Annotated in this window: 126 protein-coding genes, 4 tRNA genes and 2 pseudogenes (1 of these 132 cut by a window edge); 67 read left to right on the plus strand and 65 right to left on the minus strand. The window is 60.2% G+C overall.

From position 1 onward, the window contains the following. Positions 1-278 precede the first annotated feature (278 nt). The 3 genes from RYZ20_RS12910 to RYZ20_RS12920 are packed head-to-tail and all read left to right on the plus strand — an operon-like array spanning position 279 to position 2,502. On the plus strand, positions 279-779 hold the full coding sequence (locus tag RYZ20_RS12910) for a DUF2924 domain-containing protein (RefSeq protein ID WP_317674162.1): 501 nt from the start codon (positions 279-281) through the stop codon (positions 777-779). Then, entirely contained in the window at positions 779-2,098 is a 1,320-nt protein-coding gene (locus RYZ20_RS12915) for a recombinase family protein (RefSeq protein WP_317674164.1), read from the plus strand. Before RYZ20_RS12910 ends, RYZ20_RS12915 begins: the two co-directional genes overlap by 1 nt. Continuing rightward, on the plus strand, positions 2,098-2,502 hold the full coding sequence (locus RYZ20_RS12920; protein WP_317674166.1) for a hypothetical protein: 405 nt from the start codon (positions 2,098-2,100) through the stop codon (positions 2,500-2,502). Before RYZ20_RS12915 ends, RYZ20_RS12920 begins: the two co-directional genes overlap by 1 nt. A gap of 43 nt (positions 2,503-2,545) precedes the next feature. On the opposite strand, the gene RYZ20_RS12925 is transcribed toward RYZ20_RS12920, so the two are convergent. The 4 genes from RYZ20_RS12925 to RYZ20_RS12940 form a co-directional block, all read right to left on the minus strand. Next, complete coding sequence (locus tag RYZ20_RS12925) at positions 2,546-2,986, minus strand: GNAT family N-acetyltransferase (RefSeq protein ID WP_317674168.1); 441 nt, start codon at positions 2,984-2,986, stop codon at positions 2,546-2,548. Positions 2,987-3,515: 529 nt separating this feature from the next. After that, positions 3,516-3,833: a type II toxin-antitoxin system RelE/ParE family toxin gene (locus RYZ20_RS12930; protein WP_317674170.1), complete on the minus strand. Its 318-nt coding sequence runs from the start codon at positions 3,831-3,833 to the stop codon at positions 3,516-3,518. 4 nt (positions 3,834-3,837) lie between these two features. Further along, positions 3,838-4,092, minus strand: a complete 255-nt coding sequence (locus RYZ20_RS12935; protein WP_317674172.1) for a ribbon-helix-helix domain-containing protein — start codon at positions 4,090-4,092, stop codon at positions 3,838-3,840. Positions 4,093-4,155: 63 nt separating this feature from the next. Further along, positions 4,156-4,329, minus strand: coding sequence for a hypothetical protein (locus RYZ20_RS12940; protein ID WP_317674174.1), 174 nt, complete (start codon positions 4,327-4,329; stop codon positions 4,156-4,158). 105 nt (positions 4,330-4,434) lie between these two features. Here RYZ20_RS12940 and RYZ20_RS12945 point away from each other — a divergent pair, with 105 nt between their 5' ends. From RYZ20_RS12945 to RYZ20_RS12955, 3 genes are read left to right on the plus strand one after another with little or no spacing between them, the layout of a single operon-like run. Then, positions 4,435-4,689 (plus strand): type II toxin-antitoxin system RelE family toxin, encoded by a 255-nt coding sequence (locus RYZ20_RS12945; protein WP_317674176.1) that lies wholly within the window; start codon positions 4,435-4,437, stop codon positions 4,687-4,689. A gap of 5 nt (positions 4,690-4,694) precedes the next feature. After that, entirely contained in the window at positions 4,695-5,051 is a 357-nt protein-coding gene (locus RYZ20_RS12950; RefSeq protein ID WP_317674178.1) for a helix-turn-helix transcriptional regulator, read from the plus strand. Positions 5,052-5,103: 52 nt separating this feature from the next. Beyond that, the gene (locus tag RYZ20_RS12955; RefSeq protein ID WP_317674180.1) at positions 5,104-5,886 is read left to right on the plus strand and encodes a YdcF family protein; all 783 of its coding nucleotides are present in this window, start codon (positions 5,104-5,106) and stop codon (positions 5,884-5,886) included. Positions 5,887-5,889: 3 nt separating this feature from the next. Here the strand turns inward: RYZ20_RS12955 and galU are convergent, their stop codons facing one another. The 3 genes from galU to nusG all read right to left on the minus strand — a co-directional run bounded on the left by galU (position 5,890) and on the right by nusG (position 8,328). Next, the gene (gene galU / locus RYZ20_RS12960; RefSeq protein ID WP_317674182.1) at positions 5,890-6,714 is read right to left on the minus strand and encodes a UTP--glucose-1-phosphate uridylyltransferase GalU; all 825 of its coding nucleotides are present in this window, start codon (positions 6,712-6,714) and stop codon (positions 5,890-5,892) included. Positions 6,715-6,729: 15 nt separating this feature from the next. Further along, a complete protein-coding gene (gene galE, locus RYZ20_RS12965) occupies positions 6,730-7,746 on the minus strand; it encodes a UDP-glucose 4-epimerase GalE (protein ID WP_317674184.1) in 1,017 nt (338 codons plus the stop codon). A gap of 69 nt (positions 7,747-7,815) precedes the next feature. Further along, positions 7,816-8,328, minus strand: coding sequence for a transcription termination/antitermination protein NusG (gene nusG / locus RYZ20_RS12970; RefSeq protein WP_317674186.1), 513 nt, complete (start codon positions 8,326-8,328; stop codon positions 7,816-7,818). A gap of 216 nt (positions 8,329-8,544) precedes the next feature. Here nusG and RYZ20_RS12975 point away from each other — a divergent pair, with 216 nt between their 5' ends. The 26 genes from RYZ20_RS12975 to RYZ20_RS13100 all read left to right on the plus strand — a co-directional run bounded on the left by RYZ20_RS12975 (position 8,545) and on the right by RYZ20_RS13100 (position 33,608). After that, positions 8,545-10,095 (plus strand): recombinase family protein, encoded by a 1,551-nt coding sequence (locus tag RYZ20_RS12975; protein ID WP_317674188.1) that lies wholly within the window; start codon positions 8,545-8,547, stop codon positions 10,093-10,095. 70 nt (positions 10,096-10,165) lie between these two features. Continuing rightward, entirely contained in the window at positions 10,166-11,047 is an 882-nt protein-coding gene (locus RYZ20_RS12980) for a ParB N-terminal domain-containing protein (protein WP_317674190.1), read from the plus strand. Positions 11,048-11,066: 19 nt separating this feature from the next. Then, positions 11,067-12,155: a plasmid partitioning protein RepB C-terminal domain-containing protein gene (locus RYZ20_RS12985; RefSeq protein WP_317674192.1), complete on the plus strand. Its 1,089-nt coding sequence runs from the start codon at positions 11,067-11,069 to the stop codon at positions 12,153-12,155. 456 nt (positions 12,156-12,611) lie between these two features. Next, the gene (locus tag RYZ20_RS12990) at positions 12,612-12,983 is read left to right on the plus strand and encodes a MarR family EPS-associated transcriptional regulator (protein ID WP_317674194.1); all 372 of its coding nucleotides are present in this window, start codon (positions 12,612-12,614) and stop codon (positions 12,981-12,983) included. 126 nt (positions 12,984-13,109) lie between these two features. Beyond that, on the plus strand, positions 13,110-13,871 hold the full coding sequence (locus RYZ20_RS12995; protein WP_317674196.1) for a hypothetical protein: 762 nt from the start codon (positions 13,110-13,112) through the stop codon (positions 13,869-13,871). 13 nt (positions 13,872-13,884) lie between these two features. Further along, on the plus strand, positions 13,885-14,127 hold the full coding sequence (locus RYZ20_RS13000) for a hypothetical protein (protein WP_317674198.1): 243 nt from the start codon (positions 13,885-13,887) through the stop codon (positions 14,125-14,127). A gap of 3 nt (positions 14,128-14,130) precedes the next feature. Then, positions 14,131-15,393 carry an AMP-binding enzyme gene (locus RYZ20_RS13005; RefSeq protein WP_317674200.1) on the plus strand — a complete coding sequence of 421 codons (1,263 nt, stop codon included), beginning with the start codon at positions 14,131-14,133 and terminating at the stop codon, positions 15,391-15,393. A gap of 7 nt (positions 15,394-15,400) precedes the next feature. Continuing rightward, entirely contained in the window at positions 15,401-16,132 is a 732-nt protein-coding gene (locus RYZ20_RS13010) for an SDR family NAD(P)-dependent oxidoreductase (protein WP_317674202.1), read from the plus strand. A 394-nt stretch (positions 16,133-16,526) separates the two neighbouring features. After that, entirely contained in the window at positions 16,527-16,943 is a 417-nt protein-coding gene (locus RYZ20_RS13015; RefSeq protein WP_317674204.1) for a sugar 3,4-ketoisomerase, read from the plus strand. After that, entirely contained in the window at positions 16,940-18,034 is a 1,095-nt protein-coding gene (locus RYZ20_RS13020) for a DegT/DnrJ/EryC1/StrS family aminotransferase (protein ID WP_317674206.1), read from the plus strand. Before RYZ20_RS13015 ends, RYZ20_RS13020 begins: the two co-directional genes overlap by 4 nt. Positions 18,035-18,075: 41 nt before the next feature. Further along, positions 18,076-19,545 carry an O-antigen translocase gene (locus RYZ20_RS13025; RefSeq protein ID WP_317674208.1) on the plus strand — a complete coding sequence of 490 codons (1,470 nt, stop codon included), beginning with the start codon at positions 18,076-18,078 and terminating at the stop codon, positions 19,543-19,545. A gap of 185 nt (positions 19,546-19,730) precedes the next feature. Then, the gene (locus RYZ20_RS13030; protein ID WP_317674210.1) at positions 19,731-20,741 is read left to right on the plus strand and encodes a glycosyltransferase family 2 protein; all 1,011 of its coding nucleotides are present in this window, start codon (positions 19,731-19,733) and stop codon (positions 20,739-20,741) included. A 108-nt stretch (positions 20,742-20,849) separates the two neighbouring features. Further along, positions 20,850-22,037: a glycosyltransferase family 4 protein gene (locus RYZ20_RS13035; protein WP_317674212.1), complete on the plus strand. Its 1,188-nt coding sequence runs from the start codon at positions 20,850-20,852 to the stop codon at positions 22,035-22,037. 50 nt (positions 22,038-22,087) lie between these two features. Beyond that, on the plus strand, positions 22,088-23,242 hold the full coding sequence (locus RYZ20_RS13040; protein ID WP_317674214.1) for a hypothetical protein: 1,155 nt from the start codon (positions 22,088-22,090) through the stop codon (positions 23,240-23,242). A gap of 38 nt (positions 23,243-23,280) precedes the next feature. Continuing rightward, positions 23,281-23,982: a hypothetical protein gene (locus RYZ20_RS13045; RefSeq protein WP_317674216.1), complete on the plus strand. Its 702-nt coding sequence runs from the start codon at positions 23,281-23,283 to the stop codon at positions 23,980-23,982. Continuing rightward, complete coding sequence (locus RYZ20_RS13050; RefSeq protein ID WP_317674218.1) at positions 23,979-24,602, plus strand: hypothetical protein; 624 nt, start codon at positions 23,979-23,981, stop codon at positions 24,600-24,602. Before RYZ20_RS13045 ends, RYZ20_RS13050 begins: the two co-directional genes overlap by 4 nt. Beyond that, entirely contained in the window at positions 24,593-25,033 is a 441-nt protein-coding gene (gene pssD, locus RYZ20_RS13055) for a PssD/Cps14F family polysaccharide biosynthesis glycosyltransferase (protein ID WP_317674220.1), read from the plus strand. Before RYZ20_RS13050 ends, pssD begins: the two co-directional genes overlap by 10 nt. Before the next feature lie 129 nt (positions 25,034-25,162). Next, the gene (locus RYZ20_RS13060; protein WP_317674222.1) at positions 25,163-25,657 is read left to right on the plus strand and encodes a glycosyltransferase; all 495 of its coding nucleotides are present in this window, start codon (positions 25,163-25,165) and stop codon (positions 25,655-25,657) included. Then, complete coding sequence (locus RYZ20_RS13065) at positions 25,654-26,793, plus strand: glycosyltransferase (RefSeq protein WP_317674224.1); 1,140 nt, start codon at positions 25,654-25,656, stop codon at positions 26,791-26,793. Before RYZ20_RS13060 ends, RYZ20_RS13065 begins: the two co-directional genes overlap by 4 nt. A gap of 9 nt (positions 26,794-26,802) precedes the next feature. After that, entirely contained in the window at positions 26,803-27,978 is a 1,176-nt protein-coding gene (locus tag RYZ20_RS13070) for a glycosyltransferase family 4 protein (protein WP_317674226.1), read from the plus strand. Between the two features lie 91 nt (positions 27,979-28,069). After that, on the plus strand, positions 28,070-28,783 hold the full coding sequence (locus RYZ20_RS13075; RefSeq protein ID WP_317674228.1) for a glycosyltransferase family 2 protein: 714 nt from the start codon (positions 28,070-28,072) through the stop codon (positions 28,781-28,783). A 76-nt stretch (positions 28,784-28,859) separates the two neighbouring features. Further along, positions 28,860-29,429 carry a dTDP-4-dehydrorhamnose 3,5-epimerase gene (gene rfbC / locus RYZ20_RS13080; protein WP_317674230.1) on the plus strand — a complete coding sequence of 190 codons (570 nt, stop codon included), beginning with the start codon at positions 28,860-28,862 and terminating at the stop codon, positions 29,427-29,429. Positions 29,430-29,432: 3 nt separating this feature from the next. Continuing rightward, a complete protein-coding gene (gene rfbB / locus RYZ20_RS13085) occupies positions 29,433-30,485 on the plus strand; it encodes a dTDP-glucose 4,6-dehydratase (RefSeq protein ID WP_317674232.1) in 1,053 nt (350 codons plus the stop codon). After that, entirely contained in the window at positions 30,482-31,351 is an 870-nt protein-coding gene (gene rfbD / locus RYZ20_RS13090) for a dTDP-4-dehydrorhamnose reductase (protein WP_317674235.1), read from the plus strand. Before rfbB (RYZ20_RS13085) ends, rfbD (RYZ20_RS13090) begins: the two co-directional genes overlap by 4 nt. Then, positions 31,348-32,244: a glucose-1-phosphate thymidylyltransferase RfbA gene (rfbA, locus tag RYZ20_RS13095; protein ID WP_317674237.1), complete on the plus strand. Its 897-nt coding sequence runs from the start codon at positions 31,348-31,350 to the stop codon at positions 32,242-32,244. Before rfbD (RYZ20_RS13090) ends, rfbA (RYZ20_RS13095) begins: the two co-directional genes overlap by 4 nt. Further along, the gene (locus RYZ20_RS13100; protein WP_317674239.1) at positions 32,241-33,608 is read left to right on the plus strand and encodes a phosphohexomutase domain-containing protein; all 1,368 of its coding nucleotides are present in this window, start codon (positions 32,241-32,243) and stop codon (positions 33,606-33,608) included. The genes rfbA (RYZ20_RS13095) and RYZ20_RS13100 overlap by 4 nt, the downstream gene beginning before the upstream one ends. 598 nt (positions 33,609-34,206) lie before the next feature. Here the strand turns inward: RYZ20_RS13100 and RYZ20_RS13105 are convergent. From RYZ20_RS13105 to RYZ20_RS13165, 13 genes are all read right to left on the minus strand, one after another. Beyond that, on the minus strand, positions 34,207-35,316 hold the full coding sequence (locus RYZ20_RS13105) for an MraY family glycosyltransferase (protein WP_317674241.1): 1,110 nt from the start codon (positions 35,314-35,316) through the stop codon (positions 34,207-34,209). Between the two features lie 210 nt (positions 35,317-35,526). Further along, complete coding sequence (locus tag RYZ20_RS13110; protein WP_317674243.1) at positions 35,527-37,707, minus strand: polysaccharide biosynthesis tyrosine autokinase; 2,181 nt, start codon at positions 37,705-37,707, stop codon at positions 35,527-35,529. A gap of 18 nt (positions 37,708-37,725) precedes the next feature. Beyond that, positions 37,726-38,157, minus strand: coding sequence for an arsenate reductase/protein-tyrosine-phosphatase family protein (locus tag RYZ20_RS13115; RefSeq protein WP_173496051.1), 432 nt, complete (start codon positions 38,155-38,157; stop codon positions 37,726-37,728). Then, positions 38,157-39,215 (minus strand): polysaccharide biosynthesis/export family protein, encoded by a 1,059-nt coding sequence (locus tag RYZ20_RS13120; RefSeq protein WP_275814829.1) that lies wholly within the window; start codon positions 39,213-39,215, stop codon positions 38,157-38,159. The genes RYZ20_RS13115 and RYZ20_RS13120 overlap by 1 nt, the downstream gene beginning before the upstream one ends. Positions 39,216-39,489: 274 nt before the next feature. After that, the gene (locus RYZ20_RS13125) at positions 39,490-40,185 is read right to left on the minus strand and encodes a hypothetical protein (RefSeq protein WP_317674248.1); all 696 of its coding nucleotides are present in this window, start codon (positions 40,183-40,185) and stop codon (positions 39,490-39,492) included. A gap of 496 nt (positions 40,186-40,681) precedes the next feature. Continuing rightward, the gene (locus tag RYZ20_RS13130; protein WP_173496047.1) at positions 40,682-41,464 is read right to left on the minus strand and encodes a hypothetical protein; all 783 of its coding nucleotides are present in this window, start codon (positions 41,462-41,464) and stop codon (positions 40,682-40,684) included. Between the two features lie 3 nt (positions 41,465-41,467). Then, the gene (locus tag RYZ20_RS13135; protein ID WP_173496046.1) at positions 41,468-41,758 is read right to left on the minus strand and encodes a hypothetical protein; all 291 of its coding nucleotides are present in this window, start codon (positions 41,756-41,758) and stop codon (positions 41,468-41,470) included. A 139-nt stretch (positions 41,759-41,897) separates the two neighbouring features. Next, on the minus strand, positions 41,898-43,013 hold the full coding sequence (locus tag RYZ20_RS13140; protein ID WP_317674252.1) for a phage tail fiber repeat family protein: 1,116 nt from the start codon (positions 43,011-43,013) through the stop codon (positions 41,898-41,900). Next, positions 43,013-43,240: a hypothetical protein gene (locus tag RYZ20_RS13145; RefSeq protein ID WP_275814814.1), complete on the minus strand. Its 228-nt coding sequence runs from the start codon at positions 43,238-43,240 to the stop codon at positions 43,013-43,015. The genes RYZ20_RS13140 and RYZ20_RS13145 overlap by 1 nt, the downstream gene beginning before the upstream one ends. Positions 43,241-43,243: 3 nt before the next feature. Further along, the gene (locus RYZ20_RS13150; protein ID WP_317674256.1) at positions 43,244-43,600 is read right to left on the minus strand and encodes a hypothetical protein; all 357 of its coding nucleotides are present in this window, start codon (positions 43,598-43,600) and stop codon (positions 43,244-43,246) included. 135 nt (positions 43,601-43,735) lie between these two features. Further along, positions 43,736-43,984: a hypothetical protein gene (locus tag RYZ20_RS13155; protein WP_173496042.1), complete on the minus strand. Its 249-nt coding sequence runs from the start codon at positions 43,982-43,984 to the stop codon at positions 43,736-43,738. 49 nt (positions 43,985-44,033) lie between these two features. Beyond that, the gene (locus tag RYZ20_RS13160) at positions 44,034-44,966 is read right to left on the minus strand and encodes a C40 family peptidase (RefSeq protein ID WP_173496041.1); all 933 of its coding nucleotides are present in this window, start codon (positions 44,964-44,966) and stop codon (positions 44,034-44,036) included. Positions 44,967-45,049: 83 nt separating this feature from the next. Next, entirely contained in the window at positions 45,050-45,361 is a 312-nt protein-coding gene (locus RYZ20_RS13165; RefSeq protein ID WP_173496040.1) for a phage holin family protein, read from the minus strand. A 93-nt stretch (positions 45,362-45,454) separates the two neighbouring features. Here RYZ20_RS13165 and RYZ20_RS13170 point away from each other — a divergent pair, with 93 nt between their 5' ends. Both RYZ20_RS13170 and RYZ20_RS13175 read left to right on the plus strand, forming a co-directional pair. After that, positions 45,455-45,700: a type II toxin-antitoxin system Phd/YefM family antitoxin gene (locus tag RYZ20_RS13170; RefSeq protein WP_173496039.1), complete on the plus strand. Its 246-nt coding sequence runs from the start codon at positions 45,455-45,457 to the stop codon at positions 45,698-45,700. Then, entirely contained in the window at positions 45,690-45,980 is a 291-nt protein-coding gene (locus tag RYZ20_RS13175) for a type II toxin-antitoxin system RelE family toxin (protein ID WP_275815142.1), read from the plus strand. Before RYZ20_RS13170 ends, RYZ20_RS13175 begins: the two co-directional genes overlap by 11 nt. On the opposite strand, the gene RYZ20_RS13180 is transcribed toward RYZ20_RS13175, so the two are convergent. From RYZ20_RS13180 to RYZ20_RS13190, 3 genes are read right to left on the minus strand one after another with little or no spacing between them, the layout of a single operon-like run. Beyond that, on the minus strand, positions 45,977-46,207 hold the full coding sequence (locus tag RYZ20_RS13180) for a hypothetical protein (protein ID WP_275815145.1): 231 nt from the start codon (positions 46,205-46,207) through the stop codon (positions 45,977-45,979). The genes RYZ20_RS13175 and RYZ20_RS13180 overlap by 4 nt on opposite strands. Beyond that, on the minus strand, positions 46,207-48,801 hold the full coding sequence (locus tag RYZ20_RS13185; RefSeq protein ID WP_317674264.1) for a TipJ family phage tail tip protein: 2,595 nt from the start codon (positions 48,799-48,801) through the stop codon (positions 46,207-46,209). The genes RYZ20_RS13180 and RYZ20_RS13185 overlap by 1 nt, the downstream gene beginning before the upstream one ends. 3 nt (positions 48,802-48,804) lie before the next feature. Continuing rightward, positions 48,805-49,254, minus strand: a complete 450-nt coding sequence (locus tag RYZ20_RS13190) for a DUF6950 family protein (protein WP_411572354.1) — start codon at positions 49,252-49,254, stop codon at positions 48,805-48,807. Between the two features lie 27 nt (positions 49,255-49,281). Between RYZ20_RS13190 and RYZ20_RS13195 the strand changes: the two genes are divergently transcribed. Both RYZ20_RS13195 and RYZ20_RS13200 read left to right on the plus strand, forming a co-directional pair. After that, the gene (locus tag RYZ20_RS13195) at positions 49,282-49,509 is read left to right on the plus strand and encodes an AbrB/MazE/SpoVT family DNA-binding domain-containing protein (protein WP_317674268.1); all 228 of its coding nucleotides are present in this window, start codon (positions 49,282-49,284) and stop codon (positions 49,507-49,509) included. Further along, positions 49,499-49,894: a PIN domain-containing protein gene (locus RYZ20_RS13200; protein WP_317674270.1), complete on the plus strand. Its 396-nt coding sequence runs from the start codon at positions 49,499-49,501 to the stop codon at positions 49,892-49,894. The genes RYZ20_RS13195 and RYZ20_RS13200 overlap by 11 nt, the downstream gene beginning before the upstream one ends. A 13-nt stretch (positions 49,895-49,907) precedes the next feature. On the opposite strand, the gene RYZ20_RS13205 is transcribed toward RYZ20_RS13200, so the two are convergent. From RYZ20_RS13205 to RYZ20_RS13215, 3 genes are read right to left on the minus strand one after another with little or no spacing between them, the layout of a single operon-like run. Next, positions 49,908-50,468, minus strand: coding sequence for a hypothetical protein (locus tag RYZ20_RS13205; RefSeq protein ID WP_317674272.1), 561 nt, complete (start codon positions 50,466-50,468; stop codon positions 49,908-49,910). Beyond that, on the minus strand, positions 50,465-51,064 hold the full coding sequence (locus RYZ20_RS13210; RefSeq protein ID WP_317674274.1) for a hypothetical protein: 600 nt from the start codon (positions 51,062-51,064) through the stop codon (positions 50,465-50,467). Before RYZ20_RS13210 ends, RYZ20_RS13205 begins: the two co-directional genes overlap by 4 nt. Beyond that, entirely contained in the window at positions 51,061-53,517 is a 2,457-nt protein-coding gene (locus tag RYZ20_RS13215; protein WP_317674276.1) for a phage tail tape measure C-terminal domain-containing protein, read from the minus strand. Before RYZ20_RS13215 ends, RYZ20_RS13210 begins: the two co-directional genes overlap by 4 nt. Before the next feature lie 43 nt (positions 53,518-53,560). On the opposite strand from RYZ20_RS13215, the gene RYZ20_RS13220 reads away from it, so the two are divergent. Continuing rightward, complete coding sequence (locus RYZ20_RS13220; RefSeq protein ID WP_173496064.1) at positions 53,561-53,842, plus strand: type II toxin-antitoxin system RelE/ParE family toxin; 282 nt, start codon at positions 53,561-53,563, stop codon at positions 53,840-53,842. 10 nt (positions 53,843-53,852) lie between these two features. Then, positions 53,853-54,143 (plus strand): HigA family addiction module antitoxin, encoded by a 291-nt coding sequence (locus tag RYZ20_RS13225; RefSeq protein ID WP_173496031.1) that lies wholly within the window; start codon positions 53,853-53,855, stop codon positions 54,141-54,143. On the opposite strand, the gene RYZ20_RS13230 is transcribed toward RYZ20_RS13225, so the two are convergent. From RYZ20_RS13230 to RYZ20_RS13240, 3 genes are all read right to left on the minus strand, one after another. Next, complete coding sequence (locus RYZ20_RS13230) at positions 54,114-54,290, minus strand: DUF7697 family protein (protein ID WP_317674279.1); 177 nt, start codon at positions 54,288-54,290, stop codon at positions 54,114-54,116. The genes RYZ20_RS13225 and RYZ20_RS13230 overlap by 30 nt on opposite strands. Before the next feature lie 167 nt (positions 54,291-54,457). Then, positions 54,458-54,820 carry a hypothetical protein gene (locus RYZ20_RS13235; RefSeq protein ID WP_173496030.1) on the minus strand — a complete coding sequence of 121 codons (363 nt, stop codon included), beginning with the start codon at positions 54,818-54,820 and terminating at the stop codon, positions 54,458-54,460. Further along, complete coding sequence (locus tag RYZ20_RS13240; protein ID WP_317674281.1) at positions 54,820-55,761, minus strand: phage tail tube protein; 942 nt, start codon at positions 55,759-55,761, stop codon at positions 54,820-54,822. The genes RYZ20_RS13235 and RYZ20_RS13240 overlap by 1 nt, the downstream gene beginning before the upstream one ends. Before the next feature lie 84 nt (positions 55,762-55,845). Between RYZ20_RS13240 and RYZ20_RS13245 the strand changes: the two genes are divergently transcribed. Next, positions 55,846-56,244: a bactofilin family protein gene (locus RYZ20_RS13245; RefSeq protein WP_317674283.1), complete on the plus strand. Its 399-nt coding sequence runs from the start codon at positions 55,846-55,848 to the stop codon at positions 56,242-56,244. Here the strand turns inward: RYZ20_RS13245 and RYZ20_RS13250 are convergent. Further along, complete coding sequence (locus tag RYZ20_RS13250; protein WP_173496062.1) at positions 56,241-56,663, minus strand: acyl-CoA transferase; 423 nt, start codon at positions 56,661-56,663, stop codon at positions 56,241-56,243. The two genes, RYZ20_RS13245 and RYZ20_RS13250, sit on opposite strands and share 4 nt — an antisense overlap. A gap of 43 nt (positions 56,664-56,706) precedes the next feature. On the opposite strand from RYZ20_RS13250, the gene RYZ20_RS13255 reads away from it, so the two are divergent. From RYZ20_RS13255 to RYZ20_RS13270, 4 genes are all read left to right on the plus strand, one after another. Next, a tRNA-Ile gene (locus tag RYZ20_RS13255) sits at positions 56,707-56,782 on the plus strand. Positions 56,783-56,784: 2 nt separating this feature from the next. Next, positions 56,785-56,868 (plus strand) — tRNA-Leu (locus tag RYZ20_RS13260). Between the two features lie 2 nt (positions 56,869-56,870). Then, positions 56,871-56,960 (plus strand) — tRNA-Ser (locus RYZ20_RS13265). A 41-nt stretch (positions 56,961-57,001) separates the two neighbouring features. Continuing rightward, positions 57,002-57,077 (plus strand) — tRNA-Thr (locus RYZ20_RS13270). A 37-nt stretch (positions 57,078-57,114) separates the two neighbouring features. Here RYZ20_RS13270 and RYZ20_RS13275 read toward each other — a convergent pair. The 9 genes from RYZ20_RS13275 to RYZ20_RS13315 are packed head-to-tail and all read right to left on the minus strand — an operon-like array spanning position 57,115 to position 64,684. Further along, positions 57,115-57,747 carry a DUF6441 family protein gene (locus tag RYZ20_RS13275; protein WP_173496028.1) on the minus strand — a complete coding sequence of 211 codons (633 nt, stop codon included), beginning with the start codon at positions 57,745-57,747 and terminating at the stop codon, positions 57,115-57,117. Next, positions 57,744-58,055, minus strand: coding sequence for a head-tail joining protein (locus RYZ20_RS13280; protein ID WP_173496027.1), 312 nt, complete (start codon positions 58,053-58,055; stop codon positions 57,744-57,746). Before RYZ20_RS13280 ends, RYZ20_RS13275 begins: the two co-directional genes overlap by 4 nt. After that, positions 58,055-59,068 (minus strand): major capsid protein, encoded by a 1,014-nt coding sequence (locus RYZ20_RS13285; protein WP_173496026.1) that lies wholly within the window; start codon positions 59,066-59,068, stop codon positions 58,055-58,057. Before RYZ20_RS13285 ends, RYZ20_RS13280 begins: the two co-directional genes overlap by 1 nt. A 24-nt stretch (positions 59,069-59,092) precedes the next feature. Further along, positions 59,093-59,464, minus strand: a complete 372-nt coding sequence (locus RYZ20_RS13290) for a head decoration protein (RefSeq protein WP_173496025.1) — start codon at positions 59,462-59,464, stop codon at positions 59,093-59,095. 6 nt (positions 59,465-59,470) lie between these two features. Further along, complete coding sequence (locus RYZ20_RS13295) at positions 59,471-60,535, minus strand: head maturation protease, ClpP-related (protein ID WP_173496024.1); 1,065 nt, start codon at positions 60,533-60,535, stop codon at positions 59,471-59,473. Between the two features lie 4 nt (positions 60,536-60,539). Further along, positions 60,540-62,045, minus strand: coding sequence for a phage portal protein (locus tag RYZ20_RS13300; protein ID WP_254449903.1), 1,506 nt, complete (start codon positions 62,043-62,045; stop codon positions 60,540-60,542). Between the two features lie 5 nt (positions 62,046-62,050). Then, positions 62,051-62,278, minus strand: coding sequence for a phage head-tail joining protein (locus tag RYZ20_RS13305; protein WP_173496023.1), 228 nt, complete (start codon positions 62,276-62,278; stop codon positions 62,051-62,053). After that, on the minus strand, positions 62,275-64,173 hold the full coding sequence (locus tag RYZ20_RS13310) for a phage terminase large subunit family protein (RefSeq protein ID WP_317674367.1): 1,899 nt from the start codon (positions 64,171-64,173) through the stop codon (positions 62,275-62,277). Before RYZ20_RS13310 ends, RYZ20_RS13305 begins: the two co-directional genes overlap by 4 nt. Then, positions 64,088-64,684 (minus strand): terminase small subunit, Nu1, encoded by a 597-nt coding sequence (locus RYZ20_RS13315; RefSeq protein WP_173496022.1) that lies wholly within the window; start codon positions 64,682-64,684, stop codon positions 64,088-64,090. Before RYZ20_RS13315 ends, RYZ20_RS13310 begins: the two co-directional genes overlap by 86 nt. A gap of 115 nt (positions 64,685-64,799) precedes the next feature. On the opposite strand from RYZ20_RS13315, the gene RYZ20_RS13320 reads away from it, so the two are divergent. Both RYZ20_RS13320 and RYZ20_RS13325 read left to right on the plus strand, forming a co-directional pair. Further along, positions 64,800-65,012 (plus strand): hypothetical protein, encoded by a 213-nt coding sequence (locus RYZ20_RS13320; protein ID WP_173496021.1) that lies wholly within the window; start codon positions 64,800-64,802, stop codon positions 65,010-65,012. 5 nt (positions 65,013-65,017) lie between these two features. Continuing rightward, entirely contained in the window at positions 65,018-65,236 is a 219-nt protein-coding gene (locus tag RYZ20_RS13325; RefSeq protein WP_173496020.1) for a hypothetical protein, read from the plus strand. On the opposite strand, the gene RYZ20_RS13330 is transcribed toward RYZ20_RS13325, so the two are convergent. The 20 genes from RYZ20_RS13330 to RYZ20_RS13425 form a co-directional block, all read right to left on the minus strand. Further along, entirely contained in the window at positions 65,233-65,460 is a 228-nt protein-coding gene (locus tag RYZ20_RS13330; protein WP_173496019.1) for a DUF7220 family protein, read from the minus strand. The genes RYZ20_RS13325 and RYZ20_RS13330 overlap by 4 nt on opposite strands. Then, a complete protein-coding gene (locus RYZ20_RS13335; protein ID WP_173496018.1) occupies positions 65,457-65,981 on the minus strand; it encodes a group I intron-associated PD-(D/E)XK endonuclease in 525 nt (174 codons plus the stop codon). Before RYZ20_RS13335 ends, RYZ20_RS13330 begins: the two co-directional genes overlap by 4 nt. Further along, positions 65,962-67,218 carry a DNA modification methylase gene (locus RYZ20_RS13340; RefSeq protein WP_173496017.1) on the minus strand — a complete coding sequence of 419 codons (1,257 nt, stop codon included), beginning with the start codon at positions 67,216-67,218 and terminating at the stop codon, positions 65,962-65,964. Before RYZ20_RS13340 ends, RYZ20_RS13335 begins: the two co-directional genes overlap by 20 nt. Positions 67,219-67,702: 484 nt before the next feature. Continuing rightward, positions 67,703-68,128 (minus strand): DUF6362 family protein, encoded by a 426-nt coding sequence (locus RYZ20_RS13345; protein WP_254449902.1) that lies wholly within the window; start codon positions 68,126-68,128, stop codon positions 67,703-67,705. Continuing rightward, entirely contained in the window at positions 68,118-68,327 is a 210-nt protein-coding gene (locus RYZ20_RS13350; protein ID WP_465250146.1) for a hypothetical protein, read from the minus strand. The genes RYZ20_RS13345 and RYZ20_RS13350 overlap by 11 nt, the downstream gene beginning before the upstream one ends. Further along, positions 68,327-68,860 carry a crossover junction endodeoxyribonuclease RuvC gene (locus tag RYZ20_RS13355; protein ID WP_217361218.1) on the minus strand — a complete coding sequence of 178 codons (534 nt, stop codon included), beginning with the start codon at positions 68,858-68,860 and terminating at the stop codon, positions 68,327-68,329. The genes RYZ20_RS13350 and RYZ20_RS13355 overlap by 1 nt, the downstream gene beginning before the upstream one ends. A 355-nt stretch (positions 68,861-69,215) precedes the next feature. After that, positions 69,216-71,630 (minus strand): AAA family ATPase, encoded by a 2,415-nt coding sequence (locus RYZ20_RS13360; RefSeq protein WP_254449901.1) that lies wholly within the window; start codon positions 71,628-71,630, stop codon positions 69,216-69,218. After that, positions 71,627-72,451, minus strand: coding sequence for a PD-(D/E)XK nuclease family protein (locus RYZ20_RS13365; protein ID WP_173496015.1), 825 nt, complete (start codon positions 72,449-72,451; stop codon positions 71,627-71,629). Before RYZ20_RS13365 ends, RYZ20_RS13360 begins: the two co-directional genes overlap by 4 nt. After that, positions 72,451-72,879 carry a DUF6511 domain-containing protein gene (locus tag RYZ20_RS13370; RefSeq protein WP_173496014.1) on the minus strand — a complete coding sequence of 143 codons (429 nt, stop codon included), beginning with the start codon at positions 72,877-72,879 and terminating at the stop codon, positions 72,451-72,453. The genes RYZ20_RS13365 and RYZ20_RS13370 overlap by 1 nt, the downstream gene beginning before the upstream one ends. Further along, positions 72,876-74,570 carry a DEAD/DEAH box helicase gene (locus tag RYZ20_RS13375; RefSeq protein WP_173496013.1) on the minus strand — a complete coding sequence of 565 codons (1,695 nt, stop codon included), beginning with the start codon at positions 74,568-74,570 and terminating at the stop codon, positions 72,876-72,878. Before RYZ20_RS13375 ends, RYZ20_RS13370 begins: the two co-directional genes overlap by 4 nt. A 12-nt stretch (positions 74,571-74,582) precedes the next feature. Next, positions 74,583-75,266, minus strand: a complete 684-nt coding sequence (locus tag RYZ20_RS13380; RefSeq protein WP_317674302.1) for a hypothetical protein — start codon at positions 75,264-75,266, stop codon at positions 74,583-74,585. A 13-nt stretch (positions 75,267-75,279) separates the two neighbouring features. Further along, positions 75,280-76,173 (minus strand): ATP-binding protein, encoded by an 894-nt coding sequence (locus RYZ20_RS13385; RefSeq protein ID WP_173496011.1) that lies wholly within the window; start codon positions 76,171-76,173, stop codon positions 75,280-75,282. Beyond that, on the minus strand, positions 76,170-76,649 hold the full coding sequence (locus RYZ20_RS13390; protein ID WP_173496010.1) for a hypothetical protein: 480 nt from the start codon (positions 76,647-76,649) through the stop codon (positions 76,170-76,172). Before RYZ20_RS13390 ends, RYZ20_RS13385 begins: the two co-directional genes overlap by 4 nt. Further along, positions 76,642-77,412 (minus strand): hypothetical protein, encoded by a 771-nt coding sequence (locus RYZ20_RS13395; protein WP_173496009.1) that lies wholly within the window; start codon positions 77,410-77,412, stop codon positions 76,642-76,644. The genes RYZ20_RS13390 and RYZ20_RS13395 overlap by 8 nt, the downstream gene beginning before the upstream one ends. After that, positions 77,409-77,945 (minus strand): hypothetical protein, encoded by a 537-nt coding sequence (locus tag RYZ20_RS13400; RefSeq protein WP_173496008.1) that lies wholly within the window; start codon positions 77,943-77,945, stop codon positions 77,409-77,411. Before RYZ20_RS13400 ends, RYZ20_RS13395 begins: the two co-directional genes overlap by 4 nt. A gap of 107 nt (positions 77,946-78,052) precedes the next feature. Beyond that, on the minus strand, positions 78,053-78,538 hold the full coding sequence (locus RYZ20_RS13405; RefSeq protein WP_173496007.1) for a hypothetical protein: 486 nt from the start codon (positions 78,536-78,538) through the stop codon (positions 78,053-78,055). Between the two features lie 24 nt (positions 78,539-78,562). Next, positions 78,563-78,901, minus strand: a complete 339-nt coding sequence (locus RYZ20_RS13410; RefSeq protein ID WP_173496006.1) for a hypothetical protein — start codon at positions 78,899-78,901, stop codon at positions 78,563-78,565. 28 nt (positions 78,902-78,929) lie between these two features. Beyond that, entirely contained in the window at positions 78,930-79,523 is a 594-nt protein-coding gene (locus RYZ20_RS13415) for a sigma factor (protein ID WP_173496005.1), read from the minus strand. 72 nt (positions 79,524-79,595) lie between these two features. After that, positions 79,596-80,558: a helix-turn-helix domain-containing protein gene (locus RYZ20_RS13420; RefSeq protein WP_317674307.1), complete on the minus strand. Its 963-nt coding sequence runs from the start codon at positions 80,556-80,558 to the stop codon at positions 79,596-79,598. Beyond that, positions 80,539-81,774 (minus strand): hypothetical protein, encoded by a 1,236-nt coding sequence (locus RYZ20_RS13425; protein WP_173496003.1) that lies wholly within the window; start codon positions 81,772-81,774, stop codon positions 80,539-80,541. The genes RYZ20_RS13420 and RYZ20_RS13425 overlap by 20 nt, the downstream gene beginning before the upstream one ends. 335 nt (positions 81,775-82,109) lie before the next feature. On the opposite strand from RYZ20_RS13425, the gene RYZ20_RS13430 reads away from it, so the two are divergent. The 4 genes from RYZ20_RS13430 to RYZ20_RS13445 are packed head-to-tail and all read left to right on the plus strand — an operon-like array spanning position 82,110 to position 84,530. Then, positions 82,110-82,361: a hypothetical protein gene (locus RYZ20_RS13430; protein ID WP_173496002.1), complete on the plus strand. Its 252-nt coding sequence runs from the start codon at positions 82,110-82,112 to the stop codon at positions 82,359-82,361. Then, complete coding sequence (locus tag RYZ20_RS13435; RefSeq protein ID WP_173496001.1) at positions 82,358-82,810, plus strand: DUF2924 domain-containing protein; 453 nt, start codon at positions 82,358-82,360, stop codon at positions 82,808-82,810. Before RYZ20_RS13430 ends, RYZ20_RS13435 begins: the two co-directional genes overlap by 4 nt. Beyond that, entirely contained in the window at positions 82,807-84,117 is a 1,311-nt protein-coding gene (locus RYZ20_RS13440) for a recombinase family protein (RefSeq protein WP_173496000.1), read from the plus strand. The genes RYZ20_RS13435 and RYZ20_RS13440 overlap by 4 nt, the downstream gene beginning before the upstream one ends. Further along, a complete protein-coding gene (locus tag RYZ20_RS13445) occupies positions 84,114-84,530 on the plus strand; it encodes a hypothetical protein (RefSeq protein WP_173495999.1) in 417 nt (138 codons plus the stop codon). The genes RYZ20_RS13440 and RYZ20_RS13445 overlap by 4 nt, the downstream gene beginning before the upstream one ends. A gap of 39 nt (positions 84,531-84,569) precedes the next feature. Here RYZ20_RS13445 and RYZ20_RS13450 read toward each other — a convergent pair whose 3' ends face one another. Together RYZ20_RS13450 and RYZ20_RS13455 are read right to left on the minus strand one after the other, a co-directional pair. Then, complete coding sequence (locus RYZ20_RS13450; RefSeq protein WP_173495998.1) at positions 84,570-84,824, minus strand: DUF6429 family protein; 255 nt, start codon at positions 84,822-84,824, stop codon at positions 84,570-84,572. A 505-nt stretch (positions 84,825-85,329) separates the two neighbouring features. Then, a complete protein-coding gene (locus tag RYZ20_RS13455; protein WP_317674312.1) occupies positions 85,330-85,542 on the minus strand; it encodes a hypothetical protein in 213 nt (70 codons plus the stop codon). Positions 85,543-85,612: 70 nt separating this feature from the next. Here RYZ20_RS13455 and RYZ20_RS13460 point away from each other — a divergent pair, with 70 nt between their 5' ends. Further along, positions 85,613-85,888, plus strand: coding sequence for a transposase (locus RYZ20_RS13460; protein WP_317674314.1), 276 nt, complete (start codon positions 85,613-85,615; stop codon positions 85,886-85,888). Between the two features lie 20 nt (positions 85,889-85,908). After that, on the plus strand, positions 85,909-86,337 hold the full coding sequence (locus RYZ20_RS13465) for an IS3 family transposase (RefSeq protein WP_317674316.1): 429 nt from the start codon (positions 85,909-85,911) through the stop codon (positions 86,335-86,337). A 25-nt stretch (positions 86,338-86,362) separates the two neighbouring features. On the opposite strand, the pseudogene RYZ20_RS13470 reads toward RYZ20_RS13465, so the two are convergent. Next, a pseudogene (locus RYZ20_RS13470) lies at positions 86,363-87,605 on the minus strand (IS256 family transposase). 96 nt (positions 87,606-87,701) lie between these two features. On the opposite strand from RYZ20_RS13470, the pseudogene RYZ20_RS13475 reads away from it, so the two are divergent. The 14 genes and pseudogenes from RYZ20_RS13475 to RYZ20_RS13540 form a co-directional block, all read left to right on the plus strand. Further along, positions 87,702-88,130 (plus strand): annotated as a pseudogene (locus RYZ20_RS13475) (transposase); the annotation flags it as partial. A gap of 310 nt (positions 88,131-88,440) precedes the next feature. Then, positions 88,441-89,340, plus strand: coding sequence for a glycosyltransferase family 2 protein (locus RYZ20_RS13480; protein ID WP_317674318.1), 900 nt, complete (start codon positions 88,441-88,443; stop codon positions 89,338-89,340). A gap of 14 nt (positions 89,341-89,354) precedes the next feature. Further along, entirely contained in the window at positions 89,355-90,224 is an 870-nt protein-coding gene (locus RYZ20_RS13485) for a glycosyltransferase family 2 protein (protein WP_317674320.1), read from the plus strand. A gap of 147 nt (positions 90,225-90,371) precedes the next feature. Further along, complete coding sequence (gene rfbC, locus RYZ20_RS13490) at positions 90,372-90,932, plus strand: dTDP-4-dehydrorhamnose 3,5-epimerase (RefSeq protein WP_317674322.1); 561 nt, start codon at positions 90,372-90,374, stop codon at positions 90,930-90,932. 3 nt (positions 90,933-90,935) lie between these two features. After that, entirely contained in the window at positions 90,936-91,988 is a 1,053-nt protein-coding gene (rfbB, locus tag RYZ20_RS13495; RefSeq protein ID WP_317674324.1) for a dTDP-glucose 4,6-dehydratase, read from the plus strand. Further along, positions 91,985-92,839, plus strand: a complete 855-nt coding sequence (gene rfbD / locus RYZ20_RS13500) for a dTDP-4-dehydrorhamnose reductase (RefSeq protein ID WP_317674326.1) — start codon at positions 91,985-91,987, stop codon at positions 92,837-92,839. The genes rfbB (RYZ20_RS13495) and rfbD (RYZ20_RS13500) overlap by 4 nt, the downstream gene beginning before the upstream one ends. Further along, positions 92,836-93,735: a glucose-1-phosphate thymidylyltransferase RfbA gene (rfbA, locus tag RYZ20_RS13505; RefSeq protein ID WP_317674328.1), complete on the plus strand. Its 900-nt coding sequence runs from the start codon at positions 92,836-92,838 to the stop codon at positions 93,733-93,735. The genes rfbD (RYZ20_RS13500) and rfbA (RYZ20_RS13505) overlap by 4 nt, the downstream gene beginning before the upstream one ends. Beyond that, positions 93,728-95,095: a phosphohexomutase domain-containing protein gene (locus tag RYZ20_RS13510; protein WP_317674330.1), complete on the plus strand. Its 1,368-nt coding sequence runs from the start codon at positions 93,728-93,730 to the stop codon at positions 95,093-95,095. The genes rfbA (RYZ20_RS13505) and RYZ20_RS13510 overlap by 8 nt, the downstream gene beginning before the upstream one ends. Before the next feature lie 305 nt (positions 95,096-95,400). Further along, positions 95,401-96,129 (plus strand): SDR family NAD(P)-dependent oxidoreductase, encoded by a 729-nt coding sequence (locus tag RYZ20_RS13515; protein ID WP_317674332.1) that lies wholly within the window; start codon positions 95,401-95,403, stop codon positions 96,127-96,129. A 96-nt stretch (positions 96,130-96,225) separates the two neighbouring features. Further along, complete coding sequence (locus RYZ20_RS13520) at positions 96,226-97,317, plus strand: FAD-binding domain-containing protein (protein ID WP_317674334.1); 1,092 nt, start codon at positions 96,226-96,228, stop codon at positions 97,315-97,317. 8 nt (positions 97,318-97,325) lie between these two features. Further along, on the plus strand, positions 97,326-97,661 hold the full coding sequence (locus RYZ20_RS13525; protein ID WP_317674336.1) for a thiol-disulfide oxidoreductase DCC family protein: 336 nt from the start codon (positions 97,326-97,328) through the stop codon (positions 97,659-97,661). Between the two features lie 87 nt (positions 97,662-97,748). Beyond that, positions 97,749-98,981: a putative DNA modification/repair radical SAM protein gene (locus RYZ20_RS13530; protein WP_317674338.1), complete on the plus strand. Its 1,233-nt coding sequence runs from the start codon at positions 97,749-97,751 to the stop codon at positions 98,979-98,981. After that, the gene (locus RYZ20_RS13535) at positions 98,978-100,456 is read left to right on the plus strand and encodes a UdgX family uracil-DNA binding protein (RefSeq protein ID WP_317674340.1); all 1,479 of its coding nucleotides are present in this window, start codon (positions 98,978-98,980) and stop codon (positions 100,454-100,456) included. The genes RYZ20_RS13530 and RYZ20_RS13535 overlap by 4 nt, the downstream gene beginning before the upstream one ends. Before the next feature lie 188 nt (positions 100,457-100,644). Then, complete coding sequence (locus RYZ20_RS13540) at positions 100,645-102,105, plus strand: aldehyde dehydrogenase family protein (protein ID WP_317674342.1); 1,461 nt, start codon at positions 100,645-100,647, stop codon at positions 102,103-102,105. A 323-nt stretch (positions 102,106-102,428) separates the two neighbouring features. Here RYZ20_RS13540 and RYZ20_RS13545 read toward each other — a convergent pair whose 3' ends face one another. Further along, a complete protein-coding gene (locus tag RYZ20_RS13545; protein ID WP_317674343.1) occupies positions 102,429-103,556 on the minus strand; it encodes an acyl-CoA dehydrogenase family protein in 1,128 nt (375 codons plus the stop codon). Positions 103,557-103,559: 3 nt separating this feature from the next. Continuing rightward, positions 103,560-104,708, minus strand: a complete 1,149-nt coding sequence (locus RYZ20_RS13550; RefSeq protein WP_317674344.1) for a CaiB/BaiF CoA transferase family protein — start codon at positions 104,706-104,708, stop codon at positions 103,560-103,562. An 80-nt stretch (positions 104,709-104,788) separates the two neighbouring features. On the opposite strand from RYZ20_RS13550, the gene RYZ20_RS13555 reads away from it, so the two are divergent. After that, entirely contained in the window at positions 104,789-105,721 is a 933-nt protein-coding gene (locus tag RYZ20_RS13555) for a LysR family transcriptional regulator (protein ID WP_317674345.1), read from the plus strand. 81 nt (positions 105,722-105,802) lie between these two features. Here the strand turns inward: RYZ20_RS13555 and RYZ20_RS13560 are convergent, their stop codons facing one another. Beyond that, entirely contained in the window at positions 105,803-106,321 is a 519-nt protein-coding gene (locus tag RYZ20_RS13560; protein WP_317674370.1) for an IS5 family transposase, read from the minus strand. A 16-nt stretch (positions 106,322-106,337) separates the two neighbouring features. Here RYZ20_RS13560 and istA point away from each other — a divergent pair, with 16 nt between their 5' ends. Beyond that, positions 106,338-107,188: the 5' portion of an IS21 family transposase gene (istA, locus tag RYZ20_RS13565; protein ID WP_317674346.1), read on the plus strand. Its footprint extends 670 nt past the window's final position; only the first 851 of its 1,521 coding nucleotides appear in the window; the start codon lies at positions 106,338-106,340; its stop codon lies beyond the right edge, outside the window.

Here is a 107,188-nt window from a genome sequence, read left to right on the forward strand (position 1 = left end):
CAGCCGCGTCCTTCGATGTTCCGGATTTCTTGTTCATCTTCGCTCCATAATGGCTGCGATGAACCAGAAATACTCCGTTACGAAAACCGAAAATCTGTCCCACAGGCGCTGACGTCAGACACTCGCCGAGATCGGGCGCATCCTAGCCGCGGGCGTCATCCGGCTGAACGTTGCACAGTCCAGCGGTTTATCTGCTGAGAGCGGAGACAGTTTCGTGGACTTCTTGCACCGAAAGAGCGGTGGTCGTCGTGCAAAACCTATCCGCATCGGAGGAATTCATGAAGCATCACAATAAGATAACTGCTACGCAGCCGGGGAATGATCCAAACCTGGACCAGACGGTGCTGTCGCGCCTGGCCGCCCTGAAGGCGATGTCGGTCAAGGAGCTGAAAGCCGAATGGGAAAAGCTCATCGGCACCTCGGCGCCGAACAACAGCCGGGCGTTTCTTGAACTGCGGATCGCCTATCGGCTTCAGGAACTGACTTACGGCGGCCCCGACCGGGACACGCGGCGTATGCTGGACTTGCTGGCCGACGAGGTCGAAGGCCACGCCCGGCGCAAGCATCAGATCGCAGATCCCCGCAATCCCGTGACGGGCACAAAGCTTCTGCGCGAATGGGACGGCGTCGAGCACACCGTGACCGTGCTGAAGGACGGCTTCGAATGGCGGGGACGCAAATTCAAATCCCTCTCCGCCGTCGCCCGCGAAATCACCGGCACGCGCTGGAATGGGTATCGATTTTTCGGCTTGCGGGAACGCCAGCGGGAGGATGTCTGATGGACTTCACCTCCCGCCCCAACCGCCGCCTGCGCTGCGCTATCTACACCCGCAAGTCGAGCGAGGAAGGCCTCGACATGGAATTCAACAGCCTCGACGCTCAGCGGGAAGCCTGCGAGGCGTACATCGCCAGCCAGAAATCCGAAGGCTGGGCCTTGGTGCGCGATCAATATGATGATGGCGGCATTTCAGGTGGAACATTGGAGCGCCCCGGGCTGAAGCAGTTGCTGGCCGATATCGAGGACGGTCTCGTGGATGTGGTCGTCGTCTACAAAATCGATCGTCTGTCGCGCTCTCTGATGGACTTCTCCAAGCTCGTAGAGGTCTTCGACCGGAACGGCGTGACCTTTGTCTCGGTGACGCAGTCCTTCAATACGACCACCTCGATGGGGCGCTTGACGCTGAACATCTTGCTGTCCTTTGCCCAATTCGAACGCGAAGTTACGGCCGAGCGCATCCGTGACAAGGTGAAGGCCTCGCGCATGAAGGGCATGTGGATGGGCGGCTATGTGCCCCTCGGCTATGATATCGTCGACCGCAAGCTGGTCCTGAATGAAGAGGAAGCCGCCAAGGTCCGCATGGTGTTTGAGCGCTTTGTTGAGGTAGGCTCTGCCACCGTTCTGGCCCGCGAACTGCGCAACGATGGGTTCCGCAGCAAACAAGGCGCGCTGATCGATAAGGGCTACCTCTATCGCCTGCTGAACAATCGCGTCTATCGCGGTGAAGCCGTCCACAAAGGCAAGTCCTATCCCGGGGTGCACGAGGCCATTATCGACGCGCGGCTCTGGGAACAGGTGCATGACATCATGGGGGAAAGTCCCCGCAAGCGGGCGAACAACAGTCGGACGCAAACGCCTGCGGTGCTCAAGGGATTGCTCTTCACTGCCACCGGCGCAGCCATGACCCCCTCCAGCACGAAGAAGGGCGCGCGTCGGTATCGCTACTATGTCTCCATGGACCTTCTCAAGAACAGGGAAACGCCCGAGGATGGCATCCCGAGGCGCTTGCCGGCCGACACTGCCGAGGCTGCCGTCATCACAGAAATCCGCCGTGTTCTGCGAACGCCGGAAACCACGGCACAGGTTATTGCCGCGCTGGACCGCGACGACATCTCTGAGAAGGATGCAATCGAAGCACTCCAGCACTTCCCCAAGCTTTGGGATCAGCTCTTTCCGGGCGAACAGACCCGCATCATTCAGTTGCTCGTCCGGCGCGTCACAGTGACCGCTGAAGGCCTCGTCATCGACTTGCGCACCGACGGCATTGCGGGCGTCATGCGGGACATGATGGTTCCACGCCAGCTTGAGGCCGCAGAGTGATGGCTGCGCCCGACACCATTCAGGTTTTCGTTCCTCTCAAGGTGCGCAAAAAGAACGGGCGGCCCAAAATCTTGCCGCCCGCTGATTACCTGCCCAGCGAGGACAACACCCAAGATCCGCATATTCTGCGCGCCATTGGCCGCGCCTGGGCCTGGCGCCGGCGGATGGAAGCGGGTGAGTTCGGAACAGTGCGCGACCTAGCAATCGCTGTGAACCTCGCCGAGCGGCATGTCAGCAGGCAGCTGCGCTTGGCCTACCTCGCGCCTGAGGTCTTGAAACGCCTGGTGTTTCGGCGGGAGGTGTCTGCCGTGACCGTGATGCAGCTCACCGAATGCGCGTTCCTGTCATGGCACGAGCAGGCTGGCGTGGTGTTTGGTGAAACAAATTTGCTAAGTCGACCCTAACCGGCCGTTCAAACACGCCACAGCTAAATGCGGCTTCGAGCCCTTATCGTCTGTATTTTACAAACGGTGTCATGCTTGCAACGCGGTCATATAATTTGCGTGCCGCCTTGTTGGTTGTGGTTGTTAGCCAGAAAGTCTGCGCCGCATCGTTTTCGTCGGCATCGGCATAGACCGCTTCAATGAGCGATTGCCCAACACCACCGCCCCTTACGGATGGGTCAACAAATAGGTCTTGCATATAGCAGCGAGGCCCCCAATCTGACGTCGATCGAAGATAGAAATAATGGGTAAAACCAACAAGTTTTCCACCTTGTTCCGCTACGAAACAGAACGGCTCACCCGTTTTGCCTTTTAGAGCATCCCAAACTCGATCAGTGGTCCTGTCCTCAACTTCCCGTTCGTAAAACGCGTTGTAGCCGCACCATAGCATTTGCCATTCGGCCTTGTCGGCTTCCTTAATGCGGCGAATTACTGTCGTTGTCATTTGAAGTACCTTGCGATTGCTGAGGCCAGCAGAGCCTATAAGCTACAAAAGCTCAATGTCTCAAAAGTCCCGCTTTGCAGACCTGTGTCTCGATCGGAGCGAATGACCGGAAGCCGGTGATATCAACCGTCCTTTCGCCCGCCCCACGGATTCGAAACGCATTTTGCTATCGGTTGAACTTTCGAAAAGGGCGCTCGCCAAAAATCTCCAAACATCTGTAATTAAACACTATTTTGAAAGCGTCCTTCTAGGGGCATAGGGCGGTCGATTAGAGACAAATGCGGTTCAGAGACCGATTTAGACCTTTCGGACAGTCTCCGAAGGGCGGTCGCCTCATCTAAACCCCTTTGAAACCAAAAGAAAAAAGGCCCCCGCAAGGGCCCATCTTCGGTTTCGGCAAGTTTAGGTGGCGGAGGGAACGGGTCTGGCGGCGAACCCTCTCTACACCTTAAGTCCTTGTAATTATTGAGATCGACGTGAGTTCGAAAGTCATTTGGCTCAAGCGGGTCTGGCGGCGAACCACTATTGCCTACAACGACCCAAAGTCATCCTGAAAGCGGCTGAGCTGGTGCATGCGCTCATGAAGGATGGTGACAATGCCAATATCGCCATTCGAAAGATGGCGCCAATAAACGAAATGGCGTTCGTACCGAAAGAAAAAACCGTTCACGCCAAATGCTGCTGGTATGGGCTTCGAGACGAGCCCATGAGTTGCAATCCGATCAAACGCCGCAAATAGGCCGGTGACATATTGCGCAGCTTGTTCCTCACCCCACTTATCAAGGGTGTAGCGGTAAATTTCATCTAGGCGATGTGAAGCCCCCGCCTGAATTCGGATTTCAGGCATCAGGCTATACCCGGTTCCGCGCGATAACCTCAGCTGCCGTCAGCGGTTTGTAGGTCTCCTCTGGCGCAGCGAAGGCATGGGCCAACTCAGCCTTTAGCCGTTCGAACGCCTCGGCCTCAACCCGTTCTTTGTCACGCCGGATCAAGTCGCGTATGTACTCGCTGACATTCTCATAGGAGCCCTCATCGCCGACGTTGGCTGAGACAAAGTCGCTCAAGGCTCCACCGACGCGGACTGTCATTGTAGTCGTTCGGGACATTACGCTTCTCCTCACCACAAAACCGTATTCATTATAACCAAATTTGCACACACATCAAGCTTGTCACGCCTTCGGCGACACGTCCTTTATCGCAGCCTGCAGAAGCAGCGTCACGTTCTCGGCGGTGAACTTGTAGCCCTTCCCATCCGGGATGCGCGTGGCGGAGATGGGATACTTGGGTCGGCGCGGATCGATGCCAGCGACCCCGGAACCGCTCGCGCCCTGTCGAGAACTCATTCCCGAAGTCACCTGGCGACAGCCCGAACTCTTCGGTAAGCGCCAGTTTGCCAGGCCATCATTGGTAGTCATTGACTACACAGTCGCCACGGGCTACATAGGGCCATGAAAGAAATCGTCTACTCGAAAACCGCCCAGAAGGCGCTCATGCGAATGCCACGGAACTGGGCCATTCGAATTCGCGATAAGATAATTGCCTATGCCGCCGACCCGGCTTCGCAAGCGAACAATGTCAAAGCGCTGCAGGGCATGGATGGGATGCTGCGGTTGCGGGTGGGAGACTGGCGGATTGTGATGTGCGACGGCGTTGTGCTTGAGATCCTGGACGTCAAAGCGCGCGGCAGTGCTTACAAGGAGTGAGCGAAATGAATGAAATGGTGACCATCCCCAAAGACGAATATCTCCGCCTCAAGGCGATCGAAGAGGATATGGCTGATCTGAATAGTGCAGCCGACGTCTTGGCCCGGATCAAAGCTGGAACCGAGGAGCTGATCCCCTCTGCTGTTGTCGACCGTTTTCTGGCCGGTCATGCGCCTTTGACCGTCTGGCGCGAGTACCGCGGGTTGTCGCAAGCTGAATTGGCGCGCCAGTCAGGCGTGAACCGTATACAGATCATCGACATCGAAGCGGGTCGCAAAACCGGGTCCGCCGCGACGCTCAAGAAATTGGCCACCGCGCTGCAGGTTGACATGGATGACCTGTTCGATGATCGAGGCCGGTGACATGCTGGGCAAGGGCACCGCATCACTAACTCAAGGCAAGACTTAAACCTGGATGGACACCCTTTTCTTCATCATTTCCAAGCTGATCGGCCTATGCCTTCAAGTCGAAACTTGGCTGGCTGTCGCTCTGGCAACTGCTGCTGTTGCCAGTTTATTTGGGCGCAAACGTCTTTCGGCTTCGCTATCAGCTGCAACTTTTCTTGCCGTCACCCTGATCAGTATTTTCCCGATTGGCGAAGTTCTCCTCGCTCCGCTTGAGGCTGAGTATGCGACTCGAAACATGCCCGAGCAGGTCGATGGGATCGTCGTTCTTGGCGGCGCCGAGTCCCCTCGAAAAACGCTGCGATGGAACCAGCCGCAACTGAATGATGCCTCCGAGCGCCTGGTCGCGGCAGCGAGCTTGGCCATAGCTTATCCCGAAGCCCGGATTGTCTATGCTGGCGGAAGCGGGAGATTGCTAGATGCCGTTGCCGGGCGCGCCCCTCATCCACCGATCGCAATTGATGTCTTGAGTTCGCTCGGGATAGATCTTGGTCGCGTCACTTGGGAAGATCAGTCCCGGAACACGGCGGAAAATGCTCAGCTGTCCTTCGACCCAGTCCAGCCTGAGCCCGGTGAAACCTGGGTCCTCGTAACAAGCGCTTTCCACATGGGCAGAGCCATTGCAAGCTTCGAGGCCGCAGGGTGGCAAGGCGTTGTTCCCTATTCTGTGGATTATAGAACAGGCAGTTTCACGGGCGGGATAGGTTGGGATTTCTCATCGAACCTTGAAGACCTGAATACTGCCATCAAGGAATGGGTCGGTCGACTGGCCTATCGGTTGGCCGGCCGTTGAGGCTCAAACCAACCCATCGCGCTCCGCCACATGCATTATGGCTTGCAAGAACCCTTTCACAGACCCGCAGTCGAAGCGCTGGCCATTCAGCGTGACGGCCTCCACCTGACCCGCAGCAGCTTGGGTGTTGATCGCGTCCGCCAGTTGGATTTCACCACCGGCGCCGGGCGCTTGGCCACGCAGGATTTCAAAGATGTCAGGCGTCAGGACATAGCGGCCGATCAAGGCCAGGTTTGACGGGGCCTCTTCAAAGGCCGGCTTTTCGACCAGGCCCGCAACACTGCCCACGGCCGAGCCGCTCTGTACCACGCCGTATTTCGAGATGTCGGGGCCGTTTACTTCCGTGATCGACAATTGCGTGAGACCTGAGGCTTCGTACCCTTTGACGAGATCGGCGGTCACGCCCGCACCCTCGTAGGTCAGGAAGTCGTCGGCCAGGAGCACCGCGAATGGGTTATTGCCCACAGCGCGTTCTGCGCAGAGGACCGCGTGACCAAGGCCCAACTGCTCTGGCTGGCGCACGAAAATGCATTCGACACCCTGAGGCAGGATGTTGTGCACCATTTCGGCTTGGTCCGTCTTGCCCTTGGACCGCAGCGCAGCTTCCAGTTCCTGATTACTGTCGAAGTGGTCTTCGATCGCCCGCTTGTTGCGTCCCGTTACAAAGATCAGCGTATCTATCCCAGCCGCGATGGCTTCTTCGGCCGCATATTGGATGAGCGGCTTGTCCACGATCGGCAGCAGCTCCTTCGGCATGGCCTTGGTAGCGGGCAAGAAGCGGGTGCCGAAACCGGCAACGGGAAATACAGCTTTGCGAACGGGTTTCATAATCAGTTTTCTCAATTATTCTTGGGTATAGCCGTTGGGATTAGATGATTGCCAGTTCCAGGTGGTCCTGCACATGTCGGCAACTTCAAGCTTGGCCTTCCATCCGAGAAGGCGCTCGGCTTTGTCTACCGCCGCCAGACTGCGCGCCACATCGCCCTCGCGGCGCGGCCCAATTTCATAGGGCACGGGGCGTCCTGAGGCGTGCTCAAATGCTTTCACCATCTCGATCACCGTTGCACCGTGGCCCGTACCGACATTAATGGCCTCGCACCCCGTGGAGGTCGCTGAAAACGCGATAGCGGCCAAATGGGCCCGCGCCAGATCTTCGACATGAATGTAATCGCGCTCTCCGGTTCCATCTCGAGTGTCGTAATCAGCGCCGAAAACATTCAGGTGCTTCAAACGCCCGACTGCGACCTGCGAGATGTACGGAACGAGATTGTTCGGAATTCCATTGGGATCTTCACCGATGCGGCCCGAAGCATCCGCTCCCACCGGATTGAAATACCTCAGCAGTACAGCACTCGCATCTTTCCATGATGCTGCCCAATCGCGAATGATTTCCTCGATAAAGTACTTGGTACGGCCATACGGGTTTGCCGGCTGCAGAGGATGGTATTCGTCATAAGGCAGGTATTTGGCCTCACCATAGACTGTCGCAGAGGAGGAAAACACGATCCGACGGCAATCGTGGCGTTGCATGGCTTTCAACAGCTCAATCGAACCAGAAACATTCTGCGCATAATATTCGAGCGGCTTTTCGTTGGATTCCCCGACAGCCTTTAGCCCTGCGAAATGGATAACGGCTTCGGGTCTGAAACTTGCAAACGCCCCGCCCAATCTGCCCGCATCCTGGATATCACCTTCACAGATTTCGAAGTCAGCGTTAGCTAGCTGTTTGACGCGCCTCAGCGCTTCAGGCGAGCTATTTGAATAGTTATCAAAAACAAGGACTTCATGGCGCTCGCGCAGCAGCTGCAGCAACGTGTGGCTTCCAATATATCCTGCTCCGCCAGTGACCAGAATTTTCATTTGAGCTCCGCCAATCTTTTCAATGTTATGTGCCGATAGCGTATGAGGCCCCAGCAGTTCAATGCGTTGTTACACGGAACGCAACTGATCGGCCCCGACAGCCACACGGGTCTGACCACCCATGATTTCCATCAGGACCCAGACGCGCCGATCGGGTGCAATCTTTTCTACTTCTGCCACGAAATTGGCAAAGGGCCCCTTGGTCAGGGTGACCTGATCCCCGCGTTTCAAAAGCTTTGGTGGCAACAACTTGCCCTTCGCGTCGCAGCGCAGCATCAACTGAGAGACCAAGTCCAGCGGTACGGCTGTCGGCTCCTTGCCGAAGCTCACCAGCCGTGTGATGCCGTAGGTCGAGTTCACCGTGCGCCAGAACCCGCAGGCCGCATCGAAGGCCACGAAGATGTAGCCGGGGAAGAGTGGCCGCATGGCGGTGACGAACTTGCCGTTGCGCTGGCGCGTCTCCTCTTCCATCGGCAGGAAGGTTTTGAAGCCCTGGCGCTTGAGGTTCTTATCCGCGATGTTGGCGCAGTTTGGCTTCAGCTGCGCCAAAAACCAGCTCGTGCCGCGATCGTGGAATGTCATCGTGCAACCTCATTAATACTCTATCGCCCACATATCGCTCGAACTTGAACAGATGCAAGTAAGATTTTCTGGGTGCGATGTGATATTTTGATGAAGATGCTGGCGTGTCCCGCCCTCAGAGCATTGATATAATGAGATAATCCAGCACTATCAGCTTGATACGTTTTGCCACCCACGCAAACGTCCGACCGACAGACACGCGGATCGGAGGCTGAGTTGGACGGGAGTGGCGAGATTACCGAGTTTCGGGCGGCGCGATATGTGCGCATGTCGACGGAGCATCAACAGTATTCCACCCACAACCAATCCGACAAGATCCGCGAATATGCCGAGAAGCGCGGTATCGAAATCATCAAGACCTATGCGGATGACGGCAAGAGCGGCCTTTCCATCGGTGGGCGCGCGGCGCTTCAGCAACTGATCGCGGATGTGGAATCCGGTGCGGCCGATTTCAACGTGATCCTGGTCTATGACGTCAGCCGCTGGGGACGGTTCCAGGACGCGGATGAGAGTGCTTATTACGAGTACATCTGCAAACGCGCAGGCATCAACGTCGCCTATTGCGCCGAGCAGTTCGAGAACGATGGCTCGCCCGTCTCGACCATCGTCAAAGGCGTTAAACGCGCCATGGCCGGTGAATACAGCAGAGAGTTGTCGGTCAAGGTCTTTGCGGGCCAATGCCGCCTGATTGAACTGGGCTTCCGCCAAGGCGGCGCGGCCGGCTTCGGGCTGCGCCGGGTTCTTGTGAATGAGCGCGGCGAGATCAAAGGCGAGTTGAAGCGCGGTGAGCACAAATCGCTGCAGACCGACCGCGTGATCTTGATGCCAGGCCCCGACGAGGAAGTGGCTTGGGTCAACAAGATGTATCGCTGGCTGATCGAGGAGGACCTGTCCTTCCGCGAGATCGCCGACCGCCTGAATGAGGAAGGTGTGACCACTGATCTGGATCGGCCTTGGAATTCCGGAACAGTTCGCACGGTCCTGACCAACGAGAAATACATTGGCAACAACGTTTACAACCGCTCCTCCTTCAAGCTGAAGAAGCTACATGTGGAAAACCCACCCGACATGTGGGTGCGCAAGGAAGGCGCCTTTGAGGGGATCGTGCCGCTCGAGTTCTTCCTGACCGCGCAGGAGATCATCACAGCGCGGTCGGCACGCCTGTCAGATGAGGAACTGCTAGATCACCTGAAACGGCTCTACGCTGACGCAGGTCAGCTTTCTGGCGTGCTAATTGACCAGACGCCAAACATGCCGTCGTCCTCGGCCTATCGAAACCGGTTCGGGTCGCTGGCGCGGGCCTACGAGATGATCGGCTATCGCTCGGACCGCGATCAGGAGCGCATTGCGCTGAACAAGCGCCTGCGCGGGATGCATCCGGAGATCATCGCGCGGACCGAGGCGGCAATTGCGGAAGTTGGCGGCACGGTCGCGCGCGACCCCAAGACCGATTTGCTGACGATCAATGATGAAATGGTCGTCAGCTTGGTCCTGGCGCGGTGCCAGCCGCAGGGTGATGGACGGCTGCGCTGGCGGATCCGGTTTGACCCGATGCGCTATCAGGCGGACGTCACGCTGGCCGTGCGGCTCGATCCCGACAACCGCGAGGAGCTCGATTATTACCTGCTGCCTTGGCTAGATCTGCCCCGTCAAGAAATCCGGCTCTGCAACAAGACCAGCATCGCCTTCGAGGCCTTCCGCTTCGAGGACCTCGGCTTCTTCTACGGCATGGCCGAACGGGTTGGCATTCGCCGGAAGTGGGGGTGAGGACCAGAATGATGGAAATCAGAGAAAGCACAAAACATGAACAATCAAACCAAAAGAGAAAGCCAACCCTATGATGACTGACACACCCGAGAGCGTCACGCTCGTCCCCATCGACCGGATTGAGGTCCTGAATTCTCGGGACCGCAACATGAAGGTCTTTGAAGAGATCGTTGAAAACATCCGCTCCATCGGCCTGAAAAAGCCGATCACGGTGACAGAGCGCGACGGTGCCGACGGGGCGCCCGCCTATTTGCTGGTCTGCGGCGAAGGCAGATTGAACGCCTTCCGCCTGCTGGGTGAAAGCCACATTCCGGCGCTGGTGGTCAATGTGACGGATGAAGACGCGTTCATCATGTCGCTGGCGGAAAACATCGCCCGGCGGGGTCACCGTCCGCTCGAGATCCTGGCCGACATCGAGCTTTTGCTGGCGCGGGATTACACCATCGACGACATCATTACCCGCACAGGGCTTTCCGAGAAATACGTGCGGGACATCGTCTTTCTGCTGGAAAAGGGTGAGGAGCGTCTGATCGAGGCGGTGCAAAACGGGACCATTCCGCTGACCACCGCCCTCGAAATCGCCCGCGCCAAGCATGATGATGAAAACCTCGGCGACATGCTGGAAGAGGCCTACAAGACCGGACAGCTGAAGGGTCACCAGATCACGGATGCCAAGCGGCTGATCGAAAAGCGCCGCGAAAAAGGTCCTAAAACCGGTGGCGATCGTCCAAAGCTGCCGAACTCGGCGCATTCACTGGTCAAGACCTACCAACGCGAAGTCGCCCGCCAGCACAAGCTGATGCTGAAAGCAGATCATGCACACCAGCAGCTGCTTCTGGTGGTTCAAGGGCTCAAACGCCTCTTTGCCGATGAGCACTTCGTGACGCTCCTGCGCGCCGAAGGTCTCGACAGCCTGCCGAAATACCTCGCCGACCGCATTGAAACCGCCTGACCCTCGAAAGGATGAAACCATGAATGAACTCAGCACCGTGAAGCCGCTCTACCCCGGAGCCTTTCCCCAGCCTGACATCGACGACAGCGACGCTCCCTATCCCAAGGCCCCGTTGAACCTGACTCTCGGGTTTGATCTCGAGACCTTCCAGATCCCGCTAGAAGAGCTCATGCCCTCGAAGAAGGTGCCAGACGGCGTGATGACCACGCGCAAGTTCAAGCAGATCGTGTCATCGATCCGGGAGATCGGCCTGATCGAGCCGCTCTCCGTGATCAAACCGGACCCAGATGCAGCCGGGTTTCTGCTGCTCGATGGAAATTTGCGGGTGCTGGCCCTGAAGGAGCTCGGTCAAGACACGGCGCCTTGTCTGATCGCCAAAGATTTCGAGACCTACACCTACAATCACCGGATCAACCGCCTCTCTACAGTGCAGGAGCACTACATGTTGCGGCGGGCCATCGACAAGGGCGTCAGCAAAGAACGGCTCGCGCGCGCCTTCAACGTCAACCTCTCAACAATCAACAGCCGTATCAACCTGCTGCATGGGATCTGCCCCAAGGCAGTAGATCTGCTCCAGGATCACCAGTTCACACCGGATGTGACCCGGCATCTGCGCAAGATGAAAGCTGCCCGGCAGATCGAAGCGGTTGAGTTGATGATCGCCGCGAACACGATCACCGCGGCGCATGCGGACGCCCTGCTGAAGGCCACACCGCCCGAACAGCGCACCGACTACAAGCCGCCGCAGCTGGAACAGCCCAAGGGTGATCCATTGGAGCAAATCGTCAAGCTCGAGCGCGAGATGAGCCAAGTGCAAGAAAAGTACAAACACGCCGAGGAAAACTACGGATCGGAACTCCTGAACCTTGTGGTCGCCAAGGGCTACTTGAAAAAGCTGATGGACAACGAGGCGGTCAGGTCTTACGTGGCGCGGCATGCGCCTGAGATCCTCGAGCAGTTCCAACTGGTGCTAAACACGGTCAGCATGGAGGAGGCCTTGGAACAGGCCGAGCGGGAGGAAGGGCCGAGCGCCGCCGAAGCGACAGCACAAGCCCAACTGGCGAAAGGCGACTGTGACGCGGCATCGGACCAGGGCATGGATGGTTAACTCGGGTGAATCGCTCGGCTCGGGATGAGCTTCCAAAATCTTTGCCCAAGTAACTGATCTCAAGCCGATATGCGGTCGTATGTCGAGGAGCTATCGCACGCCCCGCGGGGGGTCGACGACCAACTGAGATCATGATGTGGCCTTGTGCTGAAAGGGTCGTTCTTTTATGAACTTGTTATATTGAACGGCTGTAACGTGGTAGTGGACATGAATTCCAGCCGCAGCCTTCCGGAGGGGCAAGGTGCTGTTTGCGTCGGAGCGCCGAACTCACAGATCGGCTATGGCGAACGTGTCGACGGAAACCTCTTGAATATCTGAATTTCCTTCTTGTTTGCTTGCGCAGCATTTGATATCACTCGATACTGAGCGATGCGGAAACTACTCTCATCACCACCTTTGTATCCAACAAGGCGCCCCACTGGCAGTCCTTGTGCGGTAGCCTGAGAAAATCACAAAATGACCAGCAAGCGCACCAAGCTGCAGGAAGACACGCATTTTCGCGTGCTTCGCCTTCTGCAAGAGAATCCTGAAATGTCACAGCGTGAACTCGCGGCTGCCGTTGGAGTAAGTGTCGGTGGCATGCACTACGTGCTGAATGCGCTAATTGAGAAGGGCCTGGTGAAGTTGGGGAATTTTACGGCGGCTGAAGATAAGCGGCGATATGCCTATGTTCTGACGCCCAAAGGCATCAAAGAGAAATCAATCATCGCGGCAAGGTTTCTCAAGCGAAAACTGGCAGAATATGAGGCCCTGAAGGAAGAGATTGAGACGCTCAAATGTGAGCTCGGCGGAGACAGATTAATGGGCACCAATGGTCCGAATTCCTAGAAACAGCTCCAGATTAATTCGAAATATACGCCGCGCAACAAACGATGGCTTCACAAGTCGCTCGTCGCAGAAGCGGCCTCACGCACGGCAATGAGCGCCAAAATCGGGGCATATGGGGGGCAGACAGTGTTTAATCAGATCGATCCAGAAGCGAAAATCGGGCAAAATGTATCCTTCGGGTTTGGCGTCCGGGTCTACGGCAACGTCGAGATTGGTGACAATTGCCGCATCGGTGATTTCTGCGTCATCGGGCATCCGACCGTTCGCCCCGGATCGACCCCTCTCAAGCTGGGTGCGGCAGCGAATGTGCGGACACATACGGTGCTCTACCAAGGCTCCACGATCGGGCCCGACCTCGAGACGGGCCACCATGTTGTCATTCGCGAAGGTGCGGTCATCGGCGAAAACCTCCGCATCGGGAATTTCTCCGATATCGAAGGCGCCTGCACCATCGGCGACTTCGTGCGCATGCACAGCTACGCCCATGTCGGCCGAGGCGCGAAGATTGGCGACTTTGTCTGGCTCTTTTCGCTGACCACACTGATGAACGACCCCCTTCCGCCATCGCATCTGAGCGCGCCGGTGACGATTGGCGACATGGTTACAGTTTGCGTGAATGCTCAGCTCATGCCAGCGGTGGAGATTGGGCGGGGCGCGCTCATCTCGTCTGGCGCTGTCGCGAGCGGCGTGGTGCCCGCCGGTGCCGTCGTGACCGGCGCAGATGGCGAAATCGCCGGGCAAGTTCGTTTCCTCATGCACATGGAAAGTCGCACCCGTCACCCTTGGCACAAGCATTTTGCTGACGCCTATCCCAGCCACGCACAGGCCCGAATTGCGGCCCTTGGGGCAGAAATTGACGCTGAAGCGGCAAACACCCTCGATATCTAAAGGAACACTTCTCATGACCCGATCCGAAATCCTTCAAATAATGAACTTTGTAATGGTGAAGCGCGGGCGCGAAGAAATCTCGGCCGAGACAAAGACCACGCGCGAAGTAAACTTCCGAAGCCTTGATTTCTCAGAAGTTGCATTGCGGGTTGAGGCGAAAATCGGCAGGGAGCTCGTGTTTGACGCAGCGACAATGCGTCAGATTGAGACGGTGAAAGACGTTCTGGATTTCTTCGAATTGGTGACGAAGGGCTAAGGCATGTCATTCTTGCCGTCCAACAAGGTAATTTACGGCCAAAGTGACCATCTCTGGCCCAGCCTTGCTCAAAATGCATTGCAGCAAATCGGCGACATTGTACCCTTCCGAGGGTTGCGCGTCATTTTTGCGGTGTCAGATGAGCTAGAAGCGGTGTCTCTGGTCGCTGCCGGGATCGAGGCGGGGCTGGATTTTGGCGTCGCCGAGCGCTCCCGGTTGAATGCCGAGTTGACGGCGCGCCTGGCCGAGCAGCATGTCACCGTCTTTGACCTGCAAAGCGGCGAAGTCACCAGCGGACCGTTTGAAAATCCTGACCTGCAGCCGGGCAGAATTTCTGTGCTCACCTCCGGCACAACCGGGCTGCCCAAGCTGATTTCGCACACGGCTCAGAGCTTGAATACCTTTGACAAGGTGCAAAACCTGAAACCGTACAGTTGGTTTGTGCCTTATCAGGTTGGTTCCTACGCTTGGTACCAAATGGTGTCGCTCGGCCTTTTTGTGCCGGAGCAGCAATTGGTTCTGGGGCGCTCTGCGGATTTGATGGCAAGCTTCGAAGAGGCGCTGCGCGGTGGGCAGATCAATGCCGTGTCTTCGACCCCAACCTTCTGGCGACAGACGGCAATGTCCATTGATCCCGATGTGCTCAAAGCATCGGGCATGACCTCCATTTCCCTCGGAGGGGAAATCGTTGACCAGGCGATCCTTGATTATCTGTCGGCCATGTTCCCGGCGGCGAAGATCAAGCATATTTTCGCTTCATCGGAAACCGGTGCGGCCATCGTCGTTTCGGATGGGCGCGCGGGCTTCGATGCGCGTATCCTGAGCGAGCGCGACAACGAGAAGTCCGTGGCCGTGCGGATCGTGGAGGACAGGCTTCAGGTTCGGTCCCGGTATAGCAGTTCGGCGGCGCCAGGATCCTGGATCGACACCGGCGATCTGGTCGAGCGGGTCGGTGACCGCATCGTGTTCCGGGGTCGCGCGGACAAACAGATGATCAATGTCGGTGGGCAGAAAGCGTTCCCAGCCGAGATTGAGGAGGTTCTATTGTCTCACCCGGATGTGGCCTGGGCGCAAGTGGAAGCAAAACGGTCGCCGATCATGGGGCATCTTCCCGTCGCGAACCTTGTGCTGAAACCCGGCGTTCAGATAGCGGCAGCCGAAATCGAACTCAACCAATTCTGTGAAGCACGGCTGCCTGAGTATGCCGTGCCGCGTTTGTGGAACTTTCTCGAGTCGGTTCCAATTCGCTCAAGCCTGAAAAGTTAGGAAGACTATGCACACCACCAATCAGGGCATCATCGTATCCGGCGGGTCACGAGGTCTTGGGCTGCACCTTGTGCAGCGACTTCTTGAACAAGGCAATCGCGTTGCAACGTTCGCCCGATCCCGGACCGAAGACATGGATCGCCTCAGCGTCGCGTATCCCGAAGATTTCCATTTCAGCGAAGTGGATGCGACCGACGTAGACGGGATTACAAAGTTCTTTGCGGCCGTGTCTGACAAGTTCGGGCGGATCCACAGCGTCGTGAACAATGCGGCGATTGGTCAGGATCAACTGCTCATGCATACGGATGTGGAGACCGTCAAAAGCATCGTTGATATCAACATCGTCGGGCCCACGATTTTGACGAGGGCCGCGGTCAAGCACATGATGCTGGAAGGTGGCGGCAACATAGTGAGCATTTCCTCGATCTGTGGATCGCGCGGCTATGCGGGCCTGACGGTGTATGCCGGGTCGAAAGGGTATCTGGATGCCATGACGCGGTCGCTGGCCCGTGAGGTTGGCGAGGCGGGAATCTTCGTCAATTGCGTGGCGCCGGGATTCTTCGAGTCCGAAATGTCATCGGTTTTGCGCCCCGAACAGCTTGCAACGATCAAGCGCCGGACGCCGTCGGGCGCCCTGTCAAACGATGAGAACATCTTCAAGGTCGTCGATCTGGTCGTGTCCGGCACCACCAACATGCAAGGCCAAGTGGTCTTCGTGGATGGCGGCATAACAAGCTAGAATGCAGACCCCTTGGGGCGAAATCCAGGTTGGTCTTGGGGCTGACATTCGCGCTTACGACGAGACCGGGAGGTGCTTTTCGTTCTGGCCGATCGAAGACAAAGGCTGGCGATACGCCCTGGACGTCGAAGCTCGGGAGCCGGATGCGTGTGGTTTCGTGAGTTCCGCCCTGGGCGCTGGGGGTCTTGCATCCTGGGTGGACGTCGAAGTTGTTGCGAAGCTGAGCAACACACCCGCGCATCTTGTTTTCCGTCAATTCATGGCGGGGCAGCGGGGCTCGATCCTGAAATCTCTTCAAATAGAAGTGCTCCGGTCGGATACAGATCGCCATTGGATTGCCATTGGCCGTTCCCGCGCTCCGGACTGCAAAACTTAGAGCTTGGGTGAACTAGACATGACAGCTGCGAACGTGCGCATTATCGATTTACCGCAAATCCACGACCCCCGCGGGGACCTGACCTTTGTAGAAGGCGGCAACCACGTGCCCTTTGATATTGCGCGGGTCTACTACCTTTACAATGTTCCGGTGGATTCTGAGCGGGGCGGACACGCCCATAAAGACTTGGAGCAGGTGATTTTTGCACTATCTGGAAGCTTCCGCATGAAGATCGACGACGGAAAGACCAAGTCTGAATACTGGCTGCGCGATCCCCGTAAGGGGCTCTATATCAGGCGCATGATCTGGCGTGAAATGGACGCCTTCAGCCAGGGCGCTGTCTGCATGGTTCTGGCCTCTCATCGGTATGATGAGGCGGACTACTACCGCGATTACGACGAATTCCTGACCGCTGTGCGAGGAGCAAGCACGTGATCCCGTTTCTTGACCTTGGTGCCGCCTACCGCGAACTGAAGCCCGAGATCGAGGCGGCCGTCGCGCGTGTGCTTGAGAGCGGATGGTACATTCTTGGCCCCGAAGTTGAGGCATTCGAGGCCGAGTGGGCGGCTTATTGCGGGGCAAGGCACTCGGTCGGATTGGCCAACGGTCTCGACGCGTTGACGTTGTCCTTGCGCGCCTTGGATATCGGGCCTGGCGACGAGGTGATTGTACCCTCGAATACCTATATCGCCACCTGGCTTGCGGTATCGAGTGTCGGCGCAACCCCCATCCCGGTGGAGCCCGACCCCACCACGCACAATATCGACACCACCTTGATCGAAGCGGCGATCACGCCCCGGACCCGCGCAATCCTGCCTGTGCATCTTTACGGCCAACCTGCCGATCTGGACCCTATCCTCGAAATTGCGCGGCGGCATGGGTTACGGGTGATTGAAGACGCCGCTCAGGCCCATGGTGCGCGCTACAAGGGGCAGCGCATCGGGGCGCATGGGGATGTCGTGTGCTGGAGTTTCTACCCCGGAAAGAACCTTGGTGCGCTTGGCGATGCCGGGGCGATCACCACCAATGATGCGAGCCTTGCGGAGCGTATCGCGTTGCTGCGCAACTACGGATCAAAGCAGAAATATGTGAACGAGGAAGCCGGCGTGAACTCGCGCCTCGACCCGATCCAGGCCGCTGTCCTTCGGGTCAAACTCACGGCCCTGGACGAATGGACCGAGCGCCGTCGTGTCCTGGCCGCTGCCTATGACGAAGGGTTAAAGGGCACCGGCATGATCCTGCCCAATGTCCCGGACTGGGCAGAGCCAGTCTGGCACCTGTATGTCGTGCGCACAGCCGAGCGGGAGGCGCTTCAGGCCAAGCTGACCGAGGCGGGGATTGGCACACTTATCCATTACCCCATCCCGCCGCATATGCAGGCGGCCTATGCCGGGCTGGAAATTGCACCCGGTGCTCTTCCTATGGCCCGCGACATGGCCGGAGAGGTTCTGAGCCTGCCGATCGGACCGCATCTCGACATCGAAGCGTTGCGGCGGGTCGTCGAAACGCTTCGTGGGCACGCATGACAGGTTCAACTGAACCGGCATCACGCGGCCTTGTCCGGTCAATGCTCGTCATTGGCTCGGCCCAGGCGGTCAATATCGTGGTCTCGATCATACGGGTAAAGGTCGTGGCCTTGCTCCTCGGGCCGACCGGCATCGGCGTCATGGGTGTTTACAGCAGCTTGAAAGACATGGCGGTCCAGGCTGCAGGTTTGGGAATGGGATCAAGCGGCGTGCGCGAGATCGCCGTTGTGCGGGACGAGGAGGAACGGCTGAGCCTCATTCGGCATTTGCTTTTTGTCGCCCATCTGATCGCGGGGACACTTGCATTGATGGTGATCTGGCTGATGCGCGTGCCAATCTCGATCTGGCTCTTCGACGATGCAACGCGAGCATCAGAAGTCGCATTGGTCGGATTGGTCGTCCTGCTGGGCCTGCTCGCCACGTCACAACTGGCCCTGCTTCAGGGATTGCGACGCATCGACGAACTTGGCAAGGTCACTGTCACCGCCGTTCTGGCCTCCACCGCCACCGGCCTTCTCATGGTCTGGTGGCTGGACGAAGCAGGTCTGATCTGGCTGCTGATGTTCCAGCCACTCGCAACCGTTACCGTTGCCGCCTATTTTACCCGCCGCCTGCCCAAACGTCAGCTCAACCATTGGACGCCGTTGGAGATGTGGCATGCATGGACGCCCATGGCGAAACTCGGCCTGTCCTTCATGCTGGGGGGACTGGCGACCACCGGAACAGTGCTCATCGTGCGGGGCACCATCACGCAAGAGCTCGGACTGGAAGCCACAGGACATTTCACGGCGGCATGGGCTATCACGATTACCTATGTCGGGTTCTTGTTGAGCGCCATGAGCGCGGATTATTATCCGCGCCTGACAGAGGTCATCCAGAACCGGCCGGCGGCCATCCGGCTGATCAACGACCAGTCGCAGCTCGGCCTCGCGATTGGCGGGCCCATCCTTTTGCTTCTGATCGGGTGGTCGCATTGGGTCATCGTGCTTCTTTATACCGAAGAATTCACGCCGGCAGTCACGTTGTTGCAATGGCAACTCGTTGGCAATGTTTTCAAACTGGCCAGTTGGCCGCTAAGTTACTCTATTGTGGCGGCTGGTCGCGCCAAGACATTCTTTTTCCTCGAGGTCGTGTTTAACGTCGTGTTCATCGCCTTGGTTTTCCTGTTTCTGCCGAGCTTTGGTTTGCAGATCACGGGCATTGCCTTCCTGGTTGCTTATATCGTCTATTTTGTTTGCGCGTGGCTGCTTGCGCGCAACCTGCATGCATTCACCTGGGATCCTGTTTCGAGGCTTGTGCTGGGGGTGCATGCTGTTCTGGCGTTTGCCTTGCTGCTGGTTGCATTCACATTCCCGATCGCTACAGCGCTGGTGGCGCCTGTTTTGGCCGTGTCCACGGGATTGTTTGGCCTGCGCCTTGTTCTGATCAAGATCGGTCCCGAAGGGCGTCTGTCCCAACGCCTCACACGGGCCTACGCCTTTATAGGTTGGCCGATAAATGGGACCTCGTAGGATACTCAGGCTCCGTTGCTCCGAACGCGAAAGACAGGTGACCGGCGACAGGACAGATGGATTGCGATTGCTAAGGTTTCGCGGCCGGACGTCTGCGCCATTGGGCAAAGCGCTCCAGGGCCGTGGGGACAGGACAGCGAAGCCAAACCCAAGAGCCGCACGATGATGCAGCGAGACACGCAAGAATGACCGACGATAGCAAACAACCCTTGGTGACGCTGGCGATCTTCACTTTCAACCAGAGAACCACAATCCTCGATGCCGTGGCGTCGGCCGTGTCTCAAACCTACGCGAACCTCGAGATCATCGTGTCTGATGACTGCTCCAGTGACGACACTTTCGAAATCTGCCGAGATTATCTGGCCAACCATCCGACAGAAAGACACGTTCGGCTCCGGCGGACCGCTCGCAACAACGGAACGTATTCACACGTGCTCGAGGTTGCCCATGAAGCGCGAGGGGAGCTTTTTATTGTTCAGGCTGGGGATGATCTATCGAAATCGAACAGGGTGGCGGAAATCGTTGAAGAGTGGGCACGAAAACGGTTTTGCGCCCTGTTTTCCGACTACGATATTATCGACAACGACGGAAACCTGGTCCGAACAGATGTGTCTCATGAAATCTCGGCGCGGGTACAAAACATTTTTGAGACTTACAAACCGGCCCAACGCAGCGCTGGACACGTGCCAAACATTGCAGGGTGTTCCGCGGGATATGATCGGGAGTTCCTGTGCAGCCTGCCGATGCCCAAGGAGAAGATCTTTAGCGAGGATGCGTTGTTGACCTACCTTATCAACGCCCTTGGGCTGGAGATCCGAAAGCTGCCGAAATCCCTTTTGCTCTACCGAGAAAGCAAAAATAGCATCACGGGTGCGAAGGGCGCAAAAACACACTCGATGCTTGCGCAGTCCGAGCATCGTCTCTGCGCTTTTGCCAAGTCAAACCATGCGATGTACTTGTATCTGCTCGATGTGATTGAAGATCAGGTCCATCCCGGACTCGAGGCGCTGAAAGCCAAATTCGTCGATCTTGCTCAATATAGCGCCTATGTCGCGGAATTTTGGGAAATGGGCCCTATCAGGCGAATTATGCTGGCCGTCGGCAAGCCCGTCCGAGACAGGGTGGTTTTCCTTTTGCCTCGGATGCTCGGCTTCAATGCATTCCTGATGGCGAAGAAGTTTGCCAGCAGCCGGTAATTCAAAAGACTCTGGTGGCGCTCCGATTGGCGCACCGACGGTCAAACGCCCTAGTGAAACAAATGCCTTCCGAAATCACCGGGCACAGGATAGCAGGAATACACATCGATGAACTCGTCTGAACAGACTGAAACGACACAAGTAGTCATGGTCTACCAAACCAACCCGTTCCGCGACAGCGGCGGCGGCGGCATCAGGTATCTGCAAAATCTCGTTGGTGGCATGAGCGAATACGACGCCGATATTCTATTTATCGGTGCAGGCCGCGAGGCAGAATCGCAGGGCAGGGTTCAATTTGTTCCGGTCTGCGGAGCTGGCCGTTCATTCCCGGTCTTCTTCTTGGGCCTGTTTATTTACTGCCTGAGAAACACATTTCCACCGAATACCGTCGTCCACGTCCACCGGCTGTATTTCGCGCTGCCGTTCCTGTGGTTTGCGCGCAAGACAAAGATCATTTGCTCCTTGCATGGCTGGACGTTCTGGGTCTTTAGAAAACGCTTTGGAACACTGGCGCACGGACTATTGCAGCCAATCGTCCGAGCAACCGAGGCGTATGTTCTGCGGCGATTGGATTATTTCGTGCCCGTCAGCCAAGATACGCTCAACTTCATGAACCGTTTTCACCGCCGCACCCTGGAACAGATGGCGGATCGCGTGGACGTCATTCCATCTATGATCGACCTGTCCCGGTTTAAGCCCGAGGTGTCGGACTATCTGCAGGCCCGCCACGGTGGGCGGCGGGACTATGTGACCTTCATCGGGCGCCTTGCACCGCAAAAGAATGTGGGGCTGTTGCTGGAAGCTTGGCGCAATATCATGTCTGATGAAGGGTCACGGCCGAACACCGTTCTGGTCCTGGTGGGACACGGCGAATTGGAGCAGGAGATGAAGGCCAAAGCCGAAGAGATGGGGCTTATGGACAGTGTCATCTTCCACGGCCTCGAAGCGGGCGAAAACATCCCGAAGGTGCTCAACGCGTCCAAGGGCATGATCCTGCCAGCCGTGTTCGAAGCGTCTCCCACCGTCGTGAAGGAAAGCCTAGCCTGTGGCGTTCCGGTGGTGACCACCAATGTTGGAGACGTTGAGGAATTGATTGTCGACGGAAAAAACGGAAAAATCGTTGGAGCGGGGGTGGATGCTCTCGCAGAAGGCATCCGATGGCTGCTTGAAACACCAACGAAAAAAGCCGACGTTCTTAGCGTCTCCAAGGCCGAACTCGAACGCCACAGCGTCGCGTCGGTTTGCGCGGCCTACAACAGGTTGTATGATCAACTCTCCACCAGCACAGAACGCTGACCAACAGCGCACGATAGGCGGATAAGCAAGAAAGCTGGGCCATGTTACGAATGACAGCAAGCTTCGTTCTGATCGCGTTAGGAACTGCGCCGCTCCCGCTCTTACGTGACCTGGGGGCGGCGGGTCTGTTTTTGCAGACGATGGCGGCCTTTGCCGGCTTGCTGCTTGTTAGAAAGTTCGCAATCACGGCCAATGGACTGCTACTAATACTGGGCACGCTGGTTGTAATTTTGATCAGTAGCATGCATGAAGGGAGCAGTATCGCCAGCGGTCAGGCATTCTTCCTCATGGTTGTTGCGGTGGCGGCCTCCTTCCGGTCGAGTGTGAGCGACGGTATCATATTCCAGAATCGCTATGTTCTGTTGCTGTTTGGAATCCTTCTCGCCATTTTGCTATATGGCTATTCGACCGCCATTGTCACCTTTCAGGGACGTCTGAAAATTCTCAGTTCCGCGACCACATCGGCGATGTTGTCTTCACTGCTGGTTGTGTTGGGAGCTTACCTTCTTTTTCTGCATCATGGGGAAAATAGGACTCTCTCCAAAATCGCGGGCGCAACGTTCGTCTCTTTTGGCTTGATCTTTATACTGGTCATTCAGTCGCGCGGCGCCTTGATCAGCATGTGGTTCTTTTGCCTCTACTTGATGTTTGCATACAGAAAGAACTCCACGCGAAAATTTGTTTTTGCAGTTGTAGGCTCGATAACCGGGTCGGTCGCGGTCATTCTGTACTTCGGAGAGAACCTCATCAATCGTTTTCTGCCGCAAGATGGCCTTAATCTTTTACATTTCCTGAGCGGTCGAGGGGAAAGCGTCGCACAACTTTTGGATTCATTGGAAAGCCTGTCGGTTTTTGAATTATTTTTGGGTACAGGGTATGGCTCTACGTTCGCATATATGTCGCAAATCGATCTGGAGGTCCCGCACAATGACCTTCTGGTTTACTTTTTTGACGGCGGCATGATCGGCGCGCTTCTGTATCTGTTCCTTCTGTATCGGCTGCGCATGTTTGGAGTTTTTGGGATTGTGCCGCTGTTTTTTCTGCTGAATGGGTTGCACACCAATATGCATTTGTGGCCGAACTTGCTACCGGCAACGATTGTGCTTTCCGAGTACCTTGAAAAGGAACGGACTAGGTGGCGAGACAAGATCGTGCAAAGACGACACTCAAGCGCCCAGAGGGCTCTGACGCCTGAGGTTACGTGAAGCAACAAACCCCGACACGCGGATTCCCATATATATCGATGTCCGGTGTCGTGCGTTTGGACGCGCAAGGCACGGCAAACAGAATGAAGCACGATATGGCTAGAAAGAAATACCAGAACGGCAATACTCTGAGAAACCATCCGATGGTTACAGTGCTATCGTATTTCATCTTTCAGGGTATGCGCTACATGACGTCCGGCGAGCGTTGGTTCAAGATCAGCCTTACCTTGATTGCGACGCTGCTTCTCAAGCTTGCTGGCCTGCATATCCTTCTCGCGCTTATTGTCGGACACGCGCTCAATTTCGTAACCAATGGGCAGCTTCCCGTAATGATGCGTTACGTGGTCTCCGATGTCGGGCTCACCCGCGAAAAGGTGCGCATCGCCCTGACCAAGATGCAAACCACGGCGCCGCGCTTTGGCATAATTGACATCCTCATATACGGCAGCTTCAGCCGACACGTGATGAAATCAACTTCGGATCTTGATTTGAGATTTCAACACCGGCCGGGGGTCTTGCCGTCACTTTTGGCATACTGCTACGCGACCTATATCCGGATATGGGCCAATCTGAATTTTATTCCGATTGACGTTTACTGCTTCACCGAAGCTGAGTTTTTGGACAGAATGCGAGAGGATGAAATTCCTGCATTGATGTTTTCATCGCAGGAAATGTGTACGAAATACCCCGACGCGCAGGATCCTATCCTCGCGCTCGAAAAGAACGCAGCGCTTCCATGAAAATTGTTCTTAGCGGACCCGACGGCAGCGGGAAGTCTTCCATCGTCAAAGCGCTTTCCGCCGAGTTGGGGGAGAGCAAACCAGTGCATGTGAGCTGGCGTCGATTTGGTTTCGTTTTGGCGCGCGCCTTCAACCTGATCGCACGGATTCTTGGGTTTAGCTATTATGAGCAGACCCCCATCGGGCCGCTTGGCTACCATGACTACAAGGCGCCTTGGTCACATTTTTACATATGTCTTGCATGGTTTGACTGCGTGGTTTTCATCTTGCCAAAGTGGTGGATCATTGATCGCGTTAAGGCCCGCGATGTCACCATCATCGACCGCTTTCTGTTCGATATTGTGGCCGATCTGGTCCTCTCGACGAAACAGACCCGATTTGTTCTGTGGCTGTTCCACCCCATTCTCAAATCGCATCAAGTTCGGAATCTGTGCGTGTTTCTGATCTGCTCTCAAGACGTCGTCGAGAAGCGAAGACCAGATATCGTTTGGGACAAGTCCTATCCGGACAAGGTGAGTATCTATACGCTGCTGCGGCGGTTCTATTCCGTGTCCGGGGTTCGCACAGATCGGATGTCGCCGGACGAAAGCGCGAAAGAGGTTCTCAAGCTGTGCGCATAATCGGCATATCTTCGGGCGGCGGTCATTTGACCGAGTTGGTCACCATCGCGCGGTTTCTGCCGACGCTGAGCGTGGTCATCACGGAAACAGGCGCGGCAGAACGCAATACTGGGAGTGATATTTCATTTGTGCCGCTCCGCGATCCACATCGGTCCGTTTTCGGGTTTCTTCGGAACCTCGGCCAAGCGTTCCGCTATGTCCGGCACCACAAGCCAGACGTGGTGATTTCGACCGGAGCAGGGATGACCGTGCCGTTCTTCCTGTTGGCGAAAATGGCTGGCGCTGTGTGCATTTACGTGGAATCAGGGGCACGTATCTCGACGCCCTCCATGACAGGCCGTATCCTTTATCCGGTCAGCTCACTTTTCATCGTGCAGAACGAAGCCTTACGGTCCTTTTATCCCAAAGCGGTTGTGGCCAGCATCCTTTGACTTTGGGACGAACACATCATTTGGGCATGTGCAGGCAAACCATGTGCAGAGCGCCGTCCGCCAGCTGTGACACTGGCTCAACCTCGCCAATCGAGTTTCCTTCTTAGATCATGATTTGGACATAACTCCATGATCCTCGCGCTTTTCGGCACCAACCCGTACCCGTTCGAGCGACTGGTCGAATTCCTCGAAACGCTGGCTCGAGAAGAGGGCCACGAGATCGTGGTTCAACACGGATCGTCCCGCGCTCCTGACGGGTGCCAGTCCTTCGATTATACGTCTTATCAACGCATTCTCGATCTTATGGCGAAAGCCGACGTCGTGGTGGCGCAAGGCGGCTATGGCAGCAGCCTTGACGCATTGACCTTGGGCCGGCCGCTGGTCCTGGTGCCAAGGTTGCGGGCTATGGCGGAATCCCTTGATGATCAGGTTGAGCTGGTGCGGCACCTGACGGCCAGTGGCAGGGCGTTGAGCGCCCAGACCTATCCCGAATTTGCCGCGGCCATCGCGCAGGCCCTGTCCGCGACTGGTGGAGAGGCAGGCGACCAGGAACAGCCATTTGGCCAAGCGGTTGCACAGGCAATTCTTGACCACCTCGAGAAAAATGGAACGTTGCCAATATGAGCGATGTAATTCGCGTCTCGCATGTCATTTGGGGGTATCTCGGCGGAGGTGTCGACAGTGTTCTCGACAGTTACCTTCAGGCGGACGAATTCTTGCCAGAGCGCGTGTGTTCGCATGTGGTGATCGTGCGCCCGCCGGCTATGGGCACCCAAAAAATACCCAAGACGGGCACCTCGTTCAACATTGTTCCGCATGGAACGTCGCAGCTCTTTCGCGCCGCACGTGAGACCGCACTGCATATTCAGGATAACGGGTCGGATATCGTTTTTCTGAACGGGTTCAACGCGACCATCCTCGGCTATCTCCTGCGCTGGCTGTTGCCGCCCAACCTGCCCATCCTGTCGACCTATCACGGCACATATTTCCCCCGCACCATGGTAGAGCGCGTCAAGGCCGCTGTATTCGATCGTCTGGAAAGACGGTTTATCCAGCGTCACGCCAGTGCGGTGATTGCGGTATCACACCACAGCGCTGCGGTACTGAAGGGCAAAGGGGTTCCGGCGGAGAAATTAAGGGTCTTGCACAACGGTATCGCCCCCGGAATACCTTTGATCACACCGAAAACTCATAGTGCGGCTCGCGGCCAGCAGGATGCCGTGAAGATCATCACAGTCTCCCGCCTGAATGAGGCAAAGGGGATCGACGTACTGCTGCGCGCGTTTTCAGGCGCCGCGCAAAAGTATCCCAAGGCAGAGCTGGAGATCGTTGGAAGCGGTGAGCTGGAAGATCAGCTGAAATCCCTGGCGGTCTCCCTTGGCGTTTCGGATCGCACTCATTTCCTTGGAAACCGCAGCGATATTGCGGACCTTCTCTCCGAAGCGGACATTTTTGCCATGACATCAAGACAGGAGAACCACTCGGTCGCGATCTTGGAAGCGATGCGCGCGGGCCTGCCACTTTTGGTAACAGACGTTGGCGGCAACTCGGAATCCATTGAACACGGCCAAGAAGGGTTCTTGGTTGCAGATTTGGACAGTGCGGCGGCAGAAGAGCGCATGTCCGAATTGATAGGCTCACCTGATTTGCGTGCGCGGCTGGGACAATCTGCGCGTACACGGTTCGAAGCAAACTTTCAGTCAGGTATCATGATCGAAAACCTACACGGGATAATCTCAGAGTTCGTCGGCAAAAAGTGATCACAAAGCATGGCAAGGATTCTCATAGCCAGTTTCGGATTGACAGAGCGCAACACGCGCTTGATGCCATGGCGTACGGTGCTGGAGGTTGCGGCAGGACTGCGTTCCAAAGGGCATGAGGTCATGGTGCTGTCGATTGCGGACATCGGTAGACCTATGGGCCGCGAAGCGGAACACGGCACTATCACGATCCAACGCGAAGACATCGCAGTCATGCGGAAGACCCTGCACCGCTTGCTGGGCGATGCCGATTTCGACGCGATGTTCATTCCAGTGAGCTGGTCGCACAACCGGATGATGCGGGAATTGCTGGAGGGCATGGCCGGCATCCGGATCGCCTATCTGCCCGGAAGCGTGTTCGAACTTAGGCATCTGCTCCGCGCCATCAGGAAAATGCCGCTTGCTGGTCTGCTGCCCTATATCGCGCAAGCGTTGTTCCCCAAACGGCTCGTTCGGCGCGCACTCGACGATCTCGGCGTGCGGGCCGTCATAGCCAATTCGGACTACTCTCGTGACAAGTTGGCCCGCCAGATCACGCAGCCTGTAATAACCATTGCCCCGGGCCGCGATCCGGTGCTTGCGTCCCCTCGAGGTGAAGAACAGCACGCCCACGAGCTCCATGCCAAAGCGCCCTTCTTCCTGTTCATGGGCCCTCCTCTGCCCATTCGCGGGGCCTTCGTCCTTCTCGACGCGTATCTGAAAATCGCTGACAGCCCCGGTGTGCCTCCATTGCTGTGTTTGTTCAGGTCCGACGCGCATCTGGACATCGAAAAAATCAAGGCCGATATTGAGCGGCGCTGGTCGCACGACAAGCTGATCTTTGTGTGGTCATCTCTTGAGCCAATGGCCCTGCAAACGCATATCGACAACGCTGTGGCGATTGCGATGCCGTTTCTGGTCGTGCCGTCCGAAATTCCGCTGGCGGTCTACGAAGCAGCCGGAATGGGAAAAACTGTCATCACAACGCAACCGCACGGGACAGGCGATTTTGTGGACAAGTTCGGCGAAACGGTTCCTGTTGGAGACCCGGACAGTTTGGCCGATGCCCTGCGGCGCACGATCGAAAGCGGGCCATCCACAGTGAACGAAAAGGCCCTTGCCGCATACCAGGACCTTGAAGACTGGCAAACGACCGCGCGGCGCTGGGAGGCTCTTGCGATCGACTTGGGGATGCCGCCCAAGTGATCCTTGTCGCGTGTTTTGCAGAACGGATGGCCGACCCTATTCCATTGGTGAAAGGCGATCGGTTGCGGACTCCTTTCCATATCGAGAAAACATGAAGACCTACATTTCAATCGTATCGCATGGGCACCAGCACATGCTGATGGAAAACAGCCTATTGGCGGCGTCAGACGATTTCCGAATATTCGTCCGCGAAAACATCCCCGAGCGCGATCGCGTGGTGCCAGACGAGGTCAGCTACAGCCTCAATCTCCGCAAAGCCGGTTTCGGTAGCAACCATAACAAGACGTTCGAAACCGCGCAGCCTAATCCAGATGATTGGTTTGTCATTTGCAATCCCGACATCATCGCCACACCCGAGCAGGTTCGACAGTTGTTGACCCAGGCGGAGGCCGAAGGCGTCGAGCTTGCGGCGCCAATGCTTTGGAACAATAAAACGGACCGGTTTGACCACAATGTGCGGCCGAGGGTGCGGCTCCTTTATCTCATGCTGTCGTTTGTCGGCATGCCTGGGCCAAGCCGCTACAGCGCAGGTCAGCTTGAAAAGCTTCAAACTTCGGATTGGGCGTCCGGCGCCTTTCTGGCCATTAAAGCCGGGCTTTTCAGAAAACTCGGCGGATTCGATGACCGCTATTTCATGTATATGGAAGACGTCGACTTTTGCCGTCGCGCCGAATTACTGGGCGCCCGCGTCAGATATTTTGGTAACGTCCGAATGATCCATAATGCGGCGCGAGACAATAGAAGGCTGTTTAGTCGCAGCTTCCTCAACCACCTCCGTAGTGCGATGCGTTTTTTTTTCTTTTGATGACAAACAATACGATGAGTTTCTGCGCTACCATTTCCGGGTGCGGGCGCCTTAGGATCTGGAAAGTGAGGTTTCAATGTCCAACATCGACATAAGTCATGCCACCATTGCGGGATTGGTGCAAATCAGGCCATCTAAATTTGGTGATCACCGAGGTTTTTTTGCCGAGACATACAGCCGCCGGGTGTTTGCAGGATTGGGCGTTGATGCCGAGTTCGTCCAAGACAACCACTCTCTCTCAGCAGCGGTTGGAACGGTTCGGGGCATACATTTTCAATCACCGCCGCACGCGCAGGCCAAGTTGGTGCGCTGTGGGCGGGGGGCCATTTTTGATGTGGCCGTAGATATTCGGCGCGGCAGCCCCACATACGGGCGCTGGGCGGGATTTACCTTAAGCGCGGAAAATGGCGCGCAGCTTTATATCCCGGTGGGCTTTGCCCATGGCTTTGTCACGCTCGAGCCCGATAGCGAGATTATCTACAAATGTAGCGATTATTACGCCCCGGAAACCGAAGGCGCGCTGCGCTGGGATGACCCGGATATTGGCATCAATTGGCCCCTCACCAGCGCGCCGGTGCTGAGCGGGAAAGACGCCACAGCCCCGCTCTTGGCGGATTTTAACAGCCCATTCACCTTTGAGGGATAAAAGATGAAGCTACTGGTCACAGGAGGGGCGGGGTTTATCGGCTCGGCCGTGGTGCGGCTTGCGGTGGCGCGCGGGCATCAGGTGGTCAACCTGGATGCGCTGACCTATGCCGCCAATCTGGCCAATGTAGCGCCGGTGGCGGATAGCCCGCTCTACGCCTTTGTCCAGGCTGATATCCGCGATCGCGCGGCGCTGGATGCGGCCTTTGCCATGCACCAGCCCGATATCGTGCTGCATCTGGCCGCTGAATCCCATGTCGATCGCTCTATCGATGGGCCTGCCGATTTTATCGACACCAATATCACCGGCACGTTCAACATGCTGGAAGCCGCGCGCAAATATTGGCAGGCGGCGGGGCGGCCTGATGGCTTTCGCTTTCATCATGTCTCGACAGACGAGGTGTTTGGCTCGCTGCCCGCAGACCCAGCCGCGCAGTTCACCGAGGCCACGGCATATGACCCGCGCAGCCCCTATTCCGCCTCGAAAGCCGCGTCAGACCATCTGGTGCGCGCCTGGCACGAGACCTACGGCCTGCCCGTGGTGCTAAGCAATTGCTCCAATAATTACGGCCCCTATCACTTTCCGGAAAAGCTGATCCCGGTGGTTATTCTGAACGCGCTGGCGGGGCGGGCGCTGCCGATTTACGGCGATGGCAGCAATATCCGCGATTGGCTTTACGTCGAAGATCACGCCGATGCGCTTTTGTTGGTGGCCACCAAGGGCGCGTTGGGGCGCAGCTATAACATCGGCGGCGAGAACGAGCGCACTAACCTGCAGCTGGTGCAAACGATCTGCGCCATCCTCGACCGTTTGCGCCCGCGCAAAACCGGCGCTTATGCCGATTTGATCACCTTCGTCACCGACCGCCCCGGCCATGACGCGCGCTATGCCATCAACCCCACGCGCATTCGCCGCGAGCTGGGCTGGCGCCCCAGCGTGACGGTGGAAGAGGGGTTGGAACGCACCGTGCGCTGGTATCTGGAGAACGAGGCATGGTGGCGCCCGCTGAGGGACCGCCAAGGCGTGGGCCAGCGGCTGGGAACCGGCGCGCCATGAGCGATCTGTTGGTCTTTGGCCGCACGGGCCAGGTGGCGCGCGAGCTGCAGCATTTGGCAGCAGTTCCGGCGCTGGATCTGCTGGCCTTGGGGCGCGATGCGGCTGATCTAGCACAGCCCGGCGCCTGCGCGGCGGCCATCCACGCCCACCGCCCCCGCGCGGTGATCAATGCCGCCGCCTACACCGCCGTTGACCGCGCGGAAGAGGAAGAGCCATTGGCCACTGCCATCAATGGCGCGGCGCCGGCGGAAATGGCCCTGGCCTGTGCTGCGCTGAATATTCCCTTGGTGCATATCTCCACCGATTACGTGTTTCCCGGCACCAGCCACAGCCCTTGGGCGCCCGGTGATAGGGCCGCGCCCATCAATGCCTATGGCCGCAGCAAATGGGCGGGCGAAGAGGGCATTCGCGCCAGCGGCTGCACCCATGCCATTTTGCGCACCTCTTGGGTGTTTTCCGCCCATGGGGCGAACTTTGTCAAAACCATGCTGCGCCTGTCCGACACCCGCGACCAGATCAGCGTGGTGGATGACCAAATCGGCGGCCCCACGCCCGCCCGTGCCATTGCCGCCGCCGGCCTGAGCATCGCCCAACAGCTGCAGGATGCGCCGAAAAAAACCGGCACCTATCATTTTAGCGGCGCACCCGATGTCAGCTGGTGCGATTTTGCCCGCGCGATATTCCGCCTTACGGGCCGACCCACCCGCGTGCAGGCCATTCTCACCAGCGCCTATTCCACGCCGGCCGCCCGCCCGCTGAACAGCCGGTTAGAATGTAACACAACCACGTCCGTTTTTGGTTTGGCGCGCCCAGATTGGCACGCAGGCCTGAAGGAATGTTTAACAGAATTAGGGGTATTCACATGACAAAGCGCAAAGGCATTATTCTGGCCGGTGGCTCGGGCACGCGGCTTTACCCCATCACCATGGGGGTGTCGAAACAACTGCTGCCGATCTACGACAAGCCGATGATCTATTACCCGCTCACGGTGCTGATGCTGGCGGGCATCCGCGAGATCATGATCATCACCACACCCCACGACCAGGAGCAGTTCATCCGCACGCTGGGCGATGGCAGCCAATGGGGCATCTCGCTGCACTACAAGGTGCAGCCCAGCCCCGATGGGCTGGCGCAGGCCTTTATTCTGGCAGAAGAGTTTCTGGCCGGCAGCCCCGCGGCCATGGTTCTGGGCGATAACATCTTCTTTGGCCACGGCTTGCCGGAGCTTTTGCAGGAGGCGGGCAAAAACACCACCGGCGCCACGGTTTTTGGCTACCGCGTCTCTGACCCCGAACGATACGGCGTGGTGGATTTTGACGCAAACGGCACGGTCAAAAGCATCATCGAAAAGCCGCCCGTGCCGCCCTCGAACTATGCCGTCACGGGGCTTTATTTTGTCGACGGCACAGCGCCCGAACGCGCCCGCGCCGTGCACCCCTCTGCCCGGGGCGAGCTGGAGATCACCACGCTCTTGGAAAGCTACCTGCTCGACGGCAAGCTGAACGTGCAAAAAATGGGCCGTGGCTATGCTTGGCTCGATACCGGCACCCACGCCAGCCTGCTCGACGCCGGCAACTTCGTGCGCACGCTCACCGAACGCCAAGGCCAGCAGGTGGGATCACCCGATGAGGTGGCGTTTGAAATGGGCTGGATAGACAAAGCACAATTAGCCGATCGCGCCCAGAAGTTCGGCAAGAATGCCTATGGTGATTACTTGGGCAATCTGGCTCAAGTGAGAAAAAGTGGTGTTGCTCGATGAGTGATCTCACTTGCTTTAAAGCCTACGACATCCGTGGCCGCCTTGGCATCAATCTGGACGAAGACATCGCCTACCGCATCAGCGCAGCCTTTGCAGTGTCACTTGCGGCGAAAACGGTAGTTCTCGGACGTGATGTCCGCGCCTCATCCGAGAAACTCGCTAAAAGCGTGGCGCGGGGGCTAATTGACCAAGGGTGCGATGTCCTTGATCTGGGGCTGTCTGGTATCGAGGAGATGTATTTCGCGACGACCCATTTCGGTGCCGATGGCGGGATTTGCGTGACTGCCTCGCACAACCCGATGGATTACAATGGCATGAAGATGGTGCGTGCTGGTTCTGCTCCGCTTGATTCAGCCAGTGGCTTGGCGCTCATCAAAGAGCTCGCTGAAGCAAACACGTTCGAGCAGAGCGCCACTCTTGGAAATATTCGCGACATCGCCGACGAGGCGCGCGCCGCATACGTCGAGAGCATTTGCCGGTTTGTCGATCTTTCTGCTTTGAAGCCGCTAAAAATACTGGTGAATGCAGGGCATGGAACCGCTGGGCCGACTTTCGATGCAATCGTTGAACGACTTGCAGACCTTGGATCGCCTCTGACCTTCGAGCGCCTATTCCACGAACCGGACGGTACATTCCCGCAAGGCATTCCGAACCCGCTTCTGCCAGAAAACCGACCCGCGACCGCAGACGCGGTTTGTGCTTCAGGTGCTGATTTCGGGGTTGCATGGGACGGTGATTTCGACCGCTGTTTCTTCTTTGATCACACGGGAGCCTTCATCGACGGCGAATATGTCGTCGGTCTGCTGGCAGAGGCATTCCTCGCCAAAGATCCAGGTGCGACGATCATCCATGATCCCCGGATTATTTGGAACACGCAGGACCTTGTGGCGAAAGCTGGCGGGCAAGCCGTCCAAACCCGCACGGGTCACGCCTTCATCAAGCAAGCCATGCGTGACGAAAACGCGGTCTACGGCGGTGAGATGTCCGCGCATCACTATTTTCGCGACTTCGTCTACTGCGACAGTGGCATGATACCTTGGTTGCTCGTTGCTGAACTAGTTAGCCGGCACGGTCCTCTTGCGGATCTTGTCGCGCATCGAAAAGCGGCGTTTCCCTCCTCAGGGGAGATCAACTTCACGCTGAAAGACCCCAAGGGCGCCATCGCGAGAGTTCGATCAGAATTTGAACCCGCAGCCATCTCCATCGACGACATGGACGGCTTGGGCTTCGACATGGGCGACTGGCGCTTCAATCTGCGAAGTTCAAACACCGAACCAGTTGTGCGTCTCAACGTCGAGGCACGTGGCGACGCTGAACTCGTCGAGCAGGGCGTGGAGCGCGTGAAACGAATTCTGCTCGGGTGAGATGGCAATTCACTTCCAGCGCCATTAGAACATTTCATGAACACTACCAATCCGAGCGCTCATTGTGGAAGTACTCGCAAGTAGCACTGATCCTTTGCGTCTTTTGCGAGGTAAATGACGTGAAACCCAGCCTGCATGGCCTTTTCCGGCAACTCAAGCGGCCCTTTCCATAGATCTAGACCACCAGCGCGTTCCACCTCTCCGATCGATTTCGCCTCGTTCACGGCATCGAACCGATCGATCAGGAGGCGCTGTTTGCAATCAGGGTCCCGTCGATATCGTTTCCATTCTTCCAGGGCCCCTAATGCTGAATAGGTGAAGCCAAGGAGCACGGTTTCTGGACCGTCACCATCGACGTAGAAACGAGCCCGGCCCGCGGCCAGGCTTTCAAGGTCGACGCCGTATCGCTGGATGACGGCAGACGTAAGCTCTTCAAGGAGCGCAATTCACCCACACAATCAAATCCAGCAGTAATGCTCGAAAGCGGCAGGTCTCGATGGAGCAACTGCCTCTGTGGAGGGGCATTACTGCGAAACCATTGGCAAATAAAGTAAATGAGCAAGAGCCAAGTTGGATGCTGCACCACAGCATGATGGCACTAGAGACGATTATATCCCGAAGGTAAGCGAAACCGGCGGATCAGACTTGGTGCCGCCGCATAGCTGCCAAAAAACAACACCCCAAAGACCACGACGGCCAGAAACGCATTCTGATTTTGGTTCCACAGCAGCACACCCGCGATTGGCGGTGCGATGACGAAGGGCGACAAGACCAGTGTCGTGAGCGGGTTTGCAATTTGACGCCGATTTCGGCCGAGGATGCACATTTCCAGTGCGCGCATCACCATTTGATGCACATGCAACCGATCCGGGGCCGAAACGTCCTTGTTTCTGCGAGACCGGCGATAGATCGCCAGCACTGTATCAGCCACGGGCCAGTACAGTGTCAGCAAAATGGCCCAGGGCGAGACATCGGGCGAATTGAGAAGCACTGAAATCCCAAACCAACTCAGCACAAAGCCGATCGTGTATGCCCCGGCATCGCCGAGAAAGATCAGACCAAAGGGATAGTTCAGGAGGAAGAACCCGAAGATTCCTGCCGCAATCATCATCGAGAGGTGGACCATCGTGGCGTAGCCTGCCAGCTCTGCAATATAGCTCAGTGCAATAGCTGCTGCGATTCCCGTCATAGATGCGAGGCCATTCACCCCATCGATCAGATTGAAGCCATTTGCGATTCCTGCCGTCACCAGAAGGGTCAGCGGACCGCCGATCACCCAGTGCGCTACCAGCAGGTCAAACCCAGGGATGCCGGCGCGTGGAAGCCAAACGCCCAAAAGCCAGATCACCAGCAAGCTCGCGCCCATGGCAGCCAACATGCGCCTGCGTGGTGACATGTGGAACCCAAGGTCCTCGGCCAGCCCCACAACAAAGAGGAATGAGGTCGCAAGAACGAAATTGGCATACGGCCCAGAGATTGAAACGGGCGCAAAGATCACGCTCAGACCCAGTGCACCGAAGATTGCAACGCCCCCCACACGTGGGGTGAGCCGCGTGTGCATGGACTGAACCGCCCGCAAGTCCGCCGTACGCCCGCTGAGCCGCGGGAACCGAGAGCGCAACAAGACAACCGCAGCACAAATCACAAACGCAAGCGCGGCCAAAACAAACTCGTGCCATTCGAAATGCAACATGGCGTTGTGAACCAAGGGCGCCTCCAATCAAAGATTTGAGATGAGTCTCAGGATGATATGGACCTAGTAGGCCAATCGTCCCAATATGCGCCAGCATATCTTTTGAGTGCGAGGCACTTCCGCCCCCAAGCGTTACATTTTCATAACGTCTCAAAGGTGAACGAACCGCAAGATCTCCCCACGGGCACATGACCCATCCCGCGCTAAAACCCGCCAGTTATCCGATCACTCCTTGCTGCCTTTGTCATCGTAGGTATAGCGTTTGTTGTAGTAATAATAATAACCGCCCTTGCCCGACGCCTCGGCCTTGTAGCCGTTCAGGATCGCACCGATGAATTTACCGCCGCCCGCCTCAAATATACGGATCGCGGCCTCAAGTTCGGGCGCCGCAGTCACCTTGTGACGCGCCGCAATCATCGTCGCGCCAACGTATTTTGACAAAATGACAGGGTCGGTCACGGCCAAAATCGGCGGCGCATCCACGATGACGAAATCAAACTGTTCCGAGAGTTGCTTGATCACCTGCTCAAACTTGGGCCGCATCAGCAATTCCGACGGGTTTGGCGGATAGTGCCCCGAGGTGACGTAAAACAGGTTCTCAATCGGACCTTTGCGGATCACATCTTCCAGCTTCACATCGTCGGCCAGAACTTCTGACAGGCCATCCGTATCTCGCGGACAGTTGAAATACTTGCGCAAAACGCCGCGCCGCAGGTCTGCGTCAATCACCACGACCCGGGTGCCAGCCTGTGCCATCACCGCAGCAAGGTTGACAGAGATGAACGACTTGCCAACACCAGGCGCAGGCGAGGTAATCGCCAGCGACTGCGACTTTGCGTCAATCATCCCGAAGTGCATCGAGGTCCGCAGCGACCGCAATGCCTCAACCGAAAGGTCAGTGGGTCGATCAACCGCCAGAATGGACATGGTTTTATTCTTGTTCGAAGACTGGTCGGCCAGTTTCGAGAACCCAACAGAGGCAAACACCGAAAGCCCCAGGTTTTCGAGATCCTCCACCCCATCCACCGTCCGGCGCAGCATTCGCGGCACGAGGATCGCGCCAACACCCGTGATCAGGCCCAAAACCGCGGCCAGCATGACGATGATTTTGGTGCGCGGCGCGACCGCAAAACGCTCGGTCAGCGCGTTATCAATCACACGGATATTCCCGATGGTGGAGGCCCGAACAACCTGCAATTCCTGACGACGTTGCAACAGTGACTGATAAATTTCCTGCGCAACCTGCAAATCACGGTTGAGATTGAACACCTCCAACTGCTGCTCGGGCAAGCCTTGGGTTTCCTCACGAATAGCCGCCAGACGCTCCTCAAGGATCACGCGGTTCTCTTCCAGACGCTTGTAGCTCGGGTGGTTCGGGGTCACATCCAATGCCAGTTCCGCTTGCTGCATCTTCAGATCGTTCAGCTGGGTTTCAATCTCTGCCGCACTCGACAGAACTTGCTGGGTTTCAAAGGTCAAATCGACCGAAGACACAGACCGCTGGTAGGAATTGAGCGCCAATTGAGCCGCTTGAACCTGCGCCTCTGCATCAGGCAGGCGCTCCTGAATGAACTGAAGGCTCTTTTCAGCAGACGCGGCACCGCGCTGAATGTTTTGGCGCACATAGGCCGCCATCACGGCATCCAACACGCCCGAGGCCATTGCACGGTCGGGGTGGCGATACGTCAGACGCAGGATCGACGACTGACGGCCAACCTCGGCAACGCCCAAATCTTTTGACAATTCTGTGGCAATCAGCACCGGATCGCGGCTCGACACAATGTATTCGCGCCCCACCGGACCCGTCAGCGCATCCACACGCAAAGCAAAGTCATCGCCGCCCGCAACAGGCGTGCCGACCTGACCCGAAAGGCTGGATCCATCCGGCAATTCTACGTCAAACGATCTCTCATCGGTTTTGACGACAACGATCTCTTCGCCGATCCATTCAGACCGAACCCGCAACACCCCGACTTCAATGGTTTCAGATTGCCACGAATAGGCCTTGAGCCACGAGGTGCCGAAATGCGGAACACCAAGATGGCGGAAGATATTCCCCAAAAAAGGCAGCGCGCGCGGAGCCGCATCGATGTGAAGCCCCAAGGCATTCACCGCGTCGCTCGCCACGCTACGGGATTTCAGGATCTCGATCTCGGTCGCCGCACGACCACCAGAGCCGCTGCCCATCAATGACTGCAACTCTGCCGGCAGATCCCCTCCGCTCGACCGTTCCTCTAGCTGAACGAGAGCTGTGGATTGGAAAATTGGCGTCTGGGATTTTGCGTATAAAAACCCGATGATTACGAAACCGACCATAAAAGCCGCGATGAACAGCTTGCGCGCCCAAAGCACGTGGAAAATTTCAGCCAGGTCGATCTCGTCGTCATAGTCTTTTTTGTTAGACACGTAACGGCCTCCAATACTTTAGCCGAGCCGTTTAGCCCAAGACCGAGCCGACTTATCGATCTCGGCAAATACCAATTCATGAAATTCGACGCTCTGAAGATAGGGGTCTTCGATGCCTTCATCGCGCTCCCATTTGTCGAACATCATCGTTTTGCCACTCGCGTGCGGGAAATTCTCGCGGATATATTGGCGATGTTCTGGCCCCATCACCAAAACCAGATCGTGCATCGCAAGAATTTCTGAGCTGATCTGCCGGGCCGCGTGACCCTCGACGTTGACGTTGTGCGCGCGCGCAACGGCCGCCGCGTCTTTGTCGACACCCTTGCCAACCAACGCACCGATCCCGGCAGAGTTCACGGTCAAATGCGGGCAAAGCGCAGCCAGAGCACGTTCACCCACGGGCGAGCGGCAGATGTTTCCCGTGCAAACGACCAAAACCGACTTAAACATCAGATATCGCTTGCGGTTTGATAGACACTCAAGCTCGGCAACAGGTCAGAAATCACACGGTTCCAACGCGACACCGGATCGGTGGTGACAAATACAACGTCTTGCGCCTTCATCGCGAAACGCGTGCCGATCAGATAGGCGCTCGGGTTCGAAACATCCAACTGGAACACCGTCAAACCATCACTATCACGGCGGAACACAAAGATACCGCGAGCATCGGCGTCACGTATATTCAAACCGCCCGCCTCGCTCACGATCTGGGTCAGGCTCACGTCACGCTCGGAGATATTCACCGAAGACACGGTTTTGACCTCGCCCAAGACAAAGGCCTCTTCTGGTTTGCGATCCGGAACAAATACGGTGTCGCCATCCAGAACCAACGGGTTCGACGACTCGCGGCCATATCTGACAAACGCATCGAGGTTAATCGGATAGGTCTTACCGTTACGACGCAAGATCACCCGCTCCGTATCAGCCCTCGCAGGATCAAGGCGCGCCTGCGCCACGAGGTCCAACAAACGGGTCGGATTCGTACTCAGCGGATAGCGAGCCGGGTTTTCCACGGCGCCAGAAATGACCGCGGATTGTGAGTTAAACTCGATCACGCGCACTTCGACCTGCGGGTCGGGGAAGTACTCGCTCAACCCTTTGGTCAGCGCTTCACGGATTTCCGGAACGGTTTTGCCCGAAACCTCAACGGCGCCGACATAGGGAAAGAATACCGTTCCATCTGCCTGCACAACAGTACCCGGTGCGGGCGCGCCTTCGATGTATTGCGACGGGTCGTTTAGCTCAGACACACCCCAAACGATGATCTTTAGAACGTCACCCGTGCCGACGCGATAGACCCACGACGACCGACCGGGAACAGAGGCGCTTTGCGGAACGGCGGCAGCCGTAGCTGTGAACTGAAGAACGTTTTGATCGTCAAGGAGAACAACCCGGGCGTTCGGCAAGACCTCCGCCACAGCCGTGTTCAAACCATCACCAGCTACAGGTAATTGGCTTTCACAGGCACTCAGAAATGGAAGAAGCGCCGCCCCGACAAAAATACGCATAACTGTACGCCTGTTGATCATGAAGACCTCTGTATTTTTGTATTGCGAAGCCTGAACTCCTACGAGCTACTTCTGCAACAAAAGTTCAACGCAAGCAACACCCGGTGGAATCTAATCTAGGCACCACCTTTCTCTTGAGCATACCACTCGATTTGCGAGGAAGTTTCGAATTTCCCTGCCGGTTGATGCCTGCGCGTGCTCTGAATACCTCGCGGACAGTCCCCATAACGTTCAGAGCGCACTCTCACGCAACCGATCAAACATTTCATCGCAATCACGAAGCCGGAGAGTCCCCTCCTCCATAGTCCGGCGTTGAACTGCCTTTACCGACGTCCACCCACACCCTGAACGCCCCGCTTTCATCGGTGATCCTGCGTTGGATGCCTGCCGCGGCTTCGGCCGCGTCGAGCGCATCGAGGATTTTTGCCTGCTCAGCATCGAAGGCGATGGCCTCGCCAAGGCTCTCGGTCCGATGGTTCAGCCCTGTGGTACTGTCATGCCAGACGAAGGCGTCGTAATGGGTCAGGTCATCGCGGGCAGGATCGACGACCTCCCAAGTCTCGGCGCCGGCATCGCCAAGGCGCACCCCGTTGATCACGCGGGCTGCGGCATGGTCGCGGCGAAGCTCGGCAAAGACGCGGCGGCGGTGATCCTGGGCGGCGGCGATGCTTTCGTGGAGATGTCCGTCATGGGTGCGGAACAAGGGCTCCTCGATGTGGTCGCCGAAGTACATGATTGCCTCGGGCCGCGTGCGCAGGTCATGCGCCCATTGGAGCCAGCCTGCGACCGTGTCGTGGCCGGGGCCACCGTCAGCAGCGGCAGCATGGAACTCAGGCAAGCTTTCGAGCAGCGCATAGCCCGCGAGATAGTCGTAGGTCTCAAGACCGTTGGCCGTGAACCAGGCCTCGAGGAAGGCATAGGCGCCGTCGCAGACGCCCATGTCCTTGAAGAACTGCAGGGAGGTTTTCATCCGATGGCCCCATAGACGCGGGTGGACCCACCCAGCCAGGTGACCGGATGTGCATTGGTTGCGATGGCCTTGCCCCCGGCCGCACCGGGATTACCGCCAGCTGTGAGCACGTAGCCATCATTCGTGACCATGGTGCCAGCCCCTCCGGCTGCCCCCCAGCCTCCGCCCCCGCCGGAGCGCGGGGTCATAGGCCTTGTCGTGCCATCATCCGTGTTCAAATAGCCATAAACGACAAAGGCATCGCCTTGCCCCGGCTGACCGGGTCCACCCCCAGGCGCTGCAAAGGCCGTGTCCCATGCCGAGCCGTAAGGGGGCACTGGCCGCCTGTCAGGATAGGCCGCCGACACATTGGAAGTGACCTCCTGCCTGGGCGATGTGATGATCAGCTCCCCAACACCGCTGGCTGCCCCCGGCAGAATACGGCCACCACCCTGGCCAGAGATCCCCCCAATTTGTTGCGGACCACCGCCACCACCACTGCCCATATGTCTGCCTCCTAAAGTCCACCACCGGCGATCGCGCCGGCACCACTCGCCCCACCCGCGCCGCCATGCGGCGCGATGGTTTGCCCAGCCCAGCTATTCGCATCCGTAGCGACAGCCCCGATCTGGCCAATGGCCCCGCCCGCGCCAAAGCTGCCCAGCACAGTGCCATTCGTGTCGCCATGGAGCATCGGACCGCCGCGCCCGCCGCCAGCGCCCCCACCGCCGGGGCCGTAGGCTGGCTCCTTAATGATTATGGCGACAGGCGCCCCGTTTTGAGCCCCGCCGCCCCCGCCACCGCCGCCGATATAGCCTGCGCTGTTGTCGATGCTGATCGGGCCTGTGAGCACAATCGCGGGGCCGCCGGCCGTCGGCGCGACATAAGTCGTTCGGTCGGCCTCTACATATCCACCATCTCCGCCCTTACCCATGATGAAGCCTCGATTGACGAGCGTGAGCCCTCCGGGGAAGGCCCCGCCCATGTCGAGCGCCGGGATCGAGGTGTTGTCGGACCAAATGTAGATGCCTGAGGCGACCGTCACCTCGACCTTGCTGGTCCCGTCCCAGCCAATGCCGAGGAGATAGCTGTGCAGGTTCAAATGCAGCTGATGGGCCGTGATCATATGGGTGAACTGGGCCGCCTTACCGCGCAGGCTGGCTTTGCTGATTGGGCCGGACCCGACACCCGCCAGGGCCCGCACCTCTGCCTCGCCAAGCGAGATGGTGGTGCTGGCCTCGCGGCCCAGCTCGGTGTTCACCTGGCTCAGCGACAGGGGGCCTGTGAGCGGCAATACCATGGCTCACGGGCTCCCGAAGGCCGTGACATCGCCCAGCATGGTGAGGTTGCCGGAGGCGTCGAGCGCCAGGATGTCGGTGCCGTTGTAGCGGAAGGTCAGGGTATTGCCGGCGGCATGCGCGGTGAAGGCGCCCCAACGCGCGCCGACCTCCACGATCTCCTCGCTGCCATCGGCGCGCTTGAGGAAGAGCTTGCCGTCGCGGGTGTTGACGGCGAGCTCGCCGAGATCAAGTTGAGCCGTGGTTGGCACCTTGGCGGCGACCGAGGAGCGTTTCAGGCGAATGATGCTGGCCATCTGGCCGTCTCCTTGCTGGCCTCATCTGAGGCGATTGCGGGATTGGGGGTCATGCGCAGGCGCATCGGGCGATCGAGGTGACCGATGCCGTGCCGCTTGAGCAGGGATCGACAAAACCCTGTCGGGGCGTCCCTTCAGATCAGAACGTGCCGCCGTCGAGCGCCACGCCGGTGATGCTGCCGCCGGTAATGGCGACGTTGTTGGCGTTCTGGGTCGCCATCGACCCAAGCCCGAGGTTTGTGCGTGCGCTGGCGATGTTGGTCAGGTCGGAGAGGTTCGCGGCGATCGTGAGCTTGCCCGCCAGCCCATTGGTGACGGTTGCGGCGAAGTTCGGATCATCGCCGAGGGCCGCGGCCAGCTCATTGAGTGTGTCGAGCGCGCCGGGGGCGGCGTCAACCAGCGCGGCAATCGCCGCCTGTACGAAGGCGGTGCTCGCGATCTGGGTCGTGTTCGTGCCGCTCGCAGCTGTCGGCGCGGTCGGCGTGCCGGAGAGCGTCGGTGAGGCCAGCGGCGCTTTCGCATCCAGCGCGCTTTGCAGCCCAGTCACCTGCGAGATCGCATGGCTATGCGTGGCGGGCGTGAAGCTCGAGGGTTTGCCCGCAATCCCGGTCCAGGGCACGCTGTCGGCTGCTTCGGCGGCGTCCACCTTGCCGTCGTTGTCACTGTCATAGGTGGATTTTGCCATGTCGCCCGCGCCGAGCCCGGCAAGGGCGCTCTGCACGAAGGCGGTCGTGGCCAGCTGGGTCGTGTTCGTCCCCCCTGCCGCCGTGGGCGCCGTCGGTGTCCCTGTGAAGCCAGGCGAGGCCAGCGGCGCCTTGGCGTTCAGCGCGCTCTGCAGACCCGTCACATCGGCGATGGCATGGCTATGCGATGTCGATGCCTTGCCATAGAGCGCGCCTTGCAGCCCGCTCACCTCCGAGATCGCATGTGTGTGGCTGGTGGCCGCCTTGCCCGCGAGCCCCGCATCGAGCTGCGATTTGCGCACAAGATCGGTGCTGGCGCTCGCGTCCTGCGCAGACTTCGGGACAATCGAGAAGGTCTTCACCCCGGCAATGGTCTGGGGGCTGGTCAGATCGGCGAAGGCCCCGCGGCCCGCCAGGGGCACGATGGCCGTGGCCGCGCCCGCGCCATCATCGCCCTTGCCGATATAGAGCGTGTCATCGACCTCGTTATGGGCGAGCTCGCCCGATTTGAGCGCAGCAGGCGCCCCAGGATTGCCGGCAAGGCGGCGCTTGAGCTGGATCGTGTTGGCCATCAGAAGAAGCCTCCATTAATGGGGGTGTCGGTGGGAAGAACGGTGACGCCGGGCTCGCCCTGATCACCCTTGTCACCGGGCGGGCCTTCAGGTCCCGGTGGCCCTGGCGTGCCGAGCAGCCGGATGCGCAGCGGTGCTGCGGCAATGCGGAGCGCGACGGGGGCTTCCTGCGTCACCGCAATGCGGATCGGACCCGTGAGGGAGCGCAACGCGCGCGCTGTCGGCATGGCTCAGGTCTCGCCCGTCTCGGGAGGCCGTGTCACCGTCAGGGCCACGGGGATCTCGAGGAGGAGGCCCAGATGCCGGTCTGGATCGAGATCGGTCCGCACAAGATCGAGCACGACGCTGCCGACGCTCAGCTCGGCCGTCACCGTGGGGTCCAGCACGATCTCGAGCCTGCGTGCAGTGAGGCGCAAGATGCCGCCATTCGCGGTGGACAGGGTGGCGAGGACGAGGCTGTCCTCGACCCTGCGCCGCACTTGCCCGGTGAAGGTGGCAGCCTCCGGAAAGAGATCCGCCTCCGCCTCGAGCTGCAGACGGTACGCGTAGCCGATCAGGATGACCGGGCCTTCCTGGACATGGGTCATGGCCGCCACCCGCACAACCGCTCCCCGATCTCGTTATGGGCCACGATCTGCGCGCGGGTGTCTTCGGTCAGGACATCCCTGCGCGATGGGCGGATCGGCTCGGCCCAATCGCAATCATCGCGCAAGCCCCATGGATCAATCCCGCATCCAGCGGTCAGCGCGACGGTCAAGATCAGCGCGGTCAGTGGTCTGAACGTCATGGCGGATGTCCTTCGAAGTTTGCAGCGCCCGGATACGGGCCTCGGCCCGCCGAATCGCGAGCGTGGCCTCGGCCTCAAGGCGCCCGCGGCGGATCAGGACCCAGACTGCGATGGTGATGGCACAGGCCAGCGCGCCCCAAAGAGCGAGGCGGCGACCGAGGCCGGCGAAGAGGGTGGTGATCATTCCGGGCTCCCTCCGGCAAGGCGCAGGCAGCGCGTGTCGAGACGCCACATCACGGGGTTTTCCCGCTGCGGTGGTCCTCGATCCGGGCCGCCCGTGCCTTCACGGCGTAGACGATCACACCGAGGAACACGGCCGCCGCCAACCACGGCAAGACGACGGCGAGGGCCTCCTCGAGGCCGACCAGACCTGCAAAGCGCTCGGCCAGATCCCGCGCCCCCTCGGCTTCGGTGATGGCAGGGGCGATCTGCGAGACCACACTGCCCGCGGCACCGATCGCGCCCAGCCCGATCTGGGCATTGGCGGCGGTCACGATCCGGCTTTCGGCCGGGACGCCTGCAGCCCGCTCCGGCGCCACCGCCCGCGGGGCCGCCCGCTCCAGCGCATCGCTCAGCGCCACATCGATGATCGGGACACGCGCGAGATCGGTGTCATCGCGGAATGCGAGGATGGCCGCCCGCGTGCGTGGCCCGATCACCCCGTCGATATTGCCAACCTCGTGATAGCCAAGCGCCTTCAGGCGCGTCTGGACCTCACGCACGCTCAAGGTTGCCGACGCCGCGACATGCCCCGCCCGCCGCACACCGAGGAGCTTCGAGACGGGATAGCGTTTGATGTTCACCGCATCAGACTGGTTGCCGCCCAAGCCCCAGACCCAAGCCCCCTCAATCCGCTCGATGAAGAACACATGCCCTTGCCAGCTCGAAGCCCCCCGCGGGATCACCGCGATATCGCCCGGCTGAGCTTCGGCGATCTCCACCGGCACACCCCAGTCGAGATAGGACCGCGCGGTGAGCTTGCGCGTCGAGCGAATGCCGGCCTTCTCCAGGCAATGCCCCACAAAAGCCGCACACCAGGCCACAGAGTCATGCTCCACCCAGTCATGGCCGACCGAGCCATACATCTCCATGATGACCGGGTTGTTCGCGGGTCCCGTGCCCTCGGTCGTGCCGATATAGCCGCGGGCAATCTCAAAAGGGGTCATGATGCTCTCTCCTGCAAAAGCAAAACGCCGCCCAGAGGACGGCATCGGTTTGGTGTGATGATGGTTCTGCTTGGGTCAGCCGCTTATTTCTTGCGGCAAAGCCAGGCCGTCAGCAGAGCTTCCGCGCCCCGCGGGCCCAGATAGGCCAGCATCGCCACAAGCCCCGTGCTTACCGGCTGGCCAAGCTCCAAATACCGCGCAATCCCCTCGCCAATAATCGCCATGCCAATGGCAACCGGGATCTCCCACAAGAGCTCCTTGCCAAAAAAGCGGCGCTTGCCGAGCTTCACTTCACCTGAGTGATACATCAGCCGTCCCGTGAAGGCGCCGATCAGGGTCGTCACCGCCCCGCCAAACAAGCTGTTCAAGGTTTCTAAAAAGCCCGGCTCGGTCATGGGCGCCTCCCTCGGAGTTATGGGCAAGCGAACTTGCGCATTTACAACTTTGGCCTATATTAAGACCTGTATTTCGACCTAATTGGAGGACCCATGCAGCGCATTGAAGCCAACGTCGCCGTCAGCGTCTCGGACCTCAAAAAGAACCCGTCCCAGGTGATGGCGCAGGCGGCCGGCGAGTCCGTTGCAGTGCTCAACCACAACCGCGTCATGGCCTATATGGTGCCTGCCGCGCGCTACGAGGCGATGATGGAGCATCTCGATGATCTGGACCTGGCCGAGCTCATCCGCCGACGTGCTGAGGAAGAACCGGTCCGGGTCAGCCTGGATGAGCTATGAGCTCAAATTCCTGCCCTCTGCCTTGAAGGAATGGCACAAGCTCGGTGCCACCTTGAAAGGGCAGTTCAAGAAGAAGCTTCGCGAGCGGCTCGTCCATCCCCATATACCCTCCGATGCCCTGCACGGCATGCCAGATCACTACAAGATCAAACTGCGCAGTGCCGGCTATCGGCTCGTCTACCGCGTGGAAGACAGCACGATCACGGTGACGGTCGTGGCCGTCGGAAAGCGTGAGCGCGGCGACGTCTACAAGAGCGCCAAGACGCGGTCCCCATCCTAATATTCCCCGCCATCGAGCAGCGCGTCGAAGCGGCTGTCGGAGAGATCCCGGATGCGCAGCGTGGGTGGCGTGGTGCTGGTGTCGAGCCAGAGCATGCCCGGCATCGTCGCCGGGGGCTCGGCGCCGCCGATGCTGGTCGAGGCCAGGGCCGCAAAAACCTGGTTGATCTGCGCGCGCACCGCCGCGCCATTGTCGTTCAGGATCACAAAGCCGGGCGCCTGCGCCATCACACCACCTCTTCTGCCACGAGCCGCAATTCGGAGACGATCGGTGTGAAGGCCGGATCCTGCGTCCTTAGCCAGGCCCGGACCTCGACCGCACGCGCCTCGATCTCGCTGTTGTCAATCCGCCCCCAGGGCCCCCAGGCCGAGGTCGCCGCGAGCGGGTCATCGTCTGTCTCGCGGACCTCGAGCACCACATCGATATTGGCCCCCTCCGAGCCGTCGAAATCGGCCCAGGCATCGATCGGCGTCATCCGGTCGTCGATGTAATCCGACAGCGCTGCCGCGCCCACCAGAATGTCCGAGCGCAGCCGCACGCGTCTCAGCGCCCCGAAGTCGAGCCGATCCGGGAAGGCGTAAAGCCCCTCATGCGACAGCACCTGCGGCCGGCCGCGCGCATCCAGCGCGCTTGCAAGCTTGAGCGTGCCTCCGCTCGCCACGAGATGCGTTTTTTCGCCGGCGAAGGCCGGCTCGGCTGCAAGCGTGTTCAGCTGCGCAAAGCTCAGGATCTGCACGCCCTTGGTCGTGACCGTGCTTACCGGGCCAATCCGCCCCTCGCTATCCTCGGCCCGGAGCAAGTAGGTTCCGGGCTTGAGCGGCACGACCGCGATCGCCTCGCCCCCCGAGACCCGGTCCATGAGCGTGGAATTGGCCCAGCTCGCCGCCGCTTCCTTGCTGTGGCGGATCACGATATTGCCGCCGACGCGCACATCCACATCACGCGCACGCTGCCATTTCAAGATGGCAAGCCCGCCCGCGGATTGGATCGTCAGCCCCGCGAGCGCCGCAGGCGGCGCCGTCAGCCCCACCACCTCGCGCGCGCCCTCCCGCCAGGCGGAAGAGACCCCGAGAACCGAGATGGCCTTCACCCGGAACGCCCATTGCCCGGGGCGGATGTCGCGCAGTTCCAGCACCGTCCCCGAAGTCCGGCCCCGGTCCATCCAGTCCTCGGCGTCACGCCGTGTCTCCACCTGATAAGTATCGACAAAGCCCGAAGGGGCCGCTTCCCAGCCAATGCGCAACAGCACCTTCACCGCTGAGCCGTCCCGCGTGACGTAAAGCTCCTCCTCCCCTTGTGGCGCGCCCGGAGGCGCAATGTCAAAGGCCGAGGGGAGCGTGGTGCGCGGGGCGGCTGCGTAGATACGCTCCTCGGAAGCATCCCAAGCATAGATCAGCGGCGAGGTCTCGCGCAGCAGGATCTCGGGGGCCAGCCGCGGGCCCGACCCGAGCTGGCTCAGGTCCAGTCGCATCGCCTCGACCTCGAAGGGCTTGCCCTCGGGCAGGTCCGCGCCGCCAAAGCCCCAGCGGTCATAACGCAGCCGTGTCGTCTCGCCAGCAGCCACCCGCCAGGCCTTCAACTTGCCCGAGAGCTTCACCTGCATCTGCCGCCGGGCCCGCTCGAGCTCGATCTTCGCAAGCCGCTGTGCCATGGGGGCCGAGATCGTGAAGGGCAGCGAGATATCCCGCCAGACCCGCTCGCCGCCGTCCTCGGCCAGATACACGTCGCTGGCATAGGCCGGGAAGTCGTCCGGCTGCCAGTTGTTCTGCGGGCTCACGAACTGGCCGCGCACCGCGTTGAAGTTGGACGCCCGGCTCTGCCGCGTGGTGAGCGTCAGGCCGCCTTCGCGCAGATCATCTTCCGTGAGCGTGCTCATCGGCACCCGGTAGGCGCCCGCCCGCATCCGCCATTGCCCCGCCTGCCAGATGCAGCGTCCGGCCATCGCCGTCAGCATGGCCTCGATAATGGTCTTGGGGGTTTCCGAGAGCGAGACCACCCCATTACAGCTGTAGCGCGGCTCCGAGCCACCCCCGGCCAAGGCGACCGGCTCATCGCAGATATTCGCAGCCTCGATCAGGCTGTCGGTCTCGATCCCGTCACCCGCTCCGATGGCGGCCCCGATCCCATAGGCGGGCTCGGCCATGTAATCGGCGACGCAGAGCGCCGCATTCTCGCTGTAGCCGCGCATGTCCGTGCGGGGATCGAGGATGTCGTCCTTGCCCTCCATGTCCACGGTGATGTTCGGAATACCGCCCGGGAAGGCATCCGCATCATAGGTCAGCCGCAGATGGATCGCCGCACAGCCTGCAAGCCGATGGGCAGCGCTCCAATGCTCCGGAGCCGCCTCGATCAGACCCGCGAAGGCCGTCTGGTCGTCCCGGCCGAGGCGCTTCTCGACGGTGACCTTGCCCGCCCAACGGCCCTGGGCCGCTCCTGAGGCATCTATGGCCATCTCCCCCTCGAAGTAGATCGCGCCGATGGATTTGACGCGGTGGGCGGCGAGCACCACAACAAGGTGCAGATCTTTGTCCTTCGCCCCTGTGGAATGCAGGAAGACGATCACGCCGCCCTTGCGCACCCGCCCATAAACCATCTCGCGGGGCATCACGGGCTCGCGTACGGTCACCGTGCGCGCCTTCATCTCCATTTGCCCCAGGCTCGGCGTCGGCATCAGCGCCTGGGCCGCCGCCGAGAGCAGCATCGAGGCCCCGAAGCTCGCGGCAAAACCCACGAGCCCCGTCGCCGCGAACGCTGCAGCCACACCGCCCGCAGCTATGGCGGCACCCCCGAGGGCCACGGCACCGAGCACAACTGGCGGCATGGGTCACGTTCTCCAGGCAAGACGACAAGACGAGAGCGGCAGGCTCACCAACCCCTCGGGCGCCACGAACACCGCGCGCGCGCCCGTCACGACGCCGAAGGCCTCCGGCGCGCCGCCCAGAACCAGATCGCCCCGCTGGGCAAGCCGGGGATCGGCGAGCGGGTCGCCAAGCAACGCCCGGCCGCCCTCTTCCAGCGTCCGCCAGCCCAGCCGACGCAGCACCCGCTGGCAGCCGCCGGGCGTCCGGTACCGCCCCCGCCAGAGCGCGGCGTGGTCCGCGCCGCCCGTCAGGTCACGCCGCAGATCAAAGGCCCAGGTCGCGCAGTCATGCCGCCCCCAGGCGAAGGGGCGTGCTTCGGCCTGAGTGAGAGCGGCGGCGAGCACCTGTTCCCAATGGGACAGACGGCAAGTGGCGGACTTGCGGTCTTGCCTATCTGGATATACATTGTCTATATGTCTATACATCGGGAGGTGTCCCTCATGCATGTCGCAAAATGGGGTAATTCACTTGCGGTCCGACTGCCTGCAGATCTCGTGCGCAAGCTCGGCCTTAAGGCCGGCGATGAGATCAATATTCGGGCAGATGACGCCGGCCTTCAGATCCTGCGCAAACCCCGCCCCGAAGAGGTGCTCGAGGCGTTGCAAAAGTTCCGTGGCAAACTGAACGCCGAGGATCGACTGAGCCGCGACGAAGCGCATGCGCGCTGACTTCTTCGACACCAATGTCATCCTCTACCTGCTTGATGACGGGCCAAAATCTGATGTCGCAGCGCGCCTGCTCCACACCGGCGGCGTCATCAGCGTGCAGGTCCTCAACGAGACCCTGGTCAATTGTCTGCGTAAAGCCCACATGAGCTGGTCCGAGGCCGGAGAATTCCTCGACGGAGTTCGACAGCTTTGCCTCATCGCTCCGCTCGATGCCGGGACGCATGACATCGGACGTGCCATTGGCGCCCGCTACCTCTTGTCCGTTTATGATGCCATGATCATCGCCGCAGCCTTGCAGGCCGGCTGCGAGACACTCTATTCCGAAGACATGCAGCATGGCCTCAAGATCGAAGGCCAGCTGCGGATCGTGAACCCTTTTCGGTGACAGAAGCATCGCATCACCCGCGCCCCCAAGTGATCTCTTGATCCTGAATGGCCGTCACATGCTCAAACCCACGATCTCCTGGATGCAGGACCTGTTGGCTTTCATGGGTATAACGCCAGCTGCGCGCCACCCCGAGATCGATCAGCCGGTTCTCATAGCTGATCGTGATCCGGCAGCTCTGCCCATCCTCCGCAATCTCGGGCACGTCGAGACGCCCGCTGAAGGCCTGCACAGGATCGGCGATGATCTGGCGGTCCTCCGTCAGAAGCGCGAGCCAGATCCGCCCGGGGCTTCCCTGGCGCGCCTCATTGATCGCGAGGCTCACCAGATCGAGCGGCACGCCCGAGAGCGAGACCGTGGTCCCGGCCGCCACCACATCCGAGGTCTCCTCCAACGTCCCGAGCCCCAGCAACACGCCGACCCCGGTCCAGTTCTTGCCATCCCAATCAATGGCCGTTGGGCCGGTCCAGATCCGCACCATGCCCGATGGGAATTCCCCCTCGAAGAAGATCGCGGGCCTGAGCTCGCCCGTGCCAAGGGCTGCCGCGAGCTCCGTCGTGATGTCCCGGGTCATAGAGCCTCGCGTGCAGAGAGCGTAAAGCGGTGACGCGCCACCCGCTCGATGCGGGTCGGCACCGGTGCCGTTGGGCGCAACAGCACCTGCGGGCGGTTGAGTTCGAGCGCCGTGCCGGCAGGCAGCGCCTGGCGCAGCGCCGGAAAGAGCGTGACCAGTGCGATGCCACTCATGTTCGCCGTCGCGTCGAAGGCCACCTGGTGCAGCCGCGTCTGCCGCCCGGTTCCGATCGACAGGAAATCCCCGGAGGCGAGCGCGGGCAGGCCTGGCAACCAGCCCGTGGTCTGCAGCACGTTGCCCCCTGAGACCGGCATGTCGAGCGTGATGGTCTGGTTGCGGGATTTCGCCTCGATCGAGGGATCGGCGAAGAGCAAAAGGCCGCGCCCCGAGCCGAGCGCGGTCAGCGCCGCGGAGACCGAGCGAGCAAGCGGGCCGGATTGGGCTGCGAACTCGATGTCATATTCCCACCATTCGCCGCCCCAGTCCTGCACCTCCGTGGTGCCGGTGAAGGGCGACTGCGTCTGGCTCGTCGCACTCACCAGCCGGCGTTCCAGCCCCGCGACCCAGGTGCGCGGCAATTCCACAATGATGCTCATGCCAGACGCCCCCGCCGCATGGCCGTGCCGACCGCGGCCACGGCCATCCGCTCCAGTTCGGGCTGGGCATTGCGCAAGACGGTTGCCAGTTGCTCAGCCACGCCCATCTGCGCGCCCCGCGCATCGACAGTGAGATGGACCGCGACCGGTGGCAGGCGTCCACCGCCGCGCGCGACCTCCGCGCGCGACAGGACCCGCTCGCCCCGCTGCAGGATCGTGGGCACCTCGTCAGGACGAAGGCCTGCCCAGCCACCGCCATGCATGCGTGGCGCACCGACAAAAACCGCTGCGGGTACAGACCGCGTATGGCCGGAGATCCCAACCATGCCGCCGGCATGCGAAACGGCCGCCGCGACCGTACCGCCACCAAAAACACCCGCCAGCGCATTGGCGATGGGCCCCAGCACTGCGCGCTTGAAGGACAGAACTGCAAGGTCCGCCAAGATCGAGCGCACGAGGCCCTTGAAGTCGAACTTGCCGGTTTCAACAAAGCTCCGGAACGCGCTTTCCGCGCCACTGAACGCGCTGGACAAGGTTTCGCCGAGGCCCTTGCCCCAGTTCAGGGCGTCGGTGGCATAAGACTTCAGGGCGTCTGACACGGCACGCCAGCCGGTCACGATCTTCTCAGCCGCGCCACCACCAGACCCGCTGCCGCCCACAGCATCTCCGGCCCGCTCCATGGCCTCCGTCAGCCGATCGGCCGAGGTCGTGGCCTCGTCGAGGGCCGCCGCGCCGTCTTCGCCGGTGCCTGCCACGGCATCGCGCAGCGCGCCCCAGGAGGTGAGCGGGGCGGTTGCGCCATTGGCGAGATCGGTCGCCGCCTGGCGGTAGGTGTTGGCTGTTGCCAGCGCCTCGGCAGCGATCGCATCGAGGCCGAGGTCGGGCGAGGTGAGAGGGTTGTCCTCGAAGGCCCGCCGGAACGCATCCGCTGCAGCCGTTCCGGCCTCCGCCGAGGCCCCGGCGAACGGGTTCGGGATATCGCCGAGGCTGAGTTCACCGATCTCGCCAAAACTGGTCTCGATGCCGACAGCCGCCAGCGCATCGCGAATGTTTCCTGTGAAGGCGTCGATCCGGGCGATTGCGCCGTTCAGCATGGCTTCGATCCCGTCAAGCATGCGGTTTGCAGCCGAGAAGACCAGATCTCCGATCACATCCGGCAAGCGCGACCAGATCTCGCGCACAGCGAGAAGCGCGCCCTCGAAGGTGTTGGCAGTGGTGTTGCCAAAAGCCACGACACTCTCGATGGCCCCGGCTATCCCGAAAGCGGCATCGGCCTTAAGATCGTAGAACATTGCGGTGGCTGCAGCCCCCGCGGCCGAAGCGCCCATCTTGATCCGGTCCCAGACCTCGACTGCGACATCCTTCAACAGACCCATGGCCTCGCCGATGCCGCCCGCGCCAGACGCCAGACGCGTGAACCAGTAGACCAGTTCGCCCGCGCCGACGATCAGAGCGCCAATGCCGGTGCGGATGAGGGCACCTTTCAGCACAACGAGCGTGGTGGCCAAACCTCGGACAGAGAGTGCCACGGCCGCCATAGTGGCCACCCAGCGTCCGGCGAGGAAGGTGGCGAAGGTCCCGGCATAGACAGCAAGCCGATCAAGGTTGGCGAGCACCGCATCAAAGGCTTGGGCAATCGGGCTGGTGCTGGACGCAAGGGCGACAAACGCATTGGCCGCAGCCTCCAGCGTGGGCGCCAGCGCGACAGCGATCCGATTGCGCACGCCGGTGAAGACCTGCCCAATGCTGACCAGCGCGAGTTCCGAGCGGCGCATGGCGGCGATGGCATCTGCATCGAGCACCGCCCCAAGGGCCTGCGCCTGTGCGCCAAGCCGGGTCATCTCTGCGCCGCCGTTTTGCAGGATTGGGATTAGCCGCGTGGCATCGGACGCCATGGCCTCGAGATAGAAGGTCATCTCCTGCTGACTGACGCCCGCGCGCTCGAGGCTCGAGACATAGAGTTGCAGCGCCTCCGGCCCCGAAAGCCGCGCAAACTGATCGGCCGTCACGCCCACGCGCGGCGCGATGTGTTCAAAAAAATCCGCCATCGGACCGCCGCCCGTCTGCAGGAAATCCCCCGCCCGGTCGTTCACGTCCTTCAGGATATCGGCGAGTTTTTCCTGCTCGATGCCGACTGTGGCCGAAGCGGCCGACCAGCGCTGGAACAGCTCTGGATTGGCATTGGCGACCTGGGAGAGCTGGTTGATTTCGTTGGCGGCAGAAACCGTCGAGCGGGTCATCGAGACGACGGCAGCAGCAAGGGCCGTGGCAGCAGCCGTCGCCGCGATCCGGGCCCGGCGTGCGAAGGCGGCCATGCGCGCGTTGGCCTGGTCCAGTTCACGGCTAAGTCGACCAAACCCACGCGAACCAGCCTCGCCGACGCCCTCGAGTTCGGCACGCACCTGGCGCCCGCCCGTCGCGGAGAGGCGGACGGAGACTTGTTTCGTAGCCATAAGGGGTCCTTGCAAAATGTATCAACTCATGATACATGAGAGCATGATCGTTAGCACACGTGGAAAGCTCGCCGCCGCAGCGGTTCAGGACCGTTTTGGCAAAGGCTTTCCCGCTGACTTGGTCAAACGCACGCGCGCTATGCTTTCGGCACTGGACGCTGCAGTCGTTCTTGAAGATTTACGGTTCCCGCCGGGCAATCATCTTGAAGCCCTGAGCGGCGACCGCGCGGGACAACACTCGGTGCGCATCAACGGACAATGGCGCATTTGTTTCATCTGGACCGATCAAGGACCTGCAGAGGTCGAGATCGTCGACTATCACTAGGAGAGCCAACATGAGCCTCGTGACCAATCCGTCCCATCCCGGCGAAGTCTTGGCCGAGCTGTATCTGGTACCGCTCGAGATGAGTGCCATCGCCCTTGCTGCAAAGCTCGATGTGCCTCGCACCCGGATCGAGCGCCTCGTCAAAGGCCAGACCGCCATCACCGTTGATACGGCCATGCGGCTCGCGCGGTTCTTTTCCACGACCCCAGAGTACTGGATGAACCTCCAGCGCGCGTGGGATCTGGCTCGGGCCCGCGAGACGATCGACGTCTCAGGCATCAAACCCCTCGAGGCTGCCTGAGCCAGTCGCCTCTTCGTTGGTCTTGCGCACCATCACGGCCTCGATGGGCGGCAAGAGCTCCGCAATGATGAGGGGCGAGAGCCCGAGGGCCGCCCCGAGTTGCAGGGCCGCACCCATGTCCCAGCCGAGCACAGCGCCGCCGCTCATGCCGCCTGCGACGCGTACCTGTCCGCTGAGGCGTTGAACGAGGTCCCAGACCTGCCAGCCCTCGAGGGTCTGAGGTTGATGGAGGCTGCGCGGACATTCCGGGCACGTAGAGGAACACACCGCGCAATAGTCACCGCCCCCGCTGAACTCCCAGTCGGCGAGAGCGGTCAGGCGTTTTTTTCCGCGTCCAGGATCAGCGCGCCCGCTATGTATTTCGTCTGGAAGGCCTCGAAGATCGGCCAGAGTTCCAGTAGCGCGTCGATGCCCTCAGGCGTGAGAGGCAGTGGCTTGCCGTCTTCATCGCCCACGCCTTCCCAATCCTTCACGACGATGCGCGCAACGGCCTTGGCCACGATGCGCGCGAGGTCATCGTTGGAGGCGCTCCCGTCAGCATCACCGGCGGCCGCGACGATCGTCGGATCGCTGCGCGCGGCCAACATGATGGCGGTGGTCAGGGGCTCTACCAGCAGTCGGACACCGTGGCCCAAATCAAGCCAGCGGGGTTCATTCGACAGGTTCAGGCGGAGCATCAGTAATCCTCGCGGTCATTTACAAGCGTGACGGTGCACATCCGGCCCGCGACAGGATCGCTGGCCGCCTGCCAATCGAAGGTAGCCTGTACGCCTTGCGGGCCGGAGATTTCGATCCGGGGGCGCGGCAGATAGACGGCGTGGGCGGTCAGGGTCAGGGTCTCGCCAGTCGGCAGCGTGTAGGAGAACTCGAGCTCGCAGGCCTCGCCATTGATCGCTTGGGTCACGAGCGTCTGATCGGCAAAACGTACGACGATAGTGCCGGTGAGCGCCGCGATAGACGGATCGGCGCCGTCGATCTTCCCATCCGCCCGGATGGTCTCGATGCGGTCGAGATTGTTGGCATAGGTAAGGTTGGCAGAGACAACGTTACCTATGTTGACCCCATTCCGCGTAATCGCCCCGTTGAAATGACCAAACCGTTTCAGGGCGATATTGGCGGACGTGCCCGCCGCACTTGTCGTGGCAATGTTTTCGCCTTGGGCCACGATGCTGGCAGTGGCGGTGAGCAAGCCAGAGCGCGCCATCTGCCAGCTCAGGCTGTCCACCATGCAGCCGGAATACATCGCATAGCGCGGCACCTCTGGCATGCCGGTCTCGACTGAGAAGCTGGGCAGAGACCAGTTTCCGGAGCGGAACTCGTGGCTATAGGGCGCATCGGCACCCGTTGTGGTAGGCGCGCCAAAAGCAGCCTTCAGCCAAAAGCCAAAGGCCTCGGCATCGATCGGGATCACCACGTCGCCATCCGCCGTCACCGCATCCTTGATGGGCGCCTGCGGATCGCGGCCATAGCCCAAGAGTTCCGAGGTCTGCAGCGGTTGCTCAGCCCCCAGCGTGGTGCTGGCAAAGGGCATCTTGGTGTAGCCGCTCGCAGGTGGCGTCCCATAAGTCGTTTCGAACGCCAGCGCCATCTGCGCCCGCGCCCCTTGGGCTCGTGCCATGTTCTGTCCCTTTCGTATATGATCGCCCCAACAGGCTTGACCCGTTCGCCATTTGCAACCAACTGGCCAAAACTCCGCACAGAAATGGCCTTGCCAATGTTTGCAAAAGCAAAAGAAGAAACCGCCAAGTCTTACGAGGCCCCCTATCGGGAGGGCAGCCTCACCGACAAGCGCCGCTCAGTCCTCCACGAAGGCATTACCATCAAAGGGGATTGGAGCAGCGACGGGATCGTCGAGTTCGGTGGAACGATCGTCGGCGATTTGACCGCAGAAACACTCGTGCTGACCAAAGACGGCAAAATCACAGGCAACGTTCGGGCCCATACCGTCATGGTCGAAGGCCAGATCGAGGGCACGATTGCAGCGGTGACGGTCACCATCAAATCTCAAGCCCGGGTCAACGCAAATATCGCGGCCGAAGTCATTTCTGTCGATGCGGGCGCTCAGATGAACGGTCACCTGCAAACCAAAGAGAAAGCCTAAGCCAAAGGATCCGCCGTCGTGTAATAGAGCACGATCGGAATGATCGCAGCTTTCAGGGGGGAAGCGCCCTCAATCGGCAAATCGACAGGTTGCGGAGCTTCAGGCTCAACCCAGTCGCAATGGCCACACAATGTTCGGTCGGATGCGAGCACCGCCCCAAGGCTCGCAACCAGCCAGTCAAAGGCTGCATCGCGCCCCTCGCTCACTTGCACGATTACCTCGATCTCAGCCCGATGCTGGTAATGATAAGCCAGAGGCGAGAGCGTCACCTCAGGCGTCCCCGGCTCCCCATCTCGCAAGATCACAACGCTCTCCCGACCGATCCGTTCCGGCAGCACCGCGTTGCGCAGCACCAAGGCATCCAGCACCTGAAGCTTGCCATGCAAAGAGGCAAGGATGGTTTCGCGAGAACTGAGCATGCAGTTGTTTTCTTCTTTCAATTCCGTCATGAAGCCCACTGGCGGGCCTGTAGCTCAGCGGTTAGAGCAGGGCGCTCATAACGCCTTGGTCGCAGGTTCGAATCCTGCCAGGCCTACCAAAGCCCCCTTGGTGGAATGGTAGACACTGGAGACTTAAAATCTTTTGCCTTCGAGCGTGCCGGTTCAAGTCCGGCAGGGGGCACCAAAGGAAGTGTGGCCGAGTGGCTTAAGGCTCTGGTCTTGAAAACCAGCGTAGGTGAAAGCCTACCGTGGGTTCGAATCCCACCGCTTCCGCCACTTCACTTTCCTTTTGATTGCAAATAAGTATCGCGGAAGGCGCCGGTATAGCTCAGATGGTAGAGCAGTTGATTTGTAATCATCAGGTCCCGGGTTCGATCCCTGGTGCCGGCACCATTAGCGAGCTTCACAACAGTCTGCTTCGGTCGCCCTCTCACCCAAACCGCCCCTCCACCCAGTTCGCCACGATCAGCCCCGGCACCGCCGCCTGCGCGCGTTCTGCATCCCGCGCAAGATCCAGCCGTTTCGCGAGCTTCACCTGCGGCACCAGCAGAAAAATCGGCACCGTCGCTTTTCCACGGCCCGTCTTGGACCGCGAGGCCACGCCTAAGCCCCGGCTGTTCAGCCGTCCATCAGCCACCAGCAAGCTTGGACCGTTTCGCCGATAGACAAACCGCAGGCGCAGACCGCGCCGCCTTTCCCATTCGCCGGGCGTGAGCGCCTTGCCGCGCGTGCCCTTACCGGCCGCCGGCGTTGGGATGGCAAGCCAGAACCCGTCCCGCGAGCGGATGAGCGGGCCTGTGTCATGAGCGCCGACGATAACCGGCGCCTTCGACCAGACGAGTGCCGCAGCGTTCAGGCTCTCCCCTGACCTCGGATAGGTCTGGCTCCGGATCGAGTTTGCCAGCCGCCGCCCAAGTCCCGCTTGGGTGATCTGCCCTCGCCAGGCGGTCTTGAGACCGGTTCCCGCTTCCCGCATGGCAGCGCTGACAGCCTTTTCGCCAGCTTTGACCTCCGCGGCCATGACCGCGACCAGATCCGGGCTGATGTCGATGCTAAGTTTCACGCGGGGGCCAGCTCAATCGTCCAGACAAGCCGCTCGCGGTCCCGACGCGGCTCACCCTGGATCAGGAAGGTTTCTTCGCCGATCAGAATCTGTTCTTGCGGCCGAGGGGCCGGGATATCAGCCACCCGCACATCGATCCGGGTGGTGTCCGACAGGAGCCGCGCCGAGCCAAACTCCGTAAGCTCGTCGGGCCGGCGCAGAATGCCGCGGGCACGGGTGAATTGCCCCTCGTTGTCCCGATGCCAGATCTCGACCGAGAGATTGGCATCGAGGAAAAGAACCCCAAGCGCGTCTGCAAAGGCGGTCATCACGTCCGCTTGGCCGAGCGCAAAACCTGCGGCCGGGTGCAGATCGGCAGCGGGTTGCTCTCGATCTCGAGCCGCACCCATTCGTCGCGGTCGCGATCGGGGATCATCCGCGCATAGAGCGGAAGGCCCAGCGTGTTGACCGTCTCGAACGTGTCGGCCGGGGCGTAGTAGATCTCGAAGAGGCCCTCGACTCCTTCCGGGTAGAAATACGCCTTGTCGGTCGGCACGCCAAAGCCAAGCCCGCCCCGGTAGCGGCGGAAGGTGATGCCGCCGAAGCTGACCTCCTCCCCTACCCTGCCCCGCAGATCGGCCGCGGCTGCCGTGTTGAGATAGGTCTCGCGCACCTCCTTATGGGCCACGAGATCGGCAAAGAAGGCCGAGCCGCATTCGGCGCGCAGCTGCACCTGACCGGCAGCGAGGCCGCCAAGGCTATCCTCGACGCTTTCGATCAGCGCCTGGCAGCGTTTCCTGAGCGCGCCAGAAGCTGGCGATTGGTTGTCGAGATCAAAATCGACCTCAGCCGCCGGTGTGATGCCAAACTCGGTGTAGTAGTTGATCACCGTCGCGCCATCCTTCGGGTCCTTCACCACGCCTTGAATTCCATTGAAGAGGTGGAACTCGAAGGTGGCCTCCGCGTCGTTGCGCAGCCGTCCCATCTTGCGGGCTACTTCGGTCTGGACCTGCTGGGTGGCGGTTTCCGAGCCGAAGTCGCGGATCCCCTGGATCTCGGCGGCCCAAAGCACGTCCTGCTTCTTGAACTGGCGGCAGACAAAGGCGCGCATGTCGCGACGTTCGGGGATCTGCTGTTCATAGGCAGAGCCCCTTTCCGAGAACGGGATCAGCGACAGCGTGCCATCGCGGCTTTCGATCATCACTGTGCGCTGGCGCACGCCGCGCGCCCCGAACAGGCCGGAGCCCGACAGGATCGCCGGCTTGAAGGGGATGTTTTCCAGAGCCCGGGTGAGCTCGATAATGCTGAAGGCGTCGCCCTCAAAGATGTCCATGGTTGCCATGGGGATGTCCTTTCTCTCTCAGGCTCAGCGCAAGATGATGCCAAGTGCGGCCAAAGCCGTGGTGGCGGCGGTGATCTGGGCCTCGGTCGCACCGTCAGGCCAGACGAGCTCATGCTGGTTCACAAGCGTGGGGCCGCGCAGGACGACGACGCCAGGCGCATCGGCCGCCGAGGCATCGACACCGGCCCAGAGAATGCCAGCAGCATTCTGACTGCCGTTCGTCGCAGCCGGTGCGAGCCCGGTGTACTTGCCGCCGGTGGTGATCTTGCCGAGCACTGTGCCAGGCGCGAGCTTTCCGGCGCCCGAGGCGATGGTGACGGTTTCTCGGGTGTAATCGCGGAGCACTTCCCAGACGAGGAAGCCGCCCGCGTGTTTGCCTTCAGAGAGCGTGGTCATGATGCGTTAGCCTTTCGTCTTGAAAGTGCGGGCGATCACATCGCCCCAGGATTGGGTGGTGGCCGCGCGCCCGGGTTGAGCGTGGGCAGCGGTGATGTTGGGGGTGTTCTCTGCCTTGGCGCCGAGAAGACGGTTGCGGACCTCATCGAGGCTCGCGTCCTCTTCCAGAAAGCGCCCTGCCATCTGCGGCTGACCGGCCAGGCGGCAGAGATCGATCACGGCCCGCGCATGGGCGATGGCCTCCGCGCGAATGGCGCTGGCCTCCGGAGCAGTGTTGGCGACTGCAACACTGCTCTCGGACGGGCTGGATGGGCGGGTGTTCCCGTCGGAAACACCCACGTCCCGGTTCTCCGGCGGCGTGATTTCGTCCGGAGGGATGTTGTCGTGTCCAACATCCCCTTCGGGATCGTCGGCTCCAGCCGCGTCTGCCTCCGATGCGCCGTCCGTGTCAGAACCGTTGGATGCCCCAACGGTTTCGATCGCCTCCACCACTTCCGGCGGTGCATTGCGGAAACGCGCCACATCGAAGGAGGCGGCGAGTTTCACGGGCTCGGCAATGCGGTCGATAAGCCCGAGATCCAGTGCGTCCTTGGCATCAAGCCAGGTCTCGGCCGCCATCAGGGTGGCGATTTCGTCATCGGGCTTGCCGGATTTGGCGGCATAGCCCTGGATAAGGCTGCCCTTTACCTTGTCCAGCGCCGCGGCCGTGGCGCGCATGTCCTCAGCCGTGCCCATGACGAGTCCTGAAGGGTCATGGATCATAAGGAAAGCGTTCTCGGGCATGACAATCTCTTCGCCTGCCATGGCGATGTAGCTCGCCGCCGAGGCCGCGATACCATCAATCCAGACGGTGATCGTGCCCGCATGCCGCTGCAGCGCGTTGTAAATGGCGACTGCATCAAAGACCGAGCCGCCGGGGCTGTTGAGGCGCAGATCAATCGCCGCATCGTCGGGCAGCGCGCCGAGTTCCGCGAGGAACCCCTTGGCGCTGACACCATAGGCGCCGATTTCGTCATAGATCAGCACTTCCGTGCCCGACGCACGGGCACGGATCGTGTACCAGGATTTCATGGGGTTACTCCTGCTGCGGTGTCGTGGACGACCCGCTGCCGTCCTCGTTGGGGGTATCTGGGTCAGGGATCCCAGTTGGTGTGGCGCGCGCGCCCTGCGTTTCGCCGGGGCTCGCGCGATAGGTCAGGCCAAGATCGGCGGCGCGTTTCGCGTCAGAGGCATTCTCGCGGTCGACCTCTTCGATGTCATAGCCCGTGGCCTCAACGACCTTGCGCCGAGACGTCAGCCCAGCCTCCATCGCAAGTACCTGCGCTTGGATGTCTTTGAGCGGATCGACCCAGTCCCACCGCGGCGGTATCCATTGCACCGGGCGGGAGATGACGGGATCTGCCTCCAGAGCGCCGGACAGTACGGCCGTTTCCAGCCAGCGCCGCCAGATGGGGCGGCAGAGCTGATGTGCCATGACACCGTGCTGCAACTGGCCGATGCGGCGCCGGAACTCGACCAGTTCGGCGCGGAGGCTGGAATAGTTCGCCTGGCGCACATCCCCGGTGACCAGATGATACGGCAGCCCAAGCGAGGCGGAGACCGCTAGCAGCGTGCGGTATTGGAAGGCCTCGTAGCCACCACCGACATCGGCGGGGCTTGAGAACTTCACATCCTCCCCCGGCAGCAGCACTTGCATGGTGCCAGGCTCGAGGCTGGCGATCGCGGCACCATCAAGGTCTGCCTCCCCCTCTCCCATCATCGGGTCTTCGGGCGCGGTCTTGGTGATGAAGCCCGCGAACATCGCCGCGGTCTTTTTGCGGTCGAGTTCCGCATCGTCGTACTGATCGAGCAGGAACAGCCGCACCATGGCAGGCGCCACATGCGGCAGGCCTCGGATCTGGCCCGCATCAATGGGGCGATAGATGTGCAGCACCTCCTCGGCAGGCACGCGGACGGTGTCTGGCACCGCGACGCGCTGATCCGTGCTGTCGCCCGGATGGCGGCGGCGGAAGTGATAAGCCACCCGCCGCCCGATCAGGTCGAATTCGATCCCGCAGCGGATGCGGTTGCCGTTCGGGTCCGTCTCGGTTTTCTCAAAGGGCAACATCTCCGATTGCAAAAGCTGCAACTGCAGAGGCACCAGAAGCCCGTCCTCACCACGACGCGGGCGCAAGCGCACGAAACACTCGCCCGCGACAAACATCTCCCGCGCGACCATGGCCTGCAGACCGTAGAAATCGGTAAGACCATCGGCGTCCGCTTCATCGGTCCATGCAAGCCAGAGCTTCTGGACCTGATCGCGTAGCGCCGTATCGGTGATGAGCGAGGACGGTTTGATCCCATCACCCACAAGGTTCGCCGCAAAGGCCTCGCAGGCATTGGCGGCATAGCCATTCGTCACCACCAACTCGCGCGAGCGGGCCAGCAGCCGTGGGCCACCCGAGGCGACCAGCGCGTTGATGTTTTCCAAGGGCGGGTTCCAGCCCCGCAGACGCCGCTTGGCCATCGCCCCTTCGAGACGCGCACGCATGGCTTCAGGGCCACCCGGCTTGGGGCGGCGGAACATGTCGAACAATGCCATTTTGGTCAGAGGCCCTTGGTCGCCATCACGCGCACGTGGCGCACCATGCGGCGGCCCTCGGCTGCGGCGATTTCGCGGTCCAGGGCCTCAATGGCCCGGTCGATCTCGGCGACGCTGCGATAGTCCACCGTTTTGCCGTCGTAGCTGACGCGGGCCACCCCAGAGGAGCGTTGCGACATCAGCGCCTCCCGGCGAAGTTTCAGTGTCGCCAAATCCGCCATGCCCAAACTCATCCCATGTATGTTGACCGCGCAACGCGGCGCACCTGTGCCTTGCGTACAGATTGCGGGCCTGTGGCAGAGGCCGTGCCCCTGCCATCCGCGACCGCAAACTGCGCCGCGAGTTCTTCCCACCTCGCGTCTGACCAGCGGTCTGCGCCGAGAATCCAAGCGGCCGCGCGAGCATAGACACGGCAGTCGAGTGCCTCGTTGCGTTCCCTCAGCTTTTGCCATTCGAGTTTCGCGAAGCCGCGCTTGTTCTTGACCGTGACCAGTTGCTCGGCCGTCAGCTGCTTTAGCCATTCAGCATCGACCCAACCCGGCAGATGGAGGAAGCCGGGAGGAAACCGCTCCCCATCCGCCGGACTGGTGATTTCCGGCGGATCAAGCCGCAGGAAACGATAGGTCTCGGCCTTGAAGGTCGAGGTGGCGATGGTCCAAAGCCGGGCGCCGCGGCGCAGGCGTTTGCCGCCTATGGTGGCGTCGACATAGGTCGGCCCCGTTACAGGGCTTGCCCGATTGAAGCCCTCAAGGCCCTTGATCGGGGCCACCTGTCCGAACCCCATCTGTCGCGCCCAAGCGTAGACAGCCGCCGTCTCATAGCCCGTATCAATGGCGAGCTTTGTCAGCGTCATCACCGCGCCGCTGTCATGAAGCCAACTCCGCCCCAAGAGGTCGCTGAGTTTTTGCCAGCACGCCTGATCGCCCGGACCGCCTTCGATGACGATGTGATCAATGAGCCAGCTTTGCAGGCCCTTGCCCCAAGCCCAGACATCAACCTCGATCCGGTCTTTCTGCACATCAGCCCCGGCAGTCAGGAACAACCCGCCCGACGGCACCGTGCCCGAGCGCCAATCTTCCTTCAGCCCCTGCAGCCGCTGCCAGTCTGGGGCCTCGCCGCTTTCCATCCAGGTTTCACCAAGCGAGGTGTTGACGAAGGTCTTCATCGTCTCGTCCCCGCCGGCGCGCGCCGAGAGGAACGCCTTGGCCATGGCCTCGAGCCGCACCCAGGGCGAATAGATCTCGTTCAGATGAAAGCCCGCAGTTCCGTTGAACGGCGCGTCCGCGATCCAGCGGCCCTTCGAGATTGCAGACCAGCGGGTCTCATCCTTCCAGGGCGCGTCGCACTCGGCGCAGTGGTAGAGCGCGGTTTCTGGACGATAACCGCCCTTCTCATCCTTGTCCCATTTGACCTGCCCCCAGGTCAGAATTTGTTCATGCCCACATTTGGGGCACGGCACCCAGAACCGGCGCTGGTCGCTTTCCTCGAATGCCGCCTCGATCCGGCTCGCGCCCTTGTTTGTCGGCGTCGAGACCAGCACGATCTTGCGGTTCCAGAACGTCACCGTCCGCTTCTTCGCGAGGTTGACCGGGTCGCCCTCGGCACCAGCGCTGAAAGGATAGCGGTCGACCTCATCGCAGAGCAGCAATCGGATCGGTCGGCTCGCCAGCCCCGAGGGTGCGTTGGCACCCACAATGGTCAAATGCCCGCCCGGGAACCGCTTGTGCAGGATCTTGTTGTTGCCGTCTCGCGAACGCGGATCGGCGATCTTGCCCTGCAGGCAGGGGGTGTCGCGCGCCATCGGCGAGAAGCGGTCCTTTGACCAGGTTTCGGCATCACGCTCGGTCGGCATCACCACCATGATCGGGGCGGGATCCTGATCGATGTGATAGCCCACCGTACATAACTGCAACTCGGTTTTTCCGCACTGAGCCGATGACATGATCACGACAGTTTCAGTCGCTGCATCCGAGATCGCATCCATGATCCCACGCTGGTATTCGGCGCGGCTCGTACGCCACTGTCCCGGCTCGGCGCTGGCCTCAGAGCTCAGCCGTCGGTTCTGATCGGCCCAATCGCTGATCGTCAGATCCGGCGGCGGCTTCAGAACTGCCAGTGCCTTCGCCACCGTCCACTTCAGGATCGGCGACCCCTGCAAGGTCAATTTCAGCTTCGAGTTCAATGTCTGGCTGCGCGAGATCATCGAGCACCTCGCGGATGGCGGCGCGGATCAGGTTCCGGGTGTCTCCGACGGTTGATTGTTCAAAGGCCTGCGGCGCCAACCGGTCGGGCAACGCCAGAAGGCGGGTGCGCAACAGCGCCAGCACGGCGATCCAGGCGGCCTCGATCTGTTCGGCCGCGATCAGCGACCGGCGCTTTTCTTCGGCTTCCATCTCGGCAAGGTCCGCCCGCGCTCGGATGAACCGCGCACGTTCAGCCGCATAGTCAGGAGCGCCCGCCTGCGCCTTCAGCGCCTGATCGCGCAGATAGCGGACATAGCCACGCACGGAGCCGATCAGATCATACTGGCCGCGCTCGGCCTTGGGGATCACGCCCTCGCGGCTCAGCTGCTGGACCCGCCGTTCCGAAAGATCCAAAAGCCGCGCGATCACGCCGATGGGCTGTGTAGCTGTCGACATTCGCAGACCTCGAGAGTTCTATTAACCGTATGGATTTGCGTCGAATTCACTGGATAAGCTTGGCCACCAGAGCGAAGGTCACGACAGCAGAAAACACAACTCAGGACGCCTCGAGATGAGCCACCGACCAACAGCCAAAGACGCGTTCATCGCCAAGAAGGCCGCGATCGACACGATGCTCGCGCGGCTGCAGGCGCTGAGCGCAGAGCACTTCGACACCCATCCCGACGAGGTTCATTGGGGGCATGTCGGCAACCTCGACTACTACGCCGAGCTCCTGAAGCGCATCACAGACAGCGCCTTCAAGGAAGGCGAGCACGCGGAGTAAACCCCATGGAAAGCACCAGCATTCGCCTCCCCATCCGAAACCTGCCCGAGCATTTTGACCGCAGCCGCATCGCCGTCGTCCTTGAGGAGATCGAAATGGCATTGATGGACGATGGCGGCGTTTACGCCCAAACCTCAGCCGACAGCTTCACCATCAAAATCGAAGTGCCGACCCATCAGCTGATGGACACAGCCAGCTGCCTGAAAGGCCTAGGTCTGATCTAGCCCTCGGGTTTTGCCACCCGAATAGCCTCGAAGAGCCGCCGCAGCAGGAACGAGCGGATTATGCTGACGCCGGTGAACAGCAAGCCCATTTGCAGATTTTGCGCGAGCGTCGTGTGCAGCCCAAAGATCGGAAAGATCAGGATCTGCGTCACAACCGCGACGCCATAGCCGACGATCACGTTGGTGATGGCCTCAACCAGAGACATGAGGCGCGACTGTTTCATGCCTCAAACCCCAAGCGGTTCAGGGCATGGCGAAAACTCGCTTCCTGAAACTCCCGATTCATGCTGCCATTTTGGAGGTAACGTTCACCTGGAACGCGCAGGGCAATGGTTTGATTGGAGCAATCAATGGCCGGTAGATAGGCGATTGCCTGTCTATCGAGCGCGACGAGGGCGTAAAGGTCGAACGCATTATCTGGATACCGACGCCGCCCACCTTTACCGGCGCGTCGAAGTTGGAACAAATACCCGGGCGTGACCCTTGTCTTAGGATCATGGTTTTTCGGCTTCCGGGTTGATTTGACCTGAACGCGAAGAAGCGACCCATCGACATCCACCAAGATATCGTACGGCAGGCCTTGATCGCTTAGAAACGCGCGATAGCCGCTCAGGATGAGGTCGGCACACACCAAGTGCTCGGCAGCCTTGCCCACTTCCAGATCATCACTGCATTCGACGTCTGGCCTGTCAAACTCGCTGTCGGGCAAATCAAATCCCAGATGTTCAAACAGCGATTGCTGCATGTTCCGCCTCCCGGCTCCGTTCGACGTCACCGAAGGTCTGTCCCGTCTGCGACAACTGCGCCTCTCGACCAGTGAACTCTTGCCAACGGCGGATGATGACATCGACGTATTTTGGATCGAGTTCGATCAGCGATGCGTGGCGCCCCGTCTTTTCAGCAGCGATCAGCGTCGTGCCGCTGCCGCCAAACGGGTCGAACACCAGGTCGCCTTTTCGGCTCGAGTTCCGGATAGCGCGTTCGACCAGCGCCACCGGCTTCATGGTGGGGTGCAGGTCATTCTTTGATGGCCGCTGGATGTTCCACACATCGCCCTGGTCCCGATCGCCACACCAGTGGCGCTTTACGCCGTCAGGCCAGCCATAGAGGATCGGCTCGTACTGGCGCTGGTAATCAGCACGGCCCAGCGTGAACCGGTCCTTCGCCCAGATGATGAAGGTCGACCAATGGCCGCCTGCCGACTTGAATGCTGCCTGCAGCGTCTGCAACTCGCTGGACGACATGCAGATGTAGACCGCACCGTCGGTATGCGCGTTGATCAGCACGCAGGCGTCGTAAAGGAATTGGCCGAAGCCATCGCCCAAGGCGTCATTCTTGATCCGCCGCCCCTTGCCAGCCTTCTCCGCGCCGACGCCGCCGGCGTAGTCCACGTTGTAGGGCGGATCGCAAAAGCAGAGGTCTGCCTTCACATCACCCAGCACCTTCTGCACGTCGGTAGAAACCGTGCTGTCGCCGCAGAGCAGCCGGTGATTGCCGAGGATCCAGAGATCGCCAGGTCGGCTGATCGGGTCTTCCGGCGTGTCCGGAATGTCGTCTTCACCCTCTTGCGGGCCAGTGCCCGCATCGAGGCTGTTCATCAGCCCGTTCAATTCATCATCCGTGAAGCCCGTCAGGCCAAGATCGAAATCAGCCTCCAGCAAGTCGGCCAGCTCAAGGTTCAGCAGATCCTTGTCCCACTCGGCATTCTCGCTGGAGCGGTTATCCATGATCCGGAAGGCGCGGGCTTGGGCCTCGGTCAGCCCCTTGGCCACATGCACCGGTGCGGATTTAAAACCGAGCTTGCGCGCCGCTTCCAGCCGCGTGTGCCCAGCCAGAACGACCATTGCCTCATCGACAACGATGGGCTGGCGCCAGCCAAACTCCTGGATCGACGCTGCGACCGTGGCGATGGCCTGTTCGTTGCGCCGTGGGTTGCGCGCATAGGGAATGATCTGCGCAAGCGGCAGGTCCAAAACGTCCATCGGTGTTTCCTTGGGATGTGTGACAAGCGAACGATACGTCCGCGAAACGAAACGGGTCTGGCCCGCGAAACGAAATGGGGTCAGACCCCCGTTTCGGTTCAGGCGGGTTGTGTCAGGCCGTCAGGCCTTTGTTTTCTTAGGGTTCGCGGCAAACCGAAACGAAACGGGTATTTTCAGGGGTGTCACTGGGAAACCCTCGCGCCTCGCCCCCCCGAATACGGTTTTGAACAGAAGGGACCCGTAAAATCAAAGGGTTAGGCACTGCAACCCGCTGGGCGGAGACAGTTTTTTCGGACAACCGCTCACCAGTTACACCCGAAAACCCGTTCAAACCGACACGGCTCTCTCAGACACACGACGGTCATCTTATCGTTGGTATAACCTCCTGGAAGAAATCCGTCTTGCTTTCCGGTGTCTCACCGAAAAATGTCTCACTTGCACGAACCGGGTTGACAGGGCGGCCACAACGCGACCGCCCCGAGGGTCACACCGTCTGCCGGATCACGAACTCCATCGACCGCTTGCGCGGCACGGTTCTGCCGTTGAGCTTCCAGACGATCACAGCCAGCCCATACTCGAACCGCCGGTGTGCCGTGGCTCGGCTGATACCGTGGTGCCAGGTGATCCGCTTCCATGGCTTGCGATTGGCCCGCGCCCAGAGGATCTGGCCGATGTCCTTGTCCACCCACCGCAGCCACAGCATCGCCTCATCGGCCTGCGTGATCATCCGCGGTGATGGCAGCGGCTTTTTCATCCGGGGCTCCTGGCCCACCTGATCGGCGAAGGTCGAGATGTATTCCGGCCAGGCGCTGACATAACCCTGCGGACGGACCGGCGGCATGGACCACATCACATCGGCCGCGAGCTCCAGCCGATCGGCCACCATGGCGCGTGTCCAGTCATCGGCCATAGCGCACCTCCCTGACAGTTGGCAGCTTGCCATAAAGTTTCTCGCCCAGTTGGCGAACCAGTTCGCGTTCTGGCCAGGTCAGGCGCGGATCATCGAGCGAGACAGCCAGCATGTGCTGCTCATGCCAACCATCGCGCTTGACCTGTTCAGGGTCACGGCGATTGCCGCCGTAACCCTTGGGAGTAAACCGCATGCCCATCAGGCTAGCCCTCCCTGCGTCTCAATCGCCCAGAGCAGGATCGCGATGGCATCGGCTTCGTTGTCATCGGCGGGGCTGAAACCGTGCTTGCGAGCGGCATCGATCATGGCCTGCTTGGGCGCGTTACCTTTGCCGGTGGCGTGGCGCTTGATAGTCCCCACCGGGACGCCCTGGTAAGGCACGCCCCGCAGCTCTGCCCAAGCTGTCAGCGTGGCCATCAGACCGCCGTAAACGTGGCTCGCGTCCGTGCCTGCGTGCCGACGGACCTCCTCGAAATAAATGGCTTCGATCGGTCCGGACAGGCGATCGATCTCGGTCAGCCAGTTGGTAAAGCGCAGGTAACGCATACCGCCGCCATCGTAGCGTCCGGGCTTAAAGCTGACGGTGCCACTGGTGATCAGGCCGCCGAAGCCGCGCAGAGCCCAGCCGGTGGTGGTGCCAAGGTCGAGGGCAAGGATTGTCCGGCCGCGCTCGGGCGGCGGCATTTTCAGGGTTGCGCCGGCATTAGCGCTGGCGAGAGTCAGGTCAGCCATGGGTGGTCTCCTTTTCTGGTTGGCTGCTCGAGGTGGAAGACGACGGCGGTTGATGCTTGGCGGTACCGGCCGCCGTCGTCGGATTGAAACGGGACGATCTGTCTGAAGCGCGAGGCAGGGACTTCGTATCGTTTAGGGGGCACTCCCAGAGGGGTGCCCCCTAATACGAAGTATAGGGGTTTCCACTCTTCCTCATGCCACGCCCACAAGTATATGATTTCATTTTCATTTCTCCCATTTTGGATGACAAAGGTGCATGACAGAGGCCTTTGTCATCGTCATCGGCAAGCCATTGATTTTACTGGATTCATGACGAAGGCATGAGGATGACAAAGGCCTTCGTCATATGACAAAGTCATGCCTCGCCCCCCTCCGGATAGACCCAGACAGCGGGGTTCTCGACTTCCCTGGCACGGCCCGAATGGGGACATTTGAAGTGGGTCGGCAGGACCACTTGCCCCTCGTCCAAGACCTCGCCGGTCTCGGCGTCGATCACTGGATCGCGTCCAAACCGCATGCCCTCAACGACCAGATAGCCGAAGTGCGATCGGGTCGCGGCATAGCCGTGCTCAGCCATCTCCCGGCAGAACTTCACCAACCCTTTGGTTGCCAGGACATTGAGGCGCTCCCGGATTGTGTACTGACTTCCTAGGCCATGCTGGTTCTCGAAAGCCGCACCGAATTGCGTCGATGTGTAAAGCCGCCCCTCAGCGGCTTCATCGAAGAGCAGCGTCAGGATGACATCGCGTTTCCGATCCCGCTCGGCATCGTGCTTCGCCCCGACCTCCTGACGGACAAGCCGCTCGTTCATCGGGTTGATCTCGACCCACTCGCCCTTGACCTTGTCGATGATCTTCGCCGCGAGCGCCGGCCCGTTGCGCAGCTCGATTTCCAGCTTGCGCTGTGGGCTTTCCTCGTCGGGCCGATGCAGGATCAGACCCGAGGTATAGAAGCCCCGCAGCGCGCTGGCCCCAGAGAGGGCCAGAAACGGGTCGTCCTTGACCTGTTGTTTGCTGAGTTTCTTGGTGTGGTGGACCAGGATCACGCCGCAATCGGGATTGATGTGATCGCGGAGCACCTCGACCCGGTCCTTGAGGAAGAACATCATCGCGGCATTGTCGTTCTCGCCGCCACCGTCGGGCCCGCCATCGAAGAGGTTGCGGATCGGGTCGATGCAGATGATGTCCACGGGCTCGGCCGGAAAGGCGCGCCGGATCGCCTCGGCGACATGGACACTGCCCTCGGTGTCGAGCAGCATCTTCAGCTTCGGCGTGGCCACCAGATTGTCGCGGGCACCGGCCATGATGCTTGGCGGCAGGGTGATCTGCTGCATGCGCTCGCGCAGATAGTGATACTGGATTTCCGCCTGCAGGTAGAAGATCCGCAGCGCACGCGGCGGCGTGAAGCCGAGGAAAGGCTGGCCGGCGGCCATGTGCACGAGCCAAGAGATCAGCAGGTCGCTCTTGCCGACCTTGGGTGCGCCACCCAGAACCAGCAGCCCGCCAGGCGTCAGCACGCGCGGCGCGATGATATCGGCCGGCATGGGGCTCGTGTCATCCAAGAGCGCGCCAAGGGTGAAGGTGGGTATTTCGTCTGGAGCGGGTGCCGCGCTGTCGAGCCGGATGATGGGCGGGCCATGCTTTTCGACATGGATGGCCCAGAGCCGTTCGGACTCACGCTTGAGCCGTTCCACAGGCCACTGGGGCCGCAGCATGGCGGCGTTGTAGCCGCAGATGGCTTCCCAACCCTCGTCCTTCGACAGCCGTCCCTCATGGACCATGCGGATAAAATAGCCGATCGCGGCAGAGGCGCCCTCAAATCGTGACCAATCATCCTGACCGCCTTCGCGCACCGGCGTGACCAGCACCTCGTCCACGCGCGGCTTGTCGTGCGCGGTGAAATCCGGGGCGAGATTGACGCCCGGCGCGGGCGGCATGTCGGCTACGGCCTCGATGAACTCGGCCAGATCGCGTTCACGTGCGGAGTTCAGTTCGACGATCTGGACCTGGGTCTTCAGGCTGTTCTTGTAATAGACCGAGCCTGCCACCCGGATCGGCTGATGAGCCGAGCGAAAGTGCATGTCGCCGCCGACCTTGGCCGCGATATCACCGCGCAGGCGCGTCACCCGCGCAAGGTCGCTGCCCTCGGCAGGTTCGGTGAGTTTCCACCAGACATGGGCCTTGCGCTGTCCCTCAGCCGTGATGCCACCGCTTTCCACAACCATTGTGGGCGAGCCGAGATGGCGCTCGAGGTGGGAGCGCTTGGCGGCGATGTCACCTGTGTCGATATCTACGACCACGGTCTGCATCTGCAGGATGTCAGCCGCCTTGGCCTGGCCGCTCGCCGCAACAGTGCCAGGGATGACGTAGACCGCCGCCCCCTCACGCGCGGCCCAGTTGGCAAAGGTCGTCATCTTGTCGGTGGTGTTTTCGCTCGCCTCAAGCCAGATGTTATGGGGCCGGCCATCGATGCCTTGACCCTTGTCGATGAAGCTGCGGACCGGGATTAGCCCGTCGCAATAACCGAACACCACCTCCATGAACTGAGCGATCTGTTCCGGATCCGGCTCATCACCGAAAACATCCACCATGGGGGCAGCATCATTGAAGTCGCGCCAGGGGTTGAAATGAACGAGGTTTTCTTTGGGCGCATCCGGCGTGGAAGCAGTTCCCGTCTTGTGATCATCGCCCTTGCGATCATCGTCATGAGCCATTTCGGCCTCCTCTCTGTAGTCATCTATGTCGGGCGGGTCTTTCAGGGCATCACTCATGTCGAGGGCTCCGCCCGTTCGCGGCTGAAACGCTCCACTGGAGCGTTTCCAGAGACGCCGCTCACTCCCCAACAGCGCTCGGCCCAGGGGCAGAACCGGCATTCGAAGAAGTCGCGATTGGCGGCGACGCGGGGCAGCAGCTCGCCCGCATCCGTGGCGCGCAGGATGCGCACACCGCGATCGGACATGCGCTGCGCCAGCTCGGCGTCGAACGGCACCTGCTCGTGGTAAAGCTCAGCCGTGTCCTTGTTGATCGCGGTGAAGAGCGCCGGGTTGGCGGAAATCCCCGGCACCAGCGCTTCCATATAGGCCTGATAGACGGCGATCTGGGCGGCATAGACGGGCTTTGATTTCGCCACGCCGTCCTTGACGCAAGCACGCCAGTTCTTGGCATTCATCGTCTTGCATTCCCAGAGCGCGGGAGCGGCCAGACCAAAGCCCTCGGGCCCGGCGGCGATGATGCCATCGACATGTCCGCGGATGCGCCCACCGGCGACGGAGAAGCCGAACTGTCCGCCATCGGGCCGGTTGCCTTTGCGCGTATAGAGGTCAAAGCCTGCCTGTCTGAGCCAGGCAACGGCCAGATCCTCGAGCGCATGGCCGATGGCGAAGATGCGCAGCGACTGGCCAGAGAAGTCCTGCCCCTCGTCCTTTGGCGTCGCCGTGAACTCGAACTGCAGGGCGCGTTCGCAGGCGTGCCCCAGACGCGAACCGCCAAGATAGTCACGGGGCGCGCGGGTGGCGTTTTCAGCGGTGATGGCGGCGTCGACCTTCTCGTTGACCTGGTCGGCGAAGCTGGGCGTGTGGTTGTAATCCAGCATCAGAAGGGCACCTCCGACTGGCTGGCGATCTGGAACATCTCTGCACGGAAGGCCTCTACCGTGACGACGATCAGCCGGTGCATGTCGTCTCTGGTCAGCTGGCCCAGCGTCCTATCCCAGCCGATCCGCTCCATCTCGGGCGCAAGCGCGCGCATCACGGCGGGCAGCGCCTGGGTTTCCTCTTCGGTGAAATCCACCATGCTCAGTCCTCTTTTCGCTTTGCGGGTGAAGGCCGACTGGCACTGCATCGAGCAGAACCAGCGGTATGCGCGTTTGCCGCGGGGCTTGTTCGGATCGAACCAGCCGAAGCCGCGCGTGCGCGATGTGCAGGCGGCGCAGAGCTGACCTCTCGGATGCCAGAGGCAATCAAAGCCCGGGCGATCCGCAGCCTCTGCGGGCGTGGATTGCATTTGCGCGACATGGCTCATGCAGCCTCCCGCGCGGTCGGGGCCGCCTGCAGGATCAGCTGCCGGATCTCGCGCTTGTTGAACCCAAAGGTCATCAGGGCCGAGGCCTTGTAGCGGGTCAGGCCAAAGTCGCCGCGCGCGGCCGCCGAGAGATATTGCAGCTGCTTCTGGGTGGCGGGCTGGCCCAGCCAGCCGCGGGTCTTGAAGGCGCTCTCGTCGGTTTCAAGCTCATTGAGCCAGTCATCCGCCTGGGCGAGACACACGGATCGCTCGCCGATGCCCAGCAGCCGTGTTTCGGCCCCTTTGCGGCCGCCGACAGCGTACCACTGGCCCTCGTACCAGAAGATGCCGCCCCAGGCCGTGAAGCCCGTGGCCATCAGCGCGTCCTCTGAGCCAAAGAGATCGACCCATTCGAAACTCGAGCGCTTCAGCAGATCGATTTCCGTCATCACGAAACCGGACAGTTCACCGTCCGGTGCCTCCTGGCTCTTGGGGTCGTCCTCATCGTCTGCCACAAGTTCCCCGCAGATCGGGCACTCGCGGCAAGCCAGGGGGATGTCAGCTTTGCAGGACGGGCAGGTCTTCGTCGGGGCCTCGCCGGTCGCCGTCTTGCCCTCAAGATCGACGTCCTGCTCCAGCGTGCCATGGGTCAGGCTCGAGGTCCCGAAATCCAGCACGATACAGTCGGTCTTGACGACACCAGGGTGCTCCGCCGGATCGACGGTTCGCAGCCCCCGGCCCACCATCTGGATCATGGTCGATTTGTAGGAGCTGGGGCGTAGCAGCACGACGCAGGAGGTGAGCGGGTGGTCCCAGCCCTCAGTGAGCACAGCCACGTTGGTGATGACGCGTATCTCACCGCGGGCGAAGGCCGCCAGAATGTTGCGCCGTTCCTCGCTGGGCAGATCGCCATGGATCAACCCCGTCGGGATGCCGGCCGCGTTGAAGGCTTCGGCCACATGCACCGCATGCGCCACTGTCGAGCAGAAGACGACCGTGGGCCGGTCGTTTGCTTTCTCCCGCCAGTGGCGGATCACCTCTTCGGTGATCGGCGCGCGGTCCATGATCTCGGCCACTTCCGCCATGTCGAAATCCGACACGGTCTTGCGCACGGCCTTGAGCTTGTCCTGCACGCCAACGTCGATGACGAAGGTACGCGGCGGCACCAGGTGACCCGAGGCGATCAATTCCCCAAGCCGGACCTGATCGGCGACATTGTCGAAGACCGCCCGCAGCCCCTTTTTGTCACCCCGGTTCGGCGTCGCCGTGACCCCGAAGATGCGCGCGTCAGGGTTGGTATCGCGCACATGATCGATGATACGACGGTAGCTGTCGGCGACCGCGTGATGGGCCTCGTCGATGACCAGCAGGTCCAGCTTCGGCATGGTCGCCAGATTGCGTTCGCGCGTCAGCGTCGGGACCATGGCGAAGGTCACCTGACCGCCCCAGGACTTGGTCGTGGCATCCACCACCGAGGTGGTCAGGCCCGGATTGACCCGCCCGAACTTTGCGCGGTTCTGCGCTGTCAGCTCATCACGATGGGCCAGCACGCAGGCCTTGGCGTCGGTGTCGCCGATGCTTTCGCCGGTGACGGCAGACAGCATGATCGTCTTTCCCGCCCCGGTCGGGGCGATGCCGAGCGTGTTGGCTCGAGTGGCGAGCGCAGCCAAGCTGCGCTCGACGAAGAGTTTCTGGCGGGGACGCAGTCGCATGGGCCGATCCCCTCACTCAGCCCAGCTGGGCCGCCCGGCGAACCCGGGGCTCGCTGGTGACTGCGCCGGCGCTTGGGCGGGCTGTTGCGGAGCTTGCGGCGCGGTCCCATAACCATGCCCCATCGGCGCTGCCTGTGGCGGCGTGCTGGGCGCGGGATAGTAAGGCGCGGCGGGTGCGCTCGGCATGGTGGACGCACCAAGCCCCATCACAGACGCATAATCGCGATGGTTTGGCGCCAGTGCGCTTTTGATCTCGTTCTTCTCCTCACCATTGGTGTCAGTGCCGACATCAATGCGGGCAACGAATTCCAGACCATCAAGCTCATGGAAGCCGGCAATCCGGCGCCGCGCTTGGGCCTCGGGCGAGTTGTCCTTGTCGGAAATCCCGCGAGACGAATTAAGGATGCCCCGGATCAGGCTGCGCCCCATATTGGTCCAGTTCGGGCCATTGGGGCTGTAGAGCCCGATCATCGACCAGATCTTGCGCTTGGCGTAGGGCCCTTCGAGCACTGTGAATTCTGCATCGAGATAGACGGCACCCGAGCCGCCGCGCTTGGCATAGCCGCCGGCCCAGCCCTGGGCCGGATCGTCAAACCCGCCCGGGCGGATGGTCAGGCGCACCTTGGCGATCGTGCCCTTGGGGATCAGGTTGATGTTGGACTGCACGTCGTTGAAATCGTTCCAATGTCCAGACATGGCTGGGCTCCTTTCAGCTGGATGGGGTGTCGGTGGGGGTGGCCTGCGCCGGGGATGGCGCGGGCAGCTGTGGCGGCTGGTAGGTCAGGCGCCGCTCAGCGGGCACGAGGGGGCCGCGGATCTTGTCCATCAGCTGGCCCAGATGCGGGGCCTCGAGGAGGCCAAGGCGGCCAGAGCGGTCCTTGGCCGGGTAGCCCCAGCCGTTCAGCGTCTGGCAGACAAAGCCGCGCTGAAGCTGGCCATCCTCGCCCTTGATCTCGGCCATGGTGATGACCTGATCGACGATTCCCGGCAGCTCGAGCCCGGTCTTAGACCCATCAATCTGGGGCACGAAGACCTTGCGGTTGAAGTCATCGAGCTTCTCGTCGAGGATACCCACGAACCAGACATTCTTGCCGCGCGTGTGCTGCAGATGGGTCAGCCAGGCGATCATCTCGCGGCCATGAAGCCCGTAGGCACCGCGCACATCGGGCTTGCCGGTCTTTTCCGAGTGCGCCTCGGGCTGGCCCTTGCACCATTGAAAGCACAGCCGCCCGGCCACGGTGATCGAGTCGATAAACACCGTGTCGTATTTGGCGAGGGCCTCAGGATCACCAAACTTCTTGCAGACGGCCGCATAATGCGCGGGGCTATAGGCTTGATCATCGCGCAGTGCCGGGTTCGGGCCACCGATGAACACCGCGAAATCCCGACATTCCGTCCAGGTCCGCGGCCGGATGGCGTCGATCGCCAGCCCTTCGATGGCCAGATCGCCAGCTTCGAGATCAAAAAACAGCGTGGTTGAGGCGTTCAGCGTCCAGAGCAGGCTGGTTTTGCCAATGCCCGATCGGCCGAAGATCACGCCTTTGATGCCACGGTGCTCTGCAAGGCGCTGGTCAGCGGTGATGATGGGGAGCGCGCAGGTCATGACAGCACCTCACCGGTCATTTCAGCGGCACAGGCGTTGCCGGTTACAGCGGTGTAAAGCGCGTCGAGCCGGTCGGCCTCGGCGAGGCATTCGCGACCCTTGCGGCGCATGAATTGGCGCGCGTCATTGAGCAAATCGGGGTCTTCGATCAGGTCCGGGACCGCGACGTATTCCTCAGCGCTTTCGACGAAGTAGGACTTCGATCGCAAGTCGCGGACGAGAGGCGCGAAGGCGTCACACCGGTCGGCGAAATCCGTCTGGGTCATCACGTCGTGACGGTTACGCAGGATCCGCTTCACTTCAGAAATGATCCCGGTCCGCAGCATACGCATCGCGCCTTCCGCGCGTGCCTGCGAACAGGTCAAAGGGAATGCCGCGCCCATGATGTCGTCGGCAATTTTCGGGGCATTGTTGCCAAGCTGGGAGGCCACCTCCCAGACGCGTTCGGCAAAGGCTGCTGACTGGCTGTCAAGCATCGAACCACTCCTTGATGTTGGTGAAAGCTTCCGACCCCGCCGCGATGGCCGCGACGTCGAGATGATGAAACTGGCTGTCGCGAGCGTCGCGCATACCCGTTCGCGCAAGCGCCAGGTTCTCGTCGGTGGCCCATTCTGCAAAGGCGCGGAACGTGCCGGTGACATGCTGCCAGGCGACCTGTTGCGGCGTCGGCGGGACATAAAGCGGGTTCCGCCGACTGGGTTTGCGCTGCGGGCGCATGCCCCGCAGGGCAGCATCGACCACCATCTTGCGCAGCGCCGCTCGGTTCGGCTCCTCGCCACGTTCGAGGCGTTCATCCAGCGTGCGCCGCACGATACCGGGATCAACGACCTCTGCGTCGCGGATCAGGCGCGCATCATGGATCTGGTCGCGCCGCAGGCCGAGGTCAGCGGCCGAGGCAGTGTTGCGGTCTTCAACAGTGCTCCGATCCCCGCCGTTGCGTTTGACATCACCCCGCGCCTGTGCGGCATCGTATTCATCCGCGAGACGCCGTTTGGCGGCGGCCTCGATTTCCAGGGCATCGGCCTGCGCACGGTGGGCGGCAGCGACAAGATCATCATGGGCGGCTTTTGCGCTTTTCAGGCGTGCGGCCCGTTTGGCGACATCATAGGCAAGGCCTGCGGCTTCGCGAGCTTCCAGAACCTCCGCAGCGGTCTTGGCGCCTGCCAGCATAGCCGCCGCTCGGACAATCAAACCGGGCAGGTTCTCGTCGCTTGTTGTGATTGAGACGGGCACGGTCATTGGGCGCGCTCCGCCGCTTTCGACCTGGCGATCACCTCCAGAGCCGCGCAGACATGCGTCCCGGGGTTTGCGCCATGTGCCAACAGGCGATCCAGCAGGACCGACAAAACCAGAACTGTTTCTCGGGCCGCCTCGGCGATTGCGCGCTCACCTTGGATTGCAAGGTAGAGGTCGGCCAACGTGGCTCCGTTTGGGCCGAAGAGTGACATCATCTTTGGTTCGTCATCTTCGGGCGCCTCGATCTCGATGATCAGCGGAAGCCGCGAGGCCAGTCCTCTCGGAAGCAATCCGTCCGGAATGATGGAGCGCGGATCACCGCTGGCAGGCGTGTCATGGACGACGACGTCGACTTCGGTGGTCTCACTCGCCCAATCGCTCTCAAAAACGGCAAACAAGGGCGTGCCATCGGCATGCGCACGGGCATCTTCAATCTGGTAACGGCCGTTCGACTTGAGGATCTCGGCGAGCTCCCAGCGGCGAAAGAGCCCGGGGAGGCGCTGCAGAGTTTCGTGCGGGATGTCGAGGTTTTTCATGGGGGCAGCCTTTCCGATGGTGGATGGAGTTTCCGGGACGTCTGAATGGCAAAAGCCATTGTCAGGGCCTGTGCGGGACAGGCCGCTTGGTGATTTTCGCTCGCTCATCACGCGGCCTCATTCGGCTCGAGGGTGACCTTCAACGTGCCGACCTTCACGGTGCGCGCAGGCTCGAACCCCTTGCGCCAGGCCTCGGGAAGTGCGCCGTACTTGCGTTCGGAAACCGACAGCTTGGTATCGATGAATTCAGCGGGATCCTCGCCGCTGTCGGCAATGTTGGCGGCGATTTGCGCCAGCTTTTCCTGATCCCAGTCGATGCGTTTCGGCAGGTCAGCGACCACGGTGTAATCGCTATCGACGAGGCGGACGGTGCCGGTGTCCTTGCCGCAAGCCCGCCGGGCCTCGGCCGCGCGGGTGGCGTAACGCACCTCGAGAGCGTTGTTGAATTTGGCGCTGGCAGCCTTCAGCTGCTTGGCCGCATGGTCCAGCTCGGCTTGGAGCGCGGCGAGCAGTTCCACCGGCAGCTGCGCCAAATCGCCTGCGGGCAGGGTCAGCATGTCGTTGATGCTGGGCGTGTTGTCAGGATAGGTCATGAGAGGTTCCTTTTCGGGGGATGGTCAGGCGGCGACAGCAGCGAGCTGCGTCACGGCATCAGCGGATCCGGGCGTCTTGGGACGCGCGATTGCGAGGTAGGAAAACAGGTCCGGCCCAAGGCGTTCTTGGACGAGGTGGACGAGGCCTTTGCCTTCGGTCCAAAAGGCCCGCTTTCCCAAGAGGGCCAGTTCCGTGCGCTCATTGTCCCCAAGCTTGGAAAGCCCCGGGAATGTATCGAGCACCAGAAACCCGCGGTGGTATTCCAAACGGTCGCCGGGCAAGGCCTGCGCCACCCAGGCGCAGAACTGGATTTCCGTCAGCGGGGACTTCGGCCGGACCGTGGTGATGGTTGCTGTGATCATGATCTTGCTCTCCTCGCCCTGCTTCTACTCACGCGGTCTGAAAACCGTCCCAGCAGGGGCCGAGGCCGTAGGCGGTGAGGACGGGACGAAGAGCGGAGATCCGGCGATAGAGGGTTGAGCGTTTGACAGCGCCGTGGGCGACAAGGTCAGAAACAGTGACACGGGACAGGGCACGGCAGAGCTGGCGATCACCATTGCTCAGACGGGCCAGCGCGCATTCGGTCGCAAGCCGCGCATGCAGCATGTCGGTGTCAAAAGGGCGCTGACCGTACCAGCTGGCCAGGCCGTCCTCCTCAAGCAGCAGATTTTTCAGAGGCTCGCGGCTACCTGCCATCGGCGCATCGAGCGAAAACATCCACCCGTCCTGCGCCCGACGCTGACGCTGGATGCGCATCGCGATACGCGATGACTGGTTTCGCAATACGATATTGGCGAAGGCGCCAATGCTGCCGCGGCGCGCGTCAAATCCGGGCAAGCGGCAAATGAGATCGAGCAGCAGATCCTGGGAGAGATCCTCGAGGTCAGCTGGCGGCAGGCGCAATTTGCGCTGCAGGCGACGTGCGGCGCGATTGGCCTCGTCGATCAGCGTGACAACGTCGGCGGTAGATAATCTGGTGGGCATGATCGGGGTCCTCGAAGCTTGATTTCTCTTGCTCCGAACTTGACCGACCCCGGCCTTCCGTTTGTGTGTTTGTTATGTGTGGATTGTGTGCCGTTTGTGTGTGGCGCCCTCATCGGCAAAGGAAATTGCGTCTGGCGCGAGACCCAACCGATAACCGACGCCATGCACTGTTGCGATCAGTTCCTTGGCCGCCGAAGCCGGCGCGCCGGGTGCCACAAGGGCTTTGCGCAAATCCCGAATAACCTCGTTCGGCGGGCGGCCGGTCTCAGCCTCAATGATTTGCTTCTTGATGATCGGGTCCCTGCGGCATGCCTGTTCAGCGAGCAAAACGAGAACGGCAACCATCTGAACCGACATGTCCAGAACCCTTCCATCAAGCATGACGGACGGGATGGACCGATCCATGATCAAGCGGACGCGGTTACCTGCTGGCAGCAGGCCGCCGAAGAAAATCGTTTTACCGCCGTTCCCATCCGCGTGAACGATCTCGGAGACATCGTGAACGTCGATTTCCATGTCGTGCAGGCGGATGGCACTGGCTTGGTCAATCTCATCAAAGACCACAATCGGCAGCGTGCCCCCGGCGAGCGATTTCAAAAGCATCGAGATGCCCGGCACAAACACGTCCCTGGGTGACTGGCACAAAAAGATGCTGCGCCCCGTCGCAGTCTTACCCATCGACCAAAGCCCTGCGGAAATCGCCGCCGGCGTCCCTGTCAACTTGCCCGCCGCCGCGATGGCCGCGATCAACTGCTCTCCATCGATCCGATAGCGGATAAGGTCGTTCGGCTCGAGGATGACATCCTGGCTGGGGTCGAGCGGGCAGCAGGCGACGAGCTTGCCGTCGATTTCCTGGATCACTCTGGCATCATAGCCGCAATCGCAATGCGCGCAGGTGCCCCAACTTTCGATCTTGCGCTCTTCGATCAGGATGCGCGCCCTGAGCAGCTTGTTGATTTCGGCCTCGGGGAAGCGCCGCAGCAGTCGGCCAGAGACCTCAGGGCGCGCGCCTGTCTTATTCAGCCGCTTCCACAACCAGATCAAAATCATGGTCTTTCTCCAACCCGTTGCGTGCAATAAGCGTGTGGATCGATTTCTCGAACCGCGTGCGGCGGAAGGCCAAGGTCCCGGGAGGTTTCAGCCGCACTGTGGACTGGGCCGGCTTCTTTTTGCCCACATGGAAAAACACACGGAACGTGATCTCGCCAAGCTGCCAGCCTTGCCGAAAATCCACCTCGCTGGTGGCAAAGTTGCGCAATGCGCCTTTGGTGTCCTTGGTCACCCAGCTGCGCAGATGCCGCGAGGCCTGCGCGTCCTCATCCCATTCGAAAAGATCGGCTGCCGCAGCCACGATGGTCACGCTGTGGATAGCGTCATCATGCCTGTGCTCGAAGGCAAAGTGGGGGCCTGCCTCGGAGATGGGATCCAGCGTGTAGAGATCCCGCGCGTGATCACCGGCGAAGAAGCCGGGGCGGCCCAGCACATGGGTGGCGAAGAGCTCCGCCAGTTCAACCTGCTGGGATTTCAGGACGCCGCCGATCAGAAGGCGCCCCTCGGTCGCGTTATAGCGCAGGGCCGCGTATTTGACCGCACGCACCGTGATGATTTCTTCACGATCGCCCGAAACCACAGGCGTGGTCTTGACCGGAGCGCCATGGCTCAAGACCAGATTGAATTCGTCATCCTCGTCATACGGCGCCAAACGGCAATAACCGCCCTGCAAGTCCTTGGCGAAGAGTGCCGCCGCGGCGGCCCCGAATGCTGCTCCGACCTCGTCGGTGAAATCCGCAGGCACATCCCGTTCTGGCCCACGAAACTCGGCCATCGCGGTCGGCGCCCTCAACGCCATTTGGTCCGCAGCGACCTCGAACAGGTCGTGGTGCTGGAGATAGACGCGCAGCGCGACATGTTTCGGATCCTGTTTTGCGGGTGCATCTGCCGTCTGCTCAGTGTCGGCAGGCTCGAACAACGTGATCTGTTGGCGCCGTGCCGCCGACAGGATCGTCTCCAGCCCATGCGATGTGCCCAGTTCCGCAATTCGGTGCAGGTCAGCCACCAGCCCCTCGGACCAGTCATTGACGGGTTGGTTAAAATACTCTGCCAGCAGGCCACGATGGTCTGCCTCTTCATCATCAAAGGCGATGGGCGCAACCCCGTCAGCGAAATGGCGCTCGAAGAGCTGGCGCATGAGCATGGGATCAATGGTCTTCAGAAAACGTGGGTTCACGAACTTCTTGAGATTGCCGGCCATGGCGAATCCTTTCTGTCGGGGAAATAATGTTCATCTTATGTTCTCGCGACAACAGGTCAATCATCGCGTTGGGCGTGGGACGGTTTCCAAAAGGCGTGAGTAGAAGCTGGGCGAGAGAACGACCCGGGAAACCCCATGAAACGCCCCAACGCCCTACAACCCGACCGCATGACCGCCCGAGATCGCCGCGCCGAGCTTTGCAGCTTGCTGGCGCTTGGCCTTGTCCGGCTACACCGAAGAGAAAGTCGGCAAAATACTGATATTTATGGAGAAAGTTCGCTACACAACTCAGTGTGTCCGAGCATTCATGCAGTTTCAATCAGAAAGGAAGCAACATGAACGCTCTGAACCCGGCATTGCACACGGATGCCCTACGCCGTCTATTGAAACGCCCCAACGCACTGCACCCAGACCACATGACTGCCCAAGAACGTCAGGCTGAGATTTGCAGTCTGCTCGCGCTCGCCATCGCGCGGCCAAATATGCGCACTCGCGAAAATCCGGCTGAAAACGGTGGAAATGAGCGCTGGCGGATCGAGGCACAGCCACGCCGTCTTGCCCCTCGAAATCGAAAGCAGCACTCATGAAGGAACATGATCAAATTCCTGCGCGCATCGCAGCGTTGAAAACCACCCCAACTACAGAGTTGAAGAAACAATGGCGGGAGCTGTTTGACCACGAACCACCCCCCTTCAACCGCCGCTACCTCGAGAGCCGTTTGGCCTATCGCATCCAGGAATTGGCCTTTGGCGGGTTAAAGCCTGAGACGGCTCGTTATCTTGAGAAGCTCGGCGAAGATCTGGACGGCGGTGATCCATCGCGGCGGCGCATCCGTGTGGACAATGTGCCCATCACGGGCACGCGCTTGCTTCGTGAGTGGCAAGGCGTCGAGCACGTCGTCACCGTAACCAATGAGGGCTTCGAATGGCAGGGGCGACCCTACAAATCGCTCTCCGCAATTGCTCGCGCCATCACAGGCACACGCTGGAATGGCTGGGTATTCTTTGGCTTGAAAAATTACAGGAGGCGGACATGAACAAACCGATCCTGCGCAAACTGCGTTGCGCCGTTTATACACGAAAATCCAGCGAGGAAGGTCTCGAGCAGGAATTCAACTCGCTCCATGCCCAACGCGAAGCGTGCGAAGCTTACATCGCGAGCCAACGCTCCGAGGGTTGGGTGGTGCTCCGCGAACAATATGACGACGGCGGCGTCTCCGGCGGCACATTGGAGCGCCCAGGCCTCAAAGCTCTGATGCAGGATATCGAGGACGGCCTGGTCGACGTGGTCGTGGTCTACAAGATCGACCGTCTCAGCCGCTCGCTGGCGGATTTTGCCAAGCTGGTTGAGATATTCGACCGGACCGGCGTCACCTTTGTGTCCGTCACCCAGCAGTTCAACACGACGACCTCGATGGGGCGGCTGACACTGAACATCCTACTCAGCTTCGCCCAGTTCGAACGCGAAGTGACCGCCGAACGAATCCGCGACAAGTTTGCCGCCAGCCGCAAGAAGGGAATCTGGATGGGCGGTGTGCCGCCCTACGGTTACCGCGTCGAAAATCGAAAGCTGATCATCGATGAGGAAAAGGCCGAGCATGTCCGTTGGATTTTCGCCCGGTTTATTGAAATCGGTTCAGCCACAGAGCTTGCGCGGCAACTCGATCGGCGCAGACTGCGAACGCCCAACGGAAACAGGATGGACAAGAAGTATCTGTATCGGCTGCTTAAAAATCGCGCCTATATCGGCGAGGCCGTACACAAAGGTGAGAGCTACCCTGGAGAGCATGAGCCGATCCTTGAGCAGGACACATGGGACAAGGTCCATACGATCCTACAGGAAAGCCCTCGCACGCGTGCGAACAAGACGCGGGCAAACACACCAGCGCTGCTGAAAGGCTTGCTCTACGGCCCCGATGGGGCGGCGTTCTCTCCGACCCACACGCGTCGGCGTGGTAAGCTTTATCGATACTACGTCAGTCAGACCGTATTGAAGCATGGTGCAGGATCTTGCCCGATCGGCCGAGTGCCCGCCGGAGAAATCGAAAGCGCCGTCATTGAACAACTGAGGGTCGTGTTCCGCCAACCGGAAATCGTTGCAGGCACATGGAAAGCGGCCTGCGAACAGTCCAGCGAGATTTCTGAGGCTGACGCGCGCAGCGCACTCATGCAACTCGACCCACTTTGGGACGAACTGTTCCCAGGCGAACAGGCGCGCATTTTGGGGCTGATTGTCGAACGCGTCGATATCGAGGAAGCCGGCATCAACGTGCGGCTCAGAGTGGATGGGTTGACGAACCTTACCCGCGAAATGCCCGTCAACCACGCGGAGGCAGCGGAATGACCAGAAACGCCTCCAATCCCAATACCATAACTGTCAGGGTCCCGTTTCGCGTTGTAAAACGCGGCGGGCGCAAAGAAGTCCAACTCCCAGAAGGCGCCTCAATCCCGAGGAGAACAGACAATACGCTCGTCAAAGCCCTTGCCCGCGCATTCCGTTGGAAACGGATGATCGAGTCCGGCGAGTTCGCATCGATTTCTGAACTTGCCGCAAAGGAGGGGATCGCCTTTACCTACATGGCACGTTTGATGCGGTTGTCATTACTGGCGCCAGATATGGTCGATGCCATCGTTGACGGTCGACAGCCAGCGAACGTCACGCTTGCAAATCTGATGGATCCATTCCCGCTGGAATGGAAGGAGCAACGAATGGCGCTAACCCAAGAGCGAGGCGAGAGCCGCAACGATCATCTGTAAGGCGTCGAGGACTGGACGGCCTGGCCTTCAAAGGTCGGGTTACTCCGCCTGTTCGGGCCGACTTTTTGCAAACATTGCGGCAAGAGCGTCTCCGGCTCGAGCCAAGCCTTCATCGGTCAAGGTGAGCGATTTTGCCTTACCGCTCGGATCGTGGATCAGCCCCTTCGCATGAAGACGATCCGTTATTTCCCAGTCGATCCCTTTCCAAACACGATTCACGTCATGTAGCGTCAAGCTGAGTATGGCGAGCGCCGCATCGTCAAGCCGGTCGGTATCGAGTTCAAATTCTGCCATTTTGGACCTCCGTTCACCTCAAAATGGTCAAAAACACAAGGTTTCTCAATCTGGCCGCCGAAATGTGGTGCCATCCGCTACAGAGAAATGTTCGATCTCCGTTCCATAGAAAAACAAATCTCTGGCGTCGAAGTGCTTAGCGGAGAACGAAAATTGTTAAGCAATTACGTATAGTTAACGGCATTACACCTTATCGAGCCAGTCGAGAGGTACAGAGAAAATGGGGCTGGAGAGAGCAATATCAATCACGGCGTGGGCCGAAGCAGTGCAGAGCACCACGGCCATAACCCTCTAAAATAACGGAAAATTCTGGCTACGATTGTGGGCAGAGAAAGGTTTGCCCAAGGTAGGTGGCGGAGGGAGCGGTTCTGGCACCCAACTCTCTTTCGTCCTAACCCATTGAAATAATTAATGCGGATTTCCGTGTGTGAGTTATTCGGTCCAAGTGGGTCTGGCAGCCAACTGAACCCCGAGTTTCTAAAAGTCAGCTCGAGCCCATTGCAGCTCAGCAGCTTGCCACGCCGTGATCATGCGGCTCATCGTGATGGCAAAGACCTAGACAGATCCCCTGCCCCGCCTTGATGGCGGCCATCAGCTGGCCTCGGCGTTTTTGGCCTTCCCTGAGCGGGGTGCCAAAATGTAAGCGAGCCCCATCACGTTGACATAGCGGCATTTTTTTAAACGCCGTGGTGGAGCCCGGCAAGATGAATTCGACCATATCCTGAAGTGGTCCCAGAAAACTGGACAGTTAGCTAAGGTGTATCCCAAACCTATGAAGGGATACGAAAATGGCGAAGCGCCGGAATTTTACAGATCAGTTTAAGGCCAAGGTGGCTTTGGAAGCACTGCGTGGCGACAAGACCGTGCAGGAGATTGCAGCGAAGCATCAGTTGCATCCAAATCAGGTCAGCACATGGAAGCGGCAAGCTATCGACGGGATGGCCGACGTTTTCTCAGGCGGCAAGCAGAGCGGGCCGACAGAAGCAGAAATCAAAGAACTGCATGCCAAGATCGGGAGGTTGGCGGTCGAGAACGATTTTTTGTCCGCAGGGCTGAAGCGATGAGCCCGGCAAAGAAACGCGCTATGATCGAGCGAGATCACCCTGAGCTGAGCATTAGCCAGCAGTGCAAACTGGTGCGGCTGTCGCGTTCGGCGTTTTATTACACGTCTGTCGGGATCAACGCGGATACGCTGGCCATGATGAAAGAGATTGACCGGGTCTTCACCAAATATCCGTTCTTCGGCAGTCGTCAGATCGCTGCTTATCTACGAAGAGAGGGCACAGTTGTAGGGCGGCATCGCGTCAGTCGATTGATGACGACGATGGGGCTAGAGGCGATCTACAAACGCCCCAGAACCAGCCAGCCGCATCCGCAGCATCCCGTCTATCCGTACTTGCTTAGAAAGATGGTAATAGACCACCCGAACCAAGTCTGGTGCGCAGATATTACCTTCGTGCCGGTCAAGAACGGCTTCCTCTACTTGGTGGTAACGTCCGTCAAGGTGGTGTAATTTCCCAGATGGCCTGAGGTCATGATCAGGCGGCTTTCGTGGTTATGCTGAGAATGGGGTCTATCTCCTCCTTGTCGATCTGAGCGAATGCCTCGACCATCATGTAGCGGCTTGAGGTCTGCCATTCGTCGTTCTGTTCAAACAGCACCGCGCCGATCAGACGCATGATAGATGCCTCGTTTGGGAAGATCCCCACGACGTCGGCGCGCCGTTTCACCTCCTTGTTCAGGCGTTCGATCGGGTTCGTGCTATGCAGCTTGGTTCGATGTTGGCGTGGGAACGCCATATAAGCGAGAACGTCATGCTCGCTGGCATCCATCAGGTCGGCCAACTTGGGCCAACGGGAGCGGAGCTGATCAGCCACGCGCTGCCATGTTTCACCCGCATGTTTGCGGTCGGGCTGATCGAATGCCTGCCGGATCGCGGCTGCCACGACCGTGTGTTGGCCCTTCGATACATGTGCCAGGGCGTTGCGCATCCAGTGAACGCGGCAACGCTGCCAGGTTGCCTCGAACACGCGCGAGATTGCGCCTTTCAGGCCAGTATGGGCGTCGCTGATTACCAGCTTTACGCCATCGAGGCCACGAGCCTTCAAGCTGCGCAGAAAATCCATCCAGAAGGTCTCAGCCTCCGAAGGGCCAACACCCAGGCCGATGATTTCACGCCGCCCCTCCGTGTTGGCCGCTACGGCGATTATGGCAGCCACGCTGACAATCCGCCCGCCCTGGCGCTGCTTGAGATAGGTGGCGTCGAGCCAGACATAGGGCCAGTCTCCGGTCAGAGGACGGTTCAGAAATTCACCAACTCTTTCATCGATATCCTTGCACAGCTTTGACACGGTGCTTTTCGAGATGCCGCTCAGCCCCATGGCTTGCACCAGCTCATCGACGCGACGGGTCGACACGCCGCCGATCCCGTTCGCCAGCGGTCTCGAACCGATGGCGACGCACTGGCTCACCCTGGATCACGGCAACCAGCGCCTGCTCAGAGGTCTTGCGGGCTTCGAGAAAGCTGGGGAAATAGCTGCCCTGCCGCAGCTTCGGCACTTTCAGGTTAAGCGTTCCCAGCCGAGTGTCCAGGGAACGGTCGCGATAGCCGTTGCGCCAGGTCGTGCGTTGCTCGGCCCGCTCATGGCGTCCGGCACCGATCAGGCCGTCGACATCACTCTCCATCATCAGTTGCAGGACGGCCTCTGCTATCGAGCGCAGCAAGTCGCCCTGATCGTGCTTTTGCAGAAGCTCGGTTAGGTCCATGTTGGTCTTGGTCATCGGGGTCTCCGTGTGGTCCGTGGTTGAAGTCGCCAAACTCCACCTCGACCATACACCTCGATGGCCACCTGAGATTACACCGTTGACGGCGCAGAAATTACACCACGTCCGTGGACGCTACCCTACTTGGTGGCGATCATGGATTGGGCCACGCGCAAAGTGCTAAGCTGGCGGCTATCGAATACGATGCACGCGGACTTCTGTGTCGAAGCGCTGAACGAGGCCATCGCCAAATACGGCCCGCCCGAGATATGCAATACGGATCAAGGCTCACAGTTCACCGGATCAGCCTGGATCACGACGCTGACGGATGCAGGCGTGCGTATCTCGATGGATGGGCGGGGTCGTTACCTCGACAACATCTTTATCGAGCGGCTGTGGCGCTCCCTGAAACAGGAGGCGATCTATCTCGAAGAAATCAATGACGGGTTCCAGGCCCGACGCGTCATCAAGGATTGGTTAGCATTCTACAATACCGAGCGGCCACATTCCGCGCTTGATCGGCTCACGCCAGACGACGCATATTGGGCAGGCTTGGAAGAACAAAAAGCAGCATGACCCGAAGGGCAACGAAGTAAAACTTAAACCGATACACCTTAGAAACGCTGCAAACCTGTCCGAAAAGGTGGGACCACTTCATCCCTCCTTCTGGTCTTCCTGAACCAGTTCTTCATGCCGCGGCACAATGCGCTCAAACCCACGTTCAGTCTTGGAAAGCAATTCGCCCTTGCATGCGCTGCAGGGCTGACACAGAATTTAACCTGAGTTATTCAAAAATCAGCCATGCCACCTTTCGGGACGTGGCATGTAAATCTATCAAGCGAGCGCTCTGATGATGACCAAATTTTCTGTGTTGATTACCTGCTACAATAAAGAGCAGATGATTTTCGACGCCATCATGTCAGCCAAGAACCAGGTTGGCGTACATGAAGTTTTGGTAGTTGATGACTGCTCGTCGGATGGGTCGATAAACCAAATACGTAAGCACCATGGAATCACGGTGCTATCAAACGCTCACAACCTTGGCGTCAGTGCCTCAACTGAGATTGGCATTCGCCATGCCCACCAGCGAGGCGCCGATTATATCGTCCTTCTCGACGGAGATGACATCCTAGCTCCAAATGCCGTACAATATTATAGATCAGTGCTCGAAAAAACTGGGTCAGATGCGATTTACTCAAAGGTACTTCGGGGCACGAGCGATTGCCGCCCTCTCGCTGTTCCATGTGATCCCGCAAGCAACATCACAATCATCAACGACCCATTTGATTTTTATCTAAAGCGAATTCGGGCCACTACCGCAGTCTGCGCACGCCCCCTTCTGATGGTCGAGACATTCAACCCTACGCTGCGCGTTCAAGACCACCAAATTGCCTTTTCCATATTCAAAAATGCACAGAAAGTCGTGATATCCGATGCCATTACGCATTATTGTTCCGAAGGCCGAGGCAACACCAATCTAAGCGCCGATCATTTGGCTGTAGCCACCTCGTGTGTTCGAATGTATGCAGAAACGTATTACCTGACAAGAAACAGCAAATTTCATTACAGCTATGTAGATCGATCTCTTAGAAGAGCGTTAAGGATCCGGCACACCAACGCTATGCCGTGGAAATACAATTTGTTTCTACAGATTGTCACTCCGTTTAAGAAGCTCCTTCCAACGCCAATTCAGCACAAGATTATGATGGGTATTTTTCTGAGATTACCAATCCATCCGGCATCCATAGCTTAAAAATCGGAGTTATTATGCCCCCCCATACCGACCTATCACGCGTTACGATTGTAAGCGTTTGCTACAACAGCACCAAAGTCTTGCCAGCAATGCTTCAATCCTGTGCAGGAACTCCCATTATACTGGTAGATAATGCATCTTCTGATGCAGGGGTTCTCGTCGATTTGGCCAATACGTATAAAGCCAGATTAATTCACAATGCGGAAAATTTTGGATTTGGTGTCGCGTGCAATATAGGAGCGAAAAACGCCAGGACAGATTTTTTATTCTTCCTTAACCCTGATGCTATGATACGCCCAGACACAATTGACGAACTTATTAAAGCTGCTGAGAAATACCCTCAGGCATCGGCCTTCAATCCACGCATCACCGATGATGACGGAGCCCAGTTTTTTAGGCGAGGCGGAATATTGACACCAACATCAGAAAAGATGCCTCGCGGCTGGCCTTCCGAAGATTGCGAGATCAATGTCCTTTCCGGCGCGGCCCTTTTTATTAGAAGGTCTCAGTTCGAAGCGGTTGGCGGCTTTGATCCAAATATTTTTCTATTTCATGAAGATGATGACCTGAGTTACCGATTGCGTAACGACCACGGCCCGATCCGATTTGTCCGCTCGGCGATAGTTGCCCATCAGGGAGGAAACTCATCCGGCGCAAGTGTAGAAACATCATCTATTAAAGCAAGGTACCTGGCGCGTAGCCGCATCTATGTAGCCCGCAAACACGGAAAACGCATGCCGTTTGTTTTCACTTTTTTAAAAGCAGTAAAGCAGTTTCGGAAACCATCTGTGTTATTTTCCACGAGTCAGCGTAGGGCTACATTTGCTTTTCTGCAAGGAGCACTCAGCACACTACAGGATGGCGGGCGAGGTAAAGGGGCATAAGGAACGTGCGTTGCGGTGTGATCGCAGCTTTCCTGGCGATTTCAACAATGCTACTTTCCCTATCAGACGTGGATTTTTGGATTTCCTGGTGGTGATCCTGTTGGGTTCTGATATTCGGCTCGTCACCAAAGAAAGGAATTGCCGTAGATGAAGATTCACGAAACCCGCTTGAACGGTTTGTTGGCAATCGAACCGAAACGCCATGGCGACCATCGTGGATTTTTCGCAGAAACCTACAGCAAGCGGGCATATGTGGGCCTGGGGGTTGATGCCACCTTCGTGCAAGACAACCACTCGCTGTCAGCGGCCACGAGCACGGTGCGGGGCTTACATTTTCAAGCGCCTCCGCACGCGCAGGCGAAGCTAGTGCGCTGTGGTCGGGGTGCAATCTTCGATGTGGCGGTCGATATCCGGCGCGGCAGCCCAACCTATGGCCGCTGGGCGGGCTATACCTTAAGCGCAGAGAACGGCGCGCAGCTCTATATCCCTGCAGGTTTTGCTCATGGCTTTGCCACGCTTATGCCCGACAGCGAGATTGTCTACAAATGTAGCGATTATTACGCCCCGGAAACCGAGGGCGGGCTGCGCTGGGATGACCCGGCTATTGGCATTGCATGGCCCCTCACAAGCGCACCAATGCTCAGTGAAAAAGATGCCCACGCCCCGCTCTTGGGGGATTTTAACAGCCCATTCACCTTCGAGGGATAACAAATGAAGCTACTGGTCACAGGTGGGGCGGGTTTTATCGGCTCAGCCGTTGTGCGGCTGGCGGTGGAGCGCGGGCATCAGGTGGTGAACCTTGACGCGCTGACCTATGCCGCCAATCTGGCCAATGTAGCGCCGGTGGTGGATAGCCCGCTTTACGCCTTTGTTCAGGCCGATATCCGCGACCGCGCCGCTTTGGATGCGGCCTTTGCCACGCACCAACCCGATATCGTTCTGCATCTGGCCGCTGAATCCCATGTTGACCGTTCTATCGACGGGCCCGCCGATTTTATCGACACCAATATCACCGGCACGTTCAACATGCTGGAGGCGGCGCGCAAATATTGGCAGGCGGCGGGGCGGCCCGATGGGTTTCGCTTTCATCACATCTCGACGGACGAGGTGTTTGGCTCGCTGCCCGCAGACCCGGCCGTGCAGTTCACCGAGGCCACGGCATACGATCCGCGCAGCCCCTATTCCGCCTCGAAAGCCGCGTCAGACCATCTGGTGCGCGCCTGGCATGAGACCTACGGCTTGCCCGTGGTGCTGAGCAATTGTTCCAATAATTACGGGCCCTACCACTTTCCGGAAAAACTGATCCCGGTGGTTATTCTGAACGCGCTGGCGGGGCGGGCGCTACCGATTTACGGCGATGGCAGCAATATCCGCGATTGGCTTTACGTCGAAGATCACGCCGATGCGCTTTTGTTGGTGGCCACAAAGGGCGCGCTGGGGCGCAGCTATAACATCGGTGGCGAGAACGAGCGCACAAACCTGCAGCTGGTGCAAACGATCTGTGCCATCCTCGACCGGTTGCGCCCGCGCGACACGGGCGCTTATACCGATTTGATCACCTTCGTCACCGATCGCCCCGGCCATGACGCGCGCTATGCCATCGACCCAACGCGCATTCGCGACGAGCTGGGCTGGCGCCCCAGCGTGACGGTGGAAGAGGGGTTGGAGCTCACCGTGCGCTGGTATCTCGAAAACGACGCATGGTGGCGCCCACTGCTGGACCGCCACGGCGTGGGCCAACGGCTTGGAACCGGCGCGCCATGAGCAATCTGCTAGTTTTTGGCCGGACGGGCCAAGTGGCGCGCGAGCTGCAGCAGCTTGCCCCGGTTCTGGCCTTGGGACGCGATGCGGCCGATCTAGCGCAGTCCGGCGCTTGTGCTGCGGCCATCCACGCCCACCGCCCCCGCGCGGTTATCAATGCCGCCGCCTACACAGGCGTTGATCGCGCCGAGGATGAAGAACCATTGGCCACCGCAATCAACGGTGTGGCGCCTACGGAAATGGCCCTGACTTGCGCGGCACTGAATATTCCCTTGGTGCATATCTCCACCGATTATGTGTTTCCCGGCACCGGCGACAGCCCTTGGGCGCCCGGTGATATGACAGCGCCCGCCAATGCCTATGGCCGCAGCAAGCTGGCTGGCGAGCACGGTATTCGCGCCACGGGCGCGTCACACGTCATTTTGCGCACCTCATGGGTGTTTTCGACCCATGGCAGCAATTTCGTGAAAACCATGCTGCGCCTGTCTGACACCCGCGACCAGATCAGCGTGGTGGATGACCAAATCGGCGGCCCCACGCCTGCGCGCGCCATTGCCGCCGCCTGCCTTGCCATCGCCCAACAACTGCAGGACGCGCCGGAAAAAACCGGCACCTATCATTTTAGCGGCGCGCCCGATGCCAGCTGGTGCAGCTTTGCCCGTGGGGTATTCAGCCTAACGGGCCGCCCCACCCGCGTGCAGGCCATTCCCACCAGCGCCTATCCCACGCCAGCCGCCCGCCCGCTGAACAGCCGGTTTGAGTGTAACACAACCACCTCCGTTTTTGGTTTGCCGCGCCCAGATTGGCACGCAGGCCTGAGGGAATGTTTAACAGAGTTAGGGGTATCCACATGACAAAGCGCAAAGGCATTATTCTGGCCGGTGGCTCGGGCTCGCGGCTGTACCCCATCACCATGGGGGTGTCGAAACAGCTGCTGCCGATTTATGACAAACCGATGGTCTATTATCCCTTAACCGTGCTGATGCTGGCGGGCATCCGCGAGATCATGATCATCACCACCCCCCACGACCAAGAGCAGTTCATCCGCACTTTGGGCGATGGCAGCCAATGGGGCATCTCGCTGCACTACAAGGTACAACCCAGCCCCGATGGGCTGGCGCAGGCCTTTATTCTGGCCGAGGATTTTCTGGCCGGTAGCCCCGCGGCCATGGTGCTGGGCGATAACATCTTCTTTGGCCACGGCCTACCGGACCTGCTGAAAGAGGCAGACAAAGCCACCGCTGGCGCAACGGTGTTTGGCTATCGTGTCTCAGACCCGGAACGATACGGCGTGGTGGATTTTGACGCCAACGGCACGGTCAAAAGCATCATCGAAAAGCCGCCCGCGCCGCCCTCGAACTATGCCGTCACGGGGCTTTATTTTGTCGACGCCACAGCGCCCGAACGCGCCCGAGCGGTGCGCCCCTCGGCCCGAGGCGAGTTAGAGATCACGACGCTTTTGGAAAGCTACCTGCACGACGGCGCGCTCAACGTGCAAAAAATGGGCCGCGGCTATGCCTGGCTTGATACAGGCACCCACGCCAGCCTGCTCGACGCAGGCAACTTCGTGCGCACACTGACCGAACGCCAAGGCCAGCAAGTGGGCAGCCCCGACGAGGTGGCGTTTGAAATGGGCTGGATAGACAAAGCACAATTAGCAGATCGCGCCCAGAAATTCGGTAAGAATGCCTATGGTGATTACTTAGGCAATCTGGCTCAAGCGAAAAAAATGGTGTCAGCGGATGAGTGAGCTGACCTGCTTCAAAGCCTATGACATCCGTGGTCGCCTGGGCATCGATCTGGATGAAAACATCGCCTATCGAATTGGTGCTGCCTTCGCCAAGGCACTGAATGCAAAAACCGTCGTTCTTGGACGAGATGTCCGAGCGTCTTCGGAGGCACTGGCAAGAAGCGTCACGCAGGGTTTGATTGACCAGGGGTGCGAGGTGCTTGATCTCGGGCTGTCAGGCACCGAGGAAATGTATTTCGCGACCACCCACTTCGGAGCTGACGGCGGGATTTGTGTGACTGCCTCACACAATCCGATGGATTATAATGGCATAAAGATGCTGAGGGCGGGTTCGGCGCCACTTGATGCCGCCACTGGCTTGGCGCGTGTCAAAGAACTGGCCGAAGAAAATGCGTTCGGGAAAAGCGCTGCTCTTGGCAAGGTCCGCAACACCGCCGAAGAGGCGCGCGCAGCGTATGTCGAACGTATTTGTCAGTTTGTTGATATCGCCGCGTTGAAGCCTCTGAAGATCCTAGTGAATGCCGGACATGGAACTGCTGGACCTACTTTCGATATCATTGCCGAACGGCTTGCAGAGCTTGGGGCCCCGCTGGTATTCGAACGTCTGTTCCACGAACCTGACGGCAGCTTCCCGCAGGGCATCCCAAACCCCCTCCTTCCAGAAAATCGACCAACGACTGCAGAAGCCGTCCTCGCTTCAGGCGCTGATTTCGGCGTGGCGTGGGACGGTGATTTTGACCGTTGCTTCTTCTTTGATCACACCGGCGCATTCATCGACGGCGAATATGTCGTCGGTCTACTCGCAGAGGCGTTCCTCACCAAAGATCCAGGCGCGACGATCATCCATGATCCCCGGATCATCTGGAACACGCAGGACCTTGTGGCGCAAGCCGGCGGGCGTGCTGTCCAAACACGCACGAGCCACGCCTTCATAAAGCAAGCCATGCGCGACGAGAACGCCGTCTATGGCGGTGAGATGTCCGCGCATCACTATTTTCGGGACTTCGTCTACTGCGACAGTGGCATGATCCCCTGGCTCCTCGTCGCGGAACTTGTCAGCCGGCACGGGCCGCTGGCGGATCTTGTGGCGGATCGCAAAGCGGCATTTCCCTCTTCGGGGGAGATCAATTTCACGCTCGACGATCCAAAGGCCGCCATCGCGAGAGTTCGAGCAGAATTTGAACCCGAAGCAATATCGATCGACGACATGGACGGCTTGGGCTTCGACATGGGCGTTTGGCGGTTCAATCTGCGCAGTTCAAACACCGAACCGGTTGTGCGGCTGAACGTCGAGGCGCGCGGCGACGCTGAGCTCGTTGCGCAGGGAGTTCAGCGTGTGAAACGAATTCTGCTCGGGTGAGATGGCTCTTCACCCTCATCGCTACCCTCATCGCTAAAAGAACATTTAGTGAACATAAGTCAGCTTTCATTATCTATGGCATTCACCCCGACCACCACCATCCCTGTCAAATGCCCGGACGGAATGGGTCTGGAAGCGAACTCTCTCTCACATCAGAGGCAGAAATTACGCTATCAAGCCGCGCCGCTCTTGGGCCGGCCTGGGGCTCGGTGACGCACGGCTTGACCCCTGCTGGCGCGGGTACATATCTAAACCTGAAATGAATGGTATCGGCAGGCCCGATGCGGACAAAACACAGGGGCATCATGGCGGGCAAGGTTTTGATCTGGGGCGGGTCTGGCGGCATTGGCGCGCAAACGGCGCGGGCTTTGTCCGGGCAGGGTTATGCGCTGCACCTGGTGGGGCGCGATACGGCAAAGCTGGCCGATTTAGCGGCCGAACTCGGCGCTGGTATCAGCGAGGCCGATGTGACCGACGACACCGCCTTTGCGCGGGTCGCGGCCGAGGCGGGGGGGATGCTGTCAGGGCTGGTCTATGCGGTGGGCAGCATCAACCTGCGCCCGCTTGCGCGGTTGAGCGCCGATGATTTTACCCGTGATTTTCGGCTGAATGCACAAGGCGCGGCTCTGGCGATTCAGGCGGCGCTGCCCGCGCTGAAGGCGGCACCGGGGGTCACATCGGTGGTGTTGTTTTCCTCTGTAGCGGTGGCACAGGGGTTTTCGGCCCATGCCTCGGTTTCGATGGCCAAAGGCGCCGTCGAGGGATTGACCCGCGCCTTGGCCGCCGAGCTTGCCCCGAAAATCCGCGTAAATGCGATTGCGCCTTCGCTGACTGAAACCCCCTTGGCGGCGGGGCTGACGGGAAATCCGCAGATGGCAGCCTCACTCGCGCAGATGCATCCGCTGGGGCGGCTGGGCAAACCACAAGATAGTGCCGCGTTGGCGGCCTTCTTGATTTCCGAGCAAGCGGATTGGATTTCTGGTCAGGTGATCGGCGTCGATGGCGGGCGGGCGCGGCTGCGTTCAAAGGGCTGAGAGAGCAAGAGGATGACCGATCTTCCGCTGACCCGTGCAGAGGCTTTGGAGCGTCTTGCGGCTTTTGTCCCTTTTGCCGGGGAAGATTACGCGCGCTTGCGCAACAAGGATCTGGGGGCTGGGCGACACAACCATGTGTCGCGCCTCTCGGCAGCTTTGCGGCGACGTTTGGTCAGCGAAGAAGAGACAATCGCCGCCGTTCTTGCCCGGCACCCCTATCGTGCAGCGGAAAAGTTCATCAGCGAGGTTTTTTGGCGCAGCTATTGGAAGGGCTGGCTTGAATCCCGCCCCACCCTTTGGCCTGCCTACCTGCATGCCGTCGCGCAGGCCAACGCACGGCTGGCGACGGACCAAAGCCTGCGCCAACGTCACGCCATGGCCTGCGCGGGGCAAACCGGCATCGACTGTTTCGACGCTTGGGTGCGCGAGTTGGAAGCAACCGGCTATCTGCACAACTGGGCACGGATGCAGTTTGCCTCGATCTGGGTGTTCACGCTGGACCTTCCGTGGGAACTCGGGGCGAGCTTTACGATGAAGCGGTTTGTCGATTCCGATCCAGCCAGCAACACGCTGTCTTGGCGCTGGGTCGCGGGGCTGCACACCGCGGGCAAGGCGTATCTGAGCGACGCGGCGTTGATTGCGGCCATGACACAAGGTCGCTTTGCGCCCCAAGGTCTGTCGACGCTGGCTGTGATTGGGCCCGATACGCTGTCGGTGCCCCGGCCCCTGCCACCACGCCAACCCGCCAAACCGGACCCCTCAATGCCCAGCTTACTGGTGCTGAGCATCGAGGACCTGTCACCCGAGACAGTACCTCAATTGCATGGCCTGCCGATCCATTCGATTGCCTTTCTGCCGGGCGCAACTGCAGCAGATCAGGTCGTGCTGAAAGATGCGTTGGCGCGGGCGCAAGACCGCTGGCCAAAGGCAAAATGCCACGGCGCGCTGTCCCCCGCCAATCTAGCCGAAGCAGCGAAAGACTGCGCCCAGATCGTGACAGCCTTCGTCCCGGTTGGTCTGGTGGCCGACGGGTTCGGCCCGCTGCGGCAAGCGGCATTGGCACAAGGTTTGCCGCTCAAGGAATACTTGCGTGATTGGGACGCACAGGTTTGGCCGCACTGCCAAAAGGGCTTTTTCGCTCTGAAGGAAAACATTCCAGCCCTTGTCGCGCAGCGAGGTTTGGCATGAGAGCCTCTTTGACAGTCTGGTTCGACAGCGCCTGCCCCCTTTGCCAGCGCGAAATCGCCCTAATGCGGCGGCTGGACCGGCGCGGGGCGATCCATTTCGTCGATGTCTGCGCCCCGGATGCCGACTGCCCGATTGACCGAGCCGACCTGCTGACCCGGTTTCACGCGCAAGAAAATGGCAGGCTGCTTTCGGGCGCAGCCGCCTTTGCCGCAATGTGGCGGGCCATCCCGCTGTTGCGCCCGCTGGGCCTCTTGGCCGATTGGCCACCCATTTCCCCCGCCTTCGAGGCGGCATACCGCGGTTTTCTACGCCTGCGCCCAAGCCTGCAAAGGCTGTTCAAGTAGCAATTTCCAGTGGTGCATTCCCATCGACGAAAGCGTGGTCTTGCTTTCCCTGTTGACGAACAAAAAGTGAACACTACATTAGACCGCATGGCAATCATGACCTTGCAAACCAAGCTTGCGATCCTGTCGGATGCAGCAAAATACGATGCGTCCTGTGCATCATCGGGTGGAGAAAAGCGCGACTCCCGCAAGGGGGGCCTTGGATCATCCGGCGGCAGCGGCATCTGTCATGCCTATACGCCGGATGGGCGCTGCATCTCGCTTTTGAAAATTCTGATGACCAATTTCTGCGTCTTCGACTGCGCCTATTGCATCAACAGGGTATCCTCAAATGTCGAGCGGGCGCGGTTTTCGGTCGAAGAAGTCGTCACGCTGACGCTGGAGTTTTACCGACGCAACTATATCGAGGGGCTGTTTTTGTCGTCAGGCATCATCCGCTCGCCCGATCAGACCATGGCCGACATGGTACGCATCGCGCAGACTTTGCGACAGGATCACGCCTTTCGCGGCTATATCCATCTGAAAACCATCCCCGATGCTTCGCCAGACCTGATCCGACAGGCGGGGCTTTATGCCGACCGGCTGTCGATCAATGTCGAGTTGCCGCAGGATGCCTCCTTGCGCAAATTCGCGCCCGAAAAGCGACCGGAGACAATCCGCGCCACGATGGCGCAGGTGCGGCTGGAGGGAGAGGCCGCCAAAGAGCTGTCGCATACTGGGAAAAGGCCGCCGCGCTTTGTGCCTGCGGGACAAAGCACGCAGATGATTATTGGCGCGGATGGCACGGATGATGTGACAATTCTGACCTCTGCAACGCGGCTGTACAGCGGCTACAAACTGCGGCGGGTTTATTACTCGGCGTTCTCGCCCATCCCGGATGCGTCAGCGCTGCTGCCGCTGGTCCAGCCGCCCTTGCTGCGCGAACATCGACTGTATCAGGCCGACTGGCTGTTGCGGTTCTATGGGTTTAGCGCCGACGAGATTGCCACCGGAGCCACCGCTGGTCATCTGGACCTTGAGCTTGACCCCAAGCTTGCATGGGCCTTGCAGCATCGCGGCCAGTTCCCTTTGGATGTGAACACCGCGAGCAAGGAAATGCTGCTGCGGGTGCCCGGCTTTGGCACCAAAACGGTGGCGCGGATCATCGCCGCCCGCCGGAGCCGTGCGCTGCGTTACGAAGATTTGGTACGGATCGGAGCGCTGATGACAAAGGCCAAGGCCTTTGTCAGCCTGCCCGGTTGGACCCCCGGAGCCATGACCGACAGCGCCAACCTGCGGGCCCGTTTCGCGCCTGCCCCTGTACAACTGACCCTGCTGTGACCTTCGGTGTCACCTTGCCAGAGCGGGGCACGTTTGACGCATGGCGCATGGCGGCACGGTTGGCCATCTCGCACCGCATTGCGCCCGCGGACATGGATTGGACGGGCGCGAACAGTCTGTTTGCCGCCGCCCCGTTACCTGCGCACCCCGGCACCCATCAGATTTTGGTCCCGCAAAGCTTTGTGCATCTGGCAAGTTCGGTCATCTGGCACTCGGACCCCGAGCGTTTTGCCCTGCTTTATCAAGCCCTGTGGCGGCTGGACCGGGGCGAGGGCGCCCCCCTGTCGCAGGCCGATCCCCTTGGCCGCCGTCTGCATCTGCTGGCCAAGAATGTTGGCCGCGACATTCACAAGATGCACGCCTTTGTACGCTTTCGCGAGTGCCCCGCCAATGGCCCGCGCCGCCGCTTTGCCGCGTGGTTTGAACCCGAGCACAATACGCTGGAACCCGGCAGCGCATTCTTTGCGAAGCGTTTTGGCGATATGGACTGGATGATCGCCACCCCCCGCTTGACCGCACGGTTTCAGGATGGCCGGCTGACCTTCGGCCCAGCAGCGCCGCGTCCCGCCCTACCCGATGATGCCGCAGAGGGTCTTTGGGCTACCTATTTTGCCAACATCTTCAACCCGGCACGCATCAAGCTGGATGCGATGCAGTCGGAAATGCCCAAGAAATACTGGAAGAACCTGCCCGAAACCCGCCTGATCCCGGACATGCTGAAAGATGCCGAAGCGCGGGTACAGCGCATGCACGCGGCGGGCGCATCACAGGTGCGGCCCGGGGCTGCTGCAATCTCGACCCGCTACCGCGCCGCGATGCCGCAGGTGCCCGAGCCTAACGATGCTTTGCCAGACACGCTTGACCAAGCCCGAGCGGCGGCCATGACGTGTCGCAGGTGCGCGCTGTGCGAGGGGGCGACCCAGACGGTCTGGGGCTCCGGTTCTAGGGATGCGGTCTTGATGATCGTGGGCGAACAGCCCGGCGATCAAGAGGATCTGACCGGCCGCCCCTTTGTCGGCCCCGCAGGTCAGATCTTGCAGCAGGCGATGACGGCGGCGGGTATTGACCCGGACAGGGTCTGGCTGACCAATGCCGTCAAGCATTTCAAGTTCACCGCGCACGGCAAGCAGCGCCTCCACCTCCCCCCTGAGCGCACCGAAGTGGAGCGGTGTCGCTGGTGGCTGGGGCTGGAACTGGCTTTTATTCGGCCAAAGGTGACGCTGGCCTTAGGGGCAAGCGCAGCCTTTGCTTTGACAGGTCGTGACACGCCCTTACCCAAGCGGCGCGTAACAGTTGAGCAGGGTTTGCATGAAGGGCCGGTTGTGGTGTCGTGGCATCCGGCGAATAGTCTGCGCCGGAGCGATCAGGACCAGCAAAACCGCGCCCGTAATGATTTGGCTCGGGATCTGGAGGCCGCCTTTGCCCTTGCGCAAGACCAGATGCAGACCGTCAAAACTCTGCCTACAGCACGCTGATCAATAGCCTGCAGCAGCGTCCGGTGATGACCATTGAGTGACCTGCCGCGAACGCGCTCCACCCGACAGGACTGACAAGGAACAACCGTCCGCAGCCATCCCGCCGCCCATCCACGACATAAACTGTCGCTGCGCCACTTGCCGCTGCCGCTGCCCCTTGCCACACTCGCCACACCCCGGAGGATTACATGCTCATCAAGCGCGACTTCTACATCGACGGCCGCTGGACCGCCGCCGCCGCCCCCCGCGACTGCGAGGTGATCGACCCCTCGACCGAGGAGGCCTGCGCCATCATCTCGCTCGACTCCGAGGCGGATACCGATCTCGCCGTCGCCGCAGCGAAGCGCGCCTTCCCCGCATGGGCCGCCACCCCACCCGCCGAACGCAAGCGCTATGTCGAGGCCATCCTCGCCCAATACGAGGCCCGCGCAGAAGAAATGGCCCGCGCCATCAGCCTTGAAATGGGCGCCCCCATCGACATGTCGCGCAGCGATCAGGCCCCCTGCCTGCCCTGGCACCTCAAGAACTTCCTCACCGCCTTCGACCATATCGAGTGGGTCCGCCCCTTGGGCCCGCATACACCCAATGACCGTATCGCGCTGGAACCCATCGGTGTGGTGGGCCTGATCACGCCCTGGAACTGGCCGATGAACCAGGTCACGCTCAAGGTGATCCCCGCGCTTCTGGCAGGCTGCACCTGCGTGCTGAAACCGTCCGAGGAATCGCCCCTTTCCTCGCTCCTCTTCGCTGAGTTCGTGCATGACGCGGGCGTGCCTGCAGGCGTGTTCAACCTCGTCAACGGCGATGGGCTTGGCGTCGGCGCGCGTCTCTCGACGCATCCCGATGTCGAGATGATCTCCTTCACCGGCTCCACGCGCGCCGGCAAGGCCATCTCGAAAGCCGCCGCCGAAACGTTGAAGCGGGTCACGCTGGAACTCGGTGGAAAGGGCGCGAACTTGATCTTCGCCGATGCCGATGACCGCGCTGTGGAGCGCGGCGTGCGCCATTGCTTCAACAACTCCGGACAAAGCTGCAATGCCCCCACCCGCATGCTGGTGGAACGCCCCGTCTATGACCGTGCGGTGGAAATCGCCAAACAGGTGGCCGCAGCGACCAGGGTCGCCTCTGCCCACGAACCCGGCCGCCATATTGGCCCCGTGGTGAACAAGCGGCAATGGGATCAGATTCAGGGCTACATCCAGAAAGGCATCGAGGAAGGTGCGCGTCTCGTCGCAGGCGGCCTCGGCCTACCCGAAGGGATGAACAAAGGCTACTTCGTCCGCCCCACCATCTTTGCCGACGTCAAACCCGGCATGACGATTGAGAAAGAAGAAATCTTCGGCCCTGTCCTTTCCATCATACCCTTCGACACCGAGGCCGAGGCGGTGCAGATCGCCAATGACACACCCTACGGCCTGAGTAATTACGTCCAGTCGCAAGACGGCGCCCGCCGCAACCGTCTCGCGCGGCAGCTCCGCGCGGGCATGGTGGAAATGAACGGCAAATCCCGCAGCGCAGGCTCGCCCTTCGGCGGCGTAAAGGCGTCGGGTCGCGCGCGGGAAGGTGGCATCTGGGGGATCGAAGAATTTCTCGAAGCCAAAGCCATCTCCGGCTGGGACCCCGACGCCGAAGGGGTTGCCGCCGAGTGATGCAAATCTGACCTCTGGCCTTCATCTCGGCCGAAAAATCAATTCTACGCATCTTCTTGGTACCTGCGTCCCGAGACATCGCGTATTTTCGGTATTTCAGCCGAGATGAAAGGGTGGCCATAACCGCTCCCACAGGGCGGTGCGCGTCAGACATGCTTCACCGCTTGTGAACCCTGCCACGGTCGGCGTCGCATCGAGTAGCCACCACTCTAAGAACAGGCCACTGTCTGGACCGCGTACCGGCAAGTAGCGTCTGGTCAGCCGGAGATTGCGCCACTTCCAAATTCCCGCCACCTCCGTGACAAGGCGTCAGCTGGTCCCTGTCAGGACAACAATTCCCGGGCAATGATGGTGCGTTGAATCTCGGAGCTGCCTTCGTAGATCCGGAAAATCCGCAGATCCCGCAAATGGCGTTCCAGTGGGAAATCTCGGCAATAGCCATAGCCGCCATGGATCTGCAATGCGCGGTCCGCGATGCGCCATGCAGCCTCTGAGGCGAAAAGCTTGGCGTGGGCGCTTTCCGAGGCATAGCGCGCACCGGTGCCGCGCAGGCGGGCGGCGGCATAGCCCAAGGCGCGGGCGGCGGCGAGGTCATTGGCGCTGTCGGCAAGCATCCATTGCAGGCCCTGGAAATCGGCAATCGGTTTGCCGCTGATCTGCCGATCCTTGGCATAGGCCACCGCTGCCTCGAGTGCGACGGCGGCAATGCCCGTGGCTTGGGCGGCAACCTCAATCCGGCCATTGTCCAACACCTTCATCGCGGTGCGAAACCCGCTGCCCTCTGGCCCGATCCGGTTTTCCTCTGGCACAAGGCAGTCGAAGGTTACGCCGAAGACATGACCGCCGCGCAGGCCCATGGTGCGCTCGGGTGGTGCTATCGTGATGCCCGGCGTCACGGCAGGTTCGATCACAAAGGCGGAGACCCCGCGTGCGCCAGCCTCGGGGCCGGTCTTGGCGTAGACCACGATGAACTCGGCCGCGCCTGCGTTCGAGATGAAGCATTTCGACCCGCGCAACCGATAGCCGGTCCCCTCGCGCCGCGCGGTGGTGCGCATGTCGGCCGGGTTGGAGCCCGCCCCGGGTTCAGTCAGCGCAAAGGCCCCCAAGGCACCCTGTGCGGCGCGCGGCAGGATGCGAGCCTTGAGCACGGCATCGCCGCCAAGATGCAGGCTGTCAGTTGCCAGAAAATGCGCGGTTAGCATCGACGCGGTCGAGGCGCAGGCCCCCGCGATGATCTCGACGGCGCGGTACAGCATCGGGCCGCTGAGACCCAGCCCCCCTTCGGCTTCTGGCAGGTTCAGCCCCATCAACCCCAAGGCAGTCATGGCGGGCAGGTGGCAGGTCGCAAAGCGGGCCGTTTCGTCCAGTTCTGCGGCTTTCGGTGCCAAAACCTCGGTTGCGAAACGGGTGATCTCGGTCAGGATGGCCTGTTCGTCGTCGTTCCACATCATTGCTTAGCCCTCCAGCTCGGCGCGAATTTCGGCGCCATGCTCGTCAAGCCCGGGGGCTGGACGGCGCTGCCCACGCGGGCTGCCGACAAACTGAACTGGCTGTTCGGGCAGGTGGAGCGAGCCAAGCGTCGGATGGGTCACCGACGACACAAGGCCGCGGGCGATGGCATGATCCGAGGTCCAGGCCTGTCGCACCGTTGCCAGTGGCGCGGCGGGGATGCCCGCTTCGGCCAGAGCGGCCGCAGCGCCTGCTGCGGTTTGCCCCGCGGCCCATGTCTCGATTGCCTGCGCCAGAATGGGCTCGTTCGCCCGGCGATCGCTGTCGCTGGCAAGGCGCGGATCGCTCGCCAAGTCTGGCCGTCCGATGGCCGCACAGAAACCGGCAAACAGTTTGTCATTCAGAACTGCCACCGCAAAATGGCCCTCTCCCGCCGCATAGACGCCGAACGGCGCGGAAAGCGCATGCTTGTTCCCCGTCCGCACCGGCGTCTGGTCAGCCACCAGCACGCGCGCGGCGGCCGTGGGCATCATCGAGGCCAGCGCATCGGCCAGCGCCACATCAATCACCCGTCCGCGACCTGTCCTCTGCCGTTCATGCAGCGCGGCCATGATGCCCCAACCGGCAAAAAGTCCTGCCGCCACATCGGCAATCGCCTCGCCCACCATCGTAGGCGCGCCGTCGGGGCGGCCCGTCAATTCCATCAGGCCGCTCATCGCTTGCACGATGATGTCATAGGCGGGCCGAGAGGCCAGCGGCCCGGTCTGCCCAAACCCCGACACCGAGGCATAGATCAGCCGCGGATTGCGGGCGCAAAGTGCTTCTGCGCCAAGGCCCAGTCGGTCCATGACGCCTGGGCGGAAATTCTCGATCAGCACATCGGCACGGTCGGCCAAAGCAATGGCCGTGTCGCGGTCTTTGGGGCGTTTTAGGTCCAGCACGATGGACCGCTTGCCGCGGTTGACCGACTGGAACAGGGCGCTTTCGCCTTGATGAAACGGTCCGACATGGCGGTATTCGTCGCCCTCCGGGCCTTCAACCTTGATGATATCCGCCCCCAGATCAGCCATCAGCGCTGTGGCATAGGGCCCGGCAAGCACGCGGGTGAAATCAAGGACGCGCAGGTCAGACAGCGGTTTGGCGTTGTGGGTCATGGGGGCCTCGCAGTGGATTGCCCTACATTAGGCGAAACCAATCTATAGGCAGAAATAATAGTTCCATATATACTTGATGAATGAATCCTATTCCCTTCAGTTTTCGCCAGATCGACTATGTGCTTGCCGTGGCCGAAACCGGATCAACGGCTTCGGCGGCGCGGGCGCTTAACGTCTCACAGCCCTCTGTCTCGGTCGCGATCACGCAGATCGAGGCGCATTTCGGGGCACCCCTGTTCCGTCGCCTGCCGGGGCTTGGCATGTCGCCCACCCCCTTTGGCCATGACCGACTGGCGGGCCTTCGCCGGCTTCGGGCCGAGGCGGGGCGGGTTTTTGGCGAACTGTCGGACAGCGTGCAAGAATTGCGTCTGGGGGTCTACTCGACGCTCGGGCCGCGCTATGCCCCGATGCTGATCCGTCAGTTTACCGCCGCCCATCCCGGGGCCAGAGTTCACTTGACCGAAGGTGACATCGCAGAACTTTGCCAGTCGATCTTGGCGGGAACGCTTGATCTGGCGCTGCTTTATGATGTGGGGTTGCCCACGGGGCTTGATGCCACCCTGTTGGCCGAAGTGCAGCCCCGGGCTGTGCTGCCGGTGGATCATCCGTTGGCACAGCACGAGACGGTCGACTTGCGGGATCTGGCCCGCGATCCGTTGATCTTGGTCAATCTGCCGCATAGCCGGAGCTACATGCTCTCCTTGTTTCAAATCGCAGGCGCCGTGCCCGAAATCGCCTATGAAACCGGTTCGATTGAAATGCTGCGCGCACTGGTGGCAAACGGGCAGGGGGTAGGGATTTTGGCCACAGACCTGCCGTATGGCCAGACCTATGACAACCGCAGCGTCGTCACCCGCCCGCTTGCCGGCAACATGCCCCCGAGCCGCGTGGTTCTGATCCGTGCGGGCAGGTTCGAGCCGACGGCGACAATGCGGGCTTTCAAAGACCTTTCTCTGAAAGAAGTTGGCACGGCATCGGCCACGGCAAATGGCAATTCCTATGCTGGCGTATGATGCGTGGCCACACCGTCTGGCTGTCTATTCAGCTTGATATTGAGCAGGCCAAGACTTTTAGGGTCAGGACTCGTTCTGGTTTCATAGCCAGAACATGACGGTTGCTGCGAGAGCGACGGCAGAGAGGAAGACCTTCGGGCATCGGTCGTAGCGGGTCGCGACCCTGCGCCAGTCCTTCAGACGTCCGAACATGATCTCGATCCGGTTGCGGCGTTTGTAGCGACGCTTGTCGTGCTTGATGGGCTTGCCGCGAGACTTCCTTCCGGGGATGCAGGGCTTTATCCCCTTGTCTTTCAATGATTCTCTGAACCAGTCGGCGTCATATCCCCGGTCAGCGGGCAGCCAATCTGCCTTTGGCAAGCTGCTCAGCAGCGCCGCCGCGCCGGTGTAATCACTGACTTGGCCTGCCGTCATGAAGAACTGGATCGGGCGACCATCGGCGTCGGTGACGGCGTGCAACTTGGTGTTCATGCCGCCCTTGGTTCGACCGATCAGACTGTATAGCGGCGTGCAATTTTGACCCCCTGCAGGGGGTGATCGGCGTCCAAAATTGACCCCTCCCTGAATTTGCGTGGATTGTTTCGCCTGTTCGGACGACAGGCGGAGAGATCAGGGGATGATCACAGTGGAAACGATACTGAAAGTGCGTTGCGACAAGCACGTACACGGCAAGAGCATCAAGGAGATTTGCCGGACGCGCGGCCTCAATCGGAATACGGTTCGGGGGATATTACGTTCAGAAGAAACGGCCCGGACCTATAAGCCTCGTCAAAAACAACCGCTACCAAAGCTTGGCGATTTCGAAGCTCGTTTGATTGAACTTTTGAAGGAAAATGAAGCGCGTAAGCGCAAGGATCGTTGGCGGCTGACCCGGATATGTGATGTTTTACAGCGCGAAGGTTATGAAGGCGGGTATGACAGCGTGCGGCGCTATGCCAATCGTTGGAAGCAATCGCAAGGTCGAGGCCTTGAGCATGCCTTCGTTCCGCTGTGGTTTGCTCCTGGGGAAGCCTATCAGTTCGACTGGAGCCACGAGACCGTAATCATGGGTGGTGTCTCAGTAGAGGTCAAAGTGGCGCATTTTCGCCTTTGCCATAGCCGCCTGTCTTTCGTCGTGGCCTATCCCCGAGAGACGCAGGAAATGGTTTTTGACGCGCACAATCGCGCCTTCGCCTTTTTCGGCGGAACCTGTTCTCGAGGCATCTACGACAATATGACGACGGCAGTTGACGCGATCCTGATCGGCAAGGCTCGTGTGTTCAACAAGAGATTTTTGCAGATGTGCTCGCATTTCTTGATTGAGCCAACGGCCTGCTCGCCGGCGGCGGGTTGGGAAAAAGGTCAGGTTGAGAACGATGTTAAAAATGGCCGCCAGCGGCATTTCATACCGCGCCTTCGGGTTGGATCTTTTGAAGAGTTGAACGATCTTCTGGCAGAACAATCACTGAACCATGCCCGCACGGCCCG

This window comes from Pseudothioclava alba, assembly GCF_033100795.1.
GTDB lineage: Bacteria > Pseudomonadota > Alphaproteobacteria > Rhodobacterales > Rhodobacteraceae > Pseudothioclava.

What these genes read in the sequence shown, in the direction of transcription:
- RYZ20_RS12910 (WP_317674162.1), top strand. Translation starts at nt 279, where the DNA reads ATGAAGCATCACAATAAGATAACTGCTACGCAGCCGGGGAATGATCCA.
- RYZ20_RS12915 (WP_317674164.1), top strand. Translation starts at nt 779, where the DNA reads ATGGACTTCACCTCCCGCCCCAACCGCCGCCTGCGCTGCGCTATCTAC.
- RYZ20_RS12920 (WP_317674166.1), top strand. Translation starts at nt 2,098, where the DNA reads ATGGCTGCGCCCGACACCATTCAGGTTTTCGTTCCTCTCAAGGTGCGC.
- RYZ20_RS12925 (WP_317674168.1), bottom strand. Translation starts at nt 2,986, where the DNA reads ATGACAACGACAGTAATTCGCCGCATTAAGGAAGCCGACAAGGCCGAA.
- RYZ20_RS12930 (WP_317674170.1), bottom strand. Translation starts at nt 3,833, where the DNA reads ATGCCTGAAATCCGAATTCAGGCGGGGGCTTCACATCGCCTAGATGAA.
- RYZ20_RS12935 (WP_317674172.1), bottom strand. Translation starts at nt 4,092, where the DNA reads ATGTCCCGAACGACTACAATGACAGTCCGCGTCGGTGGAGCCTTGAGC.
- RYZ20_RS12940 (WP_317674174.1), bottom strand. Translation starts at nt 4,329, where the DNA reads ATGAGTTCTCGACAGGGCGCGAGCGGTTCCGGGGTCGCTGGCATCGAT.
- RYZ20_RS12945 (WP_317674176.1), top strand. Translation starts at nt 4,435, where the DNA reads ATGAAAGAAATCGTCTACTCGAAAACCGCCCAGAAGGCGCTCATGCGA.
- RYZ20_RS12950 (WP_317674178.1), top strand. Translation starts at nt 4,695, where the DNA reads ATGAATGAAATGGTGACCATCCCCAAAGACGAATATCTCCGCCTCAAG.
- RYZ20_RS12955 (WP_317674180.1), top strand. Translation starts at nt 5,104, where the DNA reads ATGGACACCCTTTTCTTCATCATTTCCAAGCTGATCGGCCTATGCCTT.
- galU (WP_317674182.1), bottom strand. Translation starts at nt 6,714, where the DNA reads ATGAAACCCGTTCGCAAAGCTGTATTTCCCGTTGCCGGTTTCGGCACC.
- galE (WP_317674184.1), bottom strand. Translation starts at nt 7,746, where the DNA reads ATGAAAATTCTGGTCACTGGCGGAGCAGGATATATTGGAAGCCACACG.
- nusG (WP_317674186.1), bottom strand. Translation starts at nt 8,328, where the DNA reads ATGACATTCCACGATCGCGGCACGAGCTGGTTTTTGGCGCAGCTGAAG.
- RYZ20_RS12980 (WP_317674190.1), top strand. Translation starts at nt 10,166, where the DNA reads ATGATGACTGACACACCCGAGAGCGTCACGCTCGTCCCCATCGACCGG.
- RYZ20_RS12985 (WP_317674192.1), top strand. Translation starts at nt 11,067, where the DNA reads ATGAATGAACTCAGCACCGTGAAGCCGCTCTACCCCGGAGCCTTTCCC.
- RYZ20_RS12990 (WP_317674194.1), top strand. Translation starts at nt 12,612, where the DNA reads ATGACCAGCAAGCGCACCAAGCTGCAGGAAGACACGCATTTTCGCGTG.
- RYZ20_RS13000 (WP_317674198.1), top strand. Translation starts at nt 13,885, where the DNA reads ATGACCCGATCCGAAATCCTTCAAATAATGAACTTTGTAATGGTGAAG.
- RYZ20_RS13005 (WP_317674200.1), top strand. Translation starts at nt 14,131, where the DNA reads ATGTCATTCTTGCCGTCCAACAAGGTAATTTACGGCCAAAGTGACCAT.
- RYZ20_RS13010 (WP_317674202.1), top strand. Translation starts at nt 15,401, where the DNA reads ATGCACACCACCAATCAGGGCATCATCGTATCCGGCGGGTCACGAGGT.
- RYZ20_RS13015 (WP_317674204.1), top strand. Translation starts at nt 16,527, where the DNA reads ATGACAGCTGCGAACGTGCGCATTATCGATTTACCGCAAATCCACGAC.
- RYZ20_RS13025 (WP_317674208.1), top strand. Translation starts at nt 18,076, where the DNA reads ATGCTCGTCATTGGCTCGGCCCAGGCGGTCAATATCGTGGTCTCGATC.
- RYZ20_RS13030 (WP_317674210.1), top strand. Translation starts at nt 19,731, where the DNA reads ATGACCGACGATAGCAAACAACCCTTGGTGACGCTGGCGATCTTCACT.
- RYZ20_RS13035 (WP_317674212.1), top strand. Translation starts at nt 20,850, where the DNA reads ATGAACTCGTCTGAACAGACTGAAACGACACAAGTAGTCATGGTCTAC.
- RYZ20_RS13040 (WP_317674214.1), top strand. Translation starts at nt 22,088, where the DNA reads ATGACAGCAAGCTTCGTTCTGATCGCGTTAGGAACTGCGCCGCTCCCG.
- RYZ20_RS13045 (WP_317674216.1), top strand. Translation starts at nt 23,281, where the DNA reads ATGTCCGGTGTCGTGCGTTTGGACGCGCAAGGCACGGCAAACAGAATG.
- RYZ20_RS13050 (WP_317674218.1), top strand. Translation starts at nt 23,979, where the DNA reads ATGAAAATTGTTCTTAGCGGACCCGACGGCAGCGGGAAGTCTTCCATC.
- RYZ20_RS13060 (WP_317674222.1), top strand. Translation starts at nt 25,163, where the DNA reads ATGATCCTCGCGCTTTTCGGCACCAACCCGTACCCGTTCGAGCGACTG.
- RYZ20_RS13065 (WP_317674224.1), top strand. Translation starts at nt 25,654, where the DNA reads ATGAGCGATGTAATTCGCGTCTCGCATGTCATTTGGGGGTATCTCGGC.
- RYZ20_RS13070 (WP_317674226.1), top strand. Translation starts at nt 26,803, where the DNA reads ATGGCAAGGATTCTCATAGCCAGTTTCGGATTGACAGAGCGCAACACG.
- RYZ20_RS13075 (WP_317674228.1), top strand. Translation starts at nt 28,070, where the DNA reads ATGAAGACCTACATTTCAATCGTATCGCATGGGCACCAGCACATGCTG.
- rfbC (WP_317674230.1), top strand. Translation starts at nt 28,860, where the DNA reads ATGTCCAACATCGACATAAGTCATGCCACCATTGCGGGATTGGTGCAA.
- rfbB (WP_317674232.1), top strand. Translation starts at nt 29,433, where the DNA reads ATGAAGCTACTGGTCACAGGAGGGGCGGGGTTTATCGGCTCGGCCGTG.
- rfbD (WP_317674235.1), top strand. Translation starts at nt 30,482, where the DNA reads ATGAGCGATCTGTTGGTCTTTGGCCGCACGGGCCAGGTGGCGCGCGAG.
- rfbA (WP_317674237.1), top strand. Translation starts at nt 31,348, where the DNA reads ATGACAAAGCGCAAAGGCATTATTCTGGCCGGTGGCTCGGGCACGCGG.
- RYZ20_RS13100 (WP_317674239.1), top strand. Translation starts at nt 32,241, where the DNA reads ATGAGTGATCTCACTTGCTTTAAAGCCTACGACATCCGTGGCCGCCTT.
- RYZ20_RS13115 (WP_173496051.1), bottom strand. Translation starts at nt 38,157, where the DNA reads ATGTTTAAGTCGGTTTTGGTCGTTTGCACGGGAAACATCTGCCGCTCG.
- RYZ20_RS13120 (WP_275814829.1), bottom strand. Translation starts at nt 39,215, where the DNA reads ATGCGTATTTTTGTCGGGGCGGCGCTTCTTCCATTTCTGAGTGCCTGT.
- RYZ20_RS13125 (WP_317674248.1), bottom strand. Translation starts at nt 40,185, where the DNA reads ATGAAAACCTCCCTGCAGTTCTTCAAGGACATGGGCGTCTGCGACGGC.
- RYZ20_RS13130 (WP_173496047.1), bottom strand. Translation starts at nt 41,464, where the DNA reads ATGGTATTGCCGCTCACAGGCCCCCTGTCGCTGAGCCAGGTGAACACC.
- RYZ20_RS13135 (WP_173496046.1), bottom strand. Translation starts at nt 41,758, where the DNA reads ATGGCCAGCATCATTCGCCTGAAACGCTCCTCGGTCGCCGCCAAGGTG.
- RYZ20_RS13140 (WP_317674252.1), bottom strand. Translation starts at nt 43,013, where the DNA reads ATGGCCAACACGATCCAGCTCAAGCGCCGCCTTGCCGGCAATCCTGGG.
- RYZ20_RS13145 (WP_275814814.1), bottom strand. Translation starts at nt 43,240, where the DNA reads ATGCCGACAGCGCGCGCGTTGCGCTCCCTCACGGGTCCGATCCGCATT.
- RYZ20_RS13150 (WP_317674256.1), bottom strand. Translation starts at nt 43,600, where the DNA reads ATGACCCATGTCCAGGAAGGCCCGGTCATCCTGATCGGCTACGCGTAC.
- RYZ20_RS13155 (WP_173496042.1), bottom strand. Translation starts at nt 43,984, where the DNA reads ATGATCACCACCCTCTTCGCCGGCCTCGGTCGCCGCCTCGCTCTTTGG.
- RYZ20_RS13160 (WP_173496041.1), bottom strand. Translation starts at nt 44,966, where the DNA reads ATGACCCCTTTTGAGATTGCCCGCGGCTATATCGGCACGACCGAGGGC.
- RYZ20_RS13165 (WP_173496040.1), bottom strand. Translation starts at nt 45,361, where the DNA reads ATGACCGAGCCGGGCTTTTTAGAAACCTTGAACAGCTTGTTTGGCGGG.
- RYZ20_RS13170 (WP_173496039.1), top strand. Translation starts at nt 45,455, where the DNA reads ATGCAGCGCATTGAAGCCAACGTCGCCGTCAGCGTCTCGGACCTCAAA.
- RYZ20_RS13175 (WP_275815142.1), top strand. Translation starts at nt 45,690, where the DNA reads ATGAGCTATGAGCTCAAATTCCTGCCCTCTGCCTTGAAGGAATGGCAC.
- RYZ20_RS13180 (WP_275815145.1), bottom strand. Translation starts at nt 46,207, where the DNA reads ATGGCGCAGGCGCCCGGCTTTGTGATCCTGAACGACAATGGCGCGGCG.
- RYZ20_RS13185 (WP_317674264.1), bottom strand. Translation starts at nt 48,801, where the DNA reads ATGCCGCCAGTTGTGCTCGGTGCCGTGGCCCTCGGGGGTGCCGCCATA.
- RYZ20_RS13195 (WP_317674268.1), top strand. Translation starts at nt 49,282, where the DNA reads ATGCATGTCGCAAAATGGGGTAATTCACTTGCGGTCCGACTGCCTGCA.
- RYZ20_RS13200 (WP_317674270.1), top strand. Translation starts at nt 49,499, where the DNA reads ATGCGCGCTGACTTCTTCGACACCAATGTCATCCTCTACCTGCTTGAT.
- RYZ20_RS13205 (WP_317674272.1), bottom strand. Translation starts at nt 50,468, where the DNA reads ATGACCCGGGACATCACGACGGAGCTCGCGGCAGCCCTTGGCACGGGC.
- RYZ20_RS13210 (WP_317674274.1), bottom strand. Translation starts at nt 51,064, where the DNA reads ATGAGCATCATTGTGGAATTGCCGCGCACCTGGGTCGCGGGGCTGGAA.
- RYZ20_RS13215 (WP_317674276.1), bottom strand. Translation starts at nt 53,517, where the DNA reads ATGGCTACGAAACAAGTCTCCGTCCGCCTCTCCGCGACGGGCGGGCGC.
- RYZ20_RS13220 (WP_173496064.1), top strand. Translation starts at nt 53,561, where the DNA reads ATGATCGTTAGCACACGTGGAAAGCTCGCCGCCGCAGCGGTTCAGGAC.
- RYZ20_RS13225 (WP_173496031.1), top strand. Translation starts at nt 53,853, where the DNA reads ATGAGCCTCGTGACCAATCCGTCCCATCCCGGCGAAGTCTTGGCCGAG.
- RYZ20_RS13230 (WP_317674279.1), bottom strand. Translation starts at nt 54,290, where the DNA reads ATGAGCGGCGGCGCTGTGCTCGGCTGGGACATGGGTGCGGCCCTGCAA.
- RYZ20_RS13235 (WP_173496030.1), bottom strand. Translation starts at nt 54,820, where the DNA reads ATGCTCCGCCTGAACCTGTCGAATGAACCCCGCTGGCTTGATTTGGGC.
- RYZ20_RS13240 (WP_317674281.1), bottom strand. Translation starts at nt 55,761, where the DNA reads ATGGCACGAGCCCAAGGGGCGCGGGCGCAGATGGCGCTGGCGTTCGAA.
- RYZ20_RS13245 (WP_317674283.1), top strand. Translation starts at nt 55,846, where the DNA reads ATGGCCTTGCCAATGTTTGCAAAAGCAAAAGAAGAAACCGCCAAGTCT.
- RYZ20_RS13250 (WP_173496062.1), bottom strand. Translation starts at nt 56,663, where the DNA reads ATGCTCAGTTCTCGCGAAACCATCCTTGCCTCTTTGCATGGCAAGCTT.
- RYZ20_RS13280 (WP_173496027.1), bottom strand. Translation starts at nt 58,055, where the DNA reads ATGACCGCCTTTGCAGACGCGCTTGGGGTTCTTTTCCTCGATGCCAAT.
- RYZ20_RS13285 (WP_173496026.1), bottom strand. Translation starts at nt 59,068, where the DNA reads ATGGCAACCATGGACATCTTTGAGGGCGACGCCTTCAGCATTATCGAG.
- RYZ20_RS13290 (WP_173496025.1), bottom strand. Translation starts at nt 59,464, where the DNA reads ATGACCACGCTCTCTGAAGGCAAACACGCGGGCGGCTTCCTCGTCTGG.
- RYZ20_RS13295 (WP_173496024.1), bottom strand. Translation starts at nt 60,535, where the DNA reads ATGAAATCCTGGTACACGATCCGTGCCCGTGCGTCGGGCACGGAAGTG.
- RYZ20_RS13300 (WP_254449903.1), bottom strand. Translation starts at nt 62,045, where the DNA reads ATGGCATTGTTCGACATGTTCCGCCGCCCCAAGCCGGGTGGCCCTGAA.
- RYZ20_RS13305 (WP_173496023.1), bottom strand. Translation starts at nt 62,278, where the DNA reads ATGAGTTTGGGCATGGCGGATTTGGCGACACTGAAACTTCGCCGGGAG.
- RYZ20_RS13315 (WP_173496022.1), bottom strand. Translation starts at nt 64,684, where the DNA reads ATGTCGACAGCTACACAGCCCATCGGCGTGATCGCGCGGCTTTTGGAT.
- RYZ20_RS13320 (WP_173496021.1), top strand. Translation starts at nt 64,800, where the DNA reads ATGAGCCACCGACCAACAGCCAAAGACGCGTTCATCGCCAAGAAGGCC.
- RYZ20_RS13325 (WP_173496020.1), top strand. Translation starts at nt 65,018, where the DNA reads ATGGAAAGCACCAGCATTCGCCTCCCCATCCGAAACCTGCCCGAGCAT.
- RYZ20_RS13330 (WP_173496019.1), bottom strand. Translation starts at nt 65,460, where the DNA reads ATGAAACAGTCGCGCCTCATGTCTCTGGTTGAGGCCATCACCAACGTG.
- RYZ20_RS13335 (WP_173496018.1), bottom strand. Translation starts at nt 65,981, where the DNA reads ATGCAGCAATCGCTGTTTGAACATCTGGGATTTGATTTGCCCGACAGC.
- RYZ20_RS13340 (WP_173496017.1), bottom strand. Translation starts at nt 67,218, where the DNA reads ATGGACGTTTTGGACCTGCCGCTTGCGCAGATCATTCCCTATGCGCGC.
- RYZ20_RS13345 (WP_254449902.1), bottom strand. Translation starts at nt 68,128, where the DNA reads ATGGCCGATGACTGGACACGCGCCATGGTGGCCGATCGGCTGGAGCTC.
- RYZ20_RS13350 (WP_465250146.1), bottom strand. Translation starts at nt 68,327, where the DNA reads ATGGGCATGCGGTTTACTCCCAAGGGTTACGGCGGCAATCGCCGTGAC.
- RYZ20_RS13355 (WP_217361218.1), bottom strand. Translation starts at nt 68,860, where the DNA reads ATGGCTGACCTGACTCTCGCCAGCGCTAATGCCGGCGCAACCCTGAAA.
- RYZ20_RS13360 (WP_254449901.1), bottom strand. Translation starts at nt 71,630, where the DNA reads ATGAGTGATGCCCTGAAAGACCCGCCCGACATAGATGACTACAGAGAG.
- RYZ20_RS13365 (WP_173496015.1), bottom strand. Translation starts at nt 72,451, where the DNA reads ATGCTGGATTACAACCACACGCCCAGCTTCGCCGACCAGGTCAACGAG.
- RYZ20_RS13370 (WP_173496014.1), bottom strand. Translation starts at nt 72,879, where the DNA reads ATGAGCCATGTCGCGCAAATGCAATCCACGCCCGCAGAGGCTGCGGAT.
- RYZ20_RS13375 (WP_173496013.1), bottom strand. Translation starts at nt 74,570, where the DNA reads ATGCGACTGCGTCCCCGCCAGAAACTCTTCGTCGAGCGCAGCTTGGCT.
- RYZ20_RS13380 (WP_317674302.1), bottom strand. Translation starts at nt 75,266, where the DNA reads ATGTCTGGACATTGGAACGATTTCAACGACGTGCAGTCCAACATCAAC.
- RYZ20_RS13385 (WP_173496011.1), bottom strand. Translation starts at nt 76,173, where the DNA reads ATGACCTGCGCGCTCCCCATCATCACCGCTGACCAGCGCCTTGCAGAG.
- RYZ20_RS13390 (WP_173496010.1), bottom strand. Translation starts at nt 76,649, where the DNA reads ATGCTTGACAGCCAGTCAGCAGCCTTTGCCGAACGCGTCTGGGAGGTG.
- RYZ20_RS13395 (WP_173496009.1), bottom strand. Translation starts at nt 77,412, where the DNA reads ATGACCGTGCCCGTCTCAATCACAACAAGCGACGAGAACCTGCCCGGT.
- RYZ20_RS13400 (WP_173496008.1), bottom strand. Translation starts at nt 77,945, where the DNA reads ATGAAAAACCTCGACATCCCGCACGAAACTCTGCAGCGCCTCCCCGGG.
- RYZ20_RS13405 (WP_173496007.1), bottom strand. Translation starts at nt 78,538, where the DNA reads ATGACCTATCCTGACAACACGCCCAGCATCAACGACATGCTGACCCTG.
- RYZ20_RS13410 (WP_173496006.1), bottom strand. Translation starts at nt 78,901, where the DNA reads ATGATCACAGCAACCATCACCACGGTCCGGCCGAAGTCCCCGCTGACG.
- RYZ20_RS13415 (WP_173496005.1), bottom strand. Translation starts at nt 79,523, where the DNA reads ATGCCCACCAGATTATCTACCGCCGACGTTGTCACGCTGATCGACGAG.
- RYZ20_RS13425 (WP_173496003.1), bottom strand. Translation starts at nt 81,774, where the DNA reads ATGGCCGGCAATCTCAAGAAGTTCGTGAACCCACGTTTTCTGAAGACC.
- RYZ20_RS13430 (WP_173496002.1), top strand. Translation starts at nt 82,110, where the DNA reads ATGAACGCTCTGAACCCGGCATTGCACACGGATGCCCTACGCCGTCTA.
- RYZ20_RS13435 (WP_173496001.1), top strand. Translation starts at nt 82,358, where the DNA reads ATGAAGGAACATGATCAAATTCCTGCGCGCATCGCAGCGTTGAAAACC.
- RYZ20_RS13440 (WP_173496000.1), top strand. Translation starts at nt 82,807, where the DNA reads ATGAACAAACCGATCCTGCGCAAACTGCGTTGCGCCGTTTATACACGA.
- RYZ20_RS13445 (WP_173495999.1), top strand. Translation starts at nt 84,114, where the DNA reads ATGACCAGAAACGCCTCCAATCCCAATACCATAACTGTCAGGGTCCCG.
- RYZ20_RS13450 (WP_173495998.1), bottom strand. Translation starts at nt 84,824, where the DNA reads ATGGCAGAATTTGAACTCGATACCGACCGGCTTGACGATGCGGCGCTC.
- RYZ20_RS13455 (WP_317674312.1), bottom strand. Translation starts at nt 85,542, where the DNA reads ATGGTCGAATTCATCTTGCCGGGCTCCACCACGGCGTTTAAAAAAATG.
- RYZ20_RS13460 (WP_317674314.1), top strand. Translation starts at nt 85,613, where the DNA reads ATGGCGAAGCGCCGGAATTTTACAGATCAGTTTAAGGCCAAGGTGGCT.
- RYZ20_RS13465 (WP_317674316.1), top strand. Translation starts at nt 85,909, where the DNA reads ATGATCGAGCGAGATCACCCTGAGCTGAGCATTAGCCAGCAGTGCAAA.
- RYZ20_RS13480 (WP_317674318.1), top strand. Translation starts at nt 88,441, where the DNA reads ATGACCAAATTTTCTGTGTTGATTACCTGCTACAATAAAGAGCAGATG.
- RYZ20_RS13485 (WP_317674320.1), top strand. Translation starts at nt 89,355, where the DNA reads ATGCCCCCCCATACCGACCTATCACGCGTTACGATTGTAAGCGTTTGC.
- rfbC (WP_317674322.1), top strand. Translation starts at nt 90,372, where the DNA reads ATGAAGATTCACGAAACCCGCTTGAACGGTTTGTTGGCAATCGAACCG.
- rfbB (WP_317674324.1), top strand. Translation starts at nt 90,936, where the DNA reads ATGAAGCTACTGGTCACAGGTGGGGCGGGTTTTATCGGCTCAGCCGTT.
- rfbD (WP_317674326.1), top strand. Translation starts at nt 91,985, where the DNA reads ATGAGCAATCTGCTAGTTTTTGGCCGGACGGGCCAAGTGGCGCGCGAG.
- rfbA (WP_317674328.1), top strand. Translation starts at nt 92,836, where the DNA reads ATGACAAAGCGCAAAGGCATTATTCTGGCCGGTGGCTCGGGCTCGCGG.
- RYZ20_RS13510 (WP_317674330.1), top strand. Translation starts at nt 93,728, where the DNA reads ATGAGTGAGCTGACCTGCTTCAAAGCCTATGACATCCGTGGTCGCCTG.
- RYZ20_RS13515 (WP_317674332.1), top strand. Translation starts at nt 95,401, where the DNA reads ATGGCGGGCAAGGTTTTGATCTGGGGCGGGTCTGGCGGCATTGGCGCG.
- RYZ20_RS13530 (WP_317674338.1), top strand. Translation starts at nt 97,749, where the DNA reads ATGGCAATCATGACCTTGCAAACCAAGCTTGCGATCCTGTCGGATGCA.
- RYZ20_RS13540 (WP_317674342.1), top strand. Translation starts at nt 100,645, where the DNA reads ATGCTCATCAAGCGCGACTTCTACATCGACGGCCGCTGGACCGCCGCC.
- RYZ20_RS13545 (WP_317674343.1), bottom strand. Translation starts at nt 103,556, where the DNA reads ATGATGTGGAACGACGACGAACAGGCCATCCTGACCGAGATCACCCGT.
- RYZ20_RS13550 (WP_317674344.1), bottom strand. Translation starts at nt 104,708, where the DNA reads ATGACCCACAACGCCAAACCGCTGTCTGACCTGCGCGTCCTTGATTTC.
- RYZ20_RS13555 (WP_317674345.1), top strand. Translation starts at nt 104,789, where the DNA reads ATGAATCCTATTCCCTTCAGTTTTCGCCAGATCGACTATGTGCTTGCC.